Source organism: Vibrio sp. NC2 (assembly GCF_025195005.1).
GTDB classification, from domain to species: domain Bacteria; phylum Pseudomonadota; class Gammaproteobacteria; order Enterobacterales; family Vibrionaceae; genus Vibrio; species Vibrio splendidus.
The window spans coordinates 687,271-782,491 of sequence record NZ_JANVFC010000001.1 but is presented as its reverse complement, the minus strand read 5'-3'; the positions used below and the strand labels follow the sequence as shown (position 1 = coordinate 782,491).

Below are 95,221 nucleotides of genomic sequence, written 5' to 3'. Positions count from 1 at the left end.
GACGTGCCATCTAAGTATTGCTTAGCAATGATACATTTTAGCTCTCGGCTATATTTGGACATAAAAAGACCCCCAATGATTGGTGTCCAACTATTGGGGGTCAGTTCACCTAAAGAAGTGGCTTTTTGCTATTTCGAACACGACATTGTGCTGATGAATGAGCAACCCAAATAAGCGGTCGCTCAAACTCAAAAATTAGTCGCGGAAGTTGTCAAACTGGAAAGGTTGACCAAGTTCACCGCTGCGAACTAGAGCCATAACAGCTTGTAGGTCATCACGCTTCTTACCAGTTACACGAACTTTGTCGCCTTGGATAGAAGCTTGAACCTTAACTTTGTTGTCTTTGATTAGCTTAACGATTTTCTTAGCGACATCCGTTTCGATGCCTTGCTTAAAGATAACCGTTTGGTGCCAAGTGCGACCTGTTTGGTCTGCCGCTTTCGCTTCCATCGCGTTAGGATCAACATTACGCTTTGTTAGGTTGCTACGAAGGATATCGCGCATTTGCTTCAGTTGAAAATCGTCTTGAGCAGTCAATTTTACTGATTCATCTTTGTAATCAAAGCTTGCTTCAACGCCGCGAAAATCGAAACGAGTCGATAGTTCACGGTTTGCGTTGTCTACCGCGTTACGCAGTTCTACTGCTTCTACTTCAGAGATAATGTCAAATGATGGCATTGTGTTGTTTCCTTAAGCTAAGTTTCTATCTTTAATTGCTGTTGCAAGCATATCTAGCATTGTTGCAGTATCTTCCCAGCTTAGGCATGGGTCAGTAATCGACTTGCCGTATTCTAGGTTGTTGATATCTGTCATTGGCTGGTTACCTTCTACAATGAAGCTTTCCGCCATGATGCCTGCAATTTGATTCTTGTTAGATTTGATTTGCTCACAAATGTCTTGTGCCACTTCTAACTGTTTACGGTGCTGTTTCTGACAGTTAGCGTGGCTAAAGTCTACAACCAAACGTTGAGGTAGATCGAATTCAGCCAGTTGCTTACATGCGTTATCTACAGATTCAGCATCAAAGTTAGGGCCTTTATCACCACCACGTAGAATTACGTGACCGTATGGGTTGCCAGAAGTACGGTAAACCGTCATACGGCCGTTCTTATCTGGCGAGTAGAAGTAGTGTGAAGCATGCGCAGCACGAATCGCATCAATAGCAATTTTGATGTTGCCGTTAGTTGCGTTCTTGAAACCAACTGGGCAAGACAGTGCAGAAGCCATTTCACGGTGAATCTGAGATTCAGTCGTACGAGCGCCAATTGCGCCCCAAGTGATAAGGTCTGCAATGTACTGACCGGTGATCATATCAAGGAATTCAGTCGCGGTAGCTAGGCCAAGCTTGTTGATATCTAGTAGAAGCTTACGAGCTTTGTTCAAGCCTGTTTCAAGTGCGTATGACCCATCAAGGTTAGGATCGGTAATCAAACCCTTCCAACCTACAACAGTACGAGGTTTCTCGAAGTAGGTTCTCATTACAACGAACAGTTCATCTTTGTACTGGTCTTGAATCTGACTTAGACGCTCAGCGTAATCAAGTGCCGCTTCTGTATCGTGAACAGAGCAAGGGCCTACGATAACTAACAGGCGGTTATCACGACCCGTTAGAATATCTTCGATTTGGCGGCGAGAATTTTTAATGCGCTCAGCAACGTCGTCAGTAATAGGATGTGCATTGCCTAGTTCGGCAGGAGTTGGCATAGGACCCAGAGCTTGGGTTCTCAACTCATCAGTTTTTAATGGCATGTGATGGCTTTTTTATTCTATTGCGAAGTGGTTAAGATAACGGAATTGAACAGAGGAATAAACTCTCTTAAGTCAAAGTTATCTCTGTTATTGCTAATATTCTTATTTTTATCAGCAGGCCAGCGCCAAATAAGGGATTTTCACTTGTATTAACAGGCAGCTATCGGTATTTTCGTTTGAACACAACATAAAAATGCTGGAGCAGCAATGACTCAAGAAAATCAAAGCACTTTGCACCCAGAACTGGTCTTAGGTGATGTGCTGCCTTCTTACAACGATAATAATAATTCTAACCACTTATACGTTTCATTATCTGAATTGGTTATGGATCGTATCTTCTATCACCCAAGTATTGAAAGTCACTTAGATACACTGACTGATATCGAAAAAACCTCTTTAGATGCGATCCTTGGCGATAAAACAGTCGATGAGCATTTTGTTTCGACCTTAGTGATTGCCATCCAAGCTGCCGTTCAGCCAAATCATACTTCTGTTCGTATCGCGTTAAGTAGTGCTGACAGCTATGGCTTCCGTTCGCTACTTGGTGGTAGCTGTGAAGCCGAAGAGATAAACCCGGCACTAGGTGTTCGTGGGGTTGCTCGTTATGCAACATCAGAGTACAGCAAAGCATTCGCTTTAGAGTGTCAGGTAATTAAAGCGTTGCGAGAGCAGGGTATTAACGTTGAAGTGGTTGTACCGTATGTACGAGCATTAAGCGATGCCGCTAAGATTATTGATTTGCTTGCAGAGCAAGGCTTACCGCGAGGCCTTAATGGTTTGAAAGTACTGTTCTCGTGCGATGTGCCGTCTGCAGTGCTACTGAGCGAAAGATTGCTGCATTACTTTGATGGTGTTGTAGTGAACGTTGATAGCTTAGCGTCTTTCACTTTAGGCGTAGACAAGCACAATGAAGCTCAGCAACATGCTTTTGATCCACAAAACGAGGCGGTTATTACCTTGTTGAGTATGATTGTTAAAGCAACGCTGAACGCGAAGAAGCCCGTCCTGCTTGTGACTCAAGGCTTGGTGGACTACCCGCGTCTACAAGGCTTTATCGCTGATCTTGACGGTGTTGAGACAGTCGTTACTGCATAGACCAGCTTATTGTCTAAATAAATCAACTTGCTGTATGAGTTTATTTAAAGCAATAAAGCTTTGAGAATGAAAGAGATATCATTATGCGATGATATCTCTTTTTTGTAACATTTTTTTGACATATCGAGCGCTAATCGATTAACTGGTCTGATGACTTATTTGACTAGGTAACTCGAATGTTGACCCCTCTACAAAAAGCAAATTTCTACTTGAGCATGTTTGGCTTTTTCAAAGTGCCTCTGATCTGGCTATGCCGACCAAAACTGCTCGCGCTGGATAATCAACATGTTGAAGTGAAAATTCCTCTCAAAAGACGAACTAAGAACCACCTCAATAGCATGTACTTTGGTGTGTTAGCAGTAGGTGCTGATGTGGCGGGGGGCTTTCTTGCAATGAGTAAATCGCAGCAGCAAGGCGAAAAGATCTCGCTGGCATTTAAAGAGGTGACAGGTAACTTCTTGAAGCGCCCGGAAGGTGACGTACACTTCACTTGTAACGATGGTGAGCTGATCAACACTATGCTGGCTGAAACTATGTCTACTGGCGAGCGTGTGAATCAACCCGTGACCATAATCGCGACTTGTCCGTCTTTGCATGGCGATGAACCAATGGCGGAGTTCACGCTGACGCTTTCGATTAAGAAAGTTCCTTCTAGAAAATAGCTCGGAAGTATAAGGTTGGACGGAATCTGAATCTGAAGATCATAGTTAAACAGAAAGCATTTGTTGAACAAGTGGAAGGGCGGTATGTGAATCTAGTATCCACATACCGTAACAACGCTATGACTCTTGAGTGATTTGCTCGATATCAACGATCTTTGAACGGTTCATTACGATTTTCCAACGGTAATAGGTCGGTTCAGTATCGTGATTGTTCTCTTTAATGATCAGATTGAGCAGGTGACGCTTTTCGACAGACTCACGGCTTACTTGCCCTTCATTCAGGCGATATACGTTATTTGACCCCTTGTCCATCAAGCGTGTCAGTGCTCTCAGGCTGATCGATAACGTTTCACGAGTCTCTTCGTAACCACTCATGAATGTTGACGTCGACATCTCGGTATGTGAACGGTAGTGCAAGACTTGCTCTTCACGCTGAACGACACGTTTCTTGCGTATTGATTGAATACGGTCAGCTAACTTGGAAAAGTTCGCATAGTCCAACCATTCAAGCTTGTGGCCGACAGATTTATTGGTTGTTGGGTCAAAGTAGCGACGCTTCCACTTGGGTTTGCCTTTACGAAGCCAACGCCAAAGGATGTCTCTCAAGTCATCTTTAAATATTTCACGCAGTGCGTAGATAAATGACATCGACACGATGAAAGAAGCGGTAATCTCTCCTAGAAAATCACGAGCCAATATGACGGTTGTCGTCACTACTACCATGACTAAGCCTGTCGCAATACCTTTAACGGCACGCTTAACGTTTTTACCCATGGAGGTGGTCTTCTCCTTGAGTACGATAGGGTGCTCTATCAAACGTCGCAGCAATCGCATCTTGTTACTCAGGCGCGTTACGTCTTCACGAACTTTGGCTGAGTTATAGCGATTAAGTTTACGATGGGCAGTCTCTTTGTCACACAGCGTCAAGAGTCGCTCTTTTATCGTCGAGTACTCACTGCCACGCGGCATATGAGAGACCAGAGATAAGAACTTTTGCTCTGTGTACCAAGAAAGATAGTTATCAATGTTTGCGTAGTAGCGTTTGAGGTTTTCTTCATAAGGAATACTTCGGCGAAGCTTCTTCAAGATGTCTAACGCGAGCTCAATGACTTCATCAACCTCATCCGCTGTTACGTCGTCACTATCAGTCTTATTTAAACTGCTCACGGCTTTATCTAAAGCAATAACATATTGATATGCGAACAAACTCAAACTCACACGATACTGTGTCGTTGATAAGCGTCCACGTTTTGCCAAGCGACTGTGTACCAAAGGTAACAGTGTCTTGTCACTGTAGTAGGCGCGCTTTTGAGTAATTGAGCTGTAGAAAAAGGCACTTTCAGAAAGTACTTCGGGAGTGAGTCCGAGTTCACCGGGAATGAATAGATAAACGTCCATGTCGAGCTTTTTGGTCTTCGCCATTGCATGGTTAATTTTGAGTGTTATCGCATCTTGTTTATCAACGGTGATCAACGATGTCTCCTAGAATGTAAAAATATGAATGAAACTAGCGAAAGCATATCAGAGATCACGTATAATCACCGCCAAATTTAAAGTAGAGAAAATCTTGATGATTAATATTGGTCAAATAAACAACTTAGAAGTAGTAAAGCAAGCCGACTTCGGTGTATTCCTTGACGCTAGCGACTATGGAACCGTGTTGCTGCCAAAACGATTTACTCCTGAAGGTGTTGAAATTGGTCAAAAACTGGATGTTTTCTTATACATTGATTCTGACAACCAGATTGCTGCAACGACTGAAAAACCAATTGCTCAAGTGGGGCAGTTTGGCTTGATGACGGTTGAAGGCGTAAACAGCACCGGTGCATTCATGAGCTGGGGCGTGAAAGGTAAAGACCTTCTTGTTCCTTTCAGCGAGCAACGTGGCCGTTTAAACGAAGGTCAGTCAATCTTAGTATATGTGTATATCGATAAAGCATCTAGCCGCATTGTAGGTACAACAAAGTTCAACAAGTGGTTAGACAACACGCCTGCGACTTATAAGCAAAACGAGCAAGTGGATCTCATTATCGCTGAGCGCAGCCAGTTAGGTTACAAAGCGATCGTGAACGGTGAGCATTGGGGCATGATTTTCCCATCAGACATCATCGGTAAGCTGTTCATAGGTAAAGCGCTAAAAGGCTACATTAAAAACGTTCGTGAAGAAGACGGTAAGATTGACTTGTCTCTTCAGAAAATTGGTGTGGCTAAAATGGATGACCTAAGCACTAAGGTTCTCGATCTGCTTGAGAAGAAAGGTGGTTACTTACCTTTGAATGATAAATCTTCTCCGGAAGTTATTTTCTCTGCATTCAGAACCAGCAAAGGTACGTTCAAGAAGACAATTGGTGGTTTGTACAAGTCTGGCAAGATCACTATCGACAAAGAAGGCATCAGTCTAGTTAAATAAGCGAGCTTGTCGGTCAAAAAAAAAGCCCAAACCTTCCTGTTTGGGCTTAGGGGAAAGAGCTCCGAAGAGCCTACGCTAATCGTTTTAATTCTTTGGCTGTTAGACTGAAGTCTAGTTTAAATTCCCTAATAAGCGATTTTTGTTATTGGAAATAGTGACTTGAATTGATATTTGTGTAATTAAGCGTTGATTTTACAGTGCTTCCCTTGAAATGAGCTAGCCGACAAGAATAGAAAAAGCCCAAACAATGGATGTTGTTTGGGCTTTTTGTTTTTCTCAGTACAGTGAGAGCTTTAATCGAACGACTAGAAAAGGTTTTTGTCGCGTACTAGCTCTCTTGGTAAGCCATTCTTCACTCGGTTACCTACCCATTTACCAAGGCCGATGATTGCGCCGTTGTATTTTACTAGCACTTCGCCTTTGCCGGACAAGCCTTCTGGGCGAACGTCTCGGCCCATGAACCATTCTCGAGCATCTTCGATGCTGAGGTCTACAATGTTAGCTTCATTACCTGTCGCGAGTGTTGTCGCGACTTGGTGTTGCCATCGGTAACCTTTTTTATGGGTTTCAGCGATCTTGATGCCCATACGAGAGAAACGGAATGCACCGATCATAGGCTCAAGCGCCTCAGGGAATAGCCAAACGTCTTTATCTCGGATCCAAACTTGAGTATCACTTGGTAGTTCGATATCGAGAGCACTAAGCAGTTGTTCAGCGATTTCTTGCTGAGCTTTCTTTGACGCTTTTTCAAATGGGAATTTACCCATGCGTTTTTTAACTTCTGGTGGAGTCACAGACGCTAGTTTACGGATACGTGCAACAAAGAAACCTTCCGAGTCATATACCTGAGGGAAGATGTGAAGAAAGCCTTCTTCAGTAGTCGTTGCTTTTGCGTTGTCGAACAGTGATTCAAGAGATTCAAACTCAACCGCATCACCAAAGGTTTCTTTTAGGTGATAGCACACTTGTTGGTTCTCTTCAGTGCTTAACGTACATGTTGAGTAAACCAAAACACCATTAGGTTTAAGAGCATGGAATGCACTTTCAATCAGGTCTTTTTGCGTGTCAGCAATATCGACTACAGATTGATACGTCCAGTTCTTCATCGCATCAGCGTCTTTACGAATGGTACCTTCGCCAGAGCAGGGTGCATCCAGCAAGACAGCATCAAACTGTTCTGGCAACCAACCACCGAAAACTCGACCATCGAAGTTACTGAGTGCGGCATTACGAACGCCACAACGTTCGATGTTGGCGTGAAGGACTTTTACACGGCTAGCAGCGTATTCATTGGCAACCAACACGCCACGATTATTCATTAGCGCAGCGATTTGCGTTGTTTTAGATCCGGGTGCAGCAGCAGTATCTAGCACGGCTTGGTAATCAGCTTCGCCTTGGAAAAGTGCCGAAGGTGGCATCATAGAACTGGCTTCTTGGATGTAGAAAAGACCAGACATGTGTTCTGCCGTATTACCTAGAGGCGCTTCACTTTCATCGGCTGTAATCCAAAAACCCGTTTCACACCAAGGTACAGGTTCCAGTTCCCAGCCTTTCTCTTTTGCTCGTACTAGGAAGTCTTCCACACTGGTTTTCAGTGTGTTGACTCGAATACTTTTACGAAGTGGTTTTTGGCATGAGGCAACAAAAGAAGCCATATCTAGATGACTAGGCATGATCGCTTCGATGTGCGTTAGGAATTCTTCAGGAATATATACGTTAGCGTGCAAAAGAGTATCTCGAATTATTGCATTAATGCGGGGAGTTTAAAGCAAAATGAGGTCGTCCTAAACCATATTTACGGCAAACAACAAAAATGCAGCCGAATGGCTGCATTTTGATGAAGAATTAATCTTCGTTAAGCTGTATTAATTTGCATGGAGCTTCTGAGGATTCACTCTATGGACGAGGAATCGCGGTTCTCCATGATTTCCACTCATCTTCTGCTTGAGGGTATAGGTAGAAAGACTGATCTTCGCTTGCCACAGGCTGAAGTTCACTCGTCGGTGGCGTTGAGAAGGTAATTCCGCCTCTTAATAAACTGTCTACCGTTCCTGCTTTGATGTTTGCACCAGAGAGGCCGATAGAAACATCGACACCCGACACGTTCCAGAACACAGTGTTTGCGCGGATCAGATACGCGTAGTCAGGTTCTATTTGAATCGTAGAGATGATACGGTCAGCAAACTCGCCTAGTTGAACATCGATAACACTACCGATTTCTAGCTCACGGAATAGGATAGGCGTGCCTTCAGACACCGAGCCTCGCGTTTCGCTTTGTAGCTGGAATATCTTGCCTTCAGGCTGCACTGGTCCTTTGCTAAGCTTAAATTTCGTACTTCTGTCACCATTGCCCGGATCTACGTTGATGTGCTTAGAGAGAAGCGCAGAGACGTTTTTGATGCCATTAAGGCCGATCTCAGGTTCTGCCAACCAGAAGTGACTGTTGGCCACGGCAATCTTGTCAACGTACTCAGGTAAGATTCGCGCGGTAATTTCAATGCCGCCTTTATTGAAGTTAGGAATCACCAAAGTGACCTCACCTACAGTGACACCTTGGTATTTGATCGTCATACCCTTGCTGACTTCTTGATCGCCAGAAGAGGTAATCGTAATTGCGCGGCCAAATTTTCGAGCGGATTTAGAATCTTTGTACAGCTTCCACACATTGCCAAGCTTATTGTCTATACCGGGAAGCGAATCAAAAGCAATACCACCTTGAATTAGCGTTTTAACGGGTGCCGCTTTAATACTAATACCCGATAGCGAAGCATCAATCTCAACGCCTGAGCGGTTCCAAAAAACGGTATGTTTATTGAGTAAGTGCGTGTAACGATTTTCGATCGTGACTTTGATTCTTACACCACCATCTGCAAGCTGAAAATCCGAAATACTACCCACTTGTAGGTTACGGTAGAGCAGTGGGCTGCCTTTAGAAATTGAAGGTAACTCACTAGCAAATAACGAAAGCGTCTTTGAGCCTGACTGATTAAACTTAGCGATTTCTGCTAGCGACTTGCTTTGGAAAAGCTGGTAGTCAGTTCGAGCTTCAGGTTTACCTTCACTCACAAAGCTGATCGAGCCAGTAAGAAGCTGTTTTGCCGGTGGAACAGTAACACTTAGACCTGATTCGGTCAGCTCTGCGGTCGCACTGCCTGTCACAAAGAAACGGTTGTGACTTTTGATCAAGTGCGCATATTCGTTATCGATAAGCGCATCCATAAACACTTCGTGCTTGTCAGAGCCAGTGCCAACACCATCAACTAAGCCAACTTGAATGATAGAGCCAACGGCAATGCCTTTGTAGAGCAGTTGTGTACCGACATCCAATCCGAATGAATTGTTTGAGGTTAAGCGAATCGCGACTGACTTTTCTTGTTCCTGACTGAACTCGTTTTTACGAATCGCAGTAAATCGACGCGCCTTTTCACCTTCGCCCGGTACCAAGGTTAAAAAGTTACCTGTCACTAAGTTGGCAATGTTCTTCATACCAGTGAGTGACAGTTCAGCTTCTTCTAAAACGAATTTACTGCCGCTATTTAAAAAGTCGCTGAATGCCGGTTGGATAGCTGCAGATGCGACCACGTTTTCGCGACCTTCGCTTAAAGATAAATCAGTGATCTGGCCGATTTCAATGCCTCGATACATGATCGGAGCGCCAGTTGCGCTGATCTTGTTGTCATCTGGCACGGCGATCTTTATAGAGATGCCACGACCAGCGGTTTTCAAATCTGGGTAGAGCTTGAACTTGGTGTTCATCTCGACGGGCTGACCTTCTCCGGGAGAGTCAACCGCAATTGAACCGCCAAGCAGCGCGCTTAGGCTTTCTAAGCGCACATCGACGCCTGAAAATCCAATACTTGCACCTAAACCACTGACATTCCAAAAACGGCTTTGGTCGGTAATGATATGGCTGTATTCATCTTTAATCGACGCTTGAATCGTAACGGACTTGGCGTTGTCGTTTAACTGGTAGTTGTAAACCTCACCAATTGGAATTTTACGATAAACGATTTGAGAGCCAACAGACACACCACCCAGATCTTTGGTTGTCAGTGAAATGTTCAAACCTTCAGAAGCGAGTAAATCAGAAGGGGACGATTCTAGGGCTTGGAAAACGGTTTCTGGTTCTTCTTTGGTTTCGCTAGGATGAATAGCAATGTAGTTACCCGAAACAAGCGCGTCTAACCCTGAGATACCAGACAAACTCGCCGTTGGTTTTACGAGCCAGAAACGTGTGCCCTTTGAAAGTAACTTTTTCGCTTCTGGGTAGATGTCAGCATCGACATAGATGCTCGATAAATCTTTGGACAAGGTGATGTCGCGCACCATACCCACCTCTAAGCCTTGGTAACGAATCGTTGTTCGACCTGCGACCAAACCTGCGGCATCTGAGAAGTATATCTGCACACGTTGCCCTGCATCGTGTATCGATTTCATGACCAACCAACCGGCTAAGGCGACGGTTAATATCGGCAGAATCCACAAAGGTGAGATGCCTTTGTTTTTTCTTACTTCTGGTGAATATGACGTTTGTGATTGGTTATCGTTGTTCATTCACTGACTCATCTTTAGAGGTGTAGTTATCCCAAATTAGCCTAGGATCTAAGCTTTCCGCTGCCAGCATCGTGAGAACAACAACGACACCAAAAGCGACTGCACCATAACCTGGTGTAAAGTTTAAAATTTGTCCACGGTCGACCAAGGTCATCATGATCGAAATAACGAACAGATCCATCACCGACCATTTTCCCACCCACTTCACAATGAAATAGATGGTCATGCGCTGCCTGTGGTAAACCGCGCGCTTCATCTTGATACAAATTAAGATGTACGTTAGGCCAAGTATTTTCGCAACAGGCACGACGATACTGGCAATAAAAATGATCGCTGCGATGCCATACATGTCGCTATTGATCAGCGAAGCGACACCAGAAATTATCGTGTCTTCTAACCTTTGTCCGTTTGTAATAAGGATAGAAATAGGAATAACGTTGGCTGGTACGATAGCCACTGACGCAGCAAACAACAGAGCCCATGTTTTCTGTATAGAGTAGGGCTTACGGTGATATAAGTCATGGTGACAACGTACGCAAGTATGACCTTCAGGTTGAGAAAGGTGGCAGTTGTGGCAGTGTACGTTCTTACTTTCTACAAAAGAGTAATCAGACTCTTGAGCCCAAGCTTCCCAATAGCGACGCACACTGATACGGCTTACCAGTAATACACTGAAAAGCTGCAATAAAATCAATCCAACTAAACCAGGGCCGACAAAAATATCTGAGTAATCCTGCAGTTTGAAGCATGAGACAGCCAAACTTACCAGAAATACATCCAACATCATCCAATGCTTTAATGTCTGGATGATGGATAACGCAAACCTAAATGGCGTGAAAATCTTAAAGCGCAGTGCTGCATGAGTGACGAGTACAGAGGTGCAAACGAGTAACGGGGCGATCGAACTGCAGAATAGGATGAGTAGGCCTAATAGAGGGAAGCCTTCACCCATTAAAGTAAAGACACCTGATGGTAACGTCGCAGGTATCATGACGCCAATCAGACGAATACTGATAAATTCAAAAAAGTGTGAGGGAATAAATAGCAATAAGCAGGTAATCGCGATTGCTAGGTTTCCAGACAGGCTAGGTGTACCGCCTCGGTAAAGCTGGGTGCCACACCTTGGACAATATGCGGATTTCCCCAGAGGGATGTCCATTTTATCAACGGGGAGTTCGCAGCCTTGACACAGACGTACAGAGCTGCTATCGCACTGGTGCTCGGTTCTTAACGGAGACTTAGTTGCTAACGGAGACTTAGTTGTCAACGGAGACTTAGTTGTCAACGGAGACTCAGTTGACAACTGGTGCTGAGTCGATAAAGAATTGGTTTCGGATGGGGAGGTCACGCGACCTCCCAAGTTGAAACACTAATCAGACTTTTAAGCTGATTTAAATGCCTAGAACTACACTGATTTAAGTCCCTAGAACAATAAACATCAGGCGTGCGATTGCACACTGCCATAGAGTGTTTGATATAGTCCTTGTTGTTCAACCAATTCACCATGCGTTCCCGTCTGTGTGACTTGCCCATCTTCTAAAACATAGATTAGATCGGCCTGTTTCACCGCTGATAATCGATGAGCCACTATTAAAGTTGTGCGATCTTTCAAAAACTCGCTTAGTGCTTTATGCAGTGCTGACTCTGTTGCTGTATCCAGTGCAGATGTCGCTTCGTCAAGAATAACAAACTTAGGATTACTCAGCACCATGCGGGCGATCGCTAAGCGTTGTCGTTGACCGCCAGACAGTCGAACGCCATTCCTACCAATTTGCGTATCCAAGCCATTACTCAGCTGTTTGATAACATCTTGCATTTGAGAGACTTCAAGCGCCCGCCACAACGACATTTCATCGTATTCAGCACCAAGGGTCAGATTATGCCTTAATGTATCGTTAAAGAGTATAGGTTGTTGTAAAACAACGGCAATTTGACTGCGTATTATGTCAAAGCTGATGTCGTCCGTTGTTTCACCATTAAAGCGTATACAACCAGAGTCGGCTTGATAAACCCCAATTAACAACTGGATCAACGTTGATTTACCACCACCGCTTGCACCCACTAGGGCGACTTTTTTCCCTGCTGGAATGTGTAGCGATAGCCTGTTTAAAACAGTGTTTTCTAATGTGTAAGAGAATGTAACGTCTTCAATGTCGACTGTCACTTCTTTATGGTCATCAAAAGGGTTTACCTTGCTAACAGGGCGATGTTCTTCTTCTAGTTGCAGTAGGTCGTTAATACGTTGCAGCGCTGCTTTCGCGCTATACCAAGAGAATTGAATCCCTAGCAATTCTTGGACAGGGCCTAACATGAACCATAAATAGCCGAATACCGCAAAAATCTGACCTATCGTCAAGTCACTGAACAACACCATTAGCATGGCGACGGCTCGGAACAGTTCGAAACCTAATAAGAACAGTAGAAACGAAACACGGCCGGCAGCTTCCGATTGCCAAGCGTATTTATCAGCATCGATTCTTACTTGGTTTGCTTGAACTTTAAGTTCATCAAGAAAGATACGCTCCTTATTAGCGGCTCGGAGTTGATAGATGCCATCTAAGGTTTCCACTAAGCGATTCTGAAAACGCTCAAAAGACTGGTTCTCATATTTTTTGAGGTGTTTAACTCGGCTGCCGAGTTTACGAGAAAAATAAATAACAACAGGATTGACCAGTAAGATAAATAGCCCAAGTCGCCACTCTAACCATAGTAGGACGATAGCGGTTCCGAATACCGTTAAGAAACTGATGATAAATTTAGAAAGGGTCGAGCCAATGAACTTATCAATGGTCTCTATGTCTGTAATTAGGTGGGCATTAATACCGCCGCTGCCCTTGGTCTCATATTGTCGGATGCTAATACGACCAAGTTTATCGATCATCTTGCTACGCATCTGGTAGGTGATCGTTTTGGAAACCAAAGTAAATTGGCGACCTTGTAGAATATTCAGCGCTTGGCTGGCCGAGCGCATTAAGATAACCAACAAGAGAGTAAGCGCAATATAACCAGTCGGCGTTTGCAATGAGACTGGAAGTAGATGATTCATCATCTCTAACCCTGAAGCTGGCTTATCAAGCAAAACTTCATCGACCATGAGTGGCATAAGCAGAGGGATAGGGACGCTAATCAGGGTTGCAATAACGGCAACAAAGTTAGCAAACAGTAATTTGGACTTGTGTTTTTTTACTTGAGTTATCAACCAAGAACGGCTAATAGTGTCTTCTGAATTGTTCATTGTAATGAGAATAAGTCCTATTTAGTTTGATGGCCGCATTTTACTGCGTTCTCTTGATAATGGAAGTCTCAATTTAATTGGAAGTTAATATGAAAATAGAACATTACCAACGCTTAACCAAACAAGCCGTTGCATTAATTGAATCTGAAACCGATCTAATTGCAAATCTAGCAAATATTAGTTCATTATTATTCATGGAATTGGATGAACTGAATTGGGCGGGTTTCTATTTAATGAAGCAGGATCTAGCTAAGGAAAAAGACGAACTAGTACTGGGTCCATTCCAAGGTCAACCTGCTTGCGTTCGAATTCCGGTAGGGCGTGGTGTGTGTGGAACTGCGGTTGCGACAAACACAGTTCAGCGTATTCATGATGTGCATGAGTTCGAAGGTCACATCGCTTGTGACGCTGCAAGTAACTCAGAAATCGTTATTCCATTCTCTATCGATGGCAAAGTTGTGGGCGTTCTTGATATCGATAGTCCAAATATTGGTCGTTTTTCTCAAATTGATGAAGACGGATTGACATTTTTTATGGCTGAAGTGGAAAAGGTGCTTAATTCGCACGCGAACAAGGCATAAATTATTCTCTTACTGTGGTTTTTCCCAAGCATCTCTCTATAATACGTAAAAATATTTTCTTAATGCTCGCGGAAAACCGCAAAAACCAGGAACCCACATGGAAAACACTGAAAAGTTAAAAAACAGCAAAGAAGTTATCGCATATATTGCTGAATGTTTCCCTAAATGCTTTACTCTAGAAGGTGAAGCAAAACCACTTAAAATTGGTATTTTTCAAGATCTTGCTGAACGTCTAAATGAAGACGAAAAAGTAAGTAAGACTCAGCTTCGTGCAGCGTTAAGACAGTACACATCATCATGGCGTTACCTGCACGGCGTAAAAGCTGGCGCAGATCGTGTTGACCTAGACGGCAACACGTGTGGCACGTTAGAAGAAGAGCACGTTGAGCACGCTAAAGCTACACTTGCAGAAAGCAAAGCGAAAGTTCAGGCTCGTCGTAAAGAACAAGCACAGAAAGCTCGTGAAGAAGGCAAAGCGAAAGCTAAGGCGAAGAAAGCTCAACAGCCTCGTCGTCAAGCGCCTAAAGCACCGAAAGTAGAAAAGCCTGTAGAAACACGCGCTTTGAACGCTGACGAATTCATCGCTGGCAAAGAAGTAAATGTGAACATGGGTACAGGAAACATGGCTGCGACCATTGTTGAAATCAATAAGGAAGATGTGCGTGTTCAGTTAGCAAACGGCCTACAAATGGTTGTTAAAGCGGAGCACTTGCGCGCTTAAAGGAGATACTCCTACGCATGAAATGCCGTTCAAAATTGACACTGATTGCTGCTAGCTTTTGTCTAGCAGCTTCAGCTCAGGCTCTTGAAGCCAAATTAGATCAGGACGATTTACCTTTACTCGTTCCTGAGGCCCAACACGAAACTGCTAGTAAACGTGTTACTTCTCGATTTACTCGTTCTCACTATAAACACTTCAATCTCAACGATGATTTCTCTCAAGCTATCTTTAATCGTTATTTAGAGATGCTGGATTATAATCGTAATATCTTCACTCAAGCTGATATTGACTCTTTCTCCTCATCATCTGTTCAAATTGATGATCAGCTGAAAGCGGGTAATAACCAGATTGCTTTCGATGTTTATAATCTTTCTATGCAGAAGCGTTTTGAACGTTTTCAGTATGCGCTGTCTTTGCTAGACACTGAGATTAAGTTTGATACCGATGAAAGTATTGAGCTCAATCGCAATGAAGCGGAATGGCCGAAAGATATCGCCGAAGTGAATGAGCTTTGGAGGAAGCGTGTTAAATACGATGCGTTGAACCTAAAACTTACTGGTAAAGAGTGGCCAGAGATTCAAGAAGTTTTGGAAAAGCGTTACAACAATGCGATGAAGCGTATCACGCAATCGCATAATGAAGATGCTTTCCAAATCTACATGAACGCATTTGCGCGTGAAGTTGATCCTCACACCAGCTACCTTTCTCCAAGAAATGCAGAGCAATTCCAATCAGAGATGAATCTATCTTTAGAAGGTATTGGTGCTGTACTTCAGATGACTGACGACTACACCGTTATTCGATCTCTCGTTGCTGGTGGCCCTGCGTCAAACAGCAAACAATTGAGCGACGGCGATCGTATTGTTGGTGTCGGTCAAGATGGCGAAGAGATTGTTGATGTTATCGGCTGGCGTTTAGACGATGTAGTGCAATTAATCAAAGGACCGAAAGGGACCAAAGTTAAGCTACAGATCCTGCCAGATGGTAAAGATGCAAAAAGTCACGTTGTCACAATTGTACGCGATAAGATTCGTTTAGAAGACCGCGCTGTTAAATCAGAAGTTATCGAGAAAGATGGCAAGAAGATTGGTGTACTAGAAGTACCAAGCTTCTATGTTGGTCTTTCTAAAGATACAGACAAACTGATCACTGAGCTTAAAGGGCAAGGTGTTGAAGGCATTATTGTTGATCTGAGAAACAACGGTGGTGGTGCACTCACTGAAGCAACTGAACTCTCTGGTTTGTTTATCAAAGAGGGACCCGTTGTTCAGGTGCGTGATAGCTACGGTCGTGTCAAAGTGAACAGTGATACTGATGGCGAAATTAGTTACCAAGGCCCACTAACGGTATTGGTCAATCGCTACAGTGCTTCAGCCTCTGAGATCTTTGCGGCAGCGATGCAAGATTACGGTCGTGCAATCATTCTTGGCGAAAACTCTTTCGGTAAAGGAACGGTGCAACAACATCGCTCTTTGAATCATATCTATGATTTATTCGATAAAGAGTTGGGCTATGTTCAATACACAATCCAGAAATTCTACCGAATCAATGGTGGCAGTACGCAAAACAAAGGTGTAGTACCTGATATTGCTTATCCAACGCCAATTGATCCTGCTGATACTGGTGAAAGTGTTGAAGATAATGCTCTGCCTTGGGACAGTATTGATAAAGCAAATTATTCAGTATTACAGCGTAACGATGAAGAAATAATTGCTTTGACTGCCCAACATCAAGCTCGCATTGCTACTGACATGGAATTCGGCTTTATCGCGCAAGATATTGAAAAATATAAGGCAGATAAAGACGATAACGACCTTTCTTTGAATGAAAAGGTACGTCAGCAAGAAAGCGATGATGCGGATACGCTTCGTCTAGATCGTATCAACCAACGTCAAAAAGCAGCCAAATTAGAGGCATTTAAAACGTTAGATGATATTCCTAAAGACTATGAAGCCCCGGATGCTTATCTTGATGAGTCTGTTGCTATCATGCTGGATATGATCAAGAAATAGAGCAAATACCTGTTAAAAGGTGATTGTTTAAAGATGCACAATTTAAAAAGCGAGCCTCGGCTCGCTTTTTTTGTGTCTATGATTTGAAAGGAATACCTGATTGTAATCGTTGAGATTGTCGCAAAGAACACTCAATACTCAGGGTTATTTAGCTCTATTTTGCGTCGAATAATGACATTTAAGTTACTTTGCACTTAAAATTTAGTGACTTGGATCATATTTTTTCGCTTTCTATTCATTACGTGCCTAAGCTTAAAGAAAACGAGGGGGCGCGTATGAAATGGATTCTACTATTTTTATCTTGTTTAAGTTTTGTTGCTTTTGGAAGTGAGGTCGCTTCGAGCGATCAACAATCAAAAAGTGATAGCAACCTATCTCATTTTGACCTTCCTCTGTTGCTTGGTGATTGGTATTTGATGAACCCAGATCCTGAACAAGGCACTGAAAATTTTAGAGCAATTAAGCTGACTCTCGACTCAAACTACTCTTTCTCTATTGATATTCAGAAGAAAGACTACAGTGTCGACCATTGGGAAGGTTTGTATAACGCTAATGAAGACACGATTATTTTGGGATTAAATACTTCTGAGCCTCAGGTTTACGCTTACAGCAGTAATCACAATATGTTGAATCTTAACGGTGTTATGTTCACCAAAGCCTTGCCCAACGCCCTGGCAGGAATATGGTCAAGTGCCGAACTGTCCGGAAGCGATTTGCGTGCCAGTAACATTCAAAAAATGGATTTAGTGCTTCAGCCTGACTTTATCTTCATGTTCCGAGTGTCCGATGAAGAAGGGGGAGAAGTCATTCGTCGCGGAGTGTATTACACCGAAGGCGACCAATTAGTATTGCTGTATGAAAATGGCGAACACGGTACTCGTTACACATTGAACAGTGATGTGTTGACGCTTCAAGGTGAAGAAGGAGACATGTTTGCGGTGCTTAATCGCATTCGTTAAGCACTATATCTCGCCGTAAAGTCGGGCTCGTTGATAATATGGTTCACAGTTCATTTCTTAGCCGTTCCTGTCTGATTTGATTGATAAAATAGCAAAACATGGAGGCATTTTCCTACAATGCCTCCTTTTTTCAATATTCCCCTTGTTTTATTGGCGCTCAACCTTTAGATATATACAGTTAAAAAATAATTACGTATAACGATCAAAAGGAACCCGTCATGGCACATACACCTCAAGCCAAGTATCGTAAAGATTATCAATCACCATCTCACACTATTTCTGAAATCGATCTTACTTTCGATTTGTACGATTCAGCATCCATCATTACCGCTGTTTCTAGTGTTAAGCAGGAGAAAGAAAGCTCGACATTAGTACTTGATGGTGAAGGCTTGAAGTTGGTGTCTGTTTTGGTAGAAGGTACGGAGTGGACGCAATATGAGCAGTCTGAAACTCTACTTACTTTGAATGACCTTCCGAAAGAATTTACGCTAACGATCGTGACTGAAGTCGACCCTGAAGGAAACAGTGCACTTGAAGGCCTGTACAAATCAGGTGGTGCATTCTGTACTCAATGTGAAGCTGAAGGTTTCCGTCGTATTACTTATTATATGGATCGCCCAGATGTGTTGGCGAAATTCACGACAACGGTCATCGCAGACAAAGCCGAAAACCCATTCTTATTAAGTAATGGTAACCGTGTAGACGAAGGCGAAGCTGAAAATGGTCGTCACTGGGTGAAATGGCAAGACCCACATCCAAAACCTGCGTACCTGTTTGCTTTAGTTGCGGGTGACTTCGACGTACTTCGTGATGCTTATACTACTCAATCTGGTCGTAATGTTGATCTAGAAATCTTTGTCGACAAAGGCAACCTCGACCGCGCAAACCACGCGATGGTTTCTTTGATTAACTCAATGAAGTGGGACGAAGAGCGTTTCAATCTTGAGTATGACTTAGACATCTACATGATTGTTGCCGTTGATTTCTTCAACATGGGCGCGATGGAAAACAAAGGCCTGAACGTATTCAACTCTAAATTCGTTTTAGCTAATGACCAAACCGCGACAGATACCGACTACCTAGGTATTGAAGCAGTAATCGGTCACGAATATTTCCATAACTGGACAGGTAACCGAGTCACTTGTCGTGATTGGTTCCAGTTGAGCTTGAAAGAAGGTTTAACGGTATTCCGTGACCAAGAATTCTCTTCTGATCTTGGCTCTCGCGCAGTAAACCGTATCAACAATGTTCGTATTATTCGTGGGCCACAATTCGCTGAAGATGCGAGCCCAATGTCTCACCCAATTCGTCCTGAAAAAGTGATAGAAATGAACAACTTCTACACGTTGACAGTATACGAAAAGGGTAGTGAAGTGATCCGAATGATCCACACATTGTTGGGTGAGGAAGGTTTCCAAAAAGGCATGAAGCTGTACTTTGAACGTCACGATGGCACGGCGGCAACATGTGAAGACTTCGTAGCGGCAATGGAAGATGCATCGGGTGTTGATCTGTCTCAGTTCCGTTTATGGTACAGCCAGTCTGGTACGCCGACGCTTTCTGTTGAAAGCCACTACGATGCAGGGAAAAAAGAGTACACGTTAACGACTCGCCAAGTAACAGCGCCAACTCATGAGCAAACCGAAAAGCAGGCTCTGCATATTCCACTAGATATCGAGCTATACACAGCGTCGGGTGATGTGATTGAGTTACAATGTAACGGTCAGCCAGTTCACAATGTATTAGATGTGAAAGAAGCGGAACAAACGTTTGTGTTTGAAAACGTTTCAGATCAACCGATCCCATCGCTACTTCGTGAATTCTCTGCGCCAGTGAAATTGGAATACGATTATTCAGATGAAGAGCTGATCTTCCTGATGGTGAATGCTCGCAATGAGTTCTCTCGTTGGGATGCGGGTCAAATGCTATTGGCTAAGTACATCCGCAGTAACGTTGAGAAGGTTCAACAAGGTCAAGAGTTTGAACTTTCAGCTTCTGTTGTTGATGCATTCCGTGGCGTACTGCTTAGTGATTCTTTAGAGCCAGCGTTTATTGCAGAGATGCTTTCTCTACCAAGTCATAATGAAGTGTCTGGTTGGTATGAGCGTGTCGATATCGATGCGGTTGCATCTGTATTGAAAGCGATGAAAGTGACGCTAGCGAAAGAGCTCGAAGATGAACTTGCTGCGGTTTACCACAGTCACGTACTAACAGAATACACGATTGACCATGATTCAATTGGTAAGCGAACTCTGCGTAAAGTTTGTCTAAGTTACTTGGCTCATACTGAAAAGGGTAATGACTTGGTTGTCGCTATGTACCAGCAAGCAAATAACATGACAGATACAATGGCAGCAATGGGCGCGGCGAACAGTGCTCAACTTCCATGTCGTGAAACTTTAATGGCGGATTACAGCGACAAGTGGAAACACGATGGTCTTGTCATGGACAAGTGGTTTGCTCTTCAAGGAACGAACCCAAGTTCAAACGCACTTGAAGTGATCAAGGCGTCTATGTCACACCAAGCGTTTAGTTTGAAAAACCCGAACCGCACTCGTAACTTGGTTGGTTCGTTCTTAAACATGAACCCGGTTCAATTCCATGACAAGTCAGGTCAAGGTTATGCGTTTGCTGGCGAGATCCTACGTGAGCTGAACAGCAGCAACCCGCAAGTGGCTTCGCGCTTGATTGACCCGCTGCTTAAGTTCCGTAAGTACGACGATGCCCGCCAAGCTCTGATCAGAAAAGAACTTGAGACGTTAAAGAACATGGGTAACCTAGCAAAAGACTTGTTTGAGAAAGTGACGAAAGCACTAGAGGCTTAAGCTCGCGCTCATTCACGTAACTGTTTGTTAATAAGCGGTTTGCTAATAAGCGGCTTGCTAACAAACGGTTTACTAATAACAAAAAGTCATCAGTGGTAGAGAATATCTGCCACTGATTTTTTTGTTTCTGGGTCATCGAATTTTCGATAAGCTAGACAAGTTTTCAAGCTCAGTTGTACAGTCAGACATCGTTAAGTGCCAAAAAACACTGGTGCTGTATATTTACACAGGTATTGTATGAATCGCTATATTTTCCAACTTAACATCTCATATCAGCAGTTTTTGGCCAGCTATTCTGGTGCGGCAAGTAAAGTCCAAGTGATAACGACCACTGGATTACGCCTACAGTTACCTGCAACTCGGTTCAGACCTTTTCTTACACAAATAGGGGTTAGAGGGCAGTTTAGACTGACAACTGACCAAAAAAATAAGTTTATTAAGTTGGAAGCTCTGTAAACCTTGGCGTGCCTAGTGAGTTAAAAGGAATCTTAATCACATAATCAAACATTTCACCTCTTACCACCTCCAAAACAATTAACTATTTCTCAATAATGCTTTTACAATAAATGAATGCATTACCTTTGCTTAACTCGTTAGTAGAAAAGAGCTCAACGGCTCAATTCAAACACCAGCTTAAGTAAGCCCCCTAATAATAAAATATAATTCTAATTGTGGAGTGTGACTATGACCGCACGTGAAACTGTGGTTCCAGTTTTACTTGAAAAAGTGTACAAACTGATTCAAGACAAACTTGACCTTGCTCATCGACCTCTCGTAACTCAACTTGCTCAACACTTGTTTAGTAACGTTTCTCACGACGACCTGACTCAGAGAAACGAATCCGATTTATACGGTGCTGTAGTTAGCTTATGGCATCACATCAATGAAAAGAAAGCCGACGAAATCTCTGTCCGTGTTTTTAACCCGACAGTAAGTCGCCAAGGCTGGCAATCGACTCACACTATCGTTGAGATAGTGGTACCAGATAGCCCATTCCTCGTTGATTCTGTAAAAATGGCATTAACTCGCCTCGACCTCTCTTCTCACCTTATGCTTCACAACCCAACACAAATCTCACGTTCTGATAAGGGAAGTGTTGTTGGTGTCAGCAACAATGAAGGTGCATTCCAGTCGCTTTTCCATATTGAGGTTGACCGTCTTAGTAGCAAAGCTGAAATGACAGCGCTTAAAACCGAGCTGTTGGATATCTTTACCGATACTGGCCTTGTGGTTAATGACTGGCTACAAATGGTAGAAAGACTTGAAGAAGTCACCAATCAAGTTGAACAGCAAAAAGAGACGATCCCAGTTGATAGCCAGCGTTTTGATGAAACTCTGGCGTTCCTTCGTTGGTTAGGCGAGCACAACTTTACGTTTATGGGCTACAAGGAATATGACCTTGTTTCTGTAAATGGCGACACGGAACTACAACCTACCAAGGAGCAAGGCCTTGGTTTGTTCGCAAATTCAGATCGCGTACGCAACGTTAAGCTGTCTGAGTTTTCTGACTCGGCACGCTTAGAAGCGAAAAAACCGTATGTATTGATCGTAACCAAGGGCAACACGGCTTCACGCATTCACCGCCCAGCTTACAATGATTACATCGGTATCAAGAAGTTTGATAAAAACGGCAAGGTCATTGGTGAGCACCGCTTTACCGGTCTTTACACTTCTGCCGTTTATAACCAGACCGTTGAAACCATTCCTCTAGTTCGCGAGAAAGTTGAGCGTATCTTAGATGCAAGTGGTTACCGTAAGGGTTCATACTCTTATAAAGCACTGCACAATATTCTTGAAAACTACCCGCGTGATGAACTGCTTCAAGCTCGAGAAGAAGAGCTACTTGAAGTGGGTACGGGCGTAGTGCAAATGCAAGATCGCGATCTTCTGCGTTTGTTCGTTCGAAAAGACCCGTTTGGCCGTTTCTTCAGCTGTATGGTTTACGTAACAAAAGATCGTTACAACACCGAGCTTCGTCGTCAAACCCAGCGCATCTTGAAGCAATACTTCGGTTGCGAAGAAGAAGTCGAATTCACGACATACTTCTCTGAAAGCCCACTGGCAAGAACGCACTATATTGTTCGTGTTGATAACAACAACATGGATGTGGACGTGAAAACAATTGAGCAAAATTTAATGGAAGTATCGTCTACGTGGGATGACCGCCTGTCTGAATCAATCGTTGCTAACTTCGGTGAGAGCAAAGGTCTTCCGTTATCGAAAGAGTACATGCGTGCATTCCCACGTTCGTACAAAGAAGACATGATGCCTGGTTCTGCTGTTGCGGATATCGAGCGTCTAGAAGCACTAAGTGAAGACAACAAACTGGGCATGCTTTTCTACCGACCTCAAGAAGAGGCGGCAGACTCTAAAGCTGTTCGTTTGAAATTGTTCTACCACAGTGATGAGCCGATTCACTTGTCTGATGTTATGCCAATGCTTGAAAACTTTGGTCTGCGCGTTATTGGTGAATCACCTTATGAAGTGCGCAAAACCAATGGGGTGACTTATTGGATCCTTGATTTCTCGATGCTACACAAGAGTGACAAGACGATTGATCTTCGTGAAGCTCGCGATCTATTCCAACAAGCCTTTGCTGCGATTTGGGCGGGTGAGTTAGACAGCGATGGTTTCAACCGCTTGGTATTGGGTGCAGGTCTTTCTGGCCGTGAAATCTCAATCTTACGTGCGTATGCGCGTTACATGCGCCAAGTTGGTTTCCCATTTAGTCAACAATACATTGAAGACACATTGTCTCATTACCCAGATCTAGCGAAAGGGTTAGTGAGCTTATTCGGCAAGCGTTTTGATCCTAAATTGAAGGGCAGCGCGAAAGGCCAACAAGATCTTATCAAGAAGATCACTGAGCAGTTGGATCATGTAGAAAGCTTGGATGATGATCGTATCATTCGTCGCTACATGGAAATGATCACAGCAACGCTTCGTACTAACTACTATCAGTTAGACGACAACAAACAGTCTAAACCTTGGTTGGCTCTGAAAATGAGACCAAGCGAGATTCCAGATATTCCAGCGCCGGTTCCTGCTTTTGAGATCTTCGTTTACGCACCAGACATTGAAGGTGTGCATCTACGTGGCGGTAAAGTCGCTCGTGGTGGTTTACGTTGGTCAGACCGTCAAGAGGATTTCCGTACTGAGATTCTAGGCCTAGTTAAAGCACAACAAGTTAAGAACACAGTAATTGTACCGGTTGGTGCAAAAGGTGGTTTCGTTTGTAAGCGTCAGCACATGATGTCTGGCCGTGATGAGATCTTCGCTGAAGGTCAACGTTGTTACAAGCGCTTCATCCGTGCGCTACTAGACGTATCAGACAACATCATTGAAGGCGAGGTTATCCCACCTAAGAGTGTTGTTCGTCACGATGAAGATGATCCGTACTTGGTTGTTGCTGCAGATAAAGGAACTGCAACGTTCTCAGATCTAGCAAACTCAGTATCTGATGAATACAATTTCTGGTTAGGCGATGCGTTCGCCTCTGGTGGTTCTAACGGTTACGACCATAAAGCAATGGGTATCACCGCGAAAGGTGGTTGGGAATCTGTTAAACGTCACTTCCGTGAAATGGGCATCAACTGTCAAACAACGGACTTCACCGCTATCGGTGTAGGTGATATGGCGGGCGATGTGTTTGGTAACGGCATGCTGTTATCTAAGCATATTCGTATGCAAGCTGCGTTTAACCACATGCATATCTTCATCGATCCGAATCCAGAATCAGCAGCAAGCTGGGTAGAGCGTGAGCGCTTGTTTAATCTACCTCGCTCAAGCTGGGAAGATTACAACAAAGACCTTATCTCTCAAGGTGGTGGCATCTTCTCTCGTCGAGCGAAGTCTATCCCTTTGACGCCTGAAATTCAGAAAATGCTGGGCACCAAGAAAGCTTCAATGGCACCGAATGACTTGATCAAATCGATCTTGTCTATGCAGGTTGATCTTCTTTGGAATGGCGGTATCGGTACATACGTTAAGTCTTCAAACGAGACTCATACAGATGTTGGTGACCGTGCAAATGACGTGCTTCGTATTGATGGCCGTGACCTGAAAGCTAAGGTTGTTGGTGAAGGTGGTAACTTGGGTATGACTCAACTGGGTCGTATCGAATACGCGCTAACGAGTGGCCGCGTTAATACTGACTTCGTTGATAACGTTGGTGGTGTTGACTGTTCGGATAACGAAGTAAACATTAAGATCTTCCTGAATGGCTTGGTATCTAATGGTGATCTAACCGTTAAGCAACGTAACCAAGTACTTGAATCAATGGAAGATGAAGTTGGCGAAATCGTACTAGACGACGCATATTGCCAAGCTGAATCTATTTCGGTTACTGAACATCAAGGTGTTGGCTTAGTAAAAGAGCAAATCCGCTTTATTCACACTATGGAGAAAGCAGGGTACTTGGATCGTGGTTTGGAATACATCCCAGATGACGAAACACTGCTTGAGCGTGAAAAGCAGGGCCAAGGCCTAACAAGACCAGAGCTTTCTGTACTTGTCGCTTACGGAAAAATGGTGCTTAAAGAAGATCTTGTTAGTGATGATATCGCTAATGATGAATTCCATGCTCAACAGCTTATGCAATACTTCCCAACAGCGTTACGTCGTAACTACTCTCAGCACATGGATAATCATCCACTACGTTCTGAAATCATTGCGACGGCATTGGCTAACCAAATGGTTAACGAGATGGGTTGTAACTTCGTCACTCGTCTGCAAGAAGAGACGGGCGCAAATATCGTTGATATTGCCAATGCTTACGCGGCATCACGTGAAATCTACGGTCTTGGCCATGTTCTGAAGAGCATTCGTGAACTGGACAATGTTTCAAGTTCTGAAGCTCAATATGAATTGATCTACCATGTTCGCCGTACACTTCGTCGCTTGGCTCGTTGGTTGTTAAGAAACCGTACCGGTAAACAGTCGGTGAAAGCACTGATTGAACTTTACCAAGGTGATGTTCTTACTATCACAGAGAAACTGGATGAAAACCTAGTGGCTTCTGAAGTAGAAGAGCATAACGCAATGGCACAGCTATGGATTGACCAAGGTGTAAACGCTGAGTTGGCTAATTCAGTCGCGCGTTTGTCTAGCTTGTACTCAGCACTGGATATATCCACAGTGGCTCGTGAGACGGGTAAAACAGTACAACAGGCGTCTAAGCTTTACTTCAATCTTGGTGACCGTTTGTCTCTGCACTGGTTCTTGAAACAAATCAATGGCCAAGCAGTAGACAACAACTGGCAAGCGCTGGCACGTGCAGCATTCAGAGAAGATCTGGATTGGCAGCAACGTCAGCTAACTGGTCAAGTGCTTAACTGCGGTTGTGCTTCAGACATCGATGTGATTAAAGCGCTTGATGATTGGATGGAAAGCAACTCGGTTTCTCTACATCGTTGGGAAAGCATCTTGAACGAATTCAAAGTGGGTTCGGTTCATGAGTTTGCTAAGTTCTCAGTAGCACTACGTGAATTGATGCTATTGAATCTAAACTGCATGTCAACAGACTAGCGATTAGATAAAAACGAAAATAAACAAGGGCAGGCCATTAGGTCTGCCTTTTTCGTTTGGCCGAACAATGTTATTTGACAGAAAAGTGTCATTTGGCTGAATAGTGAATGACGTGTCCAATCATATCGTTGAGTCACTTATGCTTGGTCAAGTTAGCTTATCCCTGGTCGAGTTAATCTATGCTCGTTATATGAATGATAGTCAAATGGGCCATTCACTGGAGGATACGGTAACGTTTGCTTAATAATAAACCTCTTTCGTTAGCAAACTCGATTATCTTACCCTTACAGACAGTAATAGATTGAATAGTTGGGTAAATAAGTAAATAATATCGCCCCGTTTACACGGCGCTTTTTTCTATCGGAGGCACAATGCTTTACCGTCTAGCCAGAACTGGCTTTTTCCAACTTGATGCCGAAAAGGCTCATGATCTTGCAATCCAAAATTTCAAACGCTTCACCGGCACACCTATTGATCTTTTGTATCGCCAACAATTACCTCACCGACCTGTAGAGTGCATGGGTCTTACTTTTAAAAATCCAGTTGGCCTTGCTGCCGGCCTAGACAAAAACGGCGAATGTATTGATGCATTTAGCGCAATGGGTTTTGGTTTTGTAGAAGTAGGGACTGTTACTCCTCGTCCACAAGCAGGTAATGACAAACCACGTCTGTTCCGTCTTGTTGAAGCCGAAGGTATTATCAATCGCATGGGCTTTAACAACCTAGGCGTAGATAACCTAATTGAGAATGTTAAGAAGTCTAACTATGACGGCATCTTAGGTATCAATATTGGTAAGAACAAAGACACGCCAATTGAAAAGGGCGCAGAAGATTACATTATCTGTATGGAGAAGGTTTACCAATACGCGGGTTACATTGCGGTAAATATCTCTTCACCAAATACTCCAGGACTTCGTTCGCTACAATACGGTGAAGCACTTGATGATCTGTTGTCTGAGCTAAAAACCAAGCAATCTGAATTAGAAGCGAAGCATGGCAAATATGTCCCGCTTGCTCTTAAGATCGCTCCGGATCTAAGTGATGACGAAATCAGCCAGATTTGTGAATCATTGATCAAAAATAAGATCGACGGTGTGATCGCAACCAACACGACATTGGATCGCAGTATCGTTGAAGGCATGAAGCATTGCGATGAAGCGGGTGGCCTAAGCGGGCGTCCAGTTCAATCTCGCAGTACTGAAGTTGTTCGCAAACTTCACCAAGAGCTGGGTGACCAACTACCGATCATCGGGGTAGGTGGCGTTGACTCTTACGTTGCTGCAAAAGAGAAAATGATGGCGGGCGCGAAGCTTGTACAAGTTTACTCTGGTTTCATCTACAAAGGTCCAGGTCTTGTAGGCGATATCGTCAAAAATCTATAGTTCGTAAAAACGATCTTAGTCCAAAGACTACAATCCGGCATCGTCTTAATAAAAGAGACACTGTAACTCACTGAGTTGTAGAGAAAAGCAATAAGAAAGAGGAATTCATTTCCTCTTTTTTTTTGCCTATCGCACAGTAAAATTACTGTAATTGAAGGTAATTTTGCGTTTTACCTAATGGAATGGTTCAACAGTGTGAGACGAAATGATGCTTAAACCTAGCGATACATGGAGTTGGTATTACGATGAGCAGCAATGTTCATTGATGCTAAACCTCGGAGAGGATATGATTTTTAAAACGAATCTGGTCCGCAATAAGCTGGTGGACTGCGCTTTTAAAGATAATGAATTCACTGTTGATGATGCATCTTCCTACCAAACCTTCAAAGAACAAATTTCTGGCTTAGAACTGTCTGAGCCACGCCAAGCCGAGCTTGCACTTTATTGTGTGGCTGCAAAGCGTTTCCATAAGCCTGTACAGCCTAAAAGCTGGTTCTTCGACTCACAAGGCGCTGGTCATGAATATCCTCAAGAAGGGGATATTGTACAAATGAATAACGAGCATAGTCTTGGTTACTTCATCGTATTAGAAGTAGGTGAGTGTGCGAGCTTATGTGCATTTGTAGACTTAGAAGAGTTCCTCTTAACGCCTTCAAAAGGTTTACGCTTTGGAGACTCGATTAAAGTCATGCACGATAGAATGACTGATGCAAATGCCATCCTTCATCAAACGCATATTGCTATGGTGGGTTAATCTCTAACCTCTAATCTAGAGCATCACTAGAGCATCACTAGAGCATCACTAGAGCATCACTAGAGCATTATTTCGACCAACCATCGCTACGAATAAACCTGTAATACCTTCCCCATAATCGGCTTAATAGCCGATTTTTTTGTGCCTAAAAAAGCCTATCTCAATAAATACGACGTAGTTCATTCATTTGAATGACGTTGTTCACTTATTTAATTTGCAAAAAACGTATCTTTTTTAACCTCAATTTCGACCAGTTCTCTCATTATCGATAGCGGGTTTCCTCTGTTTATTCCCTGTTTGGGGTCTTTTGTTGCTAAATTTCAACCTAAATTTCAATCTGGTGTATACCAATTTAAGGGTGAATATAAATGCACTTAATGGTTTAGGCCTATCGATGAGTGTTATTTCTGTGAGATTGAGAGTTGTTGTGTTGTAAGGGCGTGCGAGTAAGCGATCGCTTCATGACTGAGCATTTGCTAAGCAGTTAGTCGAAAGATTCAATGAAAAGACGAGTTTAGTGTGATGCTCTGGTAACAAATTCAGGTATAATCGAGCTCATTTTTATCAATAAAAGAACACTATGAATCAATATCTAGCGGTTACCTCAAATGGCCTTGAGAATTTATTAGTTGAAGAACTAACCCAACTAGGGATTACAAACGCAAAACCTGTTCAAGCAGGTGTTAAATTCAAAGCCACCAATGAGCAAATTTATCGTTGTTGTTTGTGGAGCCGTTTGGCTTCTCGATTTGTACGTGTCCTTTCCGAATTCACTTGTATGGACGACATGGATCTTTACCTATCAACCACAGCGGTTAACTGGGTAAATCAATTCCATAGCACTAAGCGTTTCGTTGTTGATTTCAATGGTACGAACAACGAAATCCGTAATAGCCAATACGGTGCGATGAAAGTAAAAGATGCCGTTGTAGATTGCTTTGAGAAGAAGTCTTTACCGCGCCCATCTATTAGCAAAGAAAATCCAGATATTCGTATTCACGTTCGTCTACATCGCGACAAAGCGATTCTTGGTGTGGATATGGTAGGCAGTGGCCTTCATCAACGTGGCTACCGTCCAGAATCAGGTCGCGCACCACTGCGTGAAACTCTTGCTGCAGCGATTCTTCTTCGTAGTGGTTGGGATGCAACGAAACCTTTCCTTGACCCTATGTGTGGTTCAGGCACGTTAGTGATTGAAGCGGCGATGATGGCTGCAAACATGGCACCTGGTGTGAAACGTCAGAAATGGTGTTTTGAATCACTAGAAGATTTCGAACCAGAGCTTTGGGCTGAAGTGAAAGCAGAAGCGAACGTTCAAGGCCGTCGTGGCGTTAAGAAAGTAGAATGTAAGCTCTTCGGTTATGACAACGACGAACGCATGATCAAAACGGCGCGTGACAATGCACGTCGTGCTGGCGTTGAAGAGTTGATTGAATTCGAAGTAGGTGACGCAGCAAAGCTTAAACGCCCTGCAGAGTTCAATGATGGTGTGATTGTGTCAAACCCGCCTTATGGTGAGCGTTTAGGTACAGAGCCTGGCTTGATTGCACTCTACACAGCATTTGGTGCTCAACTGAAGGCTGAGTTTGGCGGTTGCAACGCGTCTATCTTCTCAAGTTCTGATGAATTACTTAGCTGCTTGCGTATGCGTGCAGACAAACAGTTCAAACTGAATAACGGTGCGTTACCGTGTCACCAGAAGAACTACTCAATTTCAGACCGTCCTATGTCTGAGCGTCCTACTGGCGAGCAAGAGCAGCTGATTGCTCCTGATTTCGCGAACCGTCTTAAAAAGAACATCGGCAAAATCGGTAAGTGGGCTAAGAAAGAGCAATTAGACTGCTACCGTATCTACGATGCTGACTTACCAGAATACAATGTTGCGATTGACGTATATCCGGGTCACCTTGTGATTCAAGAATACGCAGCACCTAAAGATGTGCCGGAAGACAAAGCTAAGCGTCGCTTAACCGATATCATCCGTGCGTCTATTCAAGTGACAGGCGTTGAAGCAAACAACGTCGTGCTTAAGGTTCGTCAGAAGCAGAAAGGCCGTTCTCAATACCAGAAGATGGCTCAAGACTCTTCTAACCTAGAAGTAAACGAATACGGCGTTAAGCTGATTGTTAACCTTCATGACTACTTAGATACAGGCTTGTTCTTAGATCATAAGATTACTCGCCGTCGTATTGGTGAGATGGCTAGTGGTAAAGACTTCTTGAACCTGTTTGCTTACACAGGCAGTGCTTCTGTTCATGCTGCAGTCGGTGGCGCTCGCTCTACAACGACTGTAGATATGTCGAACACGTATCTTGAGTGGGCAAAAGAGAACATGGAGCTGAACGGCCGTGTTGGTCGTCAACATCAATTTGTTCAAGCTGACTGCTTACAATGGTTGGCGAAAGAGCAAGGATCTTACGACTTGATCTTTATTGATCCGCCAACGTTCTCGAACTCTAAGCGTATGGACCAATCTTTTGATGTTCAACGTGACCACATCCAGTTAATGGAAGATTTAAAGCGTCTTCTAAGAGAAGAAGGCACGATTGTGTTCTCTAACAACAAGCGTCATTTCAAGATGGATATGGAAGGGCTGGAAGAACTGGGTCTTAAAGCTCAGAATATCTCGTCTAAGACGTTGCCTCTGGATTTCTCTCGCAACAAGCACATTCATAACTGCTGGTTGATTACTCATAAGTAATTAAGAGATTGTATAAGGATATATAGTGCTGACTCTCTACAGTACAGAAGGGTGCCATCTATGTGAGATGGCATTCAAACTCACGGAACAGCTGAATATAAGTCATCAGATCAATGTGGTGGATATCGCATTGGATGATGAGCTCTTCTCCCGTTACGGGGTCACTATTCCGGTACTCAAATTTGAAAGCTCTGACTTGTCTAAACACTCAGAGCTTAACTGGCCTTTTGGCTTGTTAGAACTTAACGATTGGTTAAAGAAGAATGGCATTACTTACAATTCATAATGGGCAATTAGCGTTTGGTGATCACCCATTATTAGATGGTGCGGATTTCGCACTGCAAGAAAACGAACGTGTGTGTTTGGTTGGCCGTAATGGTGCAGGTAAATCAACGTTGATGAAGATCTTGTCTGGTAACATCATCATGGACGACGGCAAGATGCAGATCACACAAGATGTGGTTGTATCTCGTCTAGAGCAAGATCCACCGCGTAATGAGCAAGGTTCTGTTTACGAATACGTCTCGGGTGGTTTGGCTGAGGTAGGTGAGCTGCTTAAGGAATACCACAACTTACTTGATGTGATTGCAGAAGATCCTAGCGAAAAGAATTTAAATCGCCTTACTCGCGTTCAAGAAAAATTGGATCATGCAAATGCTTGGCGTTTTGAAGATCGCGTAAGTAATGTTCTTGCTGCACTTAAACTCACAGCAAATACTAAACTGACGGAACTGTCAGGTGGTTGGCAACGTAAAGCAGCACTTGCACGTGCGCTTGTATGTGACCCTGACGTATTACTGCTTGATGAGCCTACCAACCACTTGGACGTAGCTACGATCGAATGGTTAGAAGCTTTCTTAAAAGATTTCCGTGGTTCAATCATCTTTATCTCGCATGACCGTGCTTTCATCAAATCAATGGCGACACGCATTGTTGATCTTGACCGTGGCAAGCTAAGTTCTTTCCCTGGTGATTACGACAACTACTTGTTAGAGAAAGAAGAAGCGCTACGTGTTGAAGAGATGCAAAACGCAGAATTTGACAAAAAGCTAGCGCAAGAAGAAGTTTGGATTCGTCAAGGCATCAAAGCGCGTCGTACGCGTAATGAAGGCCGTGTTCGTGCTCTTAAAAAGCTTCGTGAAGAGCGTCAAGATCGTCGTGAAGTACAAGGTAAAGCGAATATCCAAATCGATACGTCTGCACGTTCAGGTAAAATCGTATTTGAAGCAGAGAACCTTAACTTTGCATTTGAAGGCAAAGAGATCGTTACAGACTTTAGCTTCAACATCATGCGCGGTGATCGCATCGCACTTATCGGGCCAAATGGCTGTGGTAAGAGTACGGTGCTTAAACTGCTTCTTGATCAACTTAAACCTGATTCAGGTCGTTTGCATTGTGGTACTAAGCTGGAAGTGGCTTACTTCGACCAATACCGTGAAATTCTAGACCCTGAGAAGTCGGTGATTGATAACCTGGCTGACGGTAAGCAAGAAGTAACAGTAGGCGGACGTGAGCGTCATGCACTGAGCTACTTACAAGATTTCTTGTTCTCTCCTAAACGTGCTCGTACCCCTGTTAAAGCACTATCTGGTGGCGAGAAAAACCGATTGTTATTGGCTCGTATTTTCCTTAAATCGAATAACTTGTTGATTCTCGATGAGCCTACCAATGATTTAGATATCGAAACATTGGAACTTTTAGAAGATTTGCTTGCCAACTATGAGGGTACGTTGCTTCTCGTGAGCCACGATCGTCAGTTCGTTGATAATACGGTAATGACGAGTTGGATATTTGAAGGTAACGGTGTAGTTGAAGAGTTTGTTGGTGGTTACCATGATGCTCAGAAGCAAAGAGCACAAGCACTTGAGTATCGTCAGGTTGAAAAGCCAGCAAAGACTGAAAAAGTTGTTGAGGAAACTCCCAAAACTGCTCCAGTTAAAGCTAAACCTAAGAAGTTATCGTATAAGCTACAACGAGAACTAGAAGCGCTACCAATGCGTTTAGAAGAATTGGAAACTCAAATTGAAACTCTTCAGGAAGAAGTCAACGATCCAAGCTTCTTTTCAAAATCTGTAGAGCAGACACAACCAGTATTAGATAAGCTATCTGCAGCAGAGCAGGAGCTTGAAGTTGCTTTTGAGCGCTGGGAAGAGCTCGAGGCACTACAACAGGAAAGTTAAGAAGTAATAATGACTTGTACTAAATTTAAATTAACAACAGTTGCAGCCCTAGTTTTGGCTGCAACTAATGCGAATGCTGCGCTTTATGATATTGTTGAGGTTGAGGTACCAACTTCAATAGTACTCGGTGATGTCCAAAACTCTTTTGGTGTTGCTATACAACCGGGTTCGGCGAACGATGGAACCAATGATTTATTGTTAGGTTGCTTTGACTCAACGGCCACAAATTGCTCAAATGCTCCTAACGAAGATCCAGCAGATAATAAATTTTTAGCTGCTGTAGAAGTTAGACTTGCCCAAGAAGGTTTTGGTGACAATAAAAAACTATTTGAGGAAGGCGTGAGCTACCGTGAAGAAGTTCCATTCGCGATGGATGCAGCATTTCAATACATTCAGGAATTCAAAGATTTTGAAAACTATTGTGATCGTGAATTAAAGTACAACACTTGCAATTCTTGGGCTGGCGAGCGTTGGAATACATGGAGCAGAGAAATAAATGACTTAAGTTATGTTAGTGCGCAAGCATTTGTTCAAGGCGGAGCATCTATAAGTCAATACAACGTTGTTATTAATTCTCTGAATAAAATTGGTTCTCCATTGGGTATCCAATCGAACGGTAGTGATATTCGTCATAATGCCGTTGCAACAGTTCCTCTGTCTGCTTCTTCTGAATCTCGAGCTTGGGGTGCACTCACTGTTGATAATGGTGGTACTGACATCATTTACAACTTTGGTAGTATTTCAGTCAAAGGACCAGCGACAGGTACTTCAAACACTACATTTAGTTCTAAAGCTGCGATTTGGAAAGTTGGTGAAGTTCACCAATTTACATGGACACAAGGTGATATTCCTCAAACCGGAGATTATTTTGCTCAGGGAAGCATGCGTGGTCTGGTGGAGAGTTCAGGAAACCTGTATGGCGTTGGTTTCGATACAGTAAATGGAAGTGGTGATCTACAAGACATGAACGCAAGCGTTTTTGTGAGTGACTCATTGGATATTTCTGGTGCTACTTGGACGACTAAAGTAATCAGTGGTACTGAGGTTAATTCTGGGTCTTCTAATAATGACGCTAGATACAGTAACTCTGTAGCGACCGATATTAACGATAACTTGTTTGCTGTCGGTTATTCTAAACGCAACGGTTATGTACCAGAGAGTGGTAGCGCAGGTAACAAGATTTTCGTTGTAACTGATGCATCAGCATCTACTCCTACTGCAACATACTTGTCTGGTGGTATATTCTTTGGTGGTTCGAGCGGTGAAGCTAAAGCAGTTAACAACTTCAATGAGTTTGTTGGCCAGATTGACGCTGAGACGACTCGTGAAGTAAATGGTAGTGAGCGTAGACACCGTGGCTTTATTTATCCTTATAATGTTGCTTCATCGAAAGATGAGCGTCGTGTAGACATCTTCAACGGCCAAGCTTGGTGGTTAGATGACCTAACAAATGATGGCAACGCTTCTGGAGAAAACAACAAGTTCCGAATTATTGATGCTTCTGATATCAATGATGCAGGTGTGATCTCAGCAACAGCTATCAAGTGTACCGTTGGTGGAACAACACAACCATACGATACAACGTCACATAACTCATATTGTGGTGGAGCGTCATCTAACGCAGTCGAAGAAGTTGTCGCGGTTAAGTTGGTTCCTATTAGCGGTGCTATTAAAGAAGATATCCAGACTCGTAGCACAGATACAGTAAAAGTTGACCGCCAAGGTGCAGGGTTAGGTTGGTTAGGTTTGACTGTGCTTGGCCTGTTAGGGTTCCGTAGAAAATTTAAATAATTTTATCTCTTGAGCCCGAGTTCACAATTCTGAACTCGGGCTTTTTTTCGCCTTGAGAAAAGTGCAAAAGTGGTCGACTCTTAAAGTTGGAGTCAACAAAACTCCACGAAGTTGTAATCATTGTATGTTAGTAAACGAACACCCGTATGAGGACTGTACTATGAAGAGACAAAAGCGTGATCGCCTAGAACGAGCACAATCTCAAGGTTACAAAGCTGGTTTAAACGGCAGGTCACAAGAAGCTTGCCCATACAGTCAAATGGATTCTAAATCGTATTGGTTAGGTGGTTGGCGTGATGCCAAAGATGATAAGCATTCAGGTCTCTATAAGTAGATAGGGCGAACATATTCAAAGGTCAAGGCTCCATGTTGTATAACAGCTGGAGCCTTGTTAGTTTCTGAGAACCATACAAGGCCTTATAAACCGAGAACTGGCTGATTAGAAAGTGATTTAAGGTTGTTTCGCTGGTGGACATATAATTGATGAGAGTTATTTTGTCACATCTTGGTGCACTATAACTAAATTTGTTGGGATGAAAATAAAGCAACCATTGGCTGCTTTATTAAAAATCTAACTATTAGACTAGAATGCTGATGTGTCTTGGAAAAGACCAACTTTCAAATCTTTAGCAACATAGATCTCTTTACCATCAACAAGAACGCGACCGTCTGCAAGGCCCATTACTAGGCGACGGTTAACAACACGCTTCATGTGAATTTCGTAAGTTACTTTTTTAGCCGTAGGTAAGATTTGGCCAGTGAATTTAACTTCACCAACACCTAAAGCACGGCCTTTGCCTTTGCCGCCAACCCAACCAAGGTAGAAGCCAACAAGCTGCCACATTGCATCAAGGCCTAGACAACCAGGCATTACTGGGTCGCCAGGGAAGTGACAGTCGAAGAACCATAGGTCAGGAGTAATATCCAGTTCAGCAAGAATCAAACCTTTACCGAAATCACCTTCAGTCTCAGACATTTTAGTGATGCGATCCATCATCAACATGTTCGGTGCTGGTAGTTGAGGACCTTCTGGCCATAGTTCGCCTTGGCTTGATGCTAGAAGATCTTCGCGAGTGTAAGAATCACGTTTGTTTTGCATTATCAATTACTCCGATTTTTGATAGGTGCATATTAGTGAACCGGTGTACGCTAAACAAGTCCGATCAGTACTAGACAAACCAGTTTTTAATGCGTCCAACAATTCCAATTGGGTGCTCATGTCTTTCAAAATTTTCAATACGTTCCGCGATTTTACTCAGAACGCTTTCTTGTTCTTCGTCCCTAAATGGTGCGTTCATAATAAGAGGAATCGCTTCATCTACATTAGACACAGACCAGATATGGAACTCTTTGTTTTTGATGCTTTCAATTAGGTCTGGCTTCAGAGCAAGGTGTCTTAAGTTAGATCTTGGAAGGATCACACCTTGTTCGCCAGTTAGCCCGTTGTGTTTACACACATGGTAGAAGCCTTCGATTTTCTCGTTTAGCCCACCAACGGCTTGTACACGACCGAATTGGTCGACAGCACCGGTTACCGCTATTTGTTGATTGATAGGGTATTCTGACAAAGCACTTACCAGAGAGCAAAGCTCAGCAAGGGAAGCGCTATCGCCGTCAACTTCGCAGTATGATTGCTCAAACACAACAGAAGCAGCATATGGCAACGGATCTTCAAGGTTTAGCGCGCTGCTTACGAACGCTTGCATGATCATCATGCCTTTAGCATGAAGGTTGCCACCAAGCTCTGCTTTTCTCTCTACATCGGTAATGTCGCCATCGCCAAAGTGAATAACACAGGAAATACGAGCTGGTTCACCATAAGAAATAGGGTGTCCAGGAACGTCAATAACCGTCAGGCCGTTAACTTGTCCTATTTGCTCACCCTCTGTTTCTATGATGACTTGGCCATCTCGAATATCATCGAGAGCACGTTCAGGAAGGTAAGACTCGCGGTTGTATTTGTGTTGTTGAGCTTGCTGAATATGGTGAATATCAATGTCACCATTGTCCGCTTCAACTAAAGCTTCGCTCAATAGCGCATTGTGCCAAATAGGGCATAAAGGGATATAGCTCTGATCTTCAGTCTCACGCGCGCCAGCGGTAAGAATCCCAATTAGTGCCTGTTGCGTAATGTATGGGAGGTTATAACGTTGCTGAAGCCATCTTAGATACCCAAGATATTGGGTCAAAGTATCGTGTGAAAGCTTAATATCTTGTTCTATTTCACTGAATAGACAAAACCCTGTTTGAATATCGCCATCTAGATAATCCAGATCACCAAGCTGAGCGCGGTCTCCGACAACAATCAACTTAATGTTGTATGTCAGTGCAGCGATAGGCGTTTGATTTAGATGCTCTGGAAAACTGCTAATTGGTTCGACTGCTTCACCGAGAAGTGCGGATTTCAATAACAACCAACTTCCTGGATTTGCAAGGATCAGATTCGCTGAGACAACGAGGTAGCCATTGTTCGCTCTAGAAAGTAGACCTGGCTTTGTCGCTACAATTTCACCATTTTTAGACTGAACTTGGTCAAATAAAGCGGCTGCATTTAAAGATTCGGTTTTTATAACAGGCTGAGCATCGTCTTGTAACTCTGTCGTCAAAGATTCAACGATAAGTTGACGATAGATTGAGTTGTCAGGCGCATTAACAAGTAGAACTCGTGAAAGATTGGATAGGCGTACAAAACGGGTTAGCGCATCTCTAAATCTATGTTGAATATCTGAGAATGTGAAAGGAGAGATGTCAGGAAATTGCTCTAGTTGAGCGCTATATTCATCGTACTGAGGCGTTACATGTCGCCAATCTACTTGAGTCATTTAAATGTCTGATTATGATAATAAGGTAGGGAGTATATAGAAAAACCGAGGACTCATATAGGTCTATGTTGTAGTTACTAAACACTAAGCTAATATAAGTATGATCTTGGTCTATTCTTTCAAGACAATAATTGTTAAGTGACCTATTATGGGTTACGCTGTCACTAGGTTAACTCTCGAGATTAGACATGAAATATCAGCAGCTTGAAAATTTAGAATGTGGTTGGAAATGGAACTACTTGGTAAAAAAATGGAAAGAAGGTGATTCGATCACTTGCCATATAGATTCAAGTGAAGCTGATGTTGCCGTGAAAGCTTTGTTGGAGCTAGAACACCAACCTACAGGGGTTCTTGAGTGGATCTCAAATAACATGTCGCCTGAGCTTGATAACAAACTCAAGCAAGCGATCAGAGCCAAACGTAAGCGCCATTTCAACGCTGAGCAAGTTCATACTAAAAAGAAGTCTATCGATCTTGATTATCGAGTCTGGGAGAAGTTATCTCAACGAGCAAACGAACTTGGTTGTACGTTATCTGATGCGATAGAGTATTTGGTTAGCGAAGCGTCTCGAAGTGAGCAGGCCAGCAAGACAGTTACTAGCCTTAAAGAAGATTTGAGTAAGCTCCTTTCTGACGATAAATAACCGTCAACAGTAGTGGTGACATTATGATGTATGTAATCTTAATTGGTGCAGCGTTGGTTTTTTGGTTAGTCGCAGTTGATCGGCCGGTATTGAAAATCAAATTTAGTGACGGGGCGATCGAACAAGTTAAAGGTCATCTTCCACCGAGCTTTAAGCACAACCTTCAAGAAATTGGCCACAATAATTCCTTCAAGGGTGAGTTGAAAGTGTATGCGAAGCGCTCTGGTTACAATCTCAAATTTACTAAAGATGTACCTAAAAGCGTTCAACAACGTATTCGTAACGTATTTCCGCATAATGGATTTAAATCCAAAGGTTCAAAGAAAGCGTAATTATCGAGAATTACGAGTTATCTGGTAAAACGTCATACTTAGTTAATTCTTAATCCCCCTAAACTGCAAGCATACTGTTCTCCCCCCCAATAAAGAGAGAGCAGTATGAGATATCTAATATTTCTGTCGTGTTTTTTATCCCCATTAGTTTTTGCCGACGATGCATTGGTTAACCCCGTAGCCAAAAAAATCAAAGCCACAGTGCTGGAAGGGCTCAACAAGAGTAATATTGATTTTGATGGTTATTGCGACCTGATGATAGAAATGAAGCACTCTAAAGGTTTTGCCAGAATCAAAAAGGTTAGGGCATCTGGCGATAGCAAAGTATGCAAACAAGCTAAAAAGCACTTACCGAGGAAGAAAAAGTTCAAATACAGCTTTCCTGAAAAGTACATCCGCCTCCATATCTCAGAATAATCCGACATCATGCACTATAACTAAATGATCTTAATTTTATTGAAACAATTACGTGAACCAATCTCTAATTTCTATTAATATTAGTTTTATTATAAAGGCAGAGTATGCCGATAAAAGAGCATTTAGGGCAAAGGAAAATCACGGTTGTTGTTAGCACATAAAAATTACACCCCTGAAGTGATTGAGATATCTAGAAAAGTCTCAATCAATGTTGAGGCTCGCTTTAATCGGTGGCTGATCTCACCGGAATATAAACTCGAGCAATCTACGGTAGATACATTACTGAGTTTGGAAAATAAATACTGTGATAGCGTTATATTTGATGAATCTGACCGCATATCTCGCAATCAACGTATTCTATTGCGTTGTGAACAAGATAGAGTTAACGCTCATCGTGAGAAAGTCGTCGCGAAGCAACAAACATTGCGCTACGTGGTCGATGATGTCAGTAATGCCGCCACTGCGCTTATGCTTGAGAAGCTTCAAGGGACCTTAATAAGCACATTGTTTTCAGAGCTACCAGACTACAACCAGTTTGCTAGTGTTGCGTATACGCCATCCTTAAACTTTTCTAAGATCCATCAGGTTTTAGATACGAGCAAATTGTTGAGTTCAAATTTAATAGAGTTTGTTTCCAATCCGGAGTTTTCTGAGAAATACGGTAGAAAGTCTAAGGTGATTCTCGACCCTAAGGTTGCAGCACAGCAGGTAGGTATAGACAACTGTCGTTTATTGTTTCCATTACTAATGAGCCAGAAACTAATTAAATGGAACGATGCTAACATCAAACACATTACTCCTAAGGTTTGGCAACATTTAGTCGTAACTTCTAATGCGACTCGAATTCGACTTCAAGACACGTCGATAAAGGATCCTAACGTCGGTATTCTACTGGGTGTTTTGAGGGTTCTGCCTTTGTTTTTGATTTGTAACCATTTTTCTTCAATATTTGAAGATGCATTGGTAAAAACGATGCTTGGCTATCGTGAAGCAAGTGACAAGCATGATGAGTATTATGCTTGTACTGAAATCCTCCCAAACACACAGTTTCTCGAGACCATGGTAGATCAATTGGATCTTAAGCTACTCAAAAATTTTGTTGAGTTTATAGATTGGAGCCCGGGTAACCAATTTATAAAGGAGGCGCTTCTAGAGGAAGTGAATGATATTCCCGTGCTAGAGCGAACAGTTTATGGTGCAGCTCTCGCTCAGGGAAGAAAGTTTTCTATTTTTGAAGCGTTAGATAACAGCGAATTGTTTAACGTTAAGCATCGCCCTTATTGGTTTTCCACAGTTCAAATGTCTATAACGACAATTGAACAAATGCAGAGTAGAGTGCCTGGAAAACTGACAACGAATATGTAAATAAGAGAAGGGAGCCACATTAAATGCGGCCCCCTTTTCTTACACTGTAACTTTTGATGGGTACTGTTATTTTTAATAAGAATCAGTTGGTTATATTATTTTAACTGACCACTTCGAATGTAAACGACTCTTGTTTGGCTGTTGCGTGTTTAACGGGAATACCAAGGCGTTGGCAAGTCATCAGAACTTTAAGCTTCCTGTCGGCAGGAGCGTGTTCAGAGAGGATTACAGAACTTAGGCATTCTCTATTAAGGTACAGCTTATTGCCGAGCATCTCCTCATCAGGCAACACCCAGCGATATTCCTTTTCGTAACGCCAATTAGAATGCTTTATCTTGAATATTTTTGCTTCCAATTCAGATGTTTGGAATTCCCCCAACGATTCTAAGCGGAACATACTTAGGTCGTCTTCATACTGGACTTCAAAGCAATCGAGCTTGGCCTCACCATTATAACAATTGAGATCATACTCGATGCACATGCCTTTAAAGTTGTCGCCATACTGAGACCATAGTATTGGATGGTCACTTGACTGAGAAAAACACATAACCTTGAAATCGTTTTGAAGTTCTTTATCGAGCAGATGGTTAGAGTCAAATGGGTTATTAAAGGTCTTAGCGTAATCAAACCATAACGAACATTCGGCAATAGATTGTATGTTTCTGTCGTGGAGAGATCTGAACTTATAAAGTTTAGGCAACATATCAAACACCTAGTTTACAACATTGCTTGATGTTAACACTTTAATTCATAACTCATACCCGAATGCATAGCATTTGATTGCTCAATCACCAAATTTATTGGTACAACTGTTTGATAGAACAAAATTTAAACACGAAATAGTGACCGGTTTAAGTGGTTTGTTTTGCAGTTGAGTAATAGCGAACTAAAGTAGGTTAGTCGCAAATAAGATACAACGTAACTTTTAAGACTAAATGGCATAGGCTTAGTATTGAGAATCGTAAGGCTAATTTAATAAAGGAAGTGTTCTAGTTAACTCTTGTGTGTTTCTTGCACTTGAAAACATCGTCGAGTTCTTGCTTTGACTCTCGAACCTGACGATGCATGTCTTTTGGGTATTGAGCGGGCTTAGCAAAGCGATGGTTAAAATCGGCGATGAAGTAGGGAAGCCAGGTGTTGGCTTGTTCGATGGTGTCGATACCTTGTAAGCGCATCTCTTTAACCAGTCGGTCTTGCAGCGTGAGGTTGGCTCGCTCAACGCGGCCTTTGGCTTGGGAGCTGTTGGCACAGATGAATTCTATCGCCAGTTCTTTTCAACACGCGCCCGTATTGAGTTTGGCCAACTTGTTTGTGTTTCTCCTGATTCACTCGAAAAATCGAGTGCTTGTCACTGTAAAATGCGATGGGCTTGCCGTGCTCATTGAGGTATTCACGCGTGGTCAGCATGTAATCAAACGCGGATTCTGTCTCACTGAATCTTAGGTTCATCAGACGGCTAGTCGCATCATCAATGAACACCAATAGGCAGCATTTGTCACAGCGGCCTTCAAACCAGTCATGATGGGAGCCGTCAATTTGGATAAGTTCACCCAAGCAATCACGACGGTAACGAGGCTGATAGACTCGAGGTTTGCGTTGTGAATGTGGAAGCCACAGTCCGTCGGCGATCATCCATTGACGTAAAGTTTCGTTTGATATGGGCAAGTTGTGCAGCTCAGATAACTTTTCTTGAGCGAGTGTTGGTGAGAAGTCGCTGTAGTTTTCACGGACAAGGCTTAGCACCGAGTTTCGATAACCACTTGAATAACGATGATTGCTAGGCTTACCGCGAGCGCGATGAGCCAATCCGCTCGCACCGTATTTACGAAGTCGGTTCATCAGGCGTTGGATGTGACGGACACTCAAGCTGAGGATCTCGGCAGCATCGGCCCGACGTATCCGTCGCTGACACACATCTTCAATTACTTTAAAACGATTGATCTCTGAATCACTCATAGTCACCAGCATGTTGTTATGTCCATAGCGTTTACCAATATCAATTAAGCCTAGTGGTGATGAGCTAAAGGGACATTTCAACTTTGGAAAATAGTGACATTACAACTTTGCGCTTACAGGTTCTGTCAATCCCATTTTAAAATGTCCTCATTTGCCCCAAATAGAAATGTCCCGTTATTAGGTCTTTCGACTGGAGGCTTTGAATGGTTCGGTGAGGACTGGGTTGATGGTTCGAGGGGCTGTTTGAAGGGCTCTTTGTTGTGCACGGCGCTTGGGGGCTTTCTTACTGCGGGTTCGTTGCTGTTGTTGTTCGAATTCTTCTTGTTGTTGCTGAGCAAATTTTAAAACTTGGCCGAGGCGTTTGTTGTCGACGACTTGGGTTTGTTGAACGTGCTCGAGTTTATCGAAGGTTTTGAATTCGAGTTTTCGATGCCCGTATTGGATGGCGATTTCACCGTTTGGGTAGTCGAGTATCTTGACGTTTTCGTGCGTTAATCGGCTGTTTTCTTCGGTAGGCTCAATGAGATAGATCACTTTATCGTATTGAAATGTCAGCGACTTTGAGAGCTTGCGGGTTTCTTGCCAACTGAAAATATCGTCGAGTTCTTGCTTGGATTCTCGAACCGGACGATGCATGTCTTTCGGGTATTGAGCGAGCTTAGCAAAGCGGTGGTTAAAATCGGCGATGAAGTAGGGAAGCCAGGCGTTGGCTTGTTCGATGCTGTCGATACCTTGTAAGCGCATCTCTTTAACCAGTCGGTCTTGCAACGTGAGGTTGGCTCGCTCAACGCGGTCTTTGGCTTGGGAGCTATTGGCACAGATGAGTTCTATCGCCAATTCTTTCAACACGCGCCCGTATTGAGTTTGACCAACTTGTTTGTGTTTCTCCTAATTCACTCGAAAAATTGAGTGCTTGTCACTGTAAAATGCGATGGGTTTACCGTGCTCATTGAGGTATTCACGCGTGGTCAACATGTAGTCAAATGCGGATTCTGTCTCACTGAATCTTAGGTTCATCAAACGGCCAGTCGCATCATCAATGAACACCAATAGGCAGCATTTGTCGCTGCGGCCTTCAAACCAGTCATGATGGGAGCCGTCAATTTGGATAAGTTCACCCAAGCAATCACGACGGTAACGAGGCTGATAGACTCGAGGTTTGCGTTGTGAATGTGGAAGCCACAGTCCGTCGGCGATCATCCATTGACGGAGTGTTTCTTTAGAGACGGATAGATTGTGTCGTTCAGTCAGTTTTTCCAGAGCGAACGTTGGTGAGAAGTTCACGGATAAGTTTCAGTATTTCAATTCTGAAATGTTCTGAGTAGCGTCGATTACTTGGGCGTCCACGCGCTGCGTGTGTAAGACTTTACGCGCCAAGAGAGATCAGTTGGTTCACCAAACGTCGGATATGACGCGCAGATAGATTCAAAATGACAGCAGCGTCAACTTGGCGTAGTCGTTTTTCACGTACGTCAGTAAGCACCTTGAATCGATGAATATCTTTTTCACTCATAGTAATAAGCATCCGGATAACTCCTAAGCAGACAAATATAGGTAAGCTTAGGAGGACATTTTAAAATGGGTCAAACCGGACATTACTATCTGGGGCTTACAATTTAGTGCGTATTATGTCTGATTATGTTTAATGGTGCATATCTTATAAATTCACTGCAACCTCTTGTATTTAGAGGTTTTATCATTGAAGTATCGCGAAATGAGTAAGAATTACATTTTTCGAGAGTTAGAGTGCCAAATGACAAAGGAAGAGGTCGCCGAATTGTGTTTTAAATCTGTGAGAACAGTCACAGGATGGGACGAAGGAAAACCGATGCCACCGGAATGTAAAAGGCTTATGAGGATGGCGAAAGGTCGGGAACTGAGTGCTAGTGAAGATTGGGAACAGTTTAAAATGCACTATGACAAGTTAGAAACTTCTACAGGGCAGCGAGTAACACCGCAACAAATTTTAGCTGGAATCGCATTATTAGAAATACAATCTGAGTTAGAGATAAGGACTTCAACATATTTAATAAGGGTTGCTAGGGCGCTAGCTAAAATTATGAGATAAAAATAAAGCTCCGAAAGGAGCTTTTTAGTATATTTCTATTAAACAACTTCTAGAGCTTCCGGCCAAATAAAGTAAGGTCCAAAGCGTTTGCTGTATTTTGATTCAGCACCTTGTTCCTTACCGGATTCAGTTAACGTGTGTTTTCCACCTTCGAATGAAAGGTATCCTTTAGTCACACAGGCTTGAAGAAAGTCATCAGTTTTGAGCTTATGCTTTTTAGCCAGTTTAGAAGAAGTAATCTTGGCTTGTTCATCAACTGTAGTTGATTCTTCAGTAGCAGCTGACTCGGCTGAGTCAGAAGAAACCTTTTCTAATGAAATTCTAACTTCATCACTAATGCGAATAATGCGCTGAGCTTCATCGTAAGAGTCTTTATAAATCTCTGAGTCTTCATCTCTATCAATGAAGATACCCATTTCATTGTTGTTCACCTGGCTGAACTCATATAAGTTCAAGCTGGTAATGATACAAGAACTTTCGTTCATGTAGCACTTAGCATGAAGGTTCTTACAGAAACTAGTACGAACGAAAGATAAGCCTTTAAGCCAGTTAATCTCATCCGGTTGTAGTTCGCTTTTTCCATAAACAATTCTGATGTCGATTTTCAATCGATCTTTGTCTTCTAATAGCTCTCTGATGCGGTCATTAAGTTTCAGGAATGGGCTGATAAGTATCAGCCGTTCAGATGCATTCTTAATGAGTTCTTCGAGATAATAGTTTGTAGCACTGGTGTTTAAAAACTTAGCCATTTCATATCCTTGACATATAAAATCTAACGCATACTAAGTTACGGTTTAACAAAAATTAAATCAAGAAGCTAATCTTGTATCTAAAACACAGCGCATAAAGCCTAGCTATATAGGTTAATGAGATCTAGAAAATAAAAGCCGCAATGACTGCGGCTAAAGAGAACTTATTACTAACTTTTCTTTTTGTCGGGAACTACACCATCTTTTACGAATCTTACACCACTTGGTGGTGGCGGTGGTGGCGGTGGTGATTTAGGTTTATTCATCGTGTACCTTCCTTGGAGGCGGTGCCTCTCGTTTAGTTCGGTCAACAGAACTTTTTACTACTCTAATCCCTGGAGGAGGAGGAGGTGGTGTCGGGGCTGCTGGCTGGATTGGTGTATTTGACTTGTCTGTCACTGGAATTGACTCCCTGATATGTTGTTTGTTCAATAAGAATAGGCTTTGTGGGGTGTTTTAAGTCCAACTTAAATCCTACGAAAATTAAAAATGCAATTAAGAATGGCAAAAATGATATTACTAACCATTTTGTTGACTCAAATGCCTTCTGAGAACGCTTATCGTTTAACTGGCAATTGTGATGAGTGCTATTGATTAAATTTATACGTATAAATTTGTTTAAATCGTTATCAGACAAATCTTTGTAAGATTCAGGACTGTGTTCTTCATAGTGATTTTTAAGAACTAAGTGATAATCGTCAAAAACCTTTGGTGTCTCGATATATTGGTACACATTTCCATAGAAAGCAGTAACTGAGTAATACAGGCTTCTTAAAATGAATATGGTATAAATACCAATCAAATTGTAGAACATTATTGAAATTAGTTTGTTACTTTCGAAATCTAGTACTTGAAGCATATACGACAATAAATTAAGCCATGCAAATGTAAACACTAAGATAGCTTGTAAGCGCATATCAATTTTTTGCTTCATCTCTAACTCGTGGTAGTACAGTTTTTCATAAAATGTGAAATACGAATCTTGATACATTTCTTCAAATAACCTAAAACTAATTTTGTCTGAATATCATACATGAAACTGATATAACCTTTCATGTAATCAATAAAATTTGGATAGAACTATCGCATAAATTCTGAACTTAACACTACATCGTGAGATTTCAAATTTTATAATAAATGCTAGCAGAGTTCGCGGAACTAAGTTGGAGCATTGAATTTACCCCCGTGATACAACACGGGGGTTGCTGCCCACAGCGTCGCGCTCGCTGTTCAGCTCTCACGACTCACGCGAAGCTGTGAGCAGAATAGAAAGAGTTGTGAGTTAGATGGGTTGCAGTAGCAAAAAGCCCCACTAATGCTGTGAGGCTCTGCTAGGGTGATCTTGGCAATGTGAAGGGCGGTGATGTGGTTTCATCAAGTCAGCTACGCTTCGCTGCTTATCGGGAACCTGACAGCATCATTCTAAATTACTTTCGTGGGTTCCCTTATCCCTGCGGGGCTAGTCCACGACAGACTGAAGACCTTTTAATGCATCGAGGTAATCAGTTACTGCCAACTCATTGTCGTAGAGCTTACGCTTCAACTTCTCATTGAGTATTCGTTCTTTCTGGTATAGCTCTTGATATTTGAGCGCATCATAGCCGCCTTGAACCAAGGCTTTCGACATCGTAGATGTTCGCGTCAGTTCTTTTAGCTTGGATAGCATTTCTTCGTGTTGGTCAGTATCTCTAATCGTAATAGCCATCATTTTTCCTCGATGCCGGTTTATCCTGGTTTGATAATGATAGCATTTTGAGCTATTTGTTCCAGGCTAAAGTGCTCGTTTTGATAGCAATATATCAACCTCGATCAACTCACCGGTTCGCTTTTTGATAGCACTACCTAATTACTCTACATACTGAAGATATCGACAGACCTTTGAACATCCTCAACTCTTCCACTCATCAAGTCGTTACTTTCAGAAGCGATAGCAACGCCACTCGATGTAGGTGGACACGTTAAAACCCTTGATACTGATTTAGAGCGCACTTGAATCAAGCAATCATCAATCAATTCAAAGCGGTAGCCGTAGCGATTCAACACAGCCGAGCGTATATAAAAAGTATCTACACCTTTATCTATCCTAAAGACAAAGTCCGAATACTCACCAAAGCCCTTTGGATAAACCGTTTTATTTATGGACGTAAGATAAACCGCAGTAGAGCCATTAAACACAGGAAAAGCATCAAAGAAAGGATTCACAGCATCAGGAAGACTTTCAACAGAAGCTTGAGAAGTAACATTGCTAGAACCCACCCGAACAGAACTTTCCCCATCTTGGATAAGAACATTTTCAGATACTGGAACGTTAACCGAATTGGATAGAGTAGGCGAGTTGGGAACGGCAGCTGGCGCATCAACCGTTTGAACTTCACCCACATCAGAATCAGATAGTACATAAGATAAATCCCATAGAAACTTGCCAATGGCCACGACCCCAATAATGATCGCGAGAATGAATTTTGGAGACTTCAAAACCGAGATATCGGATTTAGTGGCGTTAAAGCCTCCGGTTCCTGTGGACTGATAAAGCGCGAACACATCAACAGGAACTTTCTTGGTGGTACTACTGGCCATGTCGGCCTTAGTGGAAGGAGCTGTCTTAGTGGATTTTGGAGGGTGGTTAAAAATCCTAGGCTTACGACTTCGAAAGAATGTATCTGTTGAGCGATGAGAATAAGCTTCACCGGCACACCCTTTCAACCAAGTGGGGATTGCAGTGTAATCAGGTGTAAGCATGACAATATCCCATTGGTATTTTCTATGTCGCATGAATGCACCGTAGAAGTCGAACGGGTAGAGCAGTCTGTTATTTTCATCGAGTTGGGTTCGTTCACAATCATCAACGTCACCCACTTCAAACGAATCAGGGTCAACCGGAAGCCAACGGGAATAGAACAATTCTGAAAAGTCTTTAGGTAAGTAATCTACGAACTCAGAAAAGGGCTTTTGTAAGAACTTTTCACGCTTAAATCCTGCTTCGGGACAATACAAATCCTGACACTCATCAATCACAACGAATGCGCCAAGGGGCATCCAGTTAAACCAATTTTGCCAAAGCATTACTCCCTCAGAAGATCGTGTGAAGATCCTAATCAAGCGTGCTGAATCTGGAAACTTTTCACCTAACAATTCTTCGATAGATTCTTTTGGTTTCAAGCCCTCAATATTCGTGACAACGATACGACCCTCACGCAAGGCAGGGAGGATTTCGAACCATGTAACATAAGCGGTTTTATAAGCCCCGTTAGAGCCATGACGAAAGGAAACAGCCATATCACCACCCCATAATTCTAAGCACAAATGCCGTAGCAAACGCATCAACAATAATTCGAACTGAATCAACAATACCGAACTGGTGACAGGCAAAGCGTAAGTCTGACGGAAGCTTATTAAAGGCCATGTTTAACACCGTGTAGACCTCATATTCAGAAAGCAATAAAGAGGCAACGTTATAGGCCAATTCGAGCATTTGGATTTTTAGATAGATATAGAGCTTAATGAACCAAAACCATGCGTAGGTAAACAAGTCTAAAAACAAGTCAGGAATGGTAGCAAAGAAGTCGTAAATACTGCCGAAGACAGTAACAATGTAATCAAGTGCGCTGTAGAAATATTCCATGATTTATACCTTAGAGCGACCAGAGGAAAGCAAGATAAAGCCAGCTAATAGAGCTGCGATGAATAAGATAACGGTGCGAATCATATTGGTATTGGTAGAGCCTAAAGAACTGAACAAGTTGAACCCAACATCAACATTCCATCGGCTTAGGGAAAAAGTTGTGGATTCATATGAGCCGTTAGAAAATGACATATGACCGAGCTTTAAAGGGGATTCCTTTACCTTACTTTCAAGTGTTTTTTCTAGGTCATCAATTTCAGTTTTTAGATCATCAACTGCTGTGGTGAGTACAGTGTTAGTAGCGTATCCATCACCTTGCCCTGGAGCACTGAATGAACCTGATTTCCCAAAGACATCTTCAAGAACGTCTTTGATATCTCCCTTAGTGAGACCTTCACCATTATTAGAACTGCCGCCACCAGTAGAACCATCACCACCAGTAGAACCGTCACCACCAGTAGAACCGTCACCACCAGTAGAACCGTCACCACCAGTAGAACCATCACCACCAGTAGAACCATCACCGCCAGTAGAACCATCACCACCAGTAGAACCATCACCACCAGTAGAACCATCACCACCAGTAGAACCGTCACCACCAGTAGAACCATCACCGCCAGTAGAACCATCACCACCAGTAGAACCATCACCACCAGTAGAACCATCACCACCAGTAGAACCGTCACCACCAGTAGAACCATCACCGCCAGTAGAACCATCACCACCAGTAGAACCATCACCACCAGTAGAACCATCACCACCAGTAGAACCGTCACCACCAGTAGAACCGTCACCACCAGTAGAACCATCACCGCCAGTAGAGCCATCACCGCCCGATGATTCAGAACCATCACAAGAATCACCCGTGTAGGTAAAAACTCCATAGGGAGGATTAGCAGCAGGGAAAAATAAATCAGACTTAGCTTTACAAGAATTTCGACAAAGGGAGGCGACGTCCCGAGTCCCTTCAGGAAAAGTGACAGTACCTAAGCTTTGACCCTCCATTTGTTTACAAAGGGATTCACACTTGCCATCAACTAGACTAGTACCAGAAGGACAAGAGGGAACAGGTGAACCCATAAGGACAGTAGTTCGTCCTCTTTTTAATTCACATGGACCCGCCACAGTATGACCAGACAACTTAACAGCGGAGAAATTAACGGTATCACCATACTGAACACCTGCATAAAAATACTGGTCATTGGCCATAGTAACTTTACAGAGACCTGCAAAAGCATTCACTGAAAAACCGAAAAACAAGAATAGTAAAACGAGGCTATTTTTGAATAACATATAAATATAAACCCCCAATAAAAAAGGGAGCCGAAGCTCCCAATCAATCAACCTGCTATGACTCCGGTATAAACCCCATAAAGGAATGAGGCGCACGTTAAAGAGCCAAGAACAACGGAGATAATCATTACTTACGGAGCCAAGAAACAACCATACCCAGACCGAAGGCAAGAGCAGCAATACCAATCACACCAGAAGTAGTTAGCTCGACCATACCTTTACCTGCATTAACGGCAGCAGTGATAGCTGTTTCATTCGCGCTTGGGTCAGCGAACGCAGAGCCAGAAGTAAGAACGACAGAAGCAACAAGGATTTTATTGCTAACCAATTGACGTAGTTTAATCATAATAATTTTCCTAAATGGATTAACGAAAGTGTTTTAATACACGGCCTAGAACATGACCACCAACAAAGGTTGCCAAGCTCTGACCGACAACGAATTCATACAACGATTTGTCGAATTCAAGTAATGACCAATCAAATTGACCATCAACCAAGTGCGTTAACTGTTCTTTAGAGACCAAGACATACTCACAAACATCACCAGACGATTGTTGCAAAATCCCATCAATAACAGTCACGCAAATAGACATAGCACCTAGACCTAATTACTTAGCTTTCATGAAGTTATCGAAGTGCTTTTTAATTTCTTCATCGACAGGAACAAGTTTGGTCACCAAGATATCTAGAGGATCATTTGGGTTAGCACCAAAGCTCAGTTCGTAGTCACGGTTAGCAACAAAAGCGCGTGATTGGATAAGCTGACGAGCGTAAGCCACATCAATTTTCAACGCTTGTTTGTTGTAAGGGATGTCAGTCGAGTAACCGATACCCGTTTGCTGAAACTTCTCGTTATCGACTTCTTCAACGGCACGAAGAACAGACAATTCCGCAAATTCCATGTTGGATTTAGGGAAACGCTTGATAGCAATACCAGTTATTGTAGGCATATTCTTGACTCCAAAATTTCGATTTTCTGTTTAGTGTATTCGTCAGGAATGCCTAACGAGGTTTCAAAGTTTGCGCGTCTATGGTGCGTAGGAATGAGCATTCCGAATGCTTCCCCCAAGTCACCCTCAGTCATTGCAACAACTTCAGATAGAGCTTTGCCACATTGACGACGAACCCAAGCAATACGAGCGAAGAACTCAAGACCTGCTTTCTTTTTGTTAAGCTCAATCTTCATTGGTTCAGCAGGGTCGATACTGGCCGAGAAGTCACACAGACCAGCAAAGGCCGAAGCAGGCGAGGCGAGTAGTGCCAAATCGCACTTCTTCAATTCCACTTCATTGCGGTACCAAATTACTTCAGGGTCAGCGATGTTTTGCTCAAACTTCTTGTTGTACACACGCCAGTAGATTGCAGAGGTACGAGAGCCAACAAGAACGGCTTCCTCTGATAATTCACCGGATTGTGAAACGCGCTTATGAGGAACCATTGTGGGACCACGACCACGAGAAGCAGTGCGAAATGCTCCCTCATAAAAACATTTCTCAGCATACTTACAGTCAAAGATTCCGGTGTAGTCATCCACACAGAGATCTAAACGGGCTAGGCGAGTGATACCCAAAAGTGACAACCACCAGTGCACCTTTTTGTGTGTGGTGAAGTCGAACAACTTAGCGCAACCCGTACCATTGATTTGCACGTAAACCGTATCGTTATTACCGCCAACACCAACCAAGCCACATTCAACCGTTCCCGTAGAATCGTAAATCACCATTGAATCTTCATAGCCATGTAAGCCACGGCCACGCATCGGAGAGATACGGAAGTTAAAGACTTTAGACATGAACTCATCAAACCTATCGGCTAAAACCTTGCGACATTTGTTACGGTGTGACTCAATTGATTTCTCTATCGCTTCTGGTGAGTTAAGGCGACCGTTGACGCTTCTCTTTTTAAACTCAGGAAACTGCATATTGATAAAGTCTTGTTCGTTCGAGCTGTCTAAGTGTCTAAGCGAGCCGTACGAAAACGAAAAGGCTAGGTGATCCACTTGAACCGGACGAATCTCATCATGAAACTTATGTGGTTTTTTAGATGGCATGGAAAACACCTTTAACCAAAAGCTCTTGGTAGTTCTCATCAGTGATTTCGACAATCTGAAATGACACCATGCCGTAATGAACTTCCATGAATTGGAAGAACTCACGCTGAGTCTTAAAGAAGTTGTGACCCCAAGGAAAATAAGCGTTGATGCCGTGATTGGGTTCGTTGTCGAAGTAGATTGAATCCATGATTATTTACCAACAAACAAAGGAGTCGTGAGATCTAAAGGCTCTTCAAGCAGGCCTTTAACAACATGAACAGAAAACGTTTTTCCTTTAGATGTAAGGATGTCGCAAACTTCACGAACATCATCTGACAGAGCTTCGGACGTGAAGAACTTTGAACCCGCAATATGCCAAGCCGTTTTAACATGCTGACGTTTACCAAAACCGCAAAAGAATCGAGTGCCTGATTTGGTTTGAACAGTAATGACTAGAGCCGATGATGTATTCATGATTAACGCTCCAAACCATAGAACGAGCAGAACTGTTCAAGCTCTTGGTCGTTATCAAACGTAAGCGTGAAAGAGTCTTCAGAGTTATAAAGCGGATTCTTATAGCTGACAGTGTGGAAAAGTTCTTCACCGATAGTGCGTTGGCCAAACTCAAGTTCGCTAACAAGGAACTCAAAGCAGATTTCTAGTGGTGAGTTATGAAGAGACACGGACGCGTGTGTGAAATCTGGGTAGTTAGAGAAGCTAACGTGTTCAGATTTGAGCACAGAGCCGTATTGAATCGATTCAACTGTAAACATAACAACCACCTTGACTGATTATTGAGAATTGGAGTGACCATCTAAGCCGAGCTATAAGCGTCAAGGGCAAACAGCCCAAACCTAGACAGTCAAATTTGATTAACCAAATTTGGTTATCGGAGAGAAGCATATACACCAGATTTGGTTAGTGCAAGACACCAAAAATGGTTAGCAATAAGCTATGATTGAAGAAACGGAGGATTTGCCATGTACCAAAATAAACTGTTAGACGCCTACAAACAGGCTCAAAATTACGTACAAGACAAACAAATAGCGCACGATATGAATATACCTCAGCAAAGAATCAGTGATTTCCGCAAAGGTCGTCGCTATCTAACTGATTCACAGGCAGTTTTTTTAGCAGAGAAAGCAAAATTAGACCCGCAGATCGCGTTGATAGGTTTGCACGCTGACCGCAACGAAAATCCAGAGATTAAGCAGCTATGGGAACACATGGCAAAAAAGTTTGACGGGCTAGGATTATCAGGTATTTCAATGGCTTGTGGTGGATTGGCGTTATGGATGGTGCCTACTCAAGAAGCCTTAGCTCAGTGCGTATTATGTATATTATGTTAAATTGGTTTTGGTGTTTATAATGCAGGTATCTTTGTGTGATGCCCTGCCTCTTGTTTATCTACCAAATTAGCGTTCTATTTAACAGTGAGGCTATTTACCATAAAATACCTAATAAACATATATCCTAATCTTCGATTAAGAATACGTTTATTAGATTTCAAGCATTAATCGATCAATAGCCTCTGTGATCTCTTTGGTTCTTACTGGTTTGGTAACGAAATCATTCATACCTACATCTAAGCACGAACATTTATCTTCTAATGATGTGTGTGCTGTTAGCGCGACGATTGGCGTTTTGATGTTCGCGTCTCTCATGTATTTAGTTGTCGTTAGGCCATCCATTACTGGCATAGACACATCCATCAAGATAATGTCTATCGAGTCGTTTCCTCTTTCAACAAAGCCAATTGCTTCTTCACCGTTACTTGCGATGAAAACTTCGTGGCCTTGTCGCGTTAGAATCAATTTAATCACCATTTGATTTGTAGGATTGTCTTCGACAACTAAAACTGAATAGCGGCTTCTGAGTTCTCTTGAAGATTTGTCTTCTTCACAGTGAGCTAGATTGTTCGTGACTCTGGTAAGCACTGGTAACTGTACTTCGAATTTAGAGCCTTTACCTGGCTCACTTTCTACAGATATGCGTCCTCGCATCAATTCTACCAGTCGTTTGGTTATCGCCAGGCCTAAACCGGTACCACCAAATCTGCGTGTGATTGTGCTATCAGCTTGCACGAATGGGCTGAATAGCGACGAAAGTTGTTGTGAGCTAATGCCAATCCCGGTGTCTTCTACTGTTATATAGAATGAGCTCTGCAGGTATTTGATAGAAACATGGACATGCCCACGCTCAGTAAATTTAATCGCGTTGCCAATCAGGTTAAATAGGATCTGTGCCAAGCGGCTTGGATCGATGTAATGAAGTTCACCTTCAGGGATATCGCTGGTTACCGTTAGCGCCAACCCTTTATCGTCTGCTGTCTTCTTTTGTTCAGACAATACAAACGTTACAGTGTCTCTTACGTTGCTCCATTGAGGCGCAAGCGAAAAACATCCTGACTCGATCTTAGAAAAGTCCAATACATCACTGATAATTGCCAGTAGAAGCTCAGATGATGTGCTCATATTAAGCAGTATAGACTGTTGTTCGTCGTTCAGAGGTGTGGATTTTAGGGCGTCTATCAAGCCAATGATGGCATTTAGCGGTGTTCTTAATTCATGACTCATCATTGCGAGGAATTCAGACTTGGCCTTGTTGGCTCTTTCTGCGTCTTTTCTTGCTGTGACAAGCTCTGCTGTACGCTCTCGAACGGTTGCTTCAAGCTTTTCTTTGTTTTCAATATCGAAAACAGCACGCTCAATCAGTGGTCTAAATCGGTTTAGGGTTGCTTTGGTTTCAACACTAAAGTGCTTGGTATTGGAGTGGATAAAGATGATGACGGATTGTGTTAGTCCGCTATCGATACCAGTAATTAGAACAGAGTTGATTTGATCGAGGATAATGGGATGTAAGGAATTGAATTCACCCAGAGACTTTGGTTCAAAAAGGATGGCGCATTCTCCATTGATCACTCGAGATAGCTTGCCACAATCACTCCAATTCATTTGTTCGAAGACTTTGTTATTGGTTAACAGGGTTTTGAAATTGCCTTCGTTCCCTACCCTAGATATTACGATAAAGTCATCAAATTTAATGTATTTTTTGAGCACAAATTCAAGACTATAAAATATCTCAGATATGTTACTTGCCTTACTGATCGCAGAGATGGTTGATAAGATCACCCTGTTCTCTTCAGCCAGTTTTCGCTCACGGGCTTTTAGTTTTTGCAGTTCAATACGTGCTTCTTGCAGCGCTTCTTGACCTTCAGAGCCCATTATTTTTTCAACCTATAAAACGTTGCAGACGATACCATTAAATTTCCGTGCGCACTTTCACCGCCAGATAACCTTCCTTGTTCACCAAAGGTGAATGGGCATATGTATGGGAGTCCGTTAAGTGCTTGATTTATTTGATCGCATACTTCGTCCATATCTTGCTTAAGGTTCAACATTGGACCTGCACAGAAGATGTTGATCGCACCTAGTTTCTCTTCTAAATCCATGTCGTTGTAGTAAGAAGAGTGAATAATATTAGCGGCACGGCTTATCAATTGCTGTTTAGAGCCCTGCATCAAATAAATGGTGTCGCCTTCACTGATATCTGTGAATAGCTCGATTCCATTGCACTCTGTTTCTCTGATTGAGTGGGACAATTTGAAATATGGGTAGTCGTATGAAGAGCCAACTTTTCGCCCTAGCGGATACACGGACGACTTTTCGAATATATAGCCATCATCACTACCACCTAGATGGAAATTGGTCCATTCGTTATAAACGGTGACGGCTGGTCTATGGTCAATCTCCAACAATATTCGGTTTCTTACTTTAGTCACGGTCCCAGAATAGCGAGTGGGCGTATGGCCTGCACTAAAAGACGAATAGATGGACTGAGAAGCAAATACCACAGTTAAAGATACGCCATTGATAGAGAGTGACTCTTCGGTAAAGATACTCCAGTTTCCAGAAACCTGATTGTCCGCCGCGCTGCCACCAATAACAGGTACCTCAGTACCAAACTTCTTATCGATAGCCGCCATGACCTTCTCTTCATTGCCTGGAGTGGAATGCAGTAAGATAAGATCAGGGATTTCACCTTCTCGGTTGGCGTTCTTAAGTGCTTTATCGATGGCGCTGAAGGTGCTTTGGTTTATGGAGTCGCTAAAGTGCTCGATACCCGTACCATAGGCGTTGATCCCGGAGTCATAGATGATGAGTACGCCTATCACTGGGCCGGAGTGGAACCCAGTTTCGGTCATAATGCCGTGACAAGTGGTGCAGCCATGTATTGGGGTGTTAGGGAGAGCATCTACGAAATATCTCTGCACAGCGAGTGTTGAGTACTCTTCTGTGCAGTAGCAAATAAGACAGGCAATATCGTCAGGGTTTTCTACCCCATTGAGCAACTCATCTACTGCGATTTTATCGTCTAGGGAATAAGAGACTTTTGATAGAAATTTCATAGATTCCGGGAAACTTTATTAATGTCCTCTTTATAACACTTTAATGCATGGTGTTTCACTGATTTGGTACATATTTCTATCAAAAGAACCGAGGCGTGACTCAGTTTTACCTCTATTACTCTTTAGAAAGGTTTACGGAAAACGTGCTTATCTGTTGTGGAAATGTAACTGTTATTGAGGAGGTCTTATCATTAGTTTGTAACAGCCAATTCGAAGGCCCTTTTTCTTCTAGAATTCCGCTCTCATTGTAGCTAATGATAAATTTGCCAGTTTTAGATGTTTCGATTGAATACCCTGAACTATCGCCCGAAATTAAAACATTATGATTATCAATACCAAATTCACACGGTTTTGAAATTATACAGCTTACTGTTTCGTTATTGTCGTATGTTACTGTTCTCCAAGTAAATGCCGCTATTAAAATAACCAACATGCCGATAATTTGTACGAGCCTGCCCTTTGTTAGCTTTTGTGCCGCCATTATAATCTTTACTCCTTGTTACAAAGTTCAAAGTTTTTAAATAAAAACCCAATTCCAGACCAAGCGTAAGGTTACTACTCTGTCATTGATTTGTTAATTCAAGTATAGTGTCGCGTTGAAAATGCCACTTTTTTTCAAAATCAGCAAGTGGAAATAAAGCCCTGAATAGGCTGAATTTCCTTTTCTAATTTGGGTGGCATTACGACGTGAGTCGTGTTGGAAGTAAAGTGTAGTAAATAAGAAATTGGAAGCATGCAAATGAGCCAAGAAAAGCAGCTTGAACAAAACTACAACTATACGGTCGTCCGTCAATTTACCCTCGTTACAATTTTGTGGGGTATTGTCGGTATGGGCGTTGGTGTTTTGATTGCCGCTCAATTAGTTTGGCCACAGCTAAACTTTGATACGCCGTGGTTGACGTACAGTCGTTTACGTCCCCTGCATACTAATGCGGTTATTTTTGCGTTCGGTACAAGTGCGCTGTTTGCAACATCATATTATGTTGTGCAACGTACCTGTCAGACGCGTCTCTTTGGTGGCCCTCTCGTAGCCTTTACCTTTTGGGGTTGGCAAGCGATTATCCTGTCCGCTGCAATTACTTTACCGTTAGGTTTAACCTCTGGTAAAGAATATGCAGAACTTGAATGGCCAATCGATATTGCTATTACTCTTGTGTGGGTAGCTTACGCAGTCGTGTTCTTTGGAACCATGATTAAACGTAGGACATCGCACATTTATGTAGCAAACTGGTTCTTCGGAGCCTTCATCATCACGGTTGCCGTGTTGCACATCGTTAACAGCTTAGCTGTTCCTGTATCTGCGTTTAAATCTTACTCGATTTATGCAGGTGCAATTGATGCAATGGTGCAATGGTGGTACGGACACAATGCGGTAGGCTTCCTATTGACAGCTGGTTTCCTAGGTATGATGTATTACTTCGTTCCTAAACAAGCTGGTCGCCCTGTTTACTCTTACCGTTTGTCGATTGTTCACTTCTGGGCTCTTGTGTCACTGTATATCTGGGCTGGTCCACACCACCTACACTACACTGCGCTTCCAGACTGGACTCAGTCTCTAGGTATGGTTATGTCATTGGTTCTGTTTGCTCCGTCTTGGGGTGGCATGATCAACGGTATTATGACTCTATCTGGTGCGTGGCATAAGCTTCGCTACGACCCAATCCTACGTTTCCTAATCGTTTCTCTATCATTCTACGGCATGTCGACTTTCGAAGGCCCTATGATGGCAATTAAAACGGTTAACGCACTATCTCACTACACGGACTGGACTATCGGTCACGTTCACTCTGGTGCGTTAGGTTGGGTTGCTATGGTTTCTATCGGTTCGGTTTACCACTTAGTTCCTAAACTATTTGGTCAAGAGCGTATGTACTCTGTATCCCTAATCAATGTTCACTTCTGGTTAGCAACGATTGGTACGGTTTTCTACATTGTTGCAATGTGGATTTCTGGTGTGATGCAAGGTCTGATGTGGCGCGCAGTTAACTCTGACGGTACATTGACTTACAGCTTCGTAGAGTCTGTAGAAGCTTCTTACCCGTTCTACTTTGTACGTTTCTTAGGTGGTCTTATCTTCCTATCTGGTATGTTCTTACTGGCATACAACACGTACAAAACTGTTTCTGCACCTAAAGATAGCCTTAAAGCTATCCCTCAACCGGCTTAAGGAGATTTAGAATGAGCTCAAATTCAAATAATCGCCATGAGTTGGTCGAGAAAAACGTTGGTCTACTCGCGATCTTAATTGTTATCGCAATCAGCTTTGGTGCTTTAGTAGAAATCACCCCGCTTATTTTCCAAAAGCAAACGACTGAACCTGTAGAAAACCTACGTGTTTACTCTGCTCTGGAAATGGAAGGTCGTGATATTTACATTCGTGAAGGTTGTAACGTATGTCACAGCCAAATGATTCGTCCTTTCCGCTCTGAAACTGAACGTTACGGTCACTACTCTGTAGCTGGCGAAAGTGTTTGGGAACATCCATTCCTATGGGGTTCTAAGCGTACTGGCCCAGATCTAGCGCGTGTTGGTGATCGTTACTCTGATGAGTGGCACCGTGTTCACCTTCTCGACCCTCGCGAACTTGTTCCTGAATCAAACATGCCTGGTTTCCCATGGCTTGCTGAGAATGTACTTGATGGCAAATTGACTAAGCAGAAGCTTGAAATCTTCCGTAATCAATTTGGTGTTCCTTACACAGACGAACAAATTGCTAACGCTAAACAAGATGTTGAAGGAAAAACAGAGATGGATGCAATCATCGCTTACCTTCAATCGCTTGGCCACGCAATGAAATAAGGAATAATTATGGACATTATTACATTTCAAAGTGTTTGGACTGTTACTGTTTTTGCTTGTTTCATCGGCATCGTTTGGTGGGCTTTCGGTAAAAATCGTAAGTCGCGCTTCGACGAAGATGCAAACCTAGTGTTCGCTGATGAAGCACCTGCGAAAGATAAAAATCAAGGAGTGACGAAGTAATGAGTACATTCTGGAGTATTTGGGTAACAGTCATCACAATCGGTACGCTGATTGGCTGTGCAGCCTTACTTCGTTGGTGTTCCAACGATAAAACAGGTGTAGAAGAAGGTCATGACATGGGCCATGAATACGATGGTATTCGTGAGCTTAATAACCCACTACCTAAATGGTGGACATACCTTTTCGTTAGCACAATTGTGTTTGCAGCTGTTTATCTTGCTCTATACCCAGGCCTTGGCAACTTTAAAGGTCTACTAGGTTGGACGAGTTCAAACCAAACAGTTCGTAGCGTAGAAGAGTCTCGCTCTGCAATCGCTGCAGCTCAAGCTAACAAACAGTTAGATGAGTACGCAAAAGAGCTTGATGACGCGAACACTTACTTTGGCGAAGCATTTAAGAAGCTAGCTCATGATGAGAACGGTCTTCGTTCTGTTCCTGACATTGCATCAGATGCTGACGCAATCAAAGTTGGTCAACGCTTGTTCCTGCAAAACTGTTCTCAGTGTCATGGTTCTGATGCTCGTGGTCAAAAGGGCTTCCCTAACTTGACTGACGATGCATGGCTATATGGCGGTGAACCACAAGCGATCGTTACTACCATCATGCATGGTCGTGTCGGTCAAATGCCAGCGTGGAAAGATGCACTTGGCGAAGAAGGCGTTAAAGAAGTGGTTAGCTACACTCTTAGCCTTTCTGGTCGTAGCGTGAACGTACGTGAAGCAGAAGCTGGTAAAGCACGTTTCGTAGTGTGTGCTGCGTGTCATGGTACAGATGGTAAGGGTAACCCTGCTGTTGGTGCTCCTGACCTAACAGACCGCGATTGGTTGTTTGGCGATTCTCGTGCTGATGTAACTGAAACAGTAATGAACGGTCGTTCTGGTGTAATGCCGGCTTGGAAGGACATCCTCGGCGAGGATAAGGTACAGCTCGTCGCTGCCTACGTCTGGAGCCTCAGCAACTCAGATAAAGAGTAACATAATAATAACAGCCCCTTCTTAAGGGGCTGTCTTTCTTTTACAGTTATAACCTTAAGTGTTTGTAAAAATTAGTTTTATTTCATTGGATATATTGAGAATAATAATATGGTACAACCTTGGTATAAGCAGTTTTGGCCGTGGTTTTTGATCTTCCTAACCGTTGGCGTTTCTATGCTAACATTGGTTCGAGTCGCGATACTTACCAACCATTCAGTTAACGTTGTCACTGAAGATTACTATAAAAAAGGTAAAGGTATTAATGTCGACATTTCAAAAGTAAACGTTGCTAAAAAGCTTGGCCTATCAGCTTCAGTTAGCGAGAAAGGTAACTCAGTTATCATTACCCTAGACAAAGGCAAGCTAGACCACTTCCCTGCTATTAGCGCAATGTTCGTGCACCGAACGCTCCCTGACCGTGATTTTACTCAGCTACTGACCGCTGATGCGAGCGGCAACTACACGTTGACTCTGGACCATGAAATGCAAGGTCCATGGTTTATTGAGCTTTCTCCGCATGATTCTGAATGGTTAGTGCAAGGTCGCATGAACTTCCCAATTGATACTCCTACTCAACTAACGAACTAAAGCTTATGTGTGAATCCTGTTATCACTGCGGTGAAGATGTACCAGCGGAAACGGATTTTAAAGTAGAAATCTTAGGATCGGTTCGACCGATGTGTTGTCCAGGTTGCGAAACCGTAGCCCAGACAATCGTTGATAGCGGTTTGGTCTCTTATTACCAATATCGTACCGCTCCGGCTGAAAAAGCGGATCTAATTCCAGAGCAACTTCTGGCACTCAGTCATTACGACAACGAAGATGTTCAATTGGAGTTCGTCCGTAACTCTGAAAATACTTCTGAAGTGACATTGTCACTAGAAGGTGTCTCTTGTGCTGCTTGTGCATGGCTTATTGAGAAGCAAGTCTCTTCAAAGTTAGGGGTTGTTAGTATTCGTGTTAATACCACGACTAACCGCGCCCTGCTCAGCTGGGACAACACTCAGGCTAAACTGAGCGAGCTGTTGTCTGCAATCCATACCCTAGGCTACAAAGCCGCTCCATTCGAGGCTGATCAACAAGAAGCCGCCTATCATCGATCGATGAAGAATTATCTCTATCGTCTTGGTATTGCTGGTTTAGCGACCATGCAAGTCATGATGTTAGCTGTAGCGCTCTACCTCGAAGTGTTTGGCAGCCTTGAACCTGAATTCAAAAGTTACTTCCGTTGGGTAAGTTTGATCTTCGCAACACCTGTTCTCCTATACTCTGCGTTACCTTTCTATATTAATGCGTGGCGCAGTATTAAAGGCCGAACATTGGGTATGGATGTACCCGTTTCGATCGCTCTGCTATTTGCTTACGTTGCGAGTTTAGTGGCAACAGTGACAGAGCAAGGTGAAGTGTTCTTTGAATCTATCTCGATGTTCACCTTCTTCTTGTTGCTTGGCCGTTTCCTTGAGATGCGCGCGCGTCGTAAAGCTGCAGCAGCTAGCGGTAACCTGCTTAAGCTCGTTCCTGCGATGGCGACAACGCTAGACGGTGAGCAAGTACCGGTAAAAACCTTAAAAGTTGGCGACCAGATTCGCGTTCTACCGGGTGAACATATTCCCGCAGATGGCAAAGTATTGTCTGGCAGAATTCATATCGATGAATCCATGCTGACTGGCGAATCTATCCATGTGGTTAAGAATGAAGGTGATACGGTCTTTGCTGGCACACTGAATGGTGATGAATCGTTTGAATTGGAAGTGATGACCTCTAAAGCGGATTCGGTTATTTCTAATATCGTTCGTCTTCAAGATGAAGCTCAATTGTCTAAACCCCGAATTGCTGAAATCGCCGATGTGGTGGCTCGATACTTTGTCGCGGTTATCTTAATCATTTCATTCGGGACTTGGTTCTACTGGCATCAAACACGACCAGAAGACGCTTTCTGGATCATGCTTTCAGTATTAGTAGCGACCTGCCCTTGCGCTCTGTCTCTTGCGACGCCGACCGCGATTACTTGCTCAACTTCTCGCATGGGTAACTTCGGTATCTTGCTGCGCAAAGGTCACGTATTTGAAACCTTATGCAAGGTAAACCACTTAATCATCGATAAAACGGGCACTCTGACTGAAGGTGATATTCGTATCAGTAAAGTTGAGACGTTTGCTGACCTTGATAAAGACACTTGTTTGCAAGTTGCAGCAAGCCTAGAGCAACACGCTAACCACCCTATCGCTAAAGCGTTCAAAACTTATATTTCTGATGATATCGAAGTGGAGTCGGTAAACAACGTGATTGGCTCGGGCATTACTGGCGAGTTGAATGGGCGAGAAGTGGCGATTGGTAGCAGCGAGTTCATTCTAGGTGAAGCTCAGCCATCTGAAAGTAACGGTATTTACTTGTCGATGTCTGGTCGTCATATTGCAACATTCACTTATGAAGATCCGATTCGTAAAGAAAGTATCGAGTTCATTAAGCAATTCAAAGAAGCGGGAATCAAAACCACGCTGCTGACTGGCGACTCTTTGATTAATGCGAAGCCTGTTGCAGCAGAGATTGGTATTACTGACATTGTTGCTAACGCGAAGCCGGAAGACAAGCTGGCTTATTTAAACTCTAGAGACGCAAGTGACATCACCATGATGGTTGGTGACGGTATCAATGACGCCCCTATTCTGGCCGGTGCTCACCTGTCTGTTGCTATGGGCGGCGGTACTGATGTGGCGAAAGCCTCTGCGGATATGGTGCTATTGGGTGATAAGCTCGATAGATTACTTAAGTCCCGTACTTTGGCGCTAAAAACGCGTAGGATAATCCGTGAAAACCTAGCTTGGTCACTAGGGTATAACTTACTTATTCTTCCTTTGGCTGTCGCAGGTTTGGTTGCTCCATACATTGCCGTTGTTGGCATGTCTGCTAGCTCTATTATTGTAGTATCTAACTCGTTAAGGCTTTTAAAAGAGCAAGGTAAATAATGGAAAGTTTATACATACTCATTCCAATTGCGATCGTACTTGTATGTATCGCGGTTGGAATCTTTCTATGGGCAGTGAAGAGCGAGCAGTTTGAAGACCTTGAACGCCAAGGCCATAACATTCTGTTTGATGAAGATACTAATGTTCATCATCATTCTGATAGTAAACCTGTCAAGAATGAGAAAGCTAACGTAGAAAGCCAAACTAACTTAGACAAAAAGAACGATGACGCCTGATTGGATTGGCGCTTTTGTTGTTGGATTGATCGGCGCAGGCCATTGCATGGGAATGTGTGGTGGTATTGCGTCGCTTCTTTCGATTGGCAACAGTAAACCTTCCCCTGTCATTCCCCTGCTTTATAACTTAGGGCGCTTGTTAAGCTATGCTGTGATTGGCGGTGTTATTGGTGGTGCAATCTCTTCGATAGGTCAGCTGAGCGATTTTAATGCTCTGCTGGGCTGGCTGCGTTTGTTTGCTGCTGGTTTTATGATCGTCTTAGGTTTGTATATTGGTAAATGGTGGTTTGGCTTGTTGTTCTTTGAAAAAGTTGGACAGAAGTTATGGCGCTATATCTCTCCTTTAGGCAAATCATTTCTACCATTGAAGCACCCTAGCCATGCTTTACCTTTTGGTTTTATCTGGGGTTGGCTTCCATGTGGTCTTGTTTACTCAATGCTAACGTGGGCGGCAGTGTCAGGAAGTTGGTATAACGGAGCGGGTATCATGCTTGCTTTCGGTTTAGGTACTCTTCCAGCGATGCTCACGGTTGGAATGGGCGCCAATTTCCTCAAAAAACTGCAACAAGCTGACTTATTTCGCCAGTTTGGCGCAATTTTAATCCTTATTTACGGCTTCTATACCGGTTATATGGCGCTACAGCTCATTATTTATACCGTATAGCGGAGTCTTTAATCCGGTTTTTTTACTACCCTTTAGGATTAAGGAATGCTAAAATATTGACGTATATCAAATAGTGAAAGATTGTTATGATTTCTGAAAAGCCTGTGACGAAACGAGTTCAGTCTGGTGGCTGTGCGATCCACTGCCAAGATTGTAGTATTAGCCAACTCTGTATCCCATTTACTTTGAATGAATCTGAGCTAGATCAACTTGATCAGATCATTGAAAGAAAGAAACCTATTCAAAAAGGCCAAGAGCTATTTAAAGCGGGAGACGAACTTAAGTCTCTTTATGCTATTCGCTCTGGAACGATTAAAAGCTATACGATTACCGAGCAAGGTGATGAGCAGATTACTGCATTCCACTTAGCGGGCGATCTTGTTGGCTTTGACGCGATCACGGGTGATGAACACCCTAGTTTCGCTCAAGCTTTGGAAACTTCTATGGTATGTGAAATTCCATATGAGATTCTCGATGACTTATCAGGGAAAATGCCTAAATTGCGTCAGCAGATTATGCGTTTGATGAGTAATGAGATTAAAGGTGACCAGGAAATGATTCTGCTTCTTTCTAAAAAGAACGCGGAAGAGCGCCTTGCGGCATTCCTTTACAACCTTTCAACTCGCTTCTCTCAGCGTGGTTTCAGCCCTCGTGAGTTTCGCTTAACGATGACTCGTGGCGATATTGGTAACTACCTTGGCTTGACTGTTGAAACAATCAGCCGTCTGTTAGGTCGTTTCCAAAAAGCGGACATCTTGAGCGTTAAAGGCAAATACATCACTATCGAAGATCACGATGCGTTGATGGAACTTGCTGGCGTTTCAAAAGAATAGTCTAGATATCAATGATGTAGTTCAATAATGAGCTACATCATGTTTCTCTCTTAAAACCTCTTATATTTCTCTTATTCTCTCCATAACTACGCTACATTATTTATATGTTCGGTCTGAAAAGTAGGCTTAGTTATGAGTATCTATAACAAAATTTTAGTTGTCGCAGACATTAATCACGATGAGCAACCTGCTCTAGTTCGTGCTATCCAACTTGCCAAGAAAAGCACCTCAACAAGCCACATCACTTTCTTTTTGTCGATCTACGACTTCTCGTATGAAATGACATCTATGCTCTCTGTCGATGAGAGAGACGCAATGCGCAAAGGCGTAATTCATCAGCGTGAAATTTGGATGAATAAGGTTGCTGCTCCTTACCTTGACGATTCTATTGAATTTAACGTACAAGTGGTTTGGCATAATCGCCCGTATGAAGCGATCATTGCTGAGGTTTACAGTGGTGAGCATGACATTTTGATCAAAGGCACGCGTAAGCACGATACCTTAGAATCGGTCATATTTACTCCAACCGACTGGCATCTATTAAGAAAGTGCCCTAGCCCAGTACTGTTGGTTAAAAATGATTTCTGGCCAGAACACGCGAAGATCTACGCTTCCGTTCATGTTGGCTCTGAAACAGAAGCTCACTTAGAGCTCAATGATACGATGGTCGACAGATTACTTGAGATCACTGGTCGTTTGGATGCTGAACCGTTCTTGGTGAACGCCTACCCGGTGACACCTGCGAATATCACAATCGAATTGCCAGAGTTTGACCCAACCTCTTATACTGATGCAGTTCGCGGCCATCACTTAACCGCGATGAAAGCACTACGCCAGAAACACGGTATGTGTGAAGAGCAAACCGTGGTTGAGCAAGGCTTGCCTGAAGATGTTATTCCTCGTGTAGCGTCTGAACACAATGCTGCTATGGTTATCCTTGGTACAACAGGTCGTACTGGCTTGTCTGCCGTGTTTATCGGCAATACTGCGGAACATGTCATCGACAAGATTAACTGCGATGTACTGGCTCTTAAACCGTCAGGTTACGTTAGCCCTCTCGATCCGAACCTGTCTAAATAGCTGATTTTTAATTATAAAAAAACGCCTCAAGCAATGCTTGAGGCGTTTTTGTTTATCTAAAGCTTGCGCGATTCCAACAACAGAATCGTTTATATCGCGTTATACGTTAGTTACGTCGATGAACATTGACTCATCAATGTTTGAAGACGAGATTTCAGCTTCTTCGAATTCGTATGCTTTGCGATCTTCGCTACGATCCAGTGGAAGGTTAATGAAATCAAACAACTCACGGTCAGCCAATTGGCTTGGGCTCACGTTCTGAATTGACTTGAAGACCTTCTCAACACGGCCTGGAGTCTGTTTATCCCAATCAATTAGCATCGCTTTGATGTTTTGACGTTGCAGATTTTCTTGAGAACCACACAGGTTACATGGAATGATCGGAAACTCTTTATGCTCTGCGTATTTGATTAGGTCCGTTTCGCGACAGTAAGTCAGAGGACGGATTACAACGTTACGACCATCGTCAGAGCGAAGCTTAGGTGGCATAGCCTTAAGGCGAGCACCGTGGAACATGTTCAGGAACATAGTCTCAACAATGTCGTCTAGGTGGTGACCTAGAGCAATCTTCGTTGCGCCAATCTTCTCTGCAAACGAGTACAAAGTACCACGACGAAGACGAGAACATAGACCACAAGTTGTCTTACCTTCCGGCACTTTTTCTTTTACCACTGAGTACGTATCTTTATCTACGATGTAGTAAGGAATGTTCAGAGTTTCAAAGTACTCAGGAAGAATATGCTCAGGGAACCCCGGTTGTTTTTGGTCTAGGTTTACGGCAACAACATCAAATTTGATGGGTGCTGCTTCACGCAAACGTAGCAAAATGTCTAGCATCGCAAATGAATCTTTACCGCCACTAATGCACGCCATTACTACGTCATTCTCTTCGATCATGTTGTAGTCGACGATGGCATTCCCAACATTTCTTCTTAGAAGTTTCTGAAGCTTGTTGAATTCAAGTGTATCTTTTTTATTTTCGTTTTGGTTCATTGCGACTCTCACACCGTCGTATTACCGACTGTAGATTGCTAGTGGGACTGTTTTAGGGCGTGGATTATACGGATTTTTATTTCAGGTTGGAACAGCAACGACAGGATAAACAAGCCAAGCAGGAGAAAGATTCCGCCTTATCATACGATCTGTCCTCTAGCGGTGAGAAAAACATGTCGCAATAAGAGGTAAGAATCAAAGGTGAAAGGCCGTTGAGATATGTGATTTGGCAAGATTTAAAGGTTTAGGTTTAGGTTTAAGACTTTAAACGAAAACAGCCTGTTCAACGGAGAACAGGCTGTTTCGTCAAGATCTTAAGCTGAGCAAACAGCTTCTGGCCGGTAGTTATTATTGCGCAGGGATGTAAGGCAAAACACGAACTGTGGCTTCTGGTAACGTGACGCTGTCACTTCCGTTCAGTTCGTCCAGCGTGAATTTCGCACGCCCTTCTTTGATTGGGATTTGCTTACCATTAGACAGGGCAATATTGCCTTCAAGTTTACTATCAAATTCTAGCGTCAAACCTTGAATATCAGGAGTGAACCAACTAGAGAACATGCCGCTGACGTCTTCTAGCATCGCTTGCATCTGTGGTAATAGGCTTTCTAACTGTGCAACCTCAACCGTTCCAGCCAAAGGTTCCTGAGTCATTACGACGAGCGAATACGCACATTCTTGTTCTTGGGTTTGTACAAAGATAAGAGGGTTTGCTGAGCGTAGGTTTTTATCTACTGGTAGAAGCAGCTCATTCGCAGGAGACACTTTTAACTCTTCGTAATGCTCTTCTTTCTCCATCCAAGCTTTGCTGATGTGACAGGTTTTCTGTGCTTGTTGGTCAACAAAGAAGACCGCAACTTTGACATCATCGTGCCCTTCTTTGGTGTTGTTTTTCAGCTGAGTATAGAGTTTAGAATACGTGAACATGTATTCTTGCGCCGAAGCAGGAAGAGAAACGCCAAGGCTTAAAGTGGCTAATAGAGCGAGTACTGTCTTTTTCATTATTATAATCTTGTCGAAGTTGAGCGTTTATAAATAGAAAGAGCAGCCAATGAGCTGCTCTTTTTGTGATGTTACTTGGTGTAAGCCGACTTTCGAAGGCAACCAAGTTGGTATCAAAATGAGTTACTTTTTCCAGTATACCTTGTTGTGACGGATCATAGCTTGTAAATCAGTCACATAGTCTGAACCTCGCTCAGAATATTTTAACAAGCCGTTAGTGAGCTCTGTCGCTGTTTCGGTTGTTAAAAGGTCATCACCTTGTGCAGCAAGTTTTGCGCGAATGGCTCTTAAATCAGAGTAAGCACGGTTGCGGTTAAGGTTCATGAAGTAACGATGCACCGATTCTTGGCTTGAAGAGAATGTTGCTACTTCATGCGAGCTACCTTCGTTACGTTGTAGCGGAACAAGTCCACAACCTTTGGTGTAACACCAGTGTCCGAAATAGTTGTTGGCTTTGGTGGCGAAACGCGATGTCCCCCAAGCCGATTCATTAGCAGCCTGTGTCAGTACCAGCGCCTCTGGCAGTACGTTGACACGGCTCAGCATCTCTGTCAGCCATGCCTGATTTAAACCTTCACTAGGTACTGGTAAGCTGTACAACTTCCCTAGCCTTTTCGCATAAGACGCGTCTTCAGAGTCAATATTGCTCAAACCAGATTCAGATAGCTTAGTTAAAAACGCGCGTTCTTTGGTGATACGTTTGTTTTCAATATTGATGCTTGGGCGAAGGAACGAAAAGAATGTGTCTTTTTTCACGTTTACATCTTCGATAGCAGCAAAATTTGGTCGATCTGAAGCCACGGTCAAATTACCAAACTCACTTGATGTATTTGAACTTTGGTCTGCCGAACGTCGGCGCTCTTCTTGGTAAATGTATGGACCAACCAGTGAGATAGATCCCACAATCGCTAGTGCAGTTACCTTTAGCGCAAGTGATTTACTTGCGCTGCCTTTGACATTATTACGCATCGAACACCTGAGGGTTTTTGTTTTTGTTACCATCGTTACTGTTGTTGCCGTCGTTATTACTGTCACCGTTACTGTTGTCGTCATCACTATTAGGTCGATCTGACGCAATAACCTTCAGTTTGATACCAAACATTTCACGGTAGATGATGCCTTTCACATGAAAGAAAAACGGAAGAACAAATATCAAGCCAATGCCGTACATCATTGCTGCCACAATGAACATCAGCATAACCATTAAGTAGATAGATGCGACGACGAAGATTTTCTTATTTACCGCTCTTAGAGAAAGCAGCAGCGATTGCATTGGCGGTACTTTCTTATCACAAATCAGCAGAATTGAATTGCTGAATGCTAGTGAGAAGTAGATAGACAAAAATGGCAAAAGCATACCTGCGATGCCTTGAAGCATGAGGCTGAACAAAGTAACGAGAATGACTGGAACCGTGAACTGTAAACCTTTTCCGATATGACGCACTTTGGTTTGTAAGCCTGCGACGTGGCTCATTGCCATTAAACAGATACCAGCATAGATAGGCGCGCTGATTACTTCGTAGCTAAAGTTAGCAATAAAAATGGATTCAACGACCTGTGGTGTAAATGCCTCTGGATCGATAACCGCGTCTAAGATAATCGCGGGGTCACCAAGCTGCAGTTTTAGTGCGATATAAAAGATAGCCAATTGCACGAACATCAGCGCAACAATCGCAGGGGAAAACGAAAGAAAGTGACTTATCGTATGTTTCCAAGCTTCTTGGAATACAGCCGTTGCTTTGAGCTCATAATCGCCGGAAAGTGCACGGTCGATACTACCGCCCAAATTAAAATCTTTTTCGATGTCGTTGTTCATATTGATACCTAGGTGCGCCAACTAAACGAAGCCACCTAACTTATTGATAAAAAATTGCCTTCATTATACCCATATGTCGGCTGCAAACTAAAATATGAATCTGTAACAAGGCTTGCTTTTGCGTCTTAATGGTTAATAATTAGACACTTGTTAGGGTGTGAACCCAATAAATAACAGTATGGTAAAGGATGTTTACTTTTACCTGCGAATTTTTTTATCTATGAATGGTAAAAAATGCTTTGAATTCACGTTTTTGGTGATTATGATGCGCGCCTTAAAGGTGTATAGCAACAGGTCTCAAATAGAACCAAGGTGGAGAAAAACAGACGTTGAACGCTAAAAAATCAGTAGGAAAGCCAGTCGTACAGTTAACTGGCATTAGTAAAAGTTTCGATGGTAAGGAAGTCATCGGCAATCTTGATCTAAACGTAAATCATGGTGAGTTTCTCACGATATTAGGCCCGTCTGGTTGTGGTAAAACCACGGTACTAAGGATGATTGCAGGGTTTGAAACGGCAGATAGTGGTGAAATACTATTAGCTCAACAGAATGTAACCCAAGTTCCTGCTGAACAAAGGCATGTTAACACTGTATTCCAAAGCTATGCCCTATTCCCACATATGACCGTTTTCGACAATGTGGCATTTGGTTTACGCATGCAAAAAGTGCCAAACACCGAGATTGAACCTCGTGTCATGGATGCTTTAAAAATGGTGCGCCTAGAACAAATGGCACAACGAAAGCCACACCAGCTATCCGGTGGTCAACAGCAACGTATCGCAATCGCTCGTGCTGTCGTTAATAAGCCTAAAGTTCTTTTGTTGGATGAGTCTCTCTCTGCTCTAGATTACAAACTACGTAAACAGATGCAAATCGAGCTTAAACAACTGCAACGCCAACTTGGTATCACGTTCATTTTTGTAACGCATGACCAAGAAGAAGCATTGTCCATGTCTGACCGTATTATTGTTATGCGTGATGGCGTGATTGAACAAGACGGAACACCAAGAGAAATCTACGAAGAGCCTAAGAACTTATTTGTTGCTCGTTTCATTGGTGAAATTAACGTATTCGAAGCGACAGCGAAATCTCGTCAAGATGAAAAGCGCATTGTTGCGACAATCGAAGGTGAAGAGTCAATTATCTATCATGATAAAGATGTAGCACCGGGCCAAAAACTGCAAGTACTACTTCGCCCTGAAGATCTTCGTATCGAAGAAATTAAAGAGTCGGATCAAAGTGGTATTGTCGGCCACATTGTCGAGCGAACCTACAAAGGCATGACATTAGATTCAGTCGTAGAACTTGAATCAGGTATGCGTGTCATGGTTAGCGAATTCTTCAACGAAGATGACCCTGATGTTGATCACTCACTGGGCCAAAAAGTTGCAGTAACTTGGGTTGAGAGCTGGGAAGTGGTGTTAGAAGATGAGCAAGAAGTTTAATTTACAAAACGCGATTGTTGCTTTAATCACAGGTTGGTTAGTGCTGTTCGTGATGATTCCAAACATCATGATCATCGGCACTAGCTTTCTAACTCGTGATGAAGCGAACTTGATCGAGATGACCTTCACTCTCGATAACTACCTGCGTTTGGCTGATCCGCTGTATTTTAAAGTGCTGATGCACTCTTTCTATATGGCGATTGTCGCAACCCTACTTTGTTTAATTATTGGTTACCCATTTGCCTATATCGTGGCAAAAATGCCTACGAAATGGCGCCCAATCATGTTGTTCTTAGTGATTGTGCCATTCTGGACCAACTCTTTGATTCGTACTTACGGATTAAAAGTAGTTCTGGGTACTCAAGGTGTGTTGAACAAAGGTTTGTTGGCGTTAGACATTATCGATAAGCCACTTCGTATCATGTATTCAGAAACGGCAGTAATGATCGGGTTAGTGTATATCCTATTGCCTTTCATGATTTTGCCGTTGTACTCAGCGATTGAAAAGCTAGACGATACTTATTTAGAAGCGGCTAAAGACTTAGGTGCGAACAAACTTCAAACGCTATTGAAGGTTGTTTTACCCCTAACGATGCCAGGCATTATCGGCGGTTGTTTACTTGTATTGCTCCCTGCGCTTGGAATGTTCTACATTTCAGACTTGTTGGGCGGTGCTAAGAACCTGTTGATCGGTAACGTCATTAAGAGCCAAGTGCTTAATGCCCGTGATTGGCCGTTTGGCGCCGCAACCAGTATTGCACTGACTACCGCTATGGCCGTGATGCTTTATGCCTACTACCGTGCAGGCAAGTTATTGAATAAGAAAGTGGAGCTAGACTAATGGGTCGCACAGTTAAGTTCAGCTTTATGGCGCTGGTATACGCTTTTCTATACCTACCTATTATCGTATTAATTGCCAACTCTTTTAATGCCAATAAGTTTGGTATGAAATGGGGTGGCTTTACCACCAAGTGGTATGACGCGCTGATTAACAACGATAGCCTAATGCAGGCTGCGTGGCACTCGATCAACGTCGCGGTGTTCTCTGCAACTGCCGCAACGATTGTCGGAAGCCTGACTGCCGTTGCCCTATTCCGTTACCAATTTAAAGGTAAAGGCATCGTCAATGGCATGTTGTTCATCGTGATGATGTCACCAGATATCGTAATGGCGATTTCGCTTCTTGCGCTATTCTTGGTAATGGGTGTGCAACTTGGGTTCTTTACCCTACTTGCGGCGCACATTACTTTCTGTCTGCCGTTCGTTGTTGTTACGGTTTACAGTCGCTTGAATGGCTTTGATGTGAAGATGCTAGAAGCCGCAAAAGACTTAGGTGCAAGTGAATGGACGATTCTAAAGCAGATCATTCTACCTCTTGCGAAGCCAGCGGTTGCTGCAGGTTGGTTATTGAGCTTCACTCTGTCTTTGGACGATGTGATCATCAGCTCTTTCGTAACCGGCCCAACGTATGAAATCTTACCACTGAAGATTTACTCAATGGTTAAAGTGGGTATATCTCCGGAGGTAAACGCCCTAGCAACAGTGATGTTAGTGGTGTCGTTAGTACTGGTGATTATTTCCCAGTTGTTAGCGAGAGAGAAAATCAAGTAAGTCTCCTACTCTTTACTGAGGCTGACTTGATAAGAAGTTAAGATACTTCAAGTTTAACAAAAGTGTTATTCATAAACAGAATGGTAAATTGCCATTCTGTTTTTCTATCTACTGCCTTCGGGCAACGTTTAGTTTGGAGCTAACGTCAATGAAAAAATGGGCTACTCTATTAGCTGGTAGTGCATGTGCGCTTTCAATGTTATCTGCACCATCATTTGCAAAAGATAACAAAGAATTGGTATTCATGAACTGGGGACCTTACATCAATAGTGAGATCTTAGAACAGTTCACGGATGAAACTGGCATCAAAGTGATTTACTCGACTTACGAGTCGAATGAAACTTTGTACGCAAAATTGAAAACGCACAATAAAGGTTACGACCTTGTGGTTCCTTCGACCTACTTCGTGTCTAAAATGCGCGACGAAGGCATGCTTCAAAAGATCGACAAAACCAAGCTAAACAATTTTGCGAATCTAGATACCAACTACCTAGATAAACCATATGATCCGAACAACGACTACTCAATTCCACATGTTGTTGCTATTACGGGCCTAGCTGTTAACACAGACATGTACGATCCAGAAGATTTCCAAAGCTGGGCTGATCTATGGAACCCTGAGCTTGAAGGTCAGCTGATGATGATGGACGACACGCGTGAAGTGTTCCACATCGCACTGCGTAAGTTAGGTTACTCAGGTAACACGACTAACGAAAAAGAAATCGACGAAGCCTACGCTGAACTGCGTAAGCTGATGCCGAACGTTCTTGTGTTTAACTCAGATAACCCAGGCGCGCCATACATGTCTGGCGAAGTTGGTCTTGGTATGCTTTGGAACGGTTCTGCCGCAGCAGCGCAAAATGAAGGGCTACCGATTAAACTGGTTTTCCCTAAAGAAGGCGGCATTGGTTGGGTTGATAACTTTGCTATCAGTTCTGGCGCAATCAACGTAGAAGCTGCTCATAAGATGATCGACTTCCTACTTCGCCCAGAAATCGCAGAGCAAATCTCTCGTGACACCGGTTACCTAACGGCCGTTAAAGCGTCTAATGAGAAGTTCAAAGACAGCCCAGCGCTATTCCCGTCGCAAGAAGATCTTGACCGTGTTGAATGGCAAGCCGCGGTGGGCGATAAGACAGTGAAGTACGAAGATTACTTCATGAAGCTTAAAGCCGGTCAGTAAGCGAGTTCGTTATCTCATTGCTCTGGTCAACAGACGCTGATAAGTAACTGGTTTACTTAATAACCCGAGTTAGGTAATCAACACGTTAAAAATAAGAATATCAATGAATAGGCAGCTTAGGCTGCCTATTTTGTTATATCACTGCTATAATCTAGCGCGATTTTTAGAAATCCATTTACTTTGGGTTCACTACCCAGCTCCAAATCAAACAAATGAACGGAACAGTAATGAAAAAAACACTGTATACCGGCGCATTGTGTGCTGCTACTTTACTTTCTACACCCTCTTTCGCAGCTGACCAAGAACTGTATTTTTACAACTGGTCTGAATATATTCCAAATGAAGTACTAGAAGACTTCACAGAAGAAACTGGCATTAAAGTCTATTACTCAACTTATGAGTCTAACGAAAGCATGTACGCTAAGTTAAAAACTCAAGGTACGGGTTACGACTTAGTGGTTCCTTCTACTTACTTCGTTTCTAAGATGCGTAAAGAAGGTATGCTTCAAGAGCTTGATAAAACTAAGCTAAGCCACTTTGCAGATTTGGATCCAAATTACTTAGATAAGCCATTTGACCCAAACAACAACTACTCGATCCCATACATCTGGGGCGCAACGGGTATTGGTATCAACTCAGATATGCTAGACAAGTCTTCAGTTAAAAACTGGGGCGACCTGTGGGATACACAGTGGGAAGGTCAACTGATGATGATGGATGACTCTCGTGAGGTTTTCCATATCGCACTGTCTAAACTGGGTTACTCTCCAAACACAACGAACCCTGAAGAAATCAAAGAAGCGTACGAAGAACTTCGTAAGCTGATGCCAAACGTATTGGTATTTAACTCAGATTTCCCAGCAAACCCTTACCTAGCGGGTGAAGTGTCTCTTGGTATGCTTTGGAATGGCTCTGCTTACATGGCACGCCAAGAAGGTGCAACGATTGACATTATCTGGCCAGAAAAAGGCGCGATCTTCTGGATGGACAGCCTAGCGATCCCATCAGGTGCTAAAAATGTTGAAGCGGCTCATAAGATGATCGACTTCCTTCTTCGTCCTGAGAACGCTGCGAAAATTGCTCTAGAGATCGGTTACCCGACGCCAGTTAAAACGGCTTACCCTCTTCTACCTAAAGAATTTTCTGAAGATAAGAACGTTTTCCCACCGCAATCAGTGATGGATAACGGCGTATGGCAGGATGAAGTTGGCGAAGCGAGCGTTATTTATGACGAGTACTTCCAAAAACTTAAAGTAAACAACTAGATTGTTACTGACAGGTTAATAAAGCGGCGTAAGCCGCTTTATTTTTATCTACACTTTATATAGGATGACATTAAACCAAATGAAGTGCGATTTAATATGCCCGCGAACCCTATATTATTGGTTGTGACTCTGATGCTGCTTGCGTCATTCTTGATGCTTGGGCTGAGTTCTTTTATTCACATAGATTCCAATTACGATCTGTTTTTTGAAACGAACACGCTCGTGATTATAATGTACATCTACTACGTTGCTCGTCATGCTATTCGCCCTCATAAAGCCCTTCGCTATGGTGCTCTACTACTTATTTCTAACTTGCTTTATGATGTGATCACAGAGCTCAAACACCTCGATGAATGGGCCGACCGAAACGAGTTACTCGACACCTTTCTTGAAGATGGATTGTTGCAAATAGCCTTCCTACTTATTGCTTACGGTATAACTGAACTTACAACCAAATTGAAAGATCAAAGCAAGCAAGATGAGCTGACAGGCTTGTATAATCGTAAGAAGTTTGACGCAATCACGCTGAAAGAATTCGAACTCATATATTTCGATTTGGACGGGTTAAAGCGAGTCAATGACCGTAAAGGCCATAAAGTTGGTGATCTAATGATCGTTCGCTTCTCTCAAGCGCTCAACCAAGCCGCCTTAGAAGATGAAATGGTGTTTCGTGTTGGTGGTGATGAGTTTGTCGCGACTGCACAACTTGGCCGTGGTGGCGAGTTTGTAACCCAAGTGACGAACCTATTACATGGAGAGAACATTGGCTTCTCTTACGGTATTGAAGTAACGAGTCGAGAGAACTTTAAACAGGCGCTTGATGAGTCAGATAAAGCGATGTACGAAATGAAAAAAGCGCAGCGAACAGATCAACGAGCTTAATTACTCCATAATTTAGTGGCTGATTTGGCCGTAAGACAAGTAAAAAATAGAGACAAAAAAGGCAAACATACATACGACTCTAATTCTCTTTAGGTCAATGTACATTTGCCATATATAGTAGATAAAGATTAGTTAAGCCGTTAAAGAGCCTTTCTCTGAACACAACAGCTCACCCACTAATTTCGGCACTTCAATACTGGCTTTACCGTAGCGTTTCTCTTCAAACTCACTTTCAACCGCACTAGGTTCGAGATTTATCTCGATGGTATGCGCACCATGCATTCTAGCGTCATGTACAAAACCTGCGGCTGGATAAACCACACCTGACGTGCCGATCGAGATGAACAAATCTGCTTCTTCTAACGCGGAATAGATGTCGCCCATTCTTAGTGGCATTTCGCCAAACCAAACAATATGAGGACGCATTTGAGCTGGTATCTGGCAACAATGGCACAATTCGCCGGTATGGATGTCGTCTTTGTGCTCTAGAACTTGGTTTGATTCGCTGCAACGTGCCTTAAGAAGTTCACCATGCATGTGAATAATATTGTTGCTACCGCCTCTCTCGTGCAGGTTGTCGATGTTTTGAGTGATGATCGTTACTTTGCCGTCTAGCTTCTCTTCGAGCTCACCTAGCGCCTTATGGGCAGAGTTTGGCAGAATACTTTCGCTCTGTAAGCCATGGCGACGCTTATTGTAGAACTCTTGCACCAAGTCTGGATCTTTTGTAAAACCCTCTGGTGTCGCGACATCTTCGATTTTATGGTTTTCCCATAATCCGTCTTGTGCTCGGAATGTTTGAATCCCCGACTCCGCAGATATGCCGGCGCCAGTAAGAATTACGATATTTCGATATGGGAAATGCATATAACGTCCTTTTCAATATGTCACTTTGTAACAGCTTAGCACTGTTCAAATTCCAACAATAGTTTTAGGGATTAGACCATAGTCTTAGCCAACTGAATTCATTGATTATTTGTGACATAACTCGCTCGATATCAGCGGATTAAGAATGAACAGACACAAAAAAAGCGACCGAAGCCGCTTATTGTTTATCTATTGAACTGTGATCAGTCTTCGTTTATTGATGAGATCTTGTGGATGGCAAGATCCGCACCGTTGAACTCGTCTTCTTCACTTAAACGTAGGCCAGTCACTTTACTTAGAACACCGTATACAACCAATGCACCGGCTAGAGCAACGATAATACCTGCAAGTGTTCCCATGACTTGCGCACCAAAGCTCACGCCTCCTAGTCCCCAGAGTGCTTGCTGGCCGAAGATGCCAGCTGCAATGCCACCCCAAGCGCCACACACGCCGTGCAATGGCCATACACCCAGCACATCATCAATCTGTGTTTTGTTCTGCATGTAAGTAAACAGGTAAACGAACAATGCGCCCGCTACACCACCTGTAACGAGAGCGCCAAGTGGGTGCATTAAGTCTGAACCTGCACAAATCGCTACGAGACCAGCCAAAGGACCATTGTGGATGAAGCCTGGGTCATTTTTACCTGCGACTAAAGCCGCTAGAATGCCGCCGACCATCGCCATAAGTGAGTTCATGGCTACTAGGCCGCTGATGCCATTGATAGCTTGAGCTGACATCACGTTGAAGCCAAACCAACCCACACATAAGATCCAAGAACCTAGTGCTAAGAATGGGATGTTAGATGGTGCGAAGTTAGTGTGTTTACCTGCACGAATACGACCTTTACGCATACCTAAGAAGTAAACCGCGACCAAAGCAATCCAACCGCCAACGCCGTGAACTACTACAGAGCCTGCGAAGTCATGGAATCCATAACCGAATTGCGCTTCAAGCCAATCTTGGAAACCAAAATTACCATTCCAGATGATCCCTTCAAAAAATGGGTAAACAAAGCCTACGGTGAACAGTGTTGCGATGAGTATTGGATAGAAACGTGCACGCTCAGCGATACCACCAGAAACGATCGCTGGAATCGCCGCAGCAAACGTCATCAAGAAGAAAAACTTCACCAGCTCGTAACCATTACCTTGCGATAAGGTTTCTGCATCTGCAAAGAAATGCGCACCGTAAGCCACCCAGTAACCGATAAAGAAATAGGCAATGGCAGAAACGCCGAAATCCGAGAGGATCTTAACCAGCGCGTTCACTTGGTTTTTCTTTCTTACTGTACCGACTTCCAAAAATGCAAAGCCTGCGTGCATTAAGAAGACCATGATGGCGCCTAATAATAGAAATAGAGTGTCTGAACTCTGCGTCAAGCTCTCTACTGCGCTATGAACTTGGGTAACCGTTTGACTCATTAAAGCTCTCTCCCTTAGCTTTGTCTCAATTGCACTAGAACCGTGCGAATTGATGTCGTAATTAATTAAAGACTCAACAGTAAACGCAAGATGTGTTCCAACACGCTCACGTAATTTTCGTGCAACAAGTTTTTGTTTTAAACTTATGATTTTAAAGGGTTAAAATGACCACTGCACTTTTTTGGATATTTGAGATGGAGGGATGTTTAAAATTAATTGCACCAATTAAGGGAGTTGCACCATATTGGCGCGGTCAATATCAGGCTTGGCTCTGTTTTAGAGCTACCCCAAATATCTTGAAGAATTAGCTAAAAATCTTCTTCTAAGTTGACTAGACACTTGTTCTAGATGGACAAAAAAAGCCCAGTGACTCGAATCACTGGGCTTTCTATACGATGGTTGTTTTGAGTAAATCGCTCTAGACAATTTGTTATCTAGTTCGTCTGATACTCACTACAGGTTTGGTCCTGTTGTCGGGTTTTGCGGCAGGTTTTGACTTAAACGCTGCATACCTTGATACATACGAATAAGCCACACCACAATCGCCACACCACCAAACAACATGCCTACATAGGGAATGTAGTAAGCGATGTCATCGATTATATGGTTTTGATACCAGTAATCGTTCACACCGATCAACACGCCATTAGAGGTCGCTACCGTGACGATAAGCACGACAAAGAACGTTAAGTTCAAGAAAAATGAGCGAATCAAGCCATAGTAATGCGTATCCACTACGTCACCGTCTTCCCCTTTATCTAAACGATAACCCGCGTAGACAATCGCAATCACGCCAGAGATCAGACAAGTAAATGGTGTGAAACAGCTTAGGATGTAAGCAACCCAAATACCTTTATGAGGTTTGTTCATTCTTATTCACCCCTTCAGTTTTCTCTGTTGCTACATTTGCGCTTTGTTCAGCGCCGTTTTTCTCTTGTTCCATCACTTCTTTGTACCAAAGGTCATGATGCTCTTTAGCCCAAGTTTCATCAACTTCGCCTGTTACCATACCCTCAAGTGCACCTTCCATACCGAACAAGCCGATGTAGATGTGGAACACAAAGCCACAGATAAGGATTAAAGCAGCCAACATATGGACTAGGTTTGAAAGCTCCATATCACGACGGGTTTGGCCGAAGATTGGGAAGTCTAAAACCAAGCCACTGATCGCAGCGACACTACCCATAACAATCAATAGCCAGAATAGCGCTTTCTCACCCGCGTTAGAAAACTCTGCAGATGGATGAGAACCTTTATGTTTCCCGACCATACCACCTAGTTTGATGAACCACTGGAGATCAACCATTTTGAAGATCGACTTGCGCCACCACTTGATAAGTACAGCCATCAACAGCACATAGAAAATCGGGCCGATGTAGTTGTGGTATTGCTTCGCCAATAGAACGATAAAGCCCCAAAGGTCAGTTGGAATGTACGGCTTCAAAAAGTGCTTGCCGTAAACCAACATCAAACCACTGAACGCGAGCGTTAAGAAAGTAAACGCCATACTCCAGTGCAGTGCGCGATCCAGTCGCGACCAACGTTTTATCTTACGACCCGTTCTTGGCGCACTCAGCATTAGTGGGCCAATCACAACGTACATTAAGGTAACGAAAGCAATACTGCCAAAGATAGCGACAGCACCGGCTGGTGACATCCACTTCTCTTTCAATATGTACCACGTTTGACCTGGAGTACTGATCAACACACCGTGCTCAGCCGATTGAGATGTGGTGTAACCTTCTTCACCGTTTCTTACTTGTCGCCAAAAATCAGCGCCAGCAAGTTGTGTGATTTCTCTTTCTGCACTACTCGATTGAGTTTGTGAAGCGTTAGTCTCTGATGCATGGCTCATAGGAGACAGCATTGTTAGTGCTGCCAACATTGGCAGCACAACAAGGAAGAGACGCTTAAACATTGTAAGCATATGTCTCTCCTAACTAGCTCTTCATCGCATCGTAAGAAAGGTCATTGCCGTCTGTCCAGCCTGCACCCTTCGCACCACGCTCAACAACACGCTGGCGGAATACATCAGAGACTTTCTCTGCATCACCTGCAAGCAGCGCTTTTGTCGAACAAAGCGAAGCACACATTGGTAGCTTACCTTCAGCAATACGGTTCGCACCGTACTTCTGACGCTCTTCCACAGAACCTGGTTCTGTTTCAGGGCCGCCAGCACAGAAGGTACATTTGTCCATCTTACCGCGCTCACCAAATGCTTCCTGTTTAGGGAATTGAGGTGCGCCAAACGGACAAGCAAACAAGCAGTAACCACAACCGATACACAGATCTTTATTGTGAAGTACGATGCCGTCTTCTGTATGTTCAAAACAGTCTGCTGGGCAAACTGCCATACAAGGGGCATCAGTACAGTGCATACATGCGACTGAGATAGAGTTTTCACCCGGTTCGCCATCGTTCAGTGTGACAACGCGGCGACGTTGAATACCCCATTCCAGAGCATCATCATTTTCATTCTTACATGCAGTGACACAACCGTTACATTCGATACAACGTTTGGTGTCACAAAGAAATTTCATTCTAGCCATTTTAAGACTCCTTACGCTTTACGAATATTACAAAGGGTTACTTTCGTTTCCTGCATCAACGTGACAGGGTCGTAACCATATGTGGTTGCTGTATTGGCTGCTTCGCCAATAACGTAAGGATCAGTGCCTTCAGGGTATTTAGAACGCAAATCTTCGCCTTCAAACTTACCACCGAAGTGGAACGGCAAGAACGCTAAACCCGGTTTCACACGACGAGTGACCATCGCTTTCACCTTGATGCGGCCTTTCTCTGCACCTTCAACCCAAACATCATCGCCATCTTTGAAGCCAATGTCGTTTGCGTCTTTCGGGTTCACTTCAACAAACATCTCTTGTTGTAGTTCTGCTAGCCAAGGATTAGAACGTGTTTCTTCACCACCACCCTCGTACTCAACCAGACGACCAGACGTAAGAATAATCGGGTATTCACCAGACTTATCTTGGTCTTGAATGGATTTGTACAACGTAGGAACACGGAAAATCGCTTCTTTGTCGTCCCACGTTGGGTAGTCAGCGACTAGATCACGACGTGGTGTGTAAAGTGGCTCACGGTGCAGTGGCACGCGGTCTGGGAATGTCCAAACAATCGCACGCGCTTTCGCATTACCAAACGGAATACAACCATGCTTGATAGCAACACGTTGGATGCCACCAGAAACGTCAGTTTTCCAGTTTTTACCTTCAGCAGAGGCTTTCTCTTCTGCTGTTAGATCGTCCCACCAACCCAGTTGTTTCAGCAGTTTGTCACTGAACTCTGGGTAACCATCTTTGATTTCGCTGCCTTTTGAGTAGCTGTCTTCAGCCAATAGGCTTTGACCTTCAAATTCGACACCGAAACGAGTACGGAAGTTACCGCCGCCCTCAGCAACTGGTTTAGACGTATCGTAAAGGATATGCGTCCCTGGGTGTTTCATTTCTGGGTTGCCCCAACATGGCCAAGGCAGACCGTAAGTCTCGCCATTCGCTGGGCCGCCTTCTGCAGCAAGCGTTGTTTTGTGGAACGTGTGCCAGTTTTGTTGGTGTTCTTTCAAACGCTCTGGGCTTTGACCGGTATAGCCGATCGTCCACATACCTTTGTTGAATTCACGAGTGATGTCTTCAATCAATGGTTGGTTATTCTCAACACGGATGTTTTTGAACAGTTGATCAGAGAAACCAAGCTTCTTAGAAAGAAGGTACATGATTTCGTGGTCAGGCTTAGATTCGAACAGAGGATCAACCACCTTGTCACGCCACTGTAGAGAACGGTTTGATGCCGTTACACTGCCGTAGGTTTCAAATTGAGTGGTTGCTGGAAGCAAGTAAACGCCGTCGGTGCGATCGTTCATTACTGCCGCGACTGTTGGGTATGGGTCAACGATAACCATCATATCTAGCTTCTGCATCGCCTTCTTCATCTCTGGACCACGAGTCTGAGAGTTCACTGCGTGACCCCAGTAGAACATGGCGCGGATGTTTTCGCGTTGACGAATCTTGTCTTTGTCTTCAAGCACGCCATCAACCCAACGAGAAACAGGAATACCTGCACTGTTCATTGGTTTTTGACCACCGTATGCGTTGTCGTCAAATCGTCCTTTAACCCAGTCAAAGTCGATATCCCAAACTTTAGACCAATGGCGCCACGAACCTTCAGACAAGCCGTAGTAACCCGGTAGCGTGTCTGATAGTACGCCAAGGTCAGTTGCGCCTTGTACGTTATCGTGACCACGGAAAATGTTTGCACCGCCACCTGATTTACCGATGTTACCGAGCGCAAGCTCAAGTACACAGTAAGCACGTGTGTTGTTGTTACCCGTAGTATGTTGAGTACCACCCATACACCAAACGATACAACCCGGACGGTTTTCTGAAAGCAGTTTTGCTGTGTGGTAAACGTCTTCTTCGCTAACGCCGGTTACACGCTCAACTTCTGCTGGGTTCCACTTCGCAACTTCTTCACGGATCTCGTCCATGCCGAATACACGTTGGCGGATGAATTCTTGGTCTTCCCACTTGTTAGCAAAGACATGCCATAACAGACCCCAGATAAACGCAACATCTGACCCCGGGCGCAGAGAAACATAGTGATCAGATTTCGCAGCAGTACGCGTACGACGAGGATCCGCAACAACGATCTTACAGTTGTTCTTCTCTTTCGCGATTAGGATGTGTTGCATCGCAACCGGGTGAGCTTCTGCAGGGTTTGAACCAATGAACAGCATCGACTTACAGTTGTGCATGTCATTGAACGAGTTTGTCATCGCGCCGTAACCCCAAGTGTTTGCAACACCGGCTACTGTGGTTGAGTGACAAATACGCGCTTGGTGGTCAACGTTATTGGTGCCCCAAAGCGACGCCATCTTACGGAATGCGTAAGCTTGCTCGTTACTGTGTTTCGCACTACCTAGGAAGTAAACGGAATCAGGACCAGACTCTTTACGAAGTTCTAGCGCTTTATTACCGATCTCTTCAATCGCTTGTTCCCAAGAAAGCTTCTTCCACTTACCGCCTTCCAATTTCATTGGGTACTTAAGGCGACGTTCACCGTGGCCGTGCTCACGCAGAGCTGCGCCTTTCGCACAGTGTCCACCAGCGTTGAATGGGTGATCGAATGCAGGCTCTTGACCCGTCCAAACACCGTTTTGAACTTCAGCGTAAATACCACAACCCACAGAACAGTGAGAACAGATAGTGCGTTTCACTTCTGTTTTCGCTTCAGGGTCGACTGACTTAGCTTGCGCCTTTTTCATCATACCCGGAGCGAATAGACCAGCGCCTACTACCGCACCACCAGCCGCTAGAGAGGTGTTTTTCATGAAGGCACGTCGAGACACACCCAGTTGATTGGTTTCTTTGCTCACACTATCGGAGCGTTTGACAAGTTTCATCCGTTATCTCCTAAAGCGTGTCGTAGTAATCGCGAATGTGTTGCGTTTCACGATAGCCCGTCTTCTTCATGTCTTCTTTCGGCATTTCAACCGTTTCTGAAGCAGTTGCCACCTTCGTTGTTCCAGCGACAACAGCACCCGCTACGGTTGCAGTTGTTAAGCCTTTGAGTAAGTCCCTACGGCTCGTGTTTATTTCTTTATTATCTTTCATCATTGCTTCCTTACCTTGCGGTAGATCTTTTTGGAGGCTTAATGCCCCTCTATCGATATAATCGCGTACTGCTCGATTACTCGTAATCAGTGACGTTTTTCACATCAATCTTTAATTTATGTTTACTGCTTTTTGTATTAACGCTAAAACGCACTTGCTCTAACGTTAGGAATGCTTCACACAGCTGAGCTGCCGATTTGTAGAAGTTCGCACTTTCTGCACTTTCAAGCTGACGCGTAAAAGAGTTGAACCAAGGGCCAAGATGTTTATTGAAAACGGCTTGTTGAAGCGCTTCTTCTTCACCGGTTAGCATTGCCATTACTTCACACAATGCAGCTATATGATCTTCTGGCTCTTTCACTTGATCATCACGTTCAATGCCTAAAAGCTCTAAATCATGACGAATCTCTGCTAATGGTTTTTCCATCATGGCGCCAGTTCTATGCCAAGAACCAAATGGAACAATCTCTCCACGGCCAATGCCAATGAACAGATCTTGATATTCGTCTTCTAACGCTTCACGATTTGATTCTGTTGCCGCTTGTTGAATGGCAATCCAAGCTTTTTGCATTGCACTCTCAGACGCTTCAATGTCTAACGTCTTTAGGAAATCAATGACCTCTTCAGAAGGTGCGCTACGGAACAATGCAGAAAGAACCAAATAGATTTCAGTTCTTAGTGTCTGTTCTTGCTTTAATTCTTTTGCGAGCTCAGGCTCTTGTGCCTGATCCAAATTAGTATCCAATGCCAACTCCTAGTATTTCAATTGATTCAATGGGTCTTGAGCCATTGAGTCGAACATGTCCACTACACGACAGTCTTCACACATCGCAATACGATTAATCGCAGTTTCATCTGAAAAATGAGAGTGACCGCGTAACTTGTTCTGTAACATGTCAATCATAGACTGTGGAGCGAATGGCTTATGGCAACGTAAACATTCCGCCGCTTTCTCTTCATGAATCACAACCGCTTGTTGACGTTCTTCTTTCACCCAATTCATACGAGGTGTCAGAGTGAGAACATTCTCAGGACATGCCTTTTCACACAGACCACATTGAATACAGTCTTGTTCTACAAACTTAAGTGATGGAGAAGCACCGTCGGTATGAAGAGCTCGTGTAGGACAAACCGCAACACAACTCATGCATAACGTACAATCTTTGCTTTCACACGAAACCGTGCCGTATGGTGCATTCGAAGGAAGTTCAACGATATTCTCGACAGGAATGCGAGATGAAGACATAGCATCGAGTGCAGTGAATAGACGTTGACGTTTGTTGCCTTGAAGATCGCCAAGTGCAAGGTCGAAAGAATCAACGCACAGTGTTGGAGGCCCTTCACGGAGAGATTCTAAATACAGGATATCGATGGTTTCTTTTGGAACACCGATTTGGTCTAGTAGCTCTTGAGCAATCCCTACTTCGTTATTCAGAACACGAATGATCGTCTCTGGCATAAAACGAGAAGCAGCAAACAGAACCTGAGTCGCCCCATTCACTAGCGCTGCAAACCAAGTATCAATACCAATAGAAGGCAGTTCTTCAACCACTATTGGAATCACGTTATCTGGCAGTGCTTTTAGCGCCATTACATTGTAAGTCTCATGACGAGAGCTACAGATAAGTACGATTGGATCCAGACCGCCCGCATGTTCATAGTTAGCTAGCGTACGTTCAATGAACTTTTGAGTATCGTCAGGGTTTGGAAGCGCATAGGTAATCGCTTCTGTAGGACAGCTTGTTGCACAAGTTCCTACGCCTTGACATAGATAAGGGTTAATCTCGATCTTGTGACCTGTTTTGTCTGAGCCTTCACTTGATAGTGCGCCAGCAGGACAAGCGTCAACACAACGTTCACACCCTTTTACGCCACGAGAACTGTGCGCACAAAGGTCAGTGTCTAAACGGAAGAACTTAGGCTTATCAAATGTGCCCATTAGCGTCGGAATCTCTTCCAGTGCTTCGGCCAGTTTTGGATAGCCACGGCCTACTGGGTAATAACCCGGTACAGGCACTTCTTCTGTCATGCAGCTATTCAGACATAGGTCTAGAACAACATCGAAACAATCGTGATTAATCGCGATTTTCGCCAAGTTGCTTGATGTGCCTTTACTCTCAATCACAACTTCAAACGTGCCAAGGAAACCGGATACTTGAACCGAATTCGCGAAGTACAGTTCTGGGTTTTTGCCCTTTTCGCCGTCTGTCGACAATAAGGTTAAGCTCGTCAATTGAGGTAATTGAGCCGCAGCACTTTCAATGATCGCAGTTGGACCAATAACAAGAGTGTTACCGCCGCTTTCGTAGCTAACAGTAGGTGGAATCAGATTTGTTAACTCAACTGTATTTTCAAATGCATACAGTCTTGCTTTAGCGTTATTTGAAGTTGCTTGTTCTAATAATTGTTTAAGCATTGCTCAGTTCCATCTTTGGACATGGATAATCTGTTCAACCTTCATTGTAGTAAGCGATAGAGAACTTGCTGAGTAATCCGTTAACAACTAACCCTTTAGCCAGTGTCCCGCTCGTCAGACTATGAATTCGTCTATCTACAAAAAAGTTGATAATAAACGTTATTTAGCAAATGCCATGCCAATTTAATAAACCTTATATATCAGTAATTTAATCTTTTATAGCGTTTATTGTGCGTATAAAAAAACCGCTTGGGACATTTTGTCGCAAGCGGTTCATTGAGTATTTAGTCAAAATGTACCTATTCTTTGTGTGGTATATTTTGTCCCATCTCTCTCAGGTCAGCTTCGTCTGACATTGTAGCGTTATCATCTGATACTGTGTTTTTATACAGTTCTTTTTCTTGTTCGGTTATTTCGGCACTTTCTGACGTTTCAAGTTCATTATCAGACACATCGAGATCGCTTTCAGAATTTTCTAAAACTTCACCTTCGTCTTTATTATCAATGAGTTGTTCTTCTTCTGGCGCAGTTTCTTCTTCCGTTTTGTCTTTAACCCAATCACGCAAGGTTTCCGCTACCCCTTCAGAAAGAGACTTCAAATTACTGTAATCGTCGTCGTAATCATCTAAACCATCACGAACGTTAAACTCTTCGGATAGAAATAATTTACGCAATGCGGCTTTTTTTACGCTTTCTGATGCTTCTGATACCAATAATTGAGCAACAGACAAGTCTTCAGTGGTTTCTGGTGCGGGATCTTGAACGTCAGCAGCATGAACTTCTTCATTGGTTTCTAAAGCATCACTCTCTAAAGACTGAGGCGCTGCTGCTTCGATTTCAGACGAAAGATCAGCAGGCGAAATCTCAGAAGATGAAGAATCAGAGGAAGTGAGTTCTGTTGCTTCCAGTGTTTGCTCTACTTCCAAAGGTTCGTCGGTCGATTCATCAAGCTTTCTCTGAGACCAGCGGCTGAAAAAGTTAGTTGCCATTAGATCTACCCGCACCTTTACGTTTCTTACGTCTTGCTTCTAGCAACTCACCATGACGGCCGATGAAGGCTTCCATCCAAGCCTGTACGGGCAAAGGAATATCGTAAGACAACACTTGATTGTCACCGTCCATGTATTGCCCTGCAACGGTTTGTGATGCTGTAAGTAACTGAATAACTGGCTTTACACCAGAATCGACATTATCCATCACTAAGAAAAGCTTAGGTTGCTGAGAGCTTAGGTTGAAACGATAGTCTGTACGCTCGTCTTTATGTAATTGGAGTAAACAAACGTCTTGGGCATCGTCTTCTGACGACAGTTCAAACCCCGTCAATTCCCATTGCGTCGTTACCCAGATACCTGTTTTGATCTCTTTCTCTATTCTTCGGACACCTATCGGCCAAGCTGCTTCTGTTTTTTCATATTGTTCTTTGAATTCTTTTATCTCAGACATACTTCACCCAATTGATTTTCTTTGGTCTGAATGTGCTTAGGACATTTTGTACTTAGCTCAATCATATAAGCGCTATAAAGCAATAAACACGCCAATACGGATTAACTGCGAGAGCGTATCTATAGCGTTCGTTATCAAGTTGTCACTATAACGTTAGTCGATACTGGTTATTTCAGACAACTCGACTCGGTGAACTCTCATATTTTGCGCTATTTTAATCGAATGCTTCATGTTTTCCTGAATACCCGTTATTTTGGAATAAGATTTGCTTTAAGCATGAGTTAAAGAATCGATGAACAAGATCGGCGTTAGACCCTCTTGTTAACTTCTTATCTCTTAAAATCGCTATCTCATTAAGTAGGACGTGACTGTGGTAAAACCAAACATAATAAAAACTAGCGAAAACCCACTTCAGACAATCGAAGTTGAAGTGTTTGATGAATATGGTGAGAAGCTAACCAAACAGATCGCTTGTGAACGCCCTCTTACCGTTATGTTGAACTGGAAAGAGATCGTAACCCTGATGACGCTCGGCTCACGCCCTGAATCTTTAGTCTTGGGGTATTTGAAGAACCAAAGCTTCCTTTCTGACCCTGAAGCGGTTGAATCTATCATCATCGATTGGGAAACCAGCTCTGCAGCGGTTATCACCAAAGAAGATACTAGCCAACTTGAGCAAGCGCTTAAGAAGAAGACGGTGACCTCTGGCTGTGGTCAGGGCACCATGTTTGGTAACGTGATGAAGCAGTTGGAAGATTACCAAGTGACTCAGACCACAATTAAGCAATCTGAAATTTACACGGCTTTAGAAGCACTGACTCATTACAACGACACCTACAAGAAAGCTGGCGCGGTACATGGTTGCGCTGTTTGCAAAGACGACAAGGTTCTATCGTTTGTTGAAGATGTTGGCCGACACAATGCCGTTGATACATTGGCTGGTGAGATGTGGCTTAACAAAGAAGACGGTACAGACAAGATTTTCTACACCACAGGTCGCCTTACCTCGGAAATGGTCATCAAAGTAGCGCAGATGGGTATTCCTGTTCTGCTATCACGCTCTGGCGTAACACAAATGGGCTTAGACTTGGCTCAGCAATTTGGTATTACGACCATTGCTCGCGCTAAAGGCCTGCGTTTCCAAGTGTTCACTGGCGCAGAGAAGATTGAATTCGATGTAAAAGGTGAACAAGCTTTATCTGAAAGCTAGGTTCAAAAGCCCTGTTCATGCCTAATTAAAGCTGATTTTAGGCGAACGATATAGCTAAACAACAATGCCGCTCATAACCTTGATGAGCGGCATTTTTTATTTGTTCAAAGTTTATTTCAAGATATGCCTAGTAAGCTATATAGCTTGGAGGTTTCTATCAACGGTGCCCACTGATTTTTGCTTGTAGATAAATAACGGCTCCCTCGACCTTAGTTGTAAACGAATCTTGCTTTAATAACCTTATAAGCTATTAGTTACATATTCATCATTTAAATATTTCAATTAATTACAAAATAAATATGAATATCAACGTCACTGGCTTAAAGGGAATTAACCATGAGTAATCCATCGGAACCTCAGCGTCGTTCGCTGTCTCTTTCAATACGCAGTAAATTTATTCTAATCAACCTCACCCTGTTTGTTTCAGTCTTCATATACGCCATTTACGAACAGTTCAGCTTAGACAAGCTTGAATCCTTGGAACGTGCTGCGACTGAAAACCTCAGGAGTTCAGTTGACTTGCTAACGCTCAGGAGACACGAAAAAGATTTCTTGTCTCGCCACGATCAAAAATACGCAGAACGTTTCGATATAACCGCCGACACATTGAATCAAAGATTGGTGACGTTGAACCAGACTCTCACCTCGCACGAGCTGCACCTGTCTGACCAAATGACACGGATTTCGGACACTCTCCATCAATATCAAAAGCAATTTCACCAAATCGTCGAACAAGTAAATAACATTGAACGTACGACCGAACCTTTAGGCTTTGTCGCTGCGTTAGATGGCAAAAGAACCGCGTTAAAATCAGCGATCGAATCTGAATCGAGTTTGGCTTTAGAGCTTGCGCTGTTAGAGTTGATTGAAAAAGACTTCCACTATCTCGCTCATATTAATGACCAAACACATATGGCGTTAGCGAGTGCTCTTAAAGAGTTTGAACCCTACTCTCAAACGTCGGTTGCGACAGAGCAAGCCTATTCGGATTACAAAGCTGCGGTTGAAACGCTTCTGTTGGCTAACACCAATTTAGGTTTATCGGCAGAACTCGGTCTTAGAGGCGCCTTACGTAGCAACGTCCACAAAACAGAACAAGCTATTGAAACGGTACAAACCGAGATAAGCCAAGCCATCACAGCGGCGAGTACACATACCAAAAATACATTGCATCTATTTGGTGCCGCCATCGTCGCTCTGCTCTCTTTATTATTGGTGTTTATTGGTCGCAACATACTTGCGCGCATCAAAGCGATAAACGTGATGATGGAATCAATCGCCAGTGGAGATGGTGACTTAACCGTTCGCATGAATGCCAAAGGCAATGACGAACTCGCACAACTTGCTCACTCGTTCGATACCTTCATCAATAAACTGCACGGTAACATCAAAGAGCTATCCGGCGTGATGACGGTGTTGACCGATAGTTCGTGTAGCTCTGAAGAAGCGGCAATCAAAAGTATGAGTAATGCTGAGAAGCAGAAGCAACAATCTGAATCAGTAGCTACGGCAGTTAATGAGCTGGTGATGACCAGTAATGAGGTGACGGCAAACATAGAAAATGCGGCGATGAACGCTGAGAAGATCAAAGACAATGCACATCAGGCGTTACAAGAAACCCACGCAACCAATGACAGCATTAATGTGCTGGCAGAGAACATTGCAGAATCTCAAAACCTAATTGTGCAGCTTGAAGATCAGAGTCGCGAAATCAATCAAGTCGTTACTACGATTCAAGGCATTGCGGAACAAACTAACCTACTCGCGCTAAATGCAGCGATAGAAGCTGCGCGTGCTGGTGATCATGGACGCGGGTTTGCAGTCGTGGCCTCTGAAGTCAGAGAGCTTTCGCTAATGACTAACGATTCAACCCATCAAATTGAATCGACCATTCATGGCCTAACGTCTGGAATAGCAAAAACGGTCGCTAAGATGTCGGTAAGCCTAGAACAAACGGGGTTAGTTAAACACCAAACCAAAGATGTGGTAAATGCGATTGAAGGGATACACTTTCAAGTTGGAGAGATGTTCGACTTAAACAGCCAGATTGCCACGGCGTCTGAAGAGCAATCCATGGTTTCAGCGGACATCGATCGGAACATTACCGATATCGCTCATTTAGCCAGTGATACTCATACCGTGGTTTCAGGGTCAGTTCGTTGTAGTGAACAAGTATCGAACGTGAGTGTGAAGCTTGAGAAGATTGTGGCGCAGTTTAAGTATTAATGAGCAGTGTAAGTATTGATGAGTAAAGGTATTTGCGACCAACCACTCGGCGTTTTTTAATACAAAGAGATTGATATAAAAAACTGATATGAAAAACAAAAGGCCTCTATCTTATTCATAAAGATAGAGGCCTTTTTAATCAGGGATACGTACTAACGTTGTACTACGTATTCATGTTTAATGTGTACTAAGCGCGTGCTTTCAAGAACTCAGCGTAAGTACCGCGGAAGTCGTTGATCTTGCCGTCTTTGATTTCAAGAACACGAGTCGCTAGAGAGTCTACGAATACACGGTCGTGAGATACGAAGAACAATGTGCCTTTGTAGTTCTCAAGAGCCAAGTTAAGCGCTTCGATAGATTCCATATCCATGTGGTTTGTTGGTTCATCCATTAGCAGGATGTTTGGTTTGTGCATCATGATCTTGCCAAGAAGCATACGACCTTGCTCACCACCAGAGATAACCTTTACAGATTTCTTGATATCGTCTTGGCCAAACAGCATACGACCTAGGAAGCTACGAACAACTTGCTCGTCTTCGCCTTCTTGACGCCATTGGCTCATCCAGTCAAACAGGTTTAGATCTTCTTCAAAATCATGTGCGTGATCTTGAGCGTAGTAACCGATGTTTGAGTTTTCAGACCACTTATATTCACCAGTACGCGCTTCTAGAGCACCCGCTAGTGTGTTAAGTAGTGTTGTTTTACCCACACCGTTCTCGCCGATGATAGCAACACGCTCACCAACTTCGAAAATCGCATCGAACTTGTTGTATAGGTCTTCTTCAAAACCTTGAGATAGGTTTTCAACCACAAGCGCGTTACGGAATAGCTCTTTAGACTGTTCGAAACGGATGAATGGGTTTTGACGGCTAGACGCTTTTACTTCATCTAGTTGAATCTTGTCGATCTGTTTAGCACGAGATGTCGCTTGTTTCGCTTTAGATGCGTTAGCAGAGAAACGAGAAACGAACGTTTGAAGTTCAGCAATTTGTGCTTTCTTCTTCGCGTTATCAGAAAGTAGACGTTCGCGAGCTTGTGTCGCTGCTGTCATGTACTCATCGTAGTTACCAGGGAACAGACGAAGTGCGCCGTAATCAAGGTCAGCCATATGTGTACAAACTGAGTTTAGGAAGTGACGGTCATGCGAAATGATGATCATTGTGCAGTTACGTTGGTTTAGCGTATCTTCCAACCACTTGATGGTGTCCATGTCCAGGTTGTTCGTTGGTTCGTCAAGAAGCATGATATGCGGGTCTGCAAACAGTACTTGAGACAATAGAACACGAAGTTTCCAACCCGGTGCTACTTCGCTCATTAGACCGAAGTGCAGTGATTCTTCAATACCTACAGCAAGAAGAAGCTCACCTGCTTTCGCTTCTGCCATGTAACCGTCCATTTCAGCGAACTGAACTTCAAGATCAGCCACTTTCATGCCGTCTTCTTCGCTCATTTCAGGCAAAGAGTAAATGCGGTCACGCTCTTGCTTGATCGCCCAAAGCTCTTTGTGACCCATGATAACCGTGTCGATTACCGTGAATTCTTCATAAGCAAACTGGTCTTGGTTTAGCTTAGCAACGCGCTCATTTGGATCGTAGCTTACGTTACCAGCACTTGGCTCAAGTTCACCAGAAAGGATCTTCATGAACGTCGATTTACCACAGCCATTCGCGCCGATTAAACCGTAGCGGTTGCCTTCGCCGAACTTAACTGAAATATTTTCGAAAAGTGGCTTAGCGCCGAATTGTTGGGTGATATTTGCTGTGGAGATCAATGCCGTTACCTTTTTAATGTGAAAAACGCCGCAACGTTACTTCTTCGGGGCTTTAACTGCAAGTCTTGATTGCAATTACTCGCCATTAAGTGAGTGATAACCTAGCCAAATCATAGTTTGAGCTGACTCACATTTTTGATTTTCTATTTGTCGTTAAAAAACCATCTACTTTCAGGAAAAACAAAATATCGAACAGCACCCCATAATGGGCGGTATATAACGTCCCAAATCATGCCAACCATTGAATATATCGTATACTGATTGGTCACAGTAAAGCTAACCCGATAAAAGCAACAACAGACATAGGCAAGACTAGCCTAATCTCTGACAATTTCATGACAAAATCAGCCAAAACGGGAATAAAGTACTCGCCCCTGATACGGGGTTGGATTTCACAAAGTAAGATTAACTAACTATAGTAATCCTAACCTCATAATTCTAAGAGACTTTTATGCGTTCACTTTCGCGCTTCTTAATCTTCACTTTGGCCATTCTCTCTTGGCCGAGTCATGCCAACTTGGAATATGACTTACAATCTCAGCCTCAGGTCTCTAATACTGCTGTAGATCTGGATAAGCGTATTGATTCCCTACCGGATCCCCTCTTTATGGAGCAGTCGGACAGACGCCAAGTCAACATTTTACTTGCTGAAGTTCTGCGAGTTCAAAAGCTGGAAATCAAAACCTTCGAGCAACAGGTAAAAGCTTATAGAGATAACAACGACGCCGATCAATGGTTTTCCGTGCAAACGAGCTACGTAACATTGAATAGCTTGAACGTAAGTAAACAGCATCTTTTAGAGCAGACAAACTCCGCGAATAAAGAGCGCTTAACCGGTTTTGGCCCATACGGCGTGACTCAATTTAAACAAGAGTGGGAATTAACCAAGCTCAATATTGAGTATCTTGTTTACTTCCAAATTCGTAGCTTTAAAGCACTAATTAAAGACATTTTTATTTCTCCAGTGCCTGTCATTTGGGCTTCTCTAAAGGTGCTGTTCATTTACTTCGGTTTAGTATGGTGGCTTGCCAACAGCACTCGCTTGATTGAGTTGTTTCGAGTTAACTTTCTCGAAGCGAAAACGAAGCCTCCTTTTCTGGTTCGTGTGATTTGGTATATCAGCCGCGCTGAGCGTGCGATTGCTTGGTTAATCGCTATCACACTTTCTTTGAGAGTGCTTTCTAGCATCCCTAGCCTGCAGCACCTGATTTTCCTAGAAATATTCACGTGGTGGATTCTAGGTGGCTCGATTGCTATCAGCTTTATTCTTGAATTTGCGTATCGCTTGGGTCGCACATCAAATCAAGAAGTCATCGCGCTGAGACTATCGACTATTCGTCGCTATGTTTGGAGTATTATTGTTGCAGGTCTGACTTTGCAGATATCGAGCATCACACTGGGTAAAGGCACCATTTACAGCTGGATCTACAGTGCGCTGTTTTTCTGGTTCGTGCTGGTCACGA

General features: G+C 43.3%; 84 protein-coding genes and 2 pseudogenes (1 of these 86 cut by a window edge). 42 read left to right on the top strand and 44 right to left on the bottom strand.

What is annotated here, in order from left to right:
• Nucleotides 1-195: 195 nt before the first annotated feature.
• Together NX845_RS03715 and NX845_RS03710 are read right to left on the bottom strand one after the other, a co-directional pair.
• Nucleotides 196-678: a YajQ family cyclic di-GMP-binding protein gene (locus tag NX845_RS03715; RefSeq protein WP_004733632.1), complete on the bottom strand. Its 483-nt coding sequence runs from the start codon at nucleotides 676-678 to the stop codon at nucleotides 196-198.
• 12 nt (nucleotides 679-690) lie between these two features.
• Nucleotides 691-1,749, bottom strand: coding sequence for a 3-deoxy-7-phosphoheptulonate synthase (locus NX845_RS03710; RefSeq protein ID WP_017077204.1), 1,059 nt, complete (start codon nucleotides 1,747-1,749; stop codon nucleotides 691-693).
• A gap of 207 nt (nucleotides 1,750-1,956) precedes the next feature.
• Between NX845_RS03710 and NX845_RS03705 the strand changes: the two genes are divergently transcribed.
• Nucleotides 1,957-2,844: a putative PEP-binding protein gene (locus tag NX845_RS03705; RefSeq protein ID WP_004733630.1), complete on the top strand. Its 888-nt coding sequence runs from the start codon at nucleotides 1,957-1,959 to the stop codon at nucleotides 2,842-2,844.
• Between the two features lie 176 nt (nucleotides 2,845-3,020).
• Nucleotides 3,021-3,506: a PaaI family thioesterase gene (locus tag NX845_RS03700; protein ID WP_017082222.1), complete on the top strand. Its 486-nt coding sequence runs from the start codon at nucleotides 3,021-3,023 to the stop codon at nucleotides 3,504-3,506.
• Between the two features lie 117 nt (nucleotides 3,507-3,623).
• On the opposite strand, the gene NX845_RS03695 is transcribed toward NX845_RS03700, so the two are convergent.
• Complete coding sequence (locus NX845_RS03695) at nucleotides 3,624-4,979, bottom strand: hypothetical protein (RefSeq protein WP_004733628.1); 1,356 nt, start codon at nucleotides 4,977-4,979, stop codon at nucleotides 3,624-3,626.
• A 28-nt stretch (nucleotides 4,980-5,007) separates the two neighbouring features.
• On the opposite strand from NX845_RS03695, the gene NX845_RS03690 reads away from it, so the two are divergent.
• Nucleotides 5,008-5,916, top strand: a complete 909-nt coding sequence (locus NX845_RS03690; RefSeq protein WP_004733627.1) for a S1 RNA-binding domain-containing protein — start codon at nucleotides 5,008-5,010, stop codon at nucleotides 5,914-5,916.
• Nucleotides 5,917-6,221: 305 nt separating this feature from the next.
• Here NX845_RS03690 and rsmF read toward each other — a convergent pair whose 3' ends face one another.
• The 4 genes from rsmF to NX845_RS03670 all read right to left on the bottom strand — a co-directional run bounded on the left by rsmF (nucleotide 6,222) and on the right by NX845_RS03670 (nucleotide 13,705).
• Nucleotides 6,222-7,643 carry a 16S rRNA (cytosine(1407)-C(5))-methyltransferase RsmF gene (gene rsmF / locus NX845_RS03685; protein ID WP_065682450.1) on the bottom strand — a complete coding sequence of 474 codons (1,422 nt, stop codon included), beginning with the start codon at nucleotides 7,641-7,643 and terminating at the stop codon, nucleotides 6,222-6,224.
• Between the two features lie 169 nt (nucleotides 7,644-7,812).
• Entirely contained in the window at nucleotides 7,813-10,470 is a 2,658-nt protein-coding gene (locus NX845_RS03680) for an MlaD family protein (protein WP_065682449.1), read from the bottom strand.
• On the bottom strand, nucleotides 10,457-11,830 hold the full coding sequence (locus tag NX845_RS03675) for a paraquat-inducible protein A (RefSeq protein WP_065682448.1): 1,374 nt from the start codon (nucleotides 11,828-11,830) through the stop codon (nucleotides 10,457-10,459). Before NX845_RS03675 ends, NX845_RS03680 begins: the two co-directional genes overlap by 14 nt.
• Before the next feature lie 78 nt (nucleotides 11,831-11,908).
• Nucleotides 11,909-13,705 (bottom strand): ABC transporter ATP-binding protein, encoded by a 1,797-nt coding sequence (locus tag NX845_RS03670; protein ID WP_017082219.1) that lies wholly within the window; start codon nucleotides 13,703-13,705, stop codon nucleotides 11,909-11,911.
• Nucleotides 13,706-13,794: 89 nt separating this feature from the next.
• Here NX845_RS03670 and NX845_RS03665 point away from each other — a divergent pair, with 89 nt between their 5' ends.
• From NX845_RS03665 to rmf, 14 genes are all read left to right on the top strand, one after another.
• Nucleotides 13,795-14,286, top strand: a complete 492-nt coding sequence (locus NX845_RS03665; protein ID WP_065682447.1) for a GAF domain-containing protein — start codon at nucleotides 13,795-13,797, stop codon at nucleotides 14,284-14,286.
• 97 nt (nucleotides 14,287-14,383) lie between these two features.
• Nucleotides 14,384-15,007, top strand: a complete 624-nt coding sequence (proQ, locus tag NX845_RS03660) for an RNA chaperone ProQ (RefSeq protein ID WP_004733641.1) — start codon at nucleotides 14,384-14,386, stop codon at nucleotides 15,005-15,007.
• Nucleotides 15,008-15,024: 17 nt separating this feature from the next.
• Nucleotides 15,025-17,019 carry a carboxy terminal-processing peptidase gene (gene prc, locus NX845_RS03655; protein ID WP_004733642.1) on the top strand — a complete coding sequence of 665 codons (1,995 nt, stop codon included), beginning with the start codon at nucleotides 15,025-15,027 and terminating at the stop codon, nucleotides 17,017-17,019.
• A 275-nt stretch (nucleotides 17,020-17,294) separates the two neighbouring features.
• Complete coding sequence (locus NX845_RS03650; RefSeq protein ID WP_004733643.1) at nucleotides 17,295-17,978, top strand: hypothetical protein; 684 nt, start codon at nucleotides 17,295-17,297, stop codon at nucleotides 17,976-17,978.
• A 218-nt stretch (nucleotides 17,979-18,196) separates the two neighbouring features.
• Nucleotides 18,197-20,803: an aminopeptidase N gene (pepN, locus tag NX845_RS03645; protein WP_260256537.1), complete on the top strand. Its 2,607-nt coding sequence runs from the start codon at nucleotides 18,197-18,199 to the stop codon at nucleotides 20,801-20,803.
• 237 nt (nucleotides 20,804-21,040) lie between these two features.
• Nucleotides 21,041-21,259 (top strand): DUF2835 domain-containing protein, encoded by a 219-nt coding sequence (locus tag NX845_RS03640; RefSeq protein WP_004733645.1) that lies wholly within the window; start codon nucleotides 21,041-21,043, stop codon nucleotides 21,257-21,259.
• A 228-nt stretch (nucleotides 21,260-21,487) separates the two neighbouring features.
• Nucleotides 21,488-26,329, top strand: a complete 4,842-nt coding sequence (locus tag NX845_RS03635; RefSeq protein WP_260256536.1) for an NAD-glutamate dehydrogenase — start codon at nucleotides 21,488-21,490, stop codon at nucleotides 26,327-26,329.
• A gap of 371 nt (nucleotides 26,330-26,700) precedes the next feature.
• Nucleotides 26,701-27,711 carry a quinone-dependent dihydroorotate dehydrogenase gene (pyrD, locus tag NX845_RS03630; protein WP_260256535.1) on the top strand — a complete coding sequence of 337 codons (1,011 nt, stop codon included), beginning with the start codon at nucleotides 26,701-26,703 and terminating at the stop codon, nucleotides 27,709-27,711.
• A gap of 205 nt (nucleotides 27,712-27,916) precedes the next feature.
• A complete protein-coding gene (locus NX845_RS03625) occupies nucleotides 27,917-28,465 on the top strand; it encodes a cell division protein ZapC (RefSeq protein ID WP_004733648.1) in 549 nt (182 codons plus the stop codon).
• Nucleotides 28,466-29,045: 580 nt separating this feature from the next.
• Complete coding sequence (rlmKL, locus tag NX845_RS03620) at nucleotides 29,046-31,166, top strand: bifunctional 23S rRNA (guanine(2069)-N(7))-methyltransferase RlmK/23S rRNA (guanine(2445)-N(2))-methyltransferase RlmL (protein WP_065682442.1); 2,121 nt, start codon at nucleotides 29,046-29,048, stop codon at nucleotides 31,164-31,166.
• 25 nt (nucleotides 31,167-31,191) lie between these two features.
• Nucleotides 31,192-31,452, top strand: a complete 261-nt coding sequence (locus NX845_RS03615; RefSeq protein ID WP_017077217.1) for a glutaredoxin family protein — start codon at nucleotides 31,192-31,194, stop codon at nucleotides 31,450-31,452.
• Nucleotides 31,430-33,346, top strand: coding sequence for an ABC transporter ATP-binding protein (locus tag NX845_RS03610; RefSeq protein WP_017082212.1), 1,917 nt, complete (start codon nucleotides 31,430-31,432; stop codon nucleotides 33,344-33,346). Before NX845_RS03615 ends, NX845_RS03610 begins: the two co-directional genes overlap by 23 nt.
• 9 nt (nucleotides 33,347-33,355) lie before the next feature.
• Nucleotides 33,356-35,137, top strand: a complete 1,782-nt coding sequence (locus NX845_RS03605) for a DUF3466 family protein (RefSeq protein WP_065682441.1) — start codon at nucleotides 33,356-33,358, stop codon at nucleotides 35,135-35,137.
• A 160-nt stretch (nucleotides 35,138-35,297) separates the two neighbouring features.
• Entirely contained in the window at nucleotides 35,298-35,471 is a 174-nt protein-coding gene (gene rmf / locus NX845_RS03600; RefSeq protein WP_017074275.1) for a ribosome modulation factor, read from the top strand.
• 249 nt (nucleotides 35,472-35,720) lie between these two features.
• On the opposite strand, the gene fabA is transcribed toward rmf, so the two are convergent.
• Together fabA and NX845_RS03590 are read right to left on the bottom strand one after the other, a co-directional pair.
• On the bottom strand, nucleotides 35,721-36,236 hold the full coding sequence (gene fabA / locus NX845_RS03595; RefSeq protein WP_010440782.1) for a bifunctional 3-hydroxydecanoyl-ACP dehydratase/trans-2-decenoyl-ACP isomerase: 516 nt from the start codon (nucleotides 36,234-36,236) through the stop codon (nucleotides 35,721-35,723).
• 70 nt (nucleotides 36,237-36,306) lie between these two features.
• Nucleotides 36,307-37,959, bottom strand: a complete 1,653-nt coding sequence (locus NX845_RS03590; protein ID WP_065682440.1) for a Lon protease family protein — start codon at nucleotides 37,957-37,959, stop codon at nucleotides 36,307-36,309.
• Between the two features lie 188 nt (nucleotides 37,960-38,147).
• Between NX845_RS03590 and matP the strand changes: the two genes are divergently transcribed.
• From matP to NX845_RS03570, 4 genes are all read left to right on the top strand, one after another.
• Nucleotides 38,148-38,603 carry a macrodomain Ter protein MatP gene (matP, locus tag NX845_RS03585; RefSeq protein WP_004733655.1) on the top strand — a complete coding sequence of 152 codons (456 nt, stop codon included), beginning with the start codon at nucleotides 38,148-38,150 and terminating at the stop codon, nucleotides 38,601-38,603.
• A gap of 23 nt (nucleotides 38,604-38,626) precedes the next feature.
• Nucleotides 38,627-38,935: a DUF3634 family protein gene (locus NX845_RS03580; protein WP_017082208.1), complete on the top strand. Its 309-nt coding sequence runs from the start codon at nucleotides 38,627-38,629 to the stop codon at nucleotides 38,933-38,935.
• Nucleotides 38,936-39,040: 105 nt separating this feature from the next.
• Nucleotides 39,041-39,352 (top strand): hypothetical protein, encoded by a 312-nt coding sequence (locus NX845_RS03575; protein ID WP_017094068.1) that lies wholly within the window; start codon nucleotides 39,041-39,043, stop codon nucleotides 39,350-39,352.
• Between the two features lie 144 nt (nucleotides 39,353-39,496).
• On the top strand, nucleotides 39,497-40,717 hold the full coding sequence (locus NX845_RS03570) for a hypothetical protein (protein ID WP_017094067.1): 1,221 nt from the start codon (nucleotides 39,497-39,499) through the stop codon (nucleotides 40,715-40,717).
• A 100-nt stretch (nucleotides 40,718-40,817) separates the two neighbouring features.
• On the opposite strand, the gene NX845_RS03565 is transcribed toward NX845_RS03570, so the two are convergent.
• The 3 genes and pseudogenes from NX845_RS03565 to NX845_RS03555 all read right to left on the bottom strand — a co-directional run bounded on the left by NX845_RS03565 (nucleotide 40,818) and on the right by NX845_RS03555 (nucleotide 44,186).
• Nucleotides 40,818-41,420 (bottom strand): DUF2971 domain-containing protein, encoded by a 603-nt coding sequence (locus NX845_RS03565; RefSeq protein ID WP_065682439.1) that lies wholly within the window; start codon nucleotides 41,418-41,420, stop codon nucleotides 40,818-40,820.
• Between the two features lie 316 nt (nucleotides 41,421-41,736).
• Nucleotides 41,737-42,673: pseudogene (locus NX845_RS03560) on the bottom strand (ISNCY family transposase); the annotation flags it as partial.
• A gap of 177 nt (nucleotides 42,674-42,850) precedes the next feature.
• Nucleotides 42,851-44,186, bottom strand: a pseudogene (locus tag NX845_RS03555) (ISNCY family transposase).
• A gap of 186 nt (nucleotides 44,187-44,372) precedes the next feature.
• Here NX845_RS03555 and NX845_RS03550 point away from each other — a divergent pair.
• Nucleotides 44,373-44,741, top strand: a complete 369-nt coding sequence (locus NX845_RS03550) for a phage protein (RefSeq protein ID WP_171308293.1) — start codon at nucleotides 44,373-44,375, stop codon at nucleotides 44,739-44,741.
• 38 nt (nucleotides 44,742-44,779) lie between these two features.
• Here the strand turns inward: NX845_RS03550 and NX845_RS03545 are convergent, their stop codons facing one another.
• The 13 genes from NX845_RS03545 to NX845_RS03485 all read right to left on the bottom strand — a co-directional run bounded on the left by NX845_RS03545 (nucleotide 44,780) and on the right by NX845_RS03485 (nucleotide 53,210).
• Nucleotides 44,780-45,490 carry a phospholipase D family protein gene (locus NX845_RS03545; RefSeq protein ID WP_260256534.1) on the bottom strand — a complete coding sequence of 237 codons (711 nt, stop codon included), beginning with the start codon at nucleotides 45,488-45,490 and terminating at the stop codon, nucleotides 44,780-44,782.
• Between the two features lie 328 nt (nucleotides 45,491-45,818).
• Nucleotides 45,819-46,424, bottom strand: a complete 606-nt coding sequence (locus tag NX845_RS03540; RefSeq protein ID WP_171308291.1) for a hypothetical protein — start codon at nucleotides 46,422-46,424, stop codon at nucleotides 45,819-45,821.
• 525 nt (nucleotides 46,425-46,949) lie between these two features.
• Nucleotides 46,950-47,195 (bottom strand): hypothetical protein, encoded by a 246-nt coding sequence (locus NX845_RS03535; protein WP_260256533.1) that lies wholly within the window; start codon nucleotides 47,193-47,195, stop codon nucleotides 46,950-46,952.
• Between the two features lie 146 nt (nucleotides 47,196-47,341).
• A complete protein-coding gene (locus NX845_RS03530; protein ID WP_260256531.1) occupies nucleotides 47,342-48,766 on the bottom strand; it encodes a zonular occludens toxin domain-containing protein in 1,425 nt (474 codons plus the stop codon).
• 1 nt (nucleotide 48,767) lies between these two features.
• Nucleotides 48,768-49,112, bottom strand: a complete 345-nt coding sequence (locus tag NX845_RS03525; protein ID WP_260256530.1) for a hypothetical protein — start codon at nucleotides 49,110-49,112, stop codon at nucleotides 48,768-48,770.
• Nucleotides 49,113-49,115: 3 nt separating this feature from the next.
• Nucleotides 49,116-50,321: a hypothetical protein gene (locus tag NX845_RS03520; RefSeq protein WP_260256529.1), complete on the bottom strand. Its 1,206-nt coding sequence runs from the start codon at nucleotides 50,319-50,321 to the stop codon at nucleotides 49,116-49,118.
• Nucleotides 50,322-50,532: 211 nt separating this feature from the next.
• Nucleotides 50,533-50,751 carry a hypothetical protein gene (locus tag NX845_RS03515; RefSeq protein ID WP_260256528.1) on the bottom strand — a complete coding sequence of 73 codons (219 nt, stop codon included), beginning with the start codon at nucleotides 50,749-50,751 and terminating at the stop codon, nucleotides 50,533-50,535.
• Between the two features lie 19 nt (nucleotides 50,752-50,770).
• Nucleotides 50,771-50,998, bottom strand: coding sequence for a hypothetical protein (locus NX845_RS03510; protein ID WP_019350627.1), 228 nt, complete (start codon nucleotides 50,996-50,998; stop codon nucleotides 50,771-50,773).
• 15 nt (nucleotides 50,999-51,013) lie between these two features.
• A complete protein-coding gene (locus NX845_RS03505; protein ID WP_019350628.1) occupies nucleotides 51,014-51,355 on the bottom strand; it encodes a DUF1293 family protein in 342 nt (113 codons plus the stop codon).
• Nucleotides 51,343-52,455 (bottom strand): replication initiation factor domain-containing protein, encoded by a 1,113-nt coding sequence (locus tag NX845_RS03500; RefSeq protein WP_020699818.1) that lies wholly within the window; start codon nucleotides 52,453-52,455, stop codon nucleotides 51,343-51,345. Before NX845_RS03500 ends, NX845_RS03505 begins: the two co-directional genes overlap by 13 nt.
• On the bottom strand, nucleotides 52,445-52,645 hold the full coding sequence (locus NX845_RS03495) for a hypothetical protein (protein WP_020699819.1): 201 nt from the start codon (nucleotides 52,643-52,645) through the stop codon (nucleotides 52,445-52,447). Before NX845_RS03495 ends, NX845_RS03500 begins: the two co-directional genes overlap by 11 nt.
• A 2-nt stretch (nucleotides 52,646-52,647) precedes the next feature.
• The gene (locus NX845_RS03490; protein ID WP_102441572.1) at nucleotides 52,648-52,911 is read right to left on the bottom strand and encodes a hypothetical protein; all 264 of its coding nucleotides are present in this window, start codon (nucleotides 52,909-52,911) and stop codon (nucleotides 52,648-52,650) included.
• A 2-nt stretch (nucleotides 52,912-52,913) separates the two neighbouring features.
• Nucleotides 52,914-53,210: a hypothetical protein gene (locus NX845_RS03485; RefSeq protein ID WP_102314436.1), complete on the bottom strand. Its 297-nt coding sequence runs from the start codon at nucleotides 53,208-53,210 to the stop codon at nucleotides 52,914-52,916.
• 207 nt (nucleotides 53,211-53,417) lie between these two features.
• On the opposite strand from NX845_RS03485, the gene NX845_RS03480 reads away from it, so the two are divergent.
• Nucleotides 53,418-53,786, top strand: a complete 369-nt coding sequence (locus NX845_RS03480; RefSeq protein WP_260256527.1) for a DUF3693 domain-containing protein — start codon at nucleotides 53,418-53,420, stop codon at nucleotides 53,784-53,786.
• Nucleotides 53,787-53,936: 150 nt separating this feature from the next.
• On the opposite strand, the gene NX845_RS03475 is transcribed toward NX845_RS03480, so the two are convergent.
• From NX845_RS03475 to NX845_RS03465, 3 genes are all read right to left on the bottom strand, one after another.
• Complete coding sequence (locus tag NX845_RS03475) at nucleotides 53,937-55,661, bottom strand: ATP-binding protein (protein WP_065682435.1); 1,725 nt, start codon at nucleotides 55,659-55,661, stop codon at nucleotides 53,937-53,939.
• Nucleotides 55,661-56,845, bottom strand: a complete 1,185-nt coding sequence (locus NX845_RS03470) for an FIST signal transduction protein (protein ID WP_004733673.1) — start codon at nucleotides 56,843-56,845, stop codon at nucleotides 55,661-55,663. The genes NX845_RS03475 and NX845_RS03470 overlap by 1 nt, the downstream gene beginning before the upstream one ends.
• A 115-nt stretch (nucleotides 56,846-56,960) precedes the next feature.
• Nucleotides 56,961-57,326: a hypothetical protein gene (locus NX845_RS03465; RefSeq protein ID WP_004733675.1), complete on the bottom strand. Its 366-nt coding sequence runs from the start codon at nucleotides 57,324-57,326 to the stop codon at nucleotides 56,961-56,963.
• A gap of 258 nt (nucleotides 57,327-57,584) precedes the next feature.
• Between NX845_RS03465 and ccoN the strand changes: the two genes are divergently transcribed.
• The 10 genes from ccoN to uspE all read left to right on the top strand — a co-directional run bounded on the left by ccoN (nucleotide 57,585) and on the right by uspE (nucleotide 66,580).
• Complete coding sequence (gene ccoN / locus NX845_RS03460) at nucleotides 57,585-59,012, top strand: cytochrome-c oxidase, cbb3-type subunit I (protein WP_032497766.1); 1,428 nt, start codon at nucleotides 57,585-57,587, stop codon at nucleotides 59,010-59,012.
• Nucleotides 59,013-59,023: 11 nt separating this feature from the next.
• Nucleotides 59,024-59,644, top strand: a complete 621-nt coding sequence (gene ccoO / locus NX845_RS03455) for a cytochrome-c oxidase, cbb3-type subunit II (RefSeq protein WP_004733677.1) — start codon at nucleotides 59,024-59,026, stop codon at nucleotides 59,642-59,644.
• A gap of 9 nt (nucleotides 59,645-59,653) precedes the next feature.
• Nucleotides 59,654-59,827: a CcoQ/FixQ family Cbb3-type cytochrome c oxidase assembly chaperone gene (locus tag NX845_RS03450; RefSeq protein WP_004733679.1), complete on the top strand. Its 174-nt coding sequence runs from the start codon at nucleotides 59,654-59,656 to the stop codon at nucleotides 59,825-59,827.
• Nucleotides 59,827-60,801 (top strand): cytochrome-c oxidase, cbb3-type subunit III, encoded by a 975-nt coding sequence (gene ccoP, locus NX845_RS03445; RefSeq protein ID WP_004733681.1) that lies wholly within the window; start codon nucleotides 59,827-59,829, stop codon nucleotides 60,799-60,801. The genes NX845_RS03450 and ccoP overlap by 1 nt, the downstream gene beginning before the upstream one ends.
• Nucleotides 60,802-60,909: 108 nt before the next feature.
• Nucleotides 60,910-61,389: a FixH family protein gene (locus NX845_RS03440; protein WP_004733683.1), complete on the top strand. Its 480-nt coding sequence runs from the start codon at nucleotides 60,910-60,912 to the stop codon at nucleotides 61,387-61,389.
• A 5-nt stretch (nucleotides 61,390-61,394) separates the two neighbouring features.
• Nucleotides 61,395-63,767: a heavy metal translocating P-type ATPase metal-binding domain-containing protein gene (locus NX845_RS03435; protein ID WP_065682434.1), complete on the top strand. Its 2,373-nt coding sequence runs from the start codon at nucleotides 61,395-61,397 to the stop codon at nucleotides 63,765-63,767.
• Nucleotides 63,767-64,003, top strand: a complete 237-nt coding sequence (ccoS, locus tag NX845_RS03430) for a cbb3-type cytochrome oxidase assembly protein CcoS (RefSeq protein ID WP_004733686.1) — start codon at nucleotides 63,767-63,769, stop codon at nucleotides 64,001-64,003. Before NX845_RS03435 ends, ccoS begins: the two co-directional genes overlap by 1 nt.
• Entirely contained in the window at nucleotides 63,993-64,667 is a 675-nt protein-coding gene (locus tag NX845_RS03425; protein ID WP_004733688.1) for a sulfite exporter TauE/SafE family protein, read from the top strand. The genes ccoS and NX845_RS03425 overlap by 11 nt, the downstream gene beginning before the upstream one ends.
• A gap of 86 nt (nucleotides 64,668-64,753) precedes the next feature.
• Nucleotides 64,754-65,500 (top strand): FNR family transcription factor, encoded by a 747-nt coding sequence (locus NX845_RS03420; protein WP_004733691.1) that lies wholly within the window; start codon nucleotides 64,754-64,756, stop codon nucleotides 65,498-65,500.
• 132 nt (nucleotides 65,501-65,632) lie between these two features.
• Nucleotides 65,633-66,580 carry a universal stress protein UspE gene (gene uspE / locus NX845_RS03415; RefSeq protein WP_004733693.1) on the top strand — a complete coding sequence of 316 codons (948 nt, stop codon included), beginning with the start codon at nucleotides 65,633-65,635 and terminating at the stop codon, nucleotides 66,578-66,580.
• Nucleotides 66,581-66,679: 99 nt separating this feature from the next.
• On the opposite strand, the gene ttcA is transcribed toward uspE, so the two are convergent.
• From ttcA to NX845_RS03395, 4 genes are all read right to left on the bottom strand, one after another.
• On the bottom strand, nucleotides 66,680-67,573 hold the full coding sequence (gene ttcA / locus NX845_RS03410; RefSeq protein WP_004733695.1) for a tRNA 2-thiocytidine(32) synthetase TtcA: 894 nt from the start codon (nucleotides 67,571-67,573) through the stop codon (nucleotides 66,680-66,682).
• Nucleotides 67,574-67,921: 348 nt separating this feature from the next.
• Nucleotides 67,922-68,572 carry a DUF2987 domain-containing protein gene (locus NX845_RS03405; protein ID WP_065682433.1) on the bottom strand — a complete coding sequence of 217 codons (651 nt, stop codon included), beginning with the start codon at nucleotides 68,570-68,572 and terminating at the stop codon, nucleotides 67,922-67,924.
• 123 nt (nucleotides 68,573-68,695) lie between these two features.
• Entirely contained in the window at nucleotides 68,696-69,541 is an 846-nt protein-coding gene (locus tag NX845_RS03400; protein WP_065682432.1) for a glucosaminidase domain-containing protein, read from the bottom strand.
• Complete coding sequence (locus NX845_RS03395) at nucleotides 69,534-70,388, bottom strand: membrane protein (protein ID WP_004733700.1); 855 nt, start codon at nucleotides 70,386-70,388, stop codon at nucleotides 69,534-69,536. The genes NX845_RS03400 and NX845_RS03395 overlap by 8 nt, the downstream gene beginning before the upstream one ends.
• 329 nt (nucleotides 70,389-70,717) lie before the next feature.
• Between NX845_RS03395 and potA the strand changes: the two genes are divergently transcribed.
• The 6 genes from potA (at nucleotide 70,718) to NX845_RS03365 (ending at nucleotide 76,774) form a co-directional block, all read left to right on the top strand.
• Entirely contained in the window at nucleotides 70,718-71,833 is a 1,116-nt protein-coding gene (potA, locus tag NX845_RS03390; RefSeq protein WP_017077234.1) for a spermidine/putrescine ABC transporter ATP-binding protein PotA, read from the top strand.
• Nucleotides 71,817-72,674, top strand: a complete 858-nt coding sequence (potB, locus tag NX845_RS03385) for a spermidine/putrescine ABC transporter permease PotB (RefSeq protein ID WP_004733704.1) — start codon at nucleotides 71,817-71,819, stop codon at nucleotides 72,672-72,674. The genes potA and potB overlap by 17 nt, the downstream gene beginning before the upstream one ends.
• A complete protein-coding gene (gene potC / locus NX845_RS03380; RefSeq protein WP_009846722.1) occupies nucleotides 72,674-73,444 on the top strand; it encodes a spermidine/putrescine ABC transporter permease PotC in 771 nt (256 codons plus the stop codon). Before potB ends, potC begins: the two co-directional genes overlap by 1 nt.
• 148 nt (nucleotides 73,445-73,592) lie before the next feature.
• Nucleotides 73,593-74,627 carry an extracellular solute-binding protein gene (locus NX845_RS03375; protein WP_017080468.1) on the top strand — a complete coding sequence of 345 codons (1,035 nt, stop codon included), beginning with the start codon at nucleotides 73,593-73,595 and terminating at the stop codon, nucleotides 74,625-74,627.
• Nucleotides 74,628-74,854: 227 nt separating this feature from the next.
• The gene (locus tag NX845_RS03370; RefSeq protein WP_004733709.1) at nucleotides 74,855-75,892 is read left to right on the top strand and encodes an extracellular solute-binding protein; all 1,038 of its coding nucleotides are present in this window, start codon (nucleotides 74,855-74,857) and stop codon (nucleotides 75,890-75,892) included.
• Between the two features lie 84 nt (nucleotides 75,893-75,976).
• Nucleotides 75,977-76,774, top strand: a complete 798-nt coding sequence (locus NX845_RS03365) for a GGDEF domain-containing protein (RefSeq protein WP_065682431.1) — start codon at nucleotides 75,977-75,979, stop codon at nucleotides 76,772-76,774.
• 132 nt (nucleotides 76,775-76,906) lie between these two features.
• On the opposite strand, the gene cobB is transcribed toward NX845_RS03365, so the two are convergent.
• The 11 genes from cobB to NX845_RS03310 form a co-directional block, all read right to left on the bottom strand.
• Nucleotides 76,907-77,641, bottom strand: coding sequence for a Sir2 family NAD+-dependent deacetylase (cobB, locus tag NX845_RS03360; RefSeq protein ID WP_065682430.1), 735 nt, complete (start codon nucleotides 77,639-77,641; stop codon nucleotides 76,907-76,909).
• Nucleotides 77,642-77,844: 203 nt separating this feature from the next.
• The gene (locus NX845_RS03355) at nucleotides 77,845-79,065 is read right to left on the bottom strand and encodes an ammonium transporter (RefSeq protein ID WP_004733716.1); all 1,221 of its coding nucleotides are present in this window, start codon (nucleotides 79,063-79,065) and stop codon (nucleotides 77,845-77,847) included.
• Nucleotides 79,066-79,518: 453 nt separating this feature from the next.
• The gene (locus tag NX845_RS03350) at nucleotides 79,519-79,935 is read right to left on the bottom strand and encodes a hypothetical protein (protein WP_065682429.1); all 417 of its coding nucleotides are present in this window, start codon (nucleotides 79,933-79,935) and stop codon (nucleotides 79,519-79,521) included.
• Nucleotides 79,919-80,992: a formate dehydrogenase subunit gamma gene (locus tag NX845_RS03345; RefSeq protein WP_065682428.1), complete on the bottom strand. Its 1,074-nt coding sequence runs from the start codon at nucleotides 80,990-80,992 to the stop codon at nucleotides 79,919-79,921. The genes NX845_RS03350 and NX845_RS03345 overlap by 17 nt, the downstream gene beginning before the upstream one ends.
• Nucleotides 80,993-81,005: 13 nt before the next feature.
• Nucleotides 81,006-81,614 carry a formate dehydrogenase FDH3 subunit beta gene (fdh3B, locus tag NX845_RS03340; RefSeq protein WP_004733723.1) on the bottom strand — a complete coding sequence of 203 codons (609 nt, stop codon included), beginning with the start codon at nucleotides 81,612-81,614 and terminating at the stop codon, nucleotides 81,006-81,008.
• A gap of 11 nt (nucleotides 81,615-81,625) precedes the next feature.
• Nucleotides 81,626-84,481: a formate dehydrogenase subunit alpha gene (locus NX845_RS03335; protein WP_004733725.1), complete on the bottom strand. Its 2,856-nt coding sequence runs from the start codon at nucleotides 84,479-84,481 to the stop codon at nucleotides 81,626-81,628.
• A 10-nt stretch (nucleotides 84,482-84,491) separates the two neighbouring features.
• Nucleotides 84,492-84,692, bottom strand: coding sequence for a twin-arginine translocation signal domain-containing protein (locus NX845_RS03330; protein WP_260256525.1), 201 nt, complete (start codon nucleotides 84,690-84,692; stop codon nucleotides 84,492-84,494).
• 76 nt (nucleotides 84,693-84,768) lie between these two features.
• Nucleotides 84,769-85,437, bottom strand: coding sequence for a molecular chaperone (locus NX845_RS03325; protein WP_004733730.1), 669 nt, complete (start codon nucleotides 85,435-85,437; stop codon nucleotides 84,769-84,771).
• A 9-nt stretch (nucleotides 85,438-85,446) separates the two neighbouring features.
• Nucleotides 85,447-87,108, bottom strand: coding sequence for a 4Fe-4S dicluster domain-containing protein (locus NX845_RS03320; protein WP_017087794.1), 1,662 nt, complete (start codon nucleotides 87,106-87,108; stop codon nucleotides 85,447-85,449).
• Nucleotides 87,109-87,407: 299 nt separating this feature from the next.
• A complete protein-coding gene (locus NX845_RS03315; RefSeq protein ID WP_260256523.1) occupies nucleotides 87,408-88,097 on the bottom strand; it encodes a DUF3306 domain-containing protein in 690 nt (229 codons plus the stop codon).
• Nucleotides 88,087-88,551 (bottom strand): DUF3305 domain-containing protein, encoded by a 465-nt coding sequence (locus tag NX845_RS03310; protein WP_260256522.1) that lies wholly within the window; start codon nucleotides 88,549-88,551, stop codon nucleotides 88,087-88,089. Before NX845_RS03310 ends, NX845_RS03315 begins: the two co-directional genes overlap by 11 nt.
• Nucleotides 88,552-88,921: 370 nt before the next feature.
• On the opposite strand from NX845_RS03310, the gene fdhD reads away from it, so the two are divergent.
• Together fdhD and NX845_RS03300 are read left to right on the top strand one after the other, a co-directional pair.
• The gene (fdhD, locus tag NX845_RS03305) at nucleotides 88,922-89,761 is read left to right on the top strand and encodes a formate dehydrogenase accessory sulfurtransferase FdhD (RefSeq protein WP_260256520.1); all 840 of its coding nucleotides are present in this window, start codon (nucleotides 88,922-88,924) and stop codon (nucleotides 89,759-89,761) included.
• A 336-nt stretch (nucleotides 89,762-90,097) separates the two neighbouring features.
• Entirely contained in the window at nucleotides 90,098-91,987 is a 1,890-nt protein-coding gene (locus tag NX845_RS03300; RefSeq protein WP_260256519.1) for a methyl-accepting chemotaxis protein, read from the top strand.
• Nucleotides 91,988-92,174: 187 nt separating this feature from the next.
• Here NX845_RS03300 and NX845_RS03295 read toward each other — a convergent pair whose 3' ends face one another.
• Nucleotides 92,175-93,758: an ABC-F family ATPase gene (locus tag NX845_RS03295; protein WP_017077249.1), complete on the bottom strand. Its 1,584-nt coding sequence runs from the start codon at nucleotides 93,756-93,758 to the stop codon at nucleotides 92,175-92,177.
• 451 nt (nucleotides 93,759-94,209) lie between these two features.
• On the opposite strand from NX845_RS03295, the gene NX845_RS03290 reads away from it, so the two are divergent.
• Nucleotides 94,210-95,221 carry the beginning of an ATP-binding protein gene (locus NX845_RS03290; protein ID WP_260256518.1) on the top strand. It continues 1,334 nt past the right edge of the window, so the window shows 1,012 of its 2,346 coding nt (coding positions 1-1,012); it begins with the start codon at nucleotides 94,210-94,212; its stop codon lies off the right edge, out of view.

Bases quoted from the DNA above. Each gene is read 5' to 3' on its own strand.
- NX845_RS03715 (WP_004733632.1), bottom strand. From the start codon at position 678: ATGCCATCATTTGACATTATCTCTGAAGTAGAAGCAGTAGAACTGCGT.
- NX845_RS03710 (WP_017077204.1), bottom strand. From the start codon at position 1,749: ATGCCATTAAAAACTGATGAGTTGAGAACCCAAGCTCTGGGTCCTATG.
- NX845_RS03705 (WP_004733630.1), top strand. From the start codon at position 1,957: ATGACTCAAGAAAATCAAAGCACTTTGCACCCAGAACTGGTCTTAGGT.
- NX845_RS03700 (WP_017082222.1), top strand. From the start codon at position 3,021: ATGTTGACCCCTCTACAAAAAGCAAATTTCTACTTGAGCATGTTTGGC.
- NX845_RS03690 (WP_004733627.1), top strand. From the start codon at position 5,008: ATGAAACTAGCGAAAGCATATCAGAGATCACGTATAATCACCGCCAAA.
- NX845_RS03680 (WP_065682449.1), bottom strand. From the start codon at position 10,470: ATGAACAACGATAACCAATCACAAACGTCATATTCACCAGAAGTAAGA.
- NX845_RS03670 (WP_017082219.1), bottom strand. From the start codon at position 13,705: ATGAACAATTCAGAAGACACTATTAGCCGTTCTTGGTTGATAACTCAA.
- NX845_RS03665 (WP_065682447.1), top strand. From the start codon at position 13,795: ATGAAAATAGAACATTACCAACGCTTAACCAAACAAGCCGTTGCATTA.
- proQ (WP_004733641.1), top strand. From the start codon at position 14,384: ATGGAAAACACTGAAAAGTTAAAAAACAGCAAAGAAGTTATCGCATAT.
- prc (WP_004733642.1), top strand. From the start codon at position 15,025: ATGAAATGCCGTTCAAAATTGACACTGATTGCTGCTAGCTTTTGTCTA.
- NX845_RS03650 (WP_004733643.1), top strand. From the start codon at position 17,295: ATGAAATGGATTCTACTATTTTTATCTTGTTTAAGTTTTGTTGCTTTT.
- pepN (WP_260256537.1), top strand. From the start codon at position 18,197: ATGGCACATACACCTCAAGCCAAGTATCGTAAAGATTATCAATCACCA.
- NX845_RS03640 (WP_004733645.1), top strand. From the start codon at position 21,041: ATGAATCGCTATATTTTCCAACTTAACATCTCATATCAGCAGTTTTTG.
- NX845_RS03635 (WP_260256536.1), top strand. From the start codon at position 21,488: ATGACCGCACGTGAAACTGTGGTTCCAGTTTTACTTGAAAAAGTGTAC.
- pyrD (WP_260256535.1), top strand. From the start codon at position 26,701: ATGCTTTACCGTCTAGCCAGAACTGGCTTTTTCCAACTTGATGCCGAA.
- NX845_RS03625 (WP_004733648.1), top strand. From the start codon at position 27,917: ATGATGCTTAAACCTAGCGATACATGGAGTTGGTATTACGATGAGCAG.
- rlmKL (WP_065682442.1), top strand. From the start codon at position 29,046: ATGAATCAATATCTAGCGGTTACCTCAAATGGCCTTGAGAATTTATTA.
- NX845_RS03610 (WP_017082212.1), top strand. From the start codon at position 31,430: ATGGCATTACTTACAATTCATAATGGGCAATTAGCGTTTGGTGATCAC.
- NX845_RS03605 (WP_065682441.1), top strand. From the start codon at position 33,356: ATGACTTGTACTAAATTTAAATTAACAACAGTTGCAGCCCTAGTTTTG.
- rmf (WP_017074275.1), top strand. From the start codon at position 35,298: ATGAAGAGACAAAAGCGTGATCGCCTAGAACGAGCACAATCTCAAGGT.
- fabA (WP_010440782.1), bottom strand. From the start codon at position 36,236: ATGCAAAACAAACGTGATTCTTACACTCGCGAAGATCTTCTAGCATCA.
- NX845_RS03590 (WP_065682440.1), bottom strand. From the start codon at position 37,959: ATGACTCAAGTAGATTGGCGACATGTAACGCCTCAGTACGATGAATAT.
- matP (WP_004733655.1), top strand. From the start codon at position 38,148: ATGAAATATCAGCAGCTTGAAAATTTAGAATGTGGTTGGAAATGGAAC.
- NX845_RS03580 (WP_017082208.1), top strand. From the start codon at position 38,627: ATGATGTATGTAATCTTAATTGGTGCAGCGTTGGTTTTTTGGTTAGTC.
- NX845_RS03575 (WP_017094068.1), top strand. From the start codon at position 39,041: ATGAGATATCTAATATTTCTGTCGTGTTTTTTATCCCCATTAGTTTTT.
- NX845_RS03565 (WP_065682439.1), bottom strand. From the start codon at position 41,420: ATGTTGCCTAAACTTTATAAGTTCAGATCTCTCCACGACAGAAACATA.
- NX845_RS03545 (WP_260256534.1), bottom strand. From the start codon at position 45,490: ATGGCTAAGTTTTTAAACACCAGTGCTACAAACTATTATCTCGAAGAA.
- NX845_RS03540 (WP_171308291.1), bottom strand. From the start codon at position 46,424: ATGAAGCAAAAAATTGATATGCGCTTACAAGCTATCTTAGTGTTTACA.
- NX845_RS03535 (WP_260256533.1), bottom strand. From the start codon at position 47,195: ATGGCTATTACGATTAGAGATACTGACCAACACGAAGAAATGCTATCC.
- NX845_RS03530 (WP_260256531.1), bottom strand. From the start codon at position 48,766: ATGGCTGTTTCCTTTCGTCATGGCTCTAACGGGGCTTATAAAACCGCT.
- NX845_RS03525 (WP_260256530.1), bottom strand. From the start codon at position 49,112: ATGGAATATTTCTACAGCGCACTTGATTACATTGTTACTGTCTTCGGC.
- NX845_RS03520 (WP_260256529.1), bottom strand. From the start codon at position 50,321: ATGGCCAATGACCAGTATTTTTATGCAGGTGTTCAGTATGGTGATACC.
- NX845_RS03515 (WP_260256528.1), bottom strand. From the start codon at position 50,751: ATGATTAAACTACGTCAATTGGTTAGCAATAAAATCCTTGTTGCTTCT.
- NX845_RS03510 (WP_019350627.1), bottom strand. From the start codon at position 50,998: ATGTCTATTTGCGTGACTGTTATTGATGGGATTTTGCAACAATCGTCT.
- NX845_RS03505 (WP_019350628.1), bottom strand. From the start codon at position 51,355: ATGCCTACAATAACTGGTATTGCTATCAAGCGTTTCCCTAAATCCAAC.
- NX845_RS03500 (WP_020699818.1), bottom strand. From the start codon at position 52,455: ATGCCATCTAAAAAACCACATAAGTTTCATGATGAGATTCGTCCGGTT.
- NX845_RS03495 (WP_020699819.1), bottom strand. From the start codon at position 52,645: ATGGATTCAATCTACTTCGACAACGAACCCAATCACGGCATCAACGCT.
- NX845_RS03490 (WP_102441572.1), bottom strand. From the start codon at position 52,911: ATGAATACATCATCGGCTCTAGTCATTACTGTTCAAACCAAATCAGGC.
- NX845_RS03485 (WP_102314436.1), bottom strand. From the start codon at position 53,210: ATGTTTACAGTTGAATCGATTCAATACGGCTCTGTGCTCAAATCTGAA.
- NX845_RS03480 (WP_260256527.1), top strand. From the start codon at position 53,418: ATGTACCAAAATAAACTGTTAGACGCCTACAAACAGGCTCAAAATTAC.
- NX845_RS03475 (WP_065682435.1), bottom strand. From the start codon at position 55,661: ATGGGCTCTGAAGGTCAAGAAGCGCTGCAAGAAGCACGTATTGAACTG.
- NX845_RS03470 (WP_004733673.1), bottom strand. From the start codon at position 56,845: ATGAAATTTCTATCAAAAGTCTCTTATTCCCTAGACGATAAAATCGCA.
- NX845_RS03465 (WP_004733675.1), bottom strand. From the start codon at position 57,326: ATGGCGGCACAAAAGCTAACAAAGGGCAGGCTCGTACAAATTATCGGC.
- ccoN (WP_032497766.1), top strand. From the start codon at position 57,585: ATGAGCCAAGAAAAGCAGCTTGAACAAAACTACAACTATACGGTCGTC.
- ccoO (WP_004733677.1), top strand. From the start codon at position 59,024: ATGAGCTCAAATTCAAATAATCGCCATGAGTTGGTCGAGAAAAACGTT.
- NX845_RS03450 (WP_004733679.1), top strand. From the start codon at position 59,654: ATGGACATTATTACATTTCAAAGTGTTTGGACTGTTACTGTTTTTGCT.
- ccoP (WP_004733681.1), top strand. From the start codon at position 59,827: ATGAGTACATTCTGGAGTATTTGGGTAACAGTCATCACAATCGGTACG.
- NX845_RS03440 (WP_004733683.1), top strand. From the start codon at position 60,910: ATGGTACAACCTTGGTATAAGCAGTTTTGGCCGTGGTTTTTGATCTTC.
- NX845_RS03435 (WP_065682434.1), top strand. From the start codon at position 61,395: ATGTGTGAATCCTGTTATCACTGCGGTGAAGATGTACCAGCGGAAACG.
- ccoS (WP_004733686.1), top strand. From the start codon at position 63,767: ATGGAAAGTTTATACATACTCATTCCAATTGCGATCGTACTTGTATGT.
- NX845_RS03425 (WP_004733688.1), top strand. From the start codon at position 63,993: ATGACGCCTGATTGGATTGGCGCTTTTGTTGTTGGATTGATCGGCGCA.
- NX845_RS03420 (WP_004733691.1), top strand. From the start codon at position 64,754: ATGATTTCTGAAAAGCCTGTGACGAAACGAGTTCAGTCTGGTGGCTGT.
- uspE (WP_004733693.1), top strand. From the start codon at position 65,633: ATGAGTATCTATAACAAAATTTTAGTTGTCGCAGACATTAATCACGAT.
- ttcA (WP_004733695.1), bottom strand. From the start codon at position 67,573: ATGAACCAAAACGAAAATAAAAAAGATACACTTGAATTCAACAAGCTT.
- NX845_RS03405 (WP_065682433.1), bottom strand. From the start codon at position 68,572: ATGAAAAAGACAGTACTCGCTCTATTAGCCACTTTAAGCCTTGGCGTT.
- NX845_RS03400 (WP_065682432.1), bottom strand. From the start codon at position 69,541: ATGCGTAATAATGTCAAAGGCAGCGCAAGTAAATCACTTGCGCTAAAG.
- NX845_RS03395 (WP_004733700.1), bottom strand. From the start codon at position 70,388: ATGAACAACGACATCGAAAAAGATTTTAATTTGGGCGGTAGTATCGAC.
- potB (WP_004733704.1), top strand. From the start codon at position 71,817: ATGAGCAAGAAGTTTAATTTACAAAACGCGATTGTTGCTTTAATCACA.
- potC (WP_009846722.1), top strand. From the start codon at position 72,674: ATGGGTCGCACAGTTAAGTTCAGCTTTATGGCGCTGGTATACGCTTTT.
- NX845_RS03375 (WP_017080468.1), top strand. From the start codon at position 73,593: ATGAAAAAATGGGCTACTCTATTAGCTGGTAGTGCATGTGCGCTTTCA.
- NX845_RS03370 (WP_004733709.1), top strand. From the start codon at position 74,855: ATGAAAAAAACACTGTATACCGGCGCATTGTGTGCTGCTACTTTACTT.
- cobB (WP_065682430.1), bottom strand. From the start codon at position 77,641: ATGCATTTCCCATATCGAAATATCGTAATTCTTACTGGCGCCGGCATA.
- NX845_RS03355 (WP_004733716.1), bottom strand. From the start codon at position 79,065: ATGAGTCAAACGGTTACCCAAGTTCATAGCGCAGTAGAGAGCTTGACG.
- NX845_RS03350 (WP_065682429.1), bottom strand. From the start codon at position 79,935: ATGAACAAACCTCATAAAGGTATTTGGGTTGCTTACATCCTAAGCTGT.
- NX845_RS03345 (WP_065682428.1), bottom strand. From the start codon at position 80,992: ATGCTTACAATGTTTAAGCGTCTCTTCCTTGTTGTGCTGCCAATGTTG.
- fdh3B (WP_004733723.1), bottom strand. From the start codon at position 81,614: ATGGCTAGAATGAAATTTCTTTGTGACACCAAACGTTGTATCGAATGT.
- NX845_RS03335 (WP_004733725.1), bottom strand. From the start codon at position 84,481: ATGAAACTTGTCAAACGCTCCGATAGTGTGAGCAAAGAAACCAATCAA.
- NX845_RS03330 (WP_260256525.1), bottom strand. From the start codon at position 84,692: ATGAAAGATAATAAAGAAATAAACACGAGCCGTAGGGACTTACTCAAA.
- NX845_RS03320 (WP_017087794.1), bottom strand. From the start codon at position 87,108: ATGCTTAAACAATTATTAGAACAAGCAACTTCAAATAACGCTAAAGCA.
- NX845_RS03315 (WP_260256523.1), bottom strand. From the start codon at position 88,097: ATGGCAACTAACTTTTTCAGCCGCTGGTCTCAGAGAAAGCTTGATGAA.
- NX845_RS03310 (WP_260256522.1), bottom strand. From the start codon at position 88,551: ATGTCTGAGATAAAAGAATTCAAAGAACAATATGAAAAAACAGAAGCA.
- NX845_RS03300 (WP_260256519.1), top strand. From the start codon at position 90,098: ATGAGTAATCCATCGGAACCTCAGCGTCGTTCGCTGTCTCTTTCAATA.